Raw genomic sequence first — 112077 nt, forward strand, 5'->3', positions numbered from 1 at the left:
TCCACCCAGCCGGGCAGCTTGGTGAGGAAGGTGCGGATGATCGCGACGTGCTCGGGGCTGATCGCGCCGGTGGCTTGGGCGGCGGCGGTGGGGGCCAGCAGCGGTGGCATCGGTTCACCGGTTAGTGCGGTGCGCGGACCCAGCTCCTTGGCCTCGGACAGCCGGCGGCGGGCGTCGGTGCCCGAGATCCGCAGCCGCTCGGTGAGCACGGTCTTGAGTGATTTCGCGCCCAGCGCGACGGGGGAGGCTTCGTGTTGCAGGCGGGCGATGATCCGATGCCCCACGGTTGGCAGCTGCCAGCTCACCGTCTCCAGTTCGCCCAGTAGTTCCAGGAGTTCGGGGTGGGTGAACGCGTCGCAGTCCAGGTCGGCGAGTTCGGCGACGGCGGCCACCATCGAGGCGAGCGCCGCGGTGACCCGATCCGAACTCATACCCGAACCCTAGTACGACCCACCGACAAGGAATCGGTCTGCGTTACTGCTGAAACCGATGTGGCACAGGGGGATACGGGTTGTGGACTACTGCCGGGCCTGTGGATGAGTTCGGCGCGTCACCGCCAATTCTGGTAGTGGAATGACCTCAGCGATTGGCCGCCAGTACCGACAGCAGCTCGTAGCCGACGTGGGCGGCTGCGATGCCGGTGATCTCGGCGTGGTCGTAGGCCGGTGCCACCTCCACGATGTCGGCTCCCACCACGTTCAGTCCGGTGAGCCCGCGCAGTGTGTTGAGCAGCTCGCGCGACGTCATGCCGCCCGCCTCCGGGGTGCCGGTGCCTGGCGCGTGGCTCGGGTCGAGCACGTCGATGTCCACCGAGACGTACACCGGCCCACCGTCGAGGCGGGTCCGCATCCGTTCGACGATGCTTGCCACGCCGTCGGCCTCGTAGTCGTCGGACCGGATGATCTGGAACCCGAGCACGGCGTCGTCCTCGAGATCCTGCTTGCCGTACAGCGGGCCGCGGATGCCGATGTGCTGGGAGCGCTCCATGTCGATCAGCCCCTCTTCGCTGGCCCGGCGGAACGGCGTCCCGTGGGTGTACGGCGCGCCGAAGTAGGTGTCCCAGGTGTCGAGGTGGGCGTCGAAGTGCAGCACCGCGACCGGGCCGTGATCGCGGGCCACCGACCGCAGGATCGGCAGGGCGATGGTGTGGTCACCGCCGATGGTCAGGACCGTCGACCCGTCCTTGCGCAGGTCGGTGATCGAGGCGTCGATGGTCTCGATGGCGTCTTCGATGTCGAACGGGTTCACGGCGATGTCACCGCAGTCGGCCACCTGCTGCGTGGCGAACGGTGACACGTCCAGCGCAGGGTTGTAGGGCCGCAACAGTTTCGACGATGCCCGCACGTGGGCCGGGCCGAAGCGGGCGCCGGGACGATAGGAGACCCCGCTGTCGAAGGGGATGCCGACGATGGAGACGTCCGCGCTGCCCACCTGATCGATGCGGGGGAGCCGGGCGAAGGTCGCCGGTTCGGTGTAGCGCGGTGCCCGACTGGCGTCGGGCGGTCCGACGAACTCGCTCATCGGCCTTCCTCCTTGGCGACGGTGTTGGCGATGTCCAGCGTGCTGCCGGGATCGGAGATGCTCGGATCGGAGTCGATGAATTCCCGTTCGCGCGAGACGTCCAGCGATCTAGTGAGCGCGACGTACACCACGCCGGAGACCAGCAGTCCGACGACGAAGGCGATGTCGACCTCACCCATGGCCTCGGCGGCCGGTCCGACGAAGAACGGCAAATCCACGAACGGGATCTCGGCGACGACGCCGATGAGGAACGCCGTCAGGCCACGCCAGGACCACGCGCCGTAGATTCCGTTGGGGGTGAACAGGTCTGCGATGGCGTAGTGCCCGCGGCGGACGAAGAAGTAGTCGGTCAGGTTGACCGCGGTCCACGGCGCCAGCAGATACAGCATGATCAGCAGCGTGGTATTCAGCGCGGTGGTCGCGTTCGACAGCAGCAGGCTCATCACCAGCCACGCGACCGCGAGCACGACGATCGTCACCACCCGCAGGTTGCGCGTCGGGGTGACCGACTTCAGCGAGTCCAATCCCGTGACGACGGTGAGCATTCCGCTATAGGCGTTCAATCCCATCGTGGCGACCAGGACCAGGGTCGAGACCACGGCCAGCACACTGCCCAGGTACGAGAACGTGTCATTGCCGGTTTGGTTGATGCCCGCGAGCGCGTCGCTGGCCCCCAGATGGGTGGCCATCCAGGCCCCCAGTGGGATGAGCCACGCGGGCGAGGCGGAGGCACCGACGAACACCGAGGCGATGATGGCCGACGGCTTGGTGTCACGCGGGAGGTAGCGGCTGTAGTCGGAGACGTACGGCGCGTAGGTGATGTTGTAGGACGCGGCGACGCTGAACTGCACCAGGAAGGCGACGAAGGTGAAACCGCCTGGGGTCGAGGTGGTTCCGGTGACACCCCCGAACAGCACCCCGCAGGTCAGCACGATCCACAGCGGAAGTGAGATCCAGAACAGCACCCGAAAGGTCTTGTGCAGCAGGTCGTGACCGAAGATCGCGACGAGCGCCGCCACGACCGTGATGACGACGGCCACGGCAACCGGATTCCAGCCGAAGATCGACTGCAGGCCCGACTTGATGATGACGACGTCGACCACGTTGAAGCCGACGAAGGTGAACAGGGTGCCCACCAGCGGCAACAGCACGCCGCGGTAGCCGAACTGCGCCCTGGACTGGATCATCTGGGGCAGGCCGAGTACCGGCCCCTGGGTGGCGTGAAACGCCATGAAGAGGGTGCCGAAGGCGATGCCCGCGATGCCGGCGACGATGGTCCAGCCCAGCGACAGGCCGAGGCTGGGGCCGACGAAGCCGAGCGCGAGGGTGAACGGCTGGAAGTTGCCGACGAACCAGAACGGGCCCTGATGGGACACCCGACCGTGGCGTTCGTCGTCGGGGACGTAGTCGATGGACCTGGTCTCGATCATCGGCCCGGTGCGACCGTCGGCGGCCGCGGGTGTCGTGGCGGACATGGGGACTCCTGCCATTGGTGTGTTGCGCATCACCATGCACCGGGTCGCTCGCGTCTGCCATGGCCGATTTGTTCAATTCATCCATTACGCTTGGGCGAAATGTACATCCGGGCTGATGGGCGATGATCACCGTCGGCGACGTGCTCGCGGCGCCGTCGTTGGGTCTGCAGCTGATCGTCGGCGGCGATGGGCTCGATCGGCTGGTCCGCTCGGCCCACGTGTCGGAGCTGACCGCGCCGGGGGATTGGTTGCGCGGTGGCGAGCTGCTCATGACAGTGGGGCTGCTGCTGCCGATGCGGCCATCGAAGTGCCGTGCCTATCTGGCCGAGTGCGCAGCGGCCGGTGTTGCGGGGGTGGCCCTGGGCCTTGGGCACGGGTTGCCCTACCAGAGTTGTCCGGAGCCCCTGCGCGATGCGGCTGAGGAGGTCGGCGTCCCGCTGCTGGTGGTGCCCGACGAGACCCCGTTCATCGCCGTCACCAAGTGGGTCTTCGAGACCATCGCCGGGCAGGAGCGCCGCGATCTGCAAACGGCGATGGAGATCAATCGCCGGCTCACCGGGGTGGCCACCAGCGCGGCGCCGCTACAGGCACTGCTGGCGGCGTGGTCGGAATCCAGTGCCACCCCGTGCGTGGTCTGTGACGGCGGCGGACGGCTGATGGCTGCTACCGCGGGCGCCGATGCCGAGTTGGTCGAGCGCGCCTGCCGGATTCCGTTCCACCCCAGGGTCGCCGGTGGCGGCTGGAGCATGGTCGAAGACTTCGAAGTCCACACGGTCGGAGCCGAGGTGCCGCTGGCCTACGTCGTGCTTGGGGCGGACATGGACGTCACGTCGCGAAGTTCGTCGACGGTGCTGGTCTCGCTCATCGCTCTGGACATCGAGCGGCGCAACCTGTCCGACCAACCCGAACGGCGCCGGCGCGGCCAGGTGTTCGCCCAGCTGCTGCGGCCCGACGTCAAACCGGAACGGGCCAGGCACCTGGCCGCCAGCGTCGGGCTGACCGGCGAGCACTACCAGGTGGCCGTGGCCGCGACCAGCGATCCCGAGGCGCTCGCGTTCCGCATGCACCTGGGTCTCGACGGTGCGCTGGTCCGGGTGCACGGTGCGACGGTGGAGATCGCGCATTCGGATCCGACTGCGCTGACGAACATCCTGGCCGTCCACGCAACGGGTCTGCCGGTGGGCATCGGTGCCGCCACGTCGCCCGAGTCCCTTGCGGTATCGGCAATGCAGGCCCGTTCGCTGCTGCCCATCAGCGAACAGCTGGGGCGGATCGTCACCGCCAGCGAGGGTGAGACCGTCTCACTGCTGCTGTCGCTCGGTGCGCCCGAGGTCGTGCGGGGGTTCGCCGATGCCGTTCTCGCGCCGCTGGATCGACTGGATCCCCGCGACCGCCTCGAACTGTTGCGGACGCTGGATCAGTGGCTGCGGGCAAACGGGGCCTGGGATCCGGCGGCGCATCGACTCTCGTTGCACCGCAACACCGTCCGAAATCGGATCGAACGCATCGCTGCGCTGACCGGCCGACGGCTCGATGACGGCGACGACCGGATGGAGCTGTGGCTGGCGCTCAAGGCCAGGGCGGCGCTGCCGCAATGACCCCCTCCGCGGGCGTGCGTGTCTGCGCACGACGCGCCGCGTGAACGTGGGACTTGGCGCACGCTCACGGCGCGGGCGTCGCACGGACGAAGTCGCGCAGCCATGCGTACCACGCCGGCATGCCCGCTCCCGTCCTGGCGCTGACCGGTAGTACCAGGGCAGCGGGGTTGACCTGGTGCACGCGCTCGACGTAGGTCGCGACGTCGGCGTCGAGGTGGGGCTCCAGGTCGACCTTGTTGAGCAGCACCACGTCGCAGGCACGGAACATCACCGGGTACTTCAACGGCTTGTCCTCGCCCTCGGTGAGTGAATACACCATCACCTTGGCATGCTCGCCGACGTCGAATTCGGCCGGGCACACCAGGTTTCCGACGTTCTCGACGATGACCAGGTCCAGCGTGGCCAGGTCGAGTCCGGCCAGTGCGCGGTGGACCATCGGGGCGTCGAGATGGCATTCACCGCCGAAGCCGTTGCTGGTGTTCAGCAGCGAGATCTGCGCACCGCGACCGGTGAGTCTGGCGGCGTCCAGATCGGTGGCGATGTCACCTTCGATCACCCCGACCGCGACGTCACCGCGCAACTCGTCGAGGGTGGCGGCCAGGATGGTCGTCTTGCCGGAACCCGGCGAGCTCATCAGGTTGAGTGCACGCACCCCGTTGCCCTCGAATGCGCCCCGGTTGGCGGCGGCACGCAGGTCGTTCTCGGCGAAGATCGACTCGAGTACGTCGACGCGCTTGGCGCCGGTGGCATAGCCGTCGTGGTCCCCATGGGGATGATCGTGAGCGTGCACGGTGCCGTCGTCGTGGCGGTGAAATCTACCCATGCGCATGACCTTTCGCCGGTTGAGCCGTCGCGGGCTCGCAGACCTCGATGGAGGTCACCATGAACTCCTCGCCGCGGGTGATCTCGACGTCCACCGAGCCGCAGACCGGACACGCAACCGAGAACCGGGAGGCGATCGCACTGGCCGTCCCGCACGCGCGGCACGCCACTGCCGCCGCGACGAACTCCAGCTCGAGAGCGGCCTGCGGCAGGCCCGCGGCGTCGCGGACCAGCGTCCAGCAGAACGAGAGCGAATCGGGCACCACCTGACGTAGTGCGCCGACCTGTACGCGCACGACGTCGACGCGTCGACCCGCCGCATGGGTCGTCACGACTCCCGCGATGGCTTGGCACAGTGACAGCTCATGCACGGCGCGTCACCGGTTCTAATGCGTCGATGGGGGTGACCCTAGACCTCCGATTCCCCACTCCGAAGGGGATTGAGTCTCCTGGAATCGAGGACCAAAGTCCCTTCGGATCCTGGTGTCGCCGGCCTTCGCCAGAGCTAGCCTGAACGCACCAGCCGACGTCCACAGCCCATCGACTCGGCTGATGCGATGCTGCCCGGGAGGCCAATGAAGCGTGTTAGGCGCGCGCCCGTCACGACGGTGCGGTCACGGCTCGACATCACCGGCGTCGTCCAGGGTGTCGGGTTCCGGCCGGCCGTCGCGCGCATTGCCGACGCCCACGGGGTCGGAGGGTTCGTCTACAACGACTCCGGTTCGGTCCGTTGCGAGTTCGAGGGCGCGCCCGCTGCCGTCGAGGCAGCCGTCGCCGAGCTGCGCGACGCCCCGCCGCCGATGGCACGCATCGACGCCCTGCGGGTCACCGCCATCGCCCCCAGCGGAGCGGCGGGTTTCGCCATCGTGGCGAGCTCGTCGACCGGGTCCGCCCGCACACTGATCCCACCCGACGTCGCGACGTGTGCCGACTGCCTGCGCGAGATGACGGACCCCGCAGACCGCCGCCACCAGCACCCGTTCATCACCTGTACGAATTGCGGACCCCGCTACACGGTCATCACCGACCTGCCCTACGACCGGCCTGCCACGACGATGGCGGGCTTCGCCATGTGCGCGCGGTGCGCCGACGAGTACCGCGACCCTCGCGACCGTCGCTTCCACGCACAGACCATCGCCTGCCCCGACTGCGGGCCGCGGCTGACCTGGGTGGGGCCGGGGGACGGCCGGGACCCCATTGCCGCGGCGGCGGCGCTGATCGAGTCCGGGGGGATCGTCGCAGTGAAGGGGATCGGCGGCTACCACCTCGCCTGTCGTGCCGACGACGACGCCGTACTCGCCAGGCTGCGGCGCCGGAAGTCGCGTCCCGCCAAGCCGTTCGCGGTGATGGCGCGCGATCTGTCCGCGGCGCGATGCCTCGGCGAGGTGGACGCCGCCGCCGCCCGCCTGCTGACTTCGCCCGCGGCCCCGATCGTGCTGGTGCCCCGTAAGGATGGCGCGCTGTCCGGTTTGGTGGCGCCGGGTCTGCTCGACCTCGGGGTGATGCTGGCCTACGCGCCGATCCACCACCTGCTGTTCGGACGGTTGGGCGCCATCTCGGGGATGGTGATGACGTCGGCCAATGCCGGGGGTTCGCCGATCGCCTTCCGTGACGAGCACCTGAGCTGGATCGCGGGTCTCGCCGATGGCGCGCTCGTCCACGACCGGCCCATTCACGTTCCGTGCGAGGATTCCGTCCTCACCGTCGACGACCGGGGCGCCGTCGTGCCGTTGCGACGGTCCCGCGGGTACGCGCCGCTGCCGGTGTCGGTGCCCGGACTCACCGCCGGCGCCGCACCGGAGATCCTGGCGACCGGCGGCGACGTCAAGACCACCTTCTGCCTGATGGCCGACGACGGGCGCGCCCACCTGTCACCGCACCTCGGCGACATGTCCGATCCCCGCACCCAGCAGTCCTTCACCGAAGCCCTCGACCACCTGGTCCGCATGACCGGCCGTCGGCCCGCCCTCCTCGCCTGCGATCTGCATCCCGGTTACGCGACCACTCGCTGGGCGCAGCGCCGCGGCCAACCCTTTACGCAGGTTCAGCACCATCATGCGCACGCGGTCGCCCTGCTGGCCGAGCACGGGCGTCTCGACGACCCGATGCTCGCCGTGACCTACGACGGCACGGGCTACGGCACCGACGGAACCGTCTGGGGCGGTGAGTTCCTCGCGCTGACCGAGCCATCCCGCTTCACCCGCGTCGGGCACCTGAGGCCGTTCGCGCTGCCCGGCGGTGAGGGGGCGGTGCGCCAGCCGGCACGGATCGCCCTCGATCTGCTGGCCAGGGCCGGGATCGCCTGGTCGGACGACCTGGCTTCGGTCGCCGCCGTCGGGGCGGCGGGCCGTCACGTTCTGGCCCAGCAGATTCCGCGCGGGCTCGGTTGCGTCCCGACCACCAGCATGGGCAGGCTGTACGACGCCGTCTCCAGCCTGTTGGGCGTGTGCCAGGAAGTCACCTACGAGGGGCAGGCAGCCATCGAGCTCGAGCACCTGGCGCGCAGCGGCGGGGGAGACGCGACCGAGGTCGCCTTCGAGGTCCGCGACGGCGTGCTGGATCCGGTGCGCGTGATCAGCGGCCTGGTGGACGGGCTTCGCGCCGGCGTGCCGACGGCGGACCTCGCCGCGGCGTTCCACGACGCCGTCATCGCGGCGACCGTCGCCGTCGCCGCCGAGCGCGCCCGCGCGACGGGCATCCCCACGATCGGGCTCACCGGCGGCGTCTTCACCAACCGCCGGTTGCTCTCGGGTGTTCGAGAAGGACTGCAGCACCTCGGTTTCGAGGTTCTCATCCACCACGTCGTGCCGTGCAACGACGGCGGGCTGGCGCTGGGCCAGGCCGTCGTCGCGGCGACACGTCGACGATTCTTCGACGAAGGGAGTGGCTAGTGTGCCTCGGAATCCCCGGAAGGGTAACCCAGATCTGGGACGAGTCGGGTACCAGGATGGCGACCGTCGACTTCGGCGGTACCACCAAGAAGGTGTGCCTGGCCTACCTGCCCGACCTCGTGATCGGTGAATACACGATCGTCCACGCCGGTTTCGCCCTCAACCGGCTCGACGAGGAGTCGGCCAATCACACCTTGAAGATGTTCGCCGACCTCGGCATCCTCGAGGAAGAGCTGGCGGGCGTTCAGTCATCGCAACCGGATGAGCGCAGGGAGCCGGCATGAAGTACCTCGACGAGTTTCGCGATCCGGTCGCCGCGCGCGTGCTGGTCGATCAGATCAAGCACCGGGCCACGCGCCGGTGGACCATCATGGAAGTTTGTGGTGGTCAGACCCATTCGATCATTCGCAACGGCCTCGACCAGCTCCTGGACGAGGCCGTCGAATTCATCCACGGTCCGGGTTGTCCGGTGTGCGTCACACCCTTGGAGATGATCGACCGGGCACTGGAGATCGCCGCTCGCGACGGGGTGATCTTCTGCTCGTTCGGCGACATGCTGCGCGTGCCCGGCAGCACGCGTGACCTGTTCAGCGTCCGGGCCCGCGGCGGTGACGTCCGCATCGTCTACTCCCCGCTGGACGCGACCCAGATCGCTGCCGACAACCCCGACGAGCAGGTCGTGTTCTTCGGGGTGGGATTCGAGACCACCGCACCGGCCAACGCGATGTCGGTCGTGCATGCCCAGCGGTTGGGCCTGACGAACTTCTCGCTGCTGGTCTCCCACGTGCTTGTGCCCCCGGCGATGACCGCCATCCTGTCCTCGCCGACCAATCGCGTCCAGGGATTCCTGGGCGCTGGACACGTGTGCACGGTGATGGGCACCTCGGAGTACGGCCCGATCGTGGAGAAGTACGGGGTTCCCATCGTGGTGTCCGGGTTCGAGCCGCTGGACCTCCTCGAAGGCGTACGCCAGCTGGTCGACCTGCTGGAGGACGGCAGGGTCGAATTGCGAAATGCCTACCCGCGGGCGGTGAACGACGCAGGCAACCTCGTCGCCCAGCAGGTGTTGAACGACGTGTTCGTCGTGACCGACCGAGCGTGGCGCGGCATCGGCGTCATTCCCCGGTCGGGGTGGTCGCTGTCGCCCCGGTACGTCGAGTTCGACGCGGAGAAGCGGTTCGGCGTCGGTCACGTGCGGGTTCGGGAGTCCGCCGAGTGTCACAGCGGGGAGGTGTTACAGGGCCTCTTGAAGCCCAACGAGTGTCCGGCCTTCGGCACGTCGTGTACGCCGCGCACCCCGCTCGGGGCGACGATGGTGTCCAGCGAGGGCGCCTGTGCTGCCTACCATCAATTCCGCAGGCTCGACCCGAGCGGCCTGGCGGCGGTCCATGTCTGACGAGCCGGTGGCCGCCATCGACCCCGCGGACTGGGTGTGCCCGCTGCCGCTGCGGGAGACCAAGCGCATCGTGATGGGTCACGGTGGCGGCGGCATCCTGTCCGAGGAACTCATCGAGAACCTGTTCCTGCCGGCGTTCGCCTCCGGCCGCGATGCGGGTGGCCCGCCGCGGGATTCGGCCGTGCTGACCGTACCGGCCGGACGGATCGCGGTGTCGACGGACTCATACGTGGTGCAGCCCTTGTTCTTTCCCGGCGGCAACATCGGCGACCTCGCCGTCAACGGCACCATCAACGATCTCTCGATGAGCGGTGCGCAGCCGCTCGGGCTGACCGCCGGGTTCATCCTCGAGGAGGGCTTGGAGCTGGAGGTGCTCGGTCGCATCGCCCAGGCGATGGGCAAGGCGGCCGACCACGCCGGTGTCGGCATCGTCACCGGTGACACCAAGGTGGTCGGCCGGGGCGGGGCGGATCAGCTGTTCGTCAACACCGCCGGCGTCGGGGTGATCCCGCCGGGTGTCGACATCGGGCCCGAACGGGTCCGGCCGGGGGACGACGTGATCGTCTCCGGTTCCATCGGCGAGCACGGCGTCGCGATCATGAGCGTGCGCGAGGGCATCGACTTCGGCACGGTGGTCACCACCGACAGCGCGCCGCTGCACGGTTTGGTCGCCGCCATGCTCGCCGCCGACGACGCGGGCGGTCGGATCCACGCGTTGCGCGATCCGACCCGCGGTGGCCTGGTAGCCGCGGTCGTCGAGATCGCCAGGGCCGCAGGCGTCGGACTGGTGCTCGACGAGGCGACCATCCCCGTGCCCGAGGCGGTGGCCTCGGCGTGCGGTTTCCTCGGCCTGGACCCGTTGCAGGTGGCCAACGAGGGAAAGCTGGTGGCGTTCGTCGACCCGGCCGCCACCGAGGTGGTGCTCGCCGCGATGCGCGCCCACCCCGAGGGAGCGGCTGCGACCGTCATCGGACGGGTGGTGACCGAACACCCAGGCATGGCGGTGGGCCGCACTCCGTTCGGCACCACCCGGGTGATCGAACGCGAACTGGGCGAACAACTTCCACGCATCTGCTAGCGGCGCAACGTCTGCGACGGTGACTCACCCCAGCGCTTGCGATACTCGGCCCCGAAGCTGCCGAGGTGGTGGAAGCCCCAGCGTTCGGCTACCGCGGTCACGGTCACCCCGTCGGCCGGGGTGGCATCCATCAACTCCTCGTGGGCGCGTTCCAGGCGGCGTTCGCGCAGGTAGGTCATCGGCGACATGCCGAGCTGCTCGTGGAAGCCCTGCTGCACCGCGCGGACGCTCATGTGCACCGCCTCGGCGACCGAACCCATGGTCACGGTCTCGGCCAGGTGGTCGTCGAGGTAGTCGATCGCCGCCTGAACGACGGCGCCGCGCTTGCTGGTTCGACGCGGAGAGGTGAACTGCGCGTGGTAGTTCGACGGCTGCAGGTGCAGCAGGCTGCTCATCACCAGGTCCTCGACCGCCCCGATGCCCTGCCCGTGGCGCACCAGCGACCCGGTGTGGAAGACCTCGGTGTTGACCAGCTGGACCGCGGCGTGCCACCGCATGGCCGCCTCACTGGTGAGGTCGAACTCCGGCTCGAACGTCAGGGGATGCAGCAGTCGACGACCGAGCACCCTGGCCAGATAGGCGGCCATGGCCGGAAGTTCGATGCGGACCACCAGCTGCGGGGAGTCCAGTTCCAGGCGCATCGTCAGGGCCCGGCCCGGGCTGCCAACCAGCGATCGGGTGCTGTTGGCGTCGAACGTGTTGCCCCGGTGGCTGACCAGCGCGCCACCGCTCATCGGCATGTGGACCGCGTAGTAGTCACCGTGCAGTGGGATGTCGACTGCCGCCGGCACGTGCAGGTCGAAGTAGAGCATGCTGACGTTGCGCAACCGCACGCCGTGCATGGCGGCGGCGAAGGTAGCCCGGTGTTCGTCGGTCACGTGCAACGTCAACGGGGACAGCGCCTGCCCCAGCAGAGTCGCTGCGTCGTCGACGTCCTCGGTGTAGAAGATCTCGTTGTCGACCAGCGCGGGCGGGACGCCGCGCGATCTGACCCGGCGGCGCACCGGACCGTCGGTGTGGGTGACGTCGATGAAGCCGAGACGGCTCAGCCGTCCGCCGGTGGGGTGGGTGTCGATCATGACCGTGTCACTCAATTCCGCTGCGCACCAGCGCATTGAAGTGTGCGCAATCCTGACGATATCTGCGCGATGGCGATAGGCGCAGCCGGTTCGGCGAGTTAGCTTGTGATCGAGGCCGGATCTCATTTCTTGGAGGCTTGATGACGACGAACGGTCGGGTCGCGGAACTGTCGCCGTCGGATCGAATCCGGCAGAAGCTCGACGATCCTCGGGTAGCGGCATCGGTCGACGACTTGCTCGAACACGCTGACCTGCTGGCCGTTCTGGTCTCCGGGCTCGATGGACTGGTGCGGCGCGGTGACACCGTCAGCGACTCCTTCGCCTCGGCGATCGGAGAGTTCACCGGCGACGGCAGGGGCGTGGCGCTCAGTCAGTCGATACCCGGTCTGCAGGCCCTGCGCGCGGTCGACCTGGCCGGGCTGGCGACGAGCTTCGCCACCCTGTCGGAGACGGTGGTCGGCGCGACGCCTGCGCTGAACTCGCTGCTCGAATCCCGGTTGACCGACCCACTGGCCACCGAGGTGCTGGCGCAGCTTGGCGAGGCGCTGGTGGAGGCCAAGACCGTCACCGCGTCTAACTCGTCGGCTCCACGCGGCGTGTTCGGAATGCTCAAGGCAGCAAGGGATCCCGATGTGGCGCGCGGGCTCGGGTTCCTGATCCAGGTGGCCAGGTCGTTCGGGCGACAGCTCCGATGACCTTCGGCCCTTCAAATTCGATTCACGATCGACCAAGGTCCCGGTAGCGGGTCACGCGAGAGGAGTTCACATGGCTTCGGTGCTGTGGTTCCAGGGAGGTGCATGCAGTGGTAACACCATGTCGTTCCTCAACGCCGACGAACCCAACGTCGTCGACCTGATCGTCGACTTTGGACTCGACCTCATCTGGCACCCGTCGTTGGGTCTGGAACTGGGCAAGAACGCCCAGAAGGTCTTCAGGGACTGCGCGAGCGGCGAACGGCCCCTCGACATCTTCGTCTTCGAGGGTTCGGTCATGGAGGCCTACGACGGGCGGGCGGACATGTTCGCCGATCGGCCCATGAAGGACTGGGTCGAAGAGCTCTCCGCCGCTGCCCAGATCGTCGTCGCGATCGGCGACTGTGCCTGCTGGGGCGGCATCCCCGCGATGGAACCCAATCCGTCGGGATCGACCGGTTTGCAGTTCCACAAGCGCAGCAAGGGCGGCTTCCTCGGGCCCGACTTCAAGTCCAAGATGGGCCTGCCCGTGATCAACATTCCCGGCTGCCCCGCCCACCCGGACTGGATCACCCAGATCCTCGTCGCGCTCGCCACCGGACGGGCCGGTGACCTGACCCTCGACGACCTGCACCGGCCCGAGACCTTCTTCAAGACGTTCACCCAGACCGGTTGCACCCGAGTGCAATTCTTCGAGTACAAGCAGTCCACGATGTCCTTCGGCGAGGGCACGCGCACCGGGTGCCTGTTCTACGAATTCGGCTGTCGCGGACCGATGACGCACTCCCCGTGCAACCGCATCCTGTGGAACCGGCAGTCGTCGAAGACCCGCGCCGGCATGCCCTGCCTCGGGTGCACCGAGCCCGAGTTCCCGCACTTCGAGCTGGCGCCCGGCACCGTCTTCAAGACGCAGAAGATCAGCGGCATCATCCCGAAGGAGGTGCCAGAGGGCACCGACCACCTCACCTACATGGCCCACGCCGCGGCCGCCCGGATCGCCGCCCCGCAATGGTCCAAGGAAGACATGTTCGTGGTCTAGCCGTGCCGAAGCACCGTGCGACGAGACATCCAGCCCAGGTTCAGCGGAAGGACCAGCCCAACATGACAGCACTCGACCTCTACGTCAGCCCCCTCGGTCGCGTCGAGGGTGACCTCGACGTCCGGGTCACGATCGACGACGGCATCGTCACCTCCGCCTGGACCGAGGCCGCGATGTTCCGCGGTTTCGAGATCATCCTGCGCGGCAAGGATCCCCAGGCGGGGCTCGTCGTCTGCCCGCGCATCTGCGGCATCTGCGGCGGCAGCCACCTGTACAAGTCGGCCTACGCGCTGGACACCGCGTGGGCCACCCACATGCCGCCGAATGCGACCCTGGTGCGCAACATCGCGCAGGCCTGCGAGACGCTGCAGTCCATCCCGCGGTACTTCTACGCGCTGTTCGCGATCGACCTGACCAACAAGAACTACGCCAAGTCGCCGCTGTACGCCGAGGCGGTACGCCGGTTCGCACCCTACGTCGGCACCAGTTACCAACCGGGCGTGGTGCTTTCGGGCAAGCCCGTCGAGGTGTACGCGATCTTCGGTGGGCAATGGCCGCACTCGAGCTTCATGGTGCCCGGCGGGGTGATGTGTGCGCCGACGCTCTCGGACGTCACGCGGTCGATCGCCATCCTCGAACAGTGGAAGGACGCCTGGCTGGAGCGGCAGTGGCTTGGTTGCAGCGTCGAGCGCTGGCTGGAGATCAAGACCTGGGAGGACATGCTCGCCTGGGTCGACGAGAACGAGTCGCAGCACGACAGCGACTGCGGCTTCTTCATCCGCTACTGCCGCGACATCGGGCTCGACAAGTACGGGCAGGGGGTGGGCAACTATCTGGCCACCGGAACGTACTTCGACCCGACGCTGTACGAGAACCCCACCATCGAGGGCCGCAACGCCGCCCTGATCGGTCGCTCGGGCGTGTACGCCGGCGGCTCGTGGCACGAGTTCGATCAGGCCAACGTGCGCGAGGACGTCACGCATTCGTTCTACGAGGGCAGTAGGCCGTTGCATCCGTTCGAGGGGGAGACGATTCCGATCGATCCCGAGGCGGGCCGGGGGCAGGGCAAGTACAGCTGGGCGAAGTCCCCGCGCTACGACATCGGCGGCGGGCTTGGCAACATCCCGCTGGAGGCCGGTCCGCTGGCACGGCGGATGGCCGCGGGCGGCCCGAACGCGGCACCGCACCAGGACGACGATCCGCTCTTCCCGAACTTGCTGGCGTCGATCGGGCCCAGTGTCTTCGTCCGCCAGATGGCGCGCATGCACGAGGCGCCGAAGTACTACAAGTGGGCCCGGCAGTGGCTCGAGCAGCTCGACCTCAAGGAGAGCTTCTACAGCAAGCCGGTCGAGCACGCCGAGGGCAAGGGCTTTGGCTCCACCGAGGCCGCCCGGGGTTCGCTGTCGGACTGGATCGTGTTGGAGGACGGCAAGATCAAGAACTATCAGGTCGTCACGCCGACGGCATGGAACATCGGTCCGCGCGACGGGTCGCAGGTGCTGGGGCCCATCGAACAGGCCCTCGTCGGATCGCCGATCCTCGATCCCGAGGATCCGGTCGAGCTGGGACACGTCGCTCGCAGCTTCGACTCCTGTCTGGTCTGTACCGTGCACGCCTACGACGGCAAGACGGGCCGGGAGTTGTCGAAGTTCGTGATCAACGGAATGGTGTGATTCCGTCTTGAACCTGCCGTCTGCCAACACGTCCCCCGAGTCCGGCCAGGTCGACCTCGCACCGCCCGGATGCAAGGTGCTGGTGGTCGGGTGCGGCAACCTGCTGCGCGGTGACGACGGCGTGGGCCCGCTGCTGGTCCGGCACTTGTGGGAACTCGGCGTGCCGGACGGCGCGCAGATGGTCGACGGCGGCACGGCCGGCATGGACACCGCATTCAGGATGCGCGGTGCGGAGCGGGTCGTCATCGTCGACGCGGCGGCGACCGGTGCCGAACCCGGCACCGTCTATCGCGTGCCGGGGGAGGAATTCGCCGAACTCCCACCGCTGCAGGGGTTGCACACGCACTCGTTCCGCTGGGACCACGCGATCGCCTTCGCCCGGTGGGCCCTGGGTGAGGCGTGTCCAACTGACATCACGGTGTTCCTGATCGAGGCCGCCGGGGTCGAATACGGCGCCGACCTCTCCGAACCCGTGCAGAGGGGGATGAACACGGTGATCGAGGTCATCGAGCGCGACTTCCTGGCGCCGCTGCGGCCGCCGACGGTGCCCGAGGTCACCGTCGAGTTCACCGGTGACGGTTACCTCCGTCTCGACGCCGCCCTGGCCGCGGGCAGGTTTGCGTCCGGTGCGGTCGCGGCCGTGGTGCGCGGTGACGACTTCCTGCTGATCCCGCTGCGAGGCCCACGCAGCGGTGGACTCCTGCTCAAGCAACGCAATCCGGCCGGTGACCGCAGCGTGCTGATCCACGAGGTGCTCTACGGTCGCATTCCCGTCGGCCCGCGGCGGGCGGTCTGGGACGACGACTGCGGGGCGCTACGCATCGCCTTGGAGCCGGCACCGTGAACGACGCTGGGAAGAAGCGCCTCTCGCACCGCCGCGGGCCACCGTGAACGCCGACGACGACTCCGTCGGTGAGGCGCTCGCGGTCGAGACGATCATCGTCGAGGAGCGTGGGCAGTTCGTCGTCGAGATCGCCGTGGTGTTCGCCGACGGCATCGTGCGAAAGCGCATCGACACCCACCGCACCCGCCGCCGCGCGGAGATCGCGGCGAAGTTGATCAAACGGGCCGCCGAGCGCGACCTGAAGGGCCCGTTGAACGGGTGATGAGAGCGGAGGATCGTGACCGACACCGTGATCGACGAGATCGTGACCGCAGCAGGCGTGCAGTTGGCGGTGCGTCCGCAACCGTTGGGCGCCTTCGCGCTTCCCCTGGGCTTCATGCTGATTCCCGACGGAGACGACACCGAGGCGGCGCGCCTGGCATTGCTTGCGGGCCGTGTCCCCGAGGCGTGGCCGCCGCGGCTGACCGCCCACCGCCATGCGCTGGCCGGCGACCGCGCCGCGGCCCTCGCATCGCTCGATGGCCAGGATCCCGTCACCCGCTACAACCGCTTCGTGTTGAATTCCGATCTCGAGGACGCCGACGAACTCCGCTCGGTGCTCGGCGAATTCGCGCCATTGGTCGACGTGGTGTCATTCGCACTAGGGCTCGTCGACTCCCCGCCCGAGGGTGGCACCTGCGACCGCGAGATCGCCGCCGTCGTGCTCGGGGCGCAGGCCAGTCACGCCATGGCCGCCGATCCCGCCGCGGCGGTGGCCATGCTCGACGAGGCCGTCGAGGCCGCACGCGGGGTGTCCCCGGCGCTGGCGGGCGTGCTGGTGGGTGCGTCGGCGTCGATCCTCGTCCAGACCGGTGATCCCGGTGAGGCGCACGAGCGCCTCGAGCGGGCGCTGCGTCTGCTCGGTGACGCCGACGGGCTGTGCGTAGAACGTGCCGAACTGCACCTGACCGCCGGTGGACTGCTGCACGAACAGGCGCAGGAGAACCCCGGCCTGCTGGCCATGGCCGTCCCGCACTACCACTCTGCACTGCAGTTGATCCGCCGCGAGGACGCGCCGCAGCTGTGGGCCTCTGCCCACGCGGACCTGGCCACCGCCTACCTGACCATGCCGATGGTCGAGGCGTCCGGACAGCTGCGATTGGGTGTGGCGGCGCAGTCGCTGCGGTCGGCGCTGACCGTGTATACCCGCGAGGAGCACCCCGAGCAGTGGGCGAGTGTGCAACTGAACCTTGCCAATTCGCTGGTGTACACGCCGTCGAAGCACCAGGCCGACAACCTGGTCGAGGCCGTCGAACTCTACGAGGCGGTGCTCGAGGCACGCGACCGCGGCACCGACCCGCTGGGGCGGGCGCGCGTGCTCGCCAATCAGGGCAATGCCCTGGCCCACCTGGGGGCCTTTACCGAGGCCAGAGCCAAGCTCTACGAGGCCCGTTCGCTGTTCGAGGAACTGGGCGACGATGATTCGGTGCGTGCCGTGCGCGGCGTCCTCGACGAGGTAGCCCGCCAGATCACGTTGAACCGCAACGCTTCCCCGGCGGAGACGGCCCGATGACCGCGGTCGCGGAACGACGCTCGGACGGTTCGGCCTCCGAGGGCGAACCGCATGCCGAGAGCCTCGCCAGGCGTGTCGACGACGCGATGCGGGCGATGTCGACACTCGACCCCGCGGCTCGCGAGGTCGCCGAGGAGGTCAAGGCGTCCGTCGAGGCCATCCATCGCGCCGGCCTGGTGTCCATCGTGCGTCGGCTCAAGGGCGGTGAGGCCACCCGCGAGGCACTGTTCGAACTCGTCGACGACCCGGTGGTGCACCTGCTGCTGTCGTTGCATGGAATCGTGCGACCGGATCCGATGACGCTGGCCGGCCGCGTGCTGGACGGTGTTCGACCCCAACTGCGAAGCCACGGAGGCGACGTCGCGCTGGTGCGAATCGCCGACGGCGTGGCCTACGTCAAGCTCGAGGGGGCCTGCAACGGGTGCTCCATGGCGGCGGCGACGCTGCGCGAACTCGTCGAGGCCGCGCTGACCGATGGCGTACCCGGTCTCGAGCGCGTCGAGGTGCTGCCGAATGATCCGTCGCCGACGCTGATCCCGCTCGAGTCGATTCGGATCGGCCGCGATCCGGGCGCCCAGGGCTGGGTGCGGATCGGTCCCGCGGCCGACGTGCCGGACGGCCAGATCACGTCGGCGGGCCTGAATACGCCCTCCGGTGGGAACGTCGAGGTGATCCTCGTCCACCTGGACGGTCGAATCGGCGCCTACCGCAACGAATGTGCGCACCAGGCACTGCCGTTGGACAATGCGGTACTAGACGTCTCCAGCGGCACCCTGACCTGTCCGTGGCACGGGTTTTGCTACGACGCGACGTCGGGGGAGTGCCTTACCGCGCCAGGCGCACAGCTGGAACGGTTGCCCCTGCGGGTGGACGCGGGCGACGTGTGGGTGCGAGTGACGTCGTGAGCCGGTACACCGTCCGGATGAACGTCGGTGGTCGGCCGGCGCGGGTGGACGTCGCACCGGAGGTCGACCGCAGCGACGGCTGGGTGCCCGAGCGATGGCTGGGTGCGCCCGCTCCCGGTGGTCTGGCGCTGCCACCCGCCCAGCCGACGATGGCGTGGATGTATTCGCCGCGAGGGGTGTTCCTCGGCGAGAACCACGTCGTGGTGGCCGATTCCGGCAATCATCGGGTGCTCGTCTGGCACGGCATGCCCACCAGCGACGAGCAACCGGCGGACGTCGTCCTCGGCCAGCCCGATGGCACCACCGACGGCAGGGCCGCCAACGGTCGCGGGCCCGAGCGCGGGATGAACCTGCCGACCGGAGTGCTCGTCCACGACGGTCGCCTCGTCGTCGCCGACGCCTGGCACCATCGCGTCCTGGTGTGGGACGAAGTGCCGGTGCTCGACGACACGCCGCCGGATCACGTGCTGGGGCAGAACGACTTGTCCAGTGTGGCGCCGAACCGCGCGCAGGAGTGCTCGGCGGCCACCATGTACTGGCCGTTCGGCATCGCCGTCGTCGGCTCGCGATTCTGGGTCGCCGACACCGGCAACCGCCGGGTACTGGGATGGGACGGCGGCATCCCGGTCCCGTGGCGGCCCGCCGACGTCGTGGTCGGCCAGCCCGACGCCACGCACCGCGAGGAGAACCGCGGCGGCGCAGCGGGCCCGGCCAGTTTCCGGTGGCCGCACGCCATCGCCGGACACGACGACCTGCTGCTGATCGCCGATGCCGGTGACCATCGCGTACTGGGCTGGTCGCCGCACCCCGACGCCGATCGGCCCGCGGACCTCGTCATCGGCCAACCCGACTTCACCTCGGCCGCCGAGTGGCCCTACGGACCGCACATTGGCAACCGCTTCCGCTTCCCGTACGCGATTGCCCTGGACGCCGGCCGGCTGGCCGTCGCCGACACCGCGAACAACCGAATCCTGTTGTGGGACGGCATACCTGCCATCGATCGGCCCGCCGGCCCCGGCGTGATCGATCGGCCCGATCATGTCCTCGCGCAGCCGGACTTCGCCTCCAACGGTGAGAACCGCTGGACCTCGGTGCAGCGCGACACCCTGTGCTGGCCCTACGGCATCTCGCTGTTCGGCGACCGGCTGGCGGTTGCGGACTCGGGCAACAACCGCGTCGTGATCTGGCGCCGGACGCCGTCATGAGACCGCGGATCGTCCAGGCCGACGGGCAGATCGGCTTCCGTTGGGCCACCCCCAACGGAGCGCCGACCTCGCTGCCGGCACTGGTCGTCGCCGATGCCGAGCCCGAACGTCTGATCGCGACGCATCTCGAAGCCCTCGACGACGTCCTCATCGACGCGGCGCAGCGCTTCGGCCCGATCCTCGGCGGCTCTCGACGCCCGGGGCCCGATCAGCGCGAGGATCTGGTGGATCTGCACACCGCGCTGGACCGGTCGTGCCTGGAATACTCGACGGCCCTTGAGCTGGCCGGGCAGATCGCCGACGTGCGCGGCGGCAAGATCATCGGTACCGCGGTGCTGTTCTCGATCCTCGCTCGCGAGCCGCTGGGGTTGCTCGGGCCCGCGCCGCTGGACGGGGAGCTCGACGAACCGTTGCTCGGTGTGGTCGGCGGCTTCGGAGAGATGCAGCGCGTCGATCCCGCCAACCCGTGGAAGGGTGGCCGCTGGGTCGTCAGAACCGATGCGGGACAGCGTTATCCGTTGACCTTGTCGATGTTGCTGTTCGACAGTTCCGGGGTGAACAAGGAGGCGTCGCGGCGGGAGCACGTCGAGGAACTTCGCTCGGTCATCACCGCCGCGCGCGGCACCGAGGCGAACCCGTTGGCCGTCGCGTGCGCTCTGGACTGGCTGCTGTATGACTGGCTGATGGCGCACCGGGAGGATCCCGACAGCGCCGAGATCGTCTTCCCGAGAGGGCACGAGGCCGACGCCGGCGTCATCGTCGCGGCGGCCGGGGCGTCGGTGGCGGCCAGGGCGACGTTCGATCCGGGCCTGGTGGGTGTGTCCCGTCGCTAGCCTCGCCTGCGTGTGCGAGCACTAGGCTGCCAGCATGCGAGTGGGAGTACTTGGCGCCAAGGGCAAGGTGGGAGCGACGATCGTGGCCGCCGTCGAAGCGGCTGACGACCTGACCTTCACCGTCGGCGTGGACGCGGGTGATCCGCTGTCGTCGTTCACCGCCACCGAGACCGAGGTAGTCGTCGACTTCACCCACCCCGACGTGGTGATGGGCAATCTGGAATTCCTCGTCGGCGCCGGCATCCACGCCGTCGTCGGCACCACCGGGTTCACCGACGAGCGCATCGAGCAGGTGCGGTCCTGGGTCGCGGCCAAACCCGGGGCTGCCGTGCTCATCGCGCCGAACTTCGCCATCGGCGCGGTGCTGTCGATGGAGTTCGCCAAGCAGGCGGCTCGATTCTTCGAGTCCGTCGAAGTCATCGAGCTGCACCATCCGCACAAGGCCGACGCGCCTTCCGGCACTGCCGCGCGCACCGCCCGATTGATTGCGCAGGCGCGGCAGGGCATGCCGCCCAGCCCCGATGCCACCAGCACCGGCATCGAAGGCGCGCGCGGCGCCGACGTCGACGGCGTTCGCGTGCACTCCGTCCGACTGGCCGGACTGGTGGCCCACCAGGAGATCCTGTTCGGTACGCAGGGAGAGACGCTGACCATCCGGCACGACAGCCTCGATCGCACCTCGTTCGTGCCCGGCGTCCTGCTCGGGGTGCGCAACGTCGCCGGCCACCCCGGTCTGACGATCGGGATCGAACCCCTCATGGGTTTGTGAACGCCGCCAAGGACGAGGGGTCGCGAGCCCTGCGCATCCAGGTTCTCATCGCGTTCATGTGCCTGGCGATGGTGGTGTACTTCGTCCTACTTGGCCGGGCCGGGGTCCTGCTCGTGGCCTCCGGTCGACCCGCCGCGATCGGGCTCGGGATCGCCATCTTCATCCTTCCCGTGGTCGGACTGTGGGCGCTGATCGCCACGCTGCGTGCGGGTTTCGCACACCAGCGCCTGGCGAGGATCGCCCGTGAGCGCGGCATGGAGCTCGACGTATCCGCGCTGCCGCGCCGGCCGTCCGGCCGCATCGAACGCGACGCCGCCGACGAGCTCTTCGCCGGCGTGCGCGCCGAGGTGGAGGCCGATCCCGAGGATTGGCTGCGCTGGTACCGGCTGGCGCGGGCGTACGACTACGCCGGTGACCGGGGCCGCGCCAGGGAGACGATGAAGAAGGCCGTCGCGCTGCAGGAGCAGACGGACCGGTGAGCGCGACGCTGCTCATCGTCCACCACACGCCGTCTCCGCACTGCCAGGAGATGCTGGAGGCGGTGCTCGCCGGCGCCACCGATCCCGAGATCGAGGGCGTGCAGGTAGTTAGGCGACCAGCGCTCACCGTCTCATCGGTCGAGATGCTCGCAGCCGACGGCTACCTACTGGGCACGCCGGTGAACCTGGGCTACATGAGCGGGGCGCTCAAGCATGCCTTCGACGTCTGCTACTACCCGTGCCTGGACACCACGCGGGGGCGACCGTTCGGACTCTTCCTGCACGGCAACGAGGGTGTCGAAGGCGCCGAACGCGCCGTCACCTCGATCACGACCGGGCTGGGCTGGGTGCGGGCCGCCGAGCACGTCGTGGTGTCTGGCAAGCCGAGCAAGGCCGACCTGGAGGCGTGCTGGAACCTCGGGGCGACGGTCGCCGCGCAGCTGATGGCCTAGCGCGGCGGTTCACGGACGCCGTTCAGCAGGTGCTCAGCAATTCCTGAGTCCGGCGCGATAGACCTCGATGTGCGCGCACCGCGCACACCAGATGGGAGCCGCCGTGAACACCGAGACCGTGGATCGTCAGTTCGATGCGCTGCAGCAGCAGGCGCAGCAGACCGCCGGGTTGATCCAGACGCTGGCCGCCAAGATCGCCGCGGCGGCCGGCACCGATCCGAACGCGCGCGAGTGGGCACTGGACCTCAAGGAGATCGCGCTTGCGGTCCGCGACGAGCAGAGCAGGACCACCGAACTGCTGCAGGCCATTCACGGGCTGGTCGACGACCACGTCCAGCAGACCGCCCCGCCGGTGCAGTACGCGGCGCCCCAGCCCTCGCAGTATCAAGCCCCGTATCAACCCCAGTATCAAACCCCGTACCCGCAGGGCGGTGGCACCCTGCAGCGTTTCCTCGGCGGCCGCTTCGGCCAGGCGATCGTGACCGGCGCCGGCATCGGCATCGGCGACGACATCGTGAACGGCATCTTCGACCGGTTCTGATGTCCCCGGCCGAGGCCAGTTCTTCGATACGGTCTAGCGGCACGACCTGGATCGACGAAGGAGCCGCAGATGGCTGGTCTGGCCGACATCGCCCTTGCCGGGGCACCGATCGCCGGTGGCGCACTGCTCGGGATCGCTGCCGGCAACCTGCGCGCGCCCGACCTGCGCGGCACGATCAAGAAGGACATGGAGCTGCTGGAGAGTCTGCCCCCCGAGCAGACCGAGCGGCGCGCCGAGCTGCAACGCGTGATCGACCTGCGCATCGACGACATCATCGCCGGGGTGGACCGGAGCCGGTCGATGCGCGAGGTCGCGATGTCGTATCAGGGCAACTGGCGCGACATCGTCGTCTTCCTGTGCGGGATTCTGTTCACCATCGTCTGGTGGAACGTTCCGCACAGTCGCTCGAATTGGCTGCTGATGTTCATCGTCATGATCATCGTGTCGATACTGGCCGCGTTGTATGCGGCGCGCGGAATCGTCCGCGCGTTGCGGTCACTCGCCAGCCACGACCGTCAGTAGTGGTAGGTGTCCGACGGGGCGGGAACGTGGTCCGGCTCGTCGGCGAACTGCGATGAGTGGATGCCATACGCCTTGGCGAGGTCGAGGATCTTGGTGGCCCGGGCGATGCGGGGCAGGTCCGAGCCGTTGCGGATCTCGCCGCCGTCGCGCTGGAACTCGGTGAAGAATTCGTTTGCCCAACTGATCTCGTCCTGCGAGGGCGACAGCCCCTCGTTGACCGCCGGGCACTGATCCGGCGTCAGGCAGATCTTGCCGGTCATGCCGAACTCGACGGAGACCGCGCTGGCCTCGATGAGCTTGAGCGCGCTGGAACCAATCGTCGGCCCATCGATGGCGCTGGGCAGGTGCGCGGCCTTGGCCGCGATGGTGAAGCGCGACCGCGCGTAAGCCAGAGTGGCCGGGTTGTCGCCGAAGCCGGTGTCGCGGCGGAAGTCGCCGATGCCGAACGCCAACCGGAACGTGCCCTTCGTCGCGGCGATCTCGGTAATGCGCTCCAACCCCCGCGCGGTCTCGACCAGCGCCACGATCGGTACGTCGGGCAACTTCTTGGCGGTCTCGATGACGTGGTCCACGGACTCGACCATCGCGAGCATCACCCCGCCCACGTTGGTGTTGGCCAGCATGTCGAGATCGTCGGCCCACCACCGCGTGCCGAAGCCGTTGACGCGGACCCAGTCGGTGTTGCCCTCGCCGAGCCAGCGGCTGACGTGGTCGCGTGCGGCGTCCTTGTCCTTGGGGGCCACCGCGTCCTCGATGTCGAGGACGACGATGTCCGCGCGCGAGTGCACCGCGGGAGCGAACCGGTCGTACTGCGCGCCGTTGACCAACAGCCAGCTCCTTGCCAACACCGGGTCGATGCGCGTGCCGGCATCGGACGGGTCGTGGCTGGAGTCCGGGTTCTCACCGTTCATCTGGTCGTACACGGGATCAATCGTCGCCTACGGGTTCGGACGCGACGCAACGACCCCGGGCGACCGTCAGCCCAGCTCGTCGCCGAAGAAGCTCTCCATCGCCTTCCAGTGCCGTTCGGCGGCGTCGGGGTCGTAGGCGGCCGAGTGATCGGACACCGCGAAACCGTGGGCGGCCGGATAGAACTCGATGGTGTGCTCGACACCCGCCGCGGTCAGCGCCTCGTCCAGGGTCTCGGCGGCCTCGGGGGTGAACGACTTGTCGTTCTCGGCCCCGGCTACGTACACCGCGGCTCGGATCCGGTCGGCCAGCCGGTGCGGGCTGCCGGGGTCGTCGGAGGCCAGGCCGCCACCGTGGAACGACATCGCCGCGGCCACCCGCTCGGGTACCCGGCCGGCGACCAGCAGCGAGGCGCGGCCGCCCATGCAGTAGCCCGTGGTGCCGAACGTCGTGCCGCGAACCTCGGGTCGGGCCTGCAGATAGTCGAAGAACGCCCCGGCGTCGGCGGCGATCCGGTCCGGGGTGAGACTGCCCATCATCGACATCAGGCGAGTGCGTTCGTCGGGATCGCCGAACGCGGTGTCGATGTCGAACGGCGCCCAGTCGCCCTCGCGGTAGTAGACATCCGGCACCAGCACGGCGTACCCGAGGTCGGCCAGCCGCTGCGCCATCTGCTCCATGACCGGGCGCCGGCCGGCCGCATCCGGAAACAGCACGATGCCTGGCCACGGGCCGTCACCGTCGGGCACGGCGAGCGTGACGGGACACGTGCCGTCCGGGGTGGTGATGGTGTCGGTGATCGTCGGCATGGCTGAAGTATCTCCCGTCGCGTCGCTCGGCCCTTCCGTTCTACCCGTGGCTCCTGGACGTAAACTGACCGCGTGCCGATTCCCACGCCGTACGAGGATCTGCTGCGCCTGGTGCTCGAGACGGGCACCCCCAAGTCCGATCGCACCGGCACCGGCACCCGCAGCCTGTTCGGCCACCAGTTGCGCTACGACCTCTCGGTCGGCTTTCCGCTGATCACCACCAAGAAGGTGCATCTGAAGTCGGTGGTGTACGAGCTGCTGTGGTTCCTGCGCGGGGAGTCCAACGTGCGCTGGCTGCAGGAGCATGGCGTCACGATCTGGGACGAATGGGCCAGCGAGACAGGCGATCTCGGTCCCGTCTATGGCGTGCAGTGGCGGTCGTGGCCGACGCCGTCCGGCGAGCACGTCGATCAGATCGCGGCGTCGCTGGAGCTGCTGAAGTCCGATCCCGACTCCCGGCGCAACATCGTCTCGGCGTGGAACGTCGGGGACATTCCACGGATGGCGCTGCCGCCGTGCCATGCCTTCTTCCAGTTCTACGTCGCCGACGGCAAGCTGAGCTGTCAGCTGTATCAGCGCAGCGCGGACCTGTTCCTCGGGGTGCCGTTCAACATCGCCAGCTACGCCCTGCTCACGCACATGATGGCCGCCCAGGCGGGTCTTGGCGTCGGTGACTTCGTGTGGACCGGCGGCGACTGCCACATCTACGACAACCACGTCGAGCAGGTCGCCCTGCAGCTCGGCCGGGATCCGCGGCCTTATCCGAAACTAGTTCTTGGCCAACGGGATTCGATCTTCGACTACACCTACGAGGACATAGCCGTCGTCGACTACGACCCGCACCCGGGGATCAAGGCCCCCGTGGCGGTATGAGGACCGCTTGCAGGTCCGAGCCGTGGCCATGACGGTCGGTCTGATCTGGGCCCAGTCGACGTCGGGGGTGATCGGGCGTGACGACGGCATCCCGTGGCGCCTGCCCGAGGACCAGGCCCGGTTCAAGGAGCTCACCCTGGGCCACACCGTGGTGATGGGGCGTCTGACGTGGGAGTCGCTGCCGGCCAAGGTGCGGCCGCTGCCGGGACGCCGCAATGTCGTAGTCACCCGGCAAGATGACTTCGTGGCCGAGGGAGCGACGGTGGTGAGCAGCCTGGAGGCTGCGGTCACCGACGATGCGTGGGTGATCGGCGGTGCGCAGATCTACGGACTGGCGCTTGCACTGGCGTCCCGGTGCGAGGTGACCGAGGTGGACGTGGAACTGCCGCGTCGGTCCGGTGACGCACTCGCGCCGATGCTGGACGGGACGTGGCGCGGGACCGAGGGGCAGTGGCTGACGAGCGCGTCGGGGCTGCGCTACCGGTTCTGCAGCTACACGCGCTCGTGAAGCTGACCAGGGCCGCGGCGCGCCGCGTCGCGGTCGCCGCGCAGGGGTTCGCCGAGCGACCGCCCGCGGGTGCGGTGACCAGGGCGCATCTGCGTCGGCTGGTGTCGCGGATCCAGGTGCTGCAGCTGGATTCGGTCTCGGTGGCGGTGCGGGCGCACTACGCGCCGATCTTCAGTCGCCTCGGTCCCTACGACCGCACCATCCTGGAGCGGGCGGCGTGGAGCCACAGTGCGCGTTCACCACGACTGCTCGTCGAGTACTGGGCGCACGAGGCCGCGCTGATGTCGGTCGACGACTGGCCGCTGCTGCGCTGGCGTATGCGGGAGTATGCCGACGGCCGCTGGGGCAAGGAGATCGTGCGCAAGAATCGGCGGCTGGCCGAGGAGGTCGTCGCCGCGGTCGGCGAGCTGGGCCCGGCGACGGCCGGGCAGATCGAGGCGCACCTGCAGGCCGAACCCCGCGGCCGCAAGGGCCCGTGGTGGGATCGCAGCGACACCAAGTGGGTGGCCGAGGCGCTGTTCGCCTCCGGTGTGCTGACCACGGCGACGCGGGTGGGTTTCGCCAGGCACTACGACCTCAGCGAGCGGGTACTGCCGCCGGAGGTCTTCGCCCGCGACGTCGACGACGACACGGCCGTCCGCGAGCTGGTGCTGCGGGCGGCCACCGCGCTCGGGGTGGCGACTGAGACCGACATCCGCGACTACTTCCGCCTCGGTGCCAAGCAGGCCAAGCCAGTCATCGCCGACCTGGTGGCGCGGGGTGAGCTCGAGCCCGTCGAGGTCGACGGCTGGGATGCGCCCGCGTTCCTGCGGGCGGGCCAGGTCGTGCCGCGGGTCGACCGCGGCACGGCGCTGCTGTGTCCCTTCGATCCGCTGATCTTCTTCCGGCCCCGCGTCGAGCGGCTCTTCGACTTTCACTACCGCATCGAAATCTACGTTCCTGGCCCGCAGCGAAAGTACGGCTACTACGTCTGGCCGTTCCTGCTGGACGGGCAGCTCGTCGGCCGCGTCGACCTGAAGGCCGAGCGCACCCGGTCCGACGGATCCACGGCGTTGCACGTGCCGGGCGCGTTTCTCGAGCCGGGGCAGGACGCCCATCGGGTGGCCGAGGCGCTGGCCGGTGAATTGCACTCGATGGCAACGTGGTTGGGGCTGGCCGAGGTCACCGTGGGGGAGCGCGGCGACCTGGCCGACGCGCTGAGCAGGGCGCTGTGAGCGGCTAGAGTCGCTTGGACACCTCGCCGTGCAGATCCGGCCACGGAGGTCGGATCACCATGGCGATGCCGGCGAAGACGGTGGCGACCAGCCCGACGAGGATGCCGAACAGGGCGATGCGGGTGTCGTCGGTGGCCGCCTGCCAGCTCGGCTTGCCGTCCTTGACGACGAACACCCCGGCCGGCTTGGCGAGCGGTATCACCGTGGCACCGTCGGGGGTTTGGTACTGCGTGCCGAATGCGGCCAGCACGTCGGCGTCGCCCTGCAGCGAGTCGGCGAGCTGGCGGACTTCTCTGAGGTTCATTCGACCTGCTTACCCTGCACCGAGGGCGTGGTCCAGATGCGCGGACCACATTCGCCTAACTCAGCGGAATGTCGTTGTCGCCCTTGGTCTCCTGATACGCATCCGACAACGCCGCATAGCGCCTCCTGATGCGCGCGGTCTGCTCGCGCAGCTCCGAACGCACCGGCTCGGCTTCGGCCTCGACCAGATCGGCGATCGCATACGCCGTCCAGAACGCGTTCTGCCGGCGGTAGCCTCCGGGTTCGAGGCCGAACAACTCCCTGAGGATCCGCAGATCGTGTGGAATCGCGAAGCTGTCGCGGGAGTCCTCGTGGCTGAAGAAGTAGTGGTAGTTGTCGAACCCGGCCCAGGTGATGGCCGACATGCACAGCGTGCACGGCTCGTGGGTGGTCAGGAACACCAGCTCTGAGCTCGGCGGTCGCCGCGCCAGCTCGTAGAACTGGTTGAGCGTGCTGATCTCGCCGTGCAGCAGGGGATTTGCGGTCTCGCCATTGGTGCCCGCGACTACCAGCGACCCGTCGGACTTGCGCAGAATGGCCGCCCCGAAGACCTTGTTTCCGGCGGCCACCCCGCGCTCGGTCAGCGGCAGGATGTCGCGCTCGATGACCTCCAGCAGACGGGACACCGGTGCGGTCATGCCCGACCCTAACTTCCCTGCGAGACCGGCGCCTCCTCGGTGAGGTCGAGTTCGGGGACACCCTGGCCGCGCAAGACGTTGATGGCGAACACCACGGCGCCGATCACCAGCCACACCAGGCCGCCGATCTTGGCCAGCGTGTCGGCGTTGAACAGCACGTAGGCGATGATCACGAAGCCCAGCGCGGGAACCAACAGGTGCAGCAGGTAGTTCTTCGACTTCTGCTTCACCACGTAGTACCAGATGACCGACAGATGCAGCAGGCAGAACCCGAACAGCGCACCGAAGTTCACCAGCGAGGAGATCAGCCCGATCTGGCCGACGAAGAACAGCACCAGCACCAGGCTGATCGCGCTGACGAACAGCAGCGCCGCCATCGGCACCTGGCGCTTGCTGATCCTGGACAGGAAGCTCGGCAGTTGGCCGTCGCGGCTCATCGAGAAAAGCAGGCGGCTGGTCGCGGCCTGGGCGGCCATCGCGTTGGCGAAGCCGACCGCCATCACGTTGACCGCGAAGAACGCGTTCATCCAGCCGGTGTTGGACGCCGCCTGGACCAGGGTGAAGAACGCGTTGCCCATCTCGTCGTCGCTGAAGGCCGCCCGACCGCCGGCGAGCAAGCTGGCCAGCCAGGTCTGCACGACGAAAAGGAACGCCACCACGAACAGCGCGATGATCATCGCCCGGCCGGCGGGGTTCTTGCGGCCCGTCGACTCCTCGGCGAGCGTCGAGATGCCGTCGAAGCCAAGGAAGCTCAGCACGGCGATCGACAGCGCTCCGGCGAGCAGCGGTGCGGTGACCGTGCTCGAATCCCAGATGGGCAGAGTGCTCCAGCCGACGTTGGGCAGGCTCTGGCCGTTGATCGCGCGGACCGCGATGACGACGAAGATGACGACGAAGACGAGTTCGATCGCCAGGAAGATCCGGTTGGCCACCTTCAGTGAGCCGATGCCCAACAGGTTGATGATGGTGTTGACCACCACGAAGACGACGGCCCACAGCCAGCGGGGCGTGCCGGGGAACAACCCGATCATCGATTCGGCGGCGAAGACGTACAGCAGCGTGGGCACCAGCAGGTAGTCCAGCAGGATGGCCCAGCCGGCGAAGAAGCCCGCGGCGGGGTGGATGCCACGGCCGACGTAGGAGAACACCGAGCCCGCCAAGGGGAAGGACTTCGCCATCTGCGCGTAGGCCAGCGCCGTGAAGATCATCGCCACCAGGCCAATGACGTAGACCAGCGGCACCATCCCCGAGGCACTGTTGTAGACGGTGCCGAAGATCGCCCATGGCGCGATCGGGACCATGAAGACCAGCCCGTACACCAACAGGTCGAAGGTCGATACCGACCGCTTGAGTTGCTGTGTGTAGCCGAATGATTCGAGTGTGCGCTGGGGAGTGTCGGATTCAGACATCGGAACGTCCTGTCGGTGCGGCGGGGTCGTGGCGGGCCAGGAAGTCGGCGATGACGCCCCGGAACTCTTCGGGTTTCTCCAGATGGGTGCAGTGGCTGGTGTCGGGGAAGACGTGACTCTCGACGTTCGGGATGAGGTCGACGAAGGGCTGCCAGGTGGCGGGGGTGGCCTCGTCGAACTCGCCCGCGACCACCAGCGTCGGCGCGGTGATCTGCGGCAGCCGGTCGACGATCGACCAGTCGCCGAGCGTGCCGACGACGTGGAACTCGTTGGGCCCGTTCATCGTGTGATATACCGTCGGCTCGGCCTCCATCTGCTTCTCGCTGTCGACGAAGTCCAAGGGCATTGGCTCGACGCGGCAGACGTGGCGCCGGTAGAACTCCTGCGTCGCCGCGAGGTACTCCGGATCGGTCACGGTGCCCGCCGCCTCGTGTGCGTCCAGCGCCGCCCGGATGTCGGTCGGCAGCAGGGCGCGCAGTTCGTTGGCCGCTTGGACCCACAGCTGCATCGACGCGGGGGAGTTGCAGATGGCCAGGGAGACCAGGCCTTCGGGGCCGCGCACTGCGATCTCGGCCCCGAGCATGCCGCCCCAGGACTGGCCGAGCAGGTGGTAGCGATCGATGTTCAGGGCGGCGCGGACGGCGTGGAACTCGTCGACGAACAGGCCCGGCTGCCAGAAGTCGACCGGGGCGTCGGGCAGATGCGTGCTACGGCCGCAACCGATCTGGTCGTAATGCACGACGGTGCGCCCGGTCTCCTCGGCCAGCGCGGCGAGGTTGCGCACGTAGTCGTGTGCCATCCCGGGACCACCGTGCAAGACGAAGAGCGGCAGCGCGTCGGGCCGGGGCTGGTTGGGTGTCGTGATCTGAACCCACGTCTGGCCAGCCAAGAACGGCACGTTGCGGGTATTAATGGGCATGGCGCACAGCATGAACCCTTAAAGGTCTAGCTGCAAGACCATTGCCTGGATTTAACACGACCGTATTCGAGAGGAGCGACGCGCACCGATGGCCGACCCCTCCGCGTCGACGGCAGCTGCGCCGCAATCGGGCCTGCTCGCTCAGCAGTTGGAGATGCCGACGCGCGTCGACGAGATCACCGACCGGCTCGTCACCGCGATCGCGATCGGGGAGTACCTGCCCGGTGCGCGGCTGCCCGTCGAACGCGACCTTGCCGGCGCGCTAGGCGTCGGCCGCATGACCGTGCGTGCCGCGCTCGCCCGACTGGTGGAGCGCGGACTACTGGAGACGCGTCGCGGCCGTGGCGGCGGGTCCTACGTCGTCGACCAGTGGCCGGAGTCCTCCACCGAGGCCGTCGGGCGGACGCTGTCGATGCGCCTGCAGGAGCTGCGCGACCGCTGCGATGCCATCGCCCGCATGCACGGTGCGGTGTGCCGGGCGGCCGCCGATGCCAGAACCGATGCCGACGTCGCCGCGCTGCGGGCCGCGCTGCAGGCCTACCGCAACGCCGAGAGCGGGCTGGCCGCCCAGCAAGCCGACAGCCGGCTGCACCTGGCGATCATGGACGCGGCCCATAATGCAGTGCTCAAACAGGTGCTGGTCGAATTGGAGGCATCCATCAGCATCGGGGCGCCGGCACACCTGTGGGGTGAACCGACGACCATGCAAGAGATGGAGGCCAGGGCGCTGACGGAGCACGAGGAGTTGATCGACGCGATCGCCGACGGCCGCGCCGACGACGCCGATGCCGTGGCCCGGGCTCACCTCGGCATCGACCTCGAGCTGATCTCCTCCGCCATGCGTCGGGCGGGCGTGCTGACCGAGTGAGCCCTGCTGGCCATGAAGGGCAGGGGGGACCGGGTAATCTGAACCGCGTGAGCACCAGCGGTTTCGACTCCGACGCACGCTTGGGCACCGTGCTGACTGCCATGGTCACGCCGTTCGGCCCGGACGGCCTAGTGGACCTGGCCGCCGCCAAGAAGCTCGCCAAGCAGCTGGTGGACGCCGGATGCGACGGTCTGGTGGTCTCCGGGACCACCGGCGAATCGCCGACCACCACCGATGCCGAGAAGGTCGCCCTGCTGGCCGCCGTGCTCGAAGAGGTCGGCGATCGTGCCAGGGTCATCGCGGGGGCAGGCACCTACGACACGGCCCACAGCGTGCACCTCGCCAAGGCGTCCGAGGCCGAGGGTGCTCACGGACTCCTGGTCGTGACGCCGTACTACTCGCGGCCGCCGCAAGCCGGGCTCGTCGCGCACTTCACCGCCGTCGCCGACGCGACCGCGCTGCCGAACGTGCTCTACGACATCCCGCCGCGGTCGGTGGTGGCCATCGAATGGGACACGATCCGGACGCTGGCGAAGCACCCGAACATCGCCGCCATCAAGGACGCCAAGGGCGATCTGCACGGCGGCGCAATGATCATGGCCGAGACCGGGCTGGCCTACTACTCGGGTGACGATGCGCTCAACCTGCCGTGGCTGGCCATGGGCGCCACGGGGTTCATCAGCGTCTGGGGTCACTTCGCGGCCAGCCAGCTCCGCGACATGTGGTCGGCCTTCAGATCCGGTGACCTCGCGACGGCGCGCAAGATCCACGTCGCGCTCGGCAGACTCAACGACGCGCAGGCCCGGCTCGGCGGTGTGACGATGGTCAAGGCCGGGCTCCGGCTGGCCGGCCGCGACACCGGCGACCCCCGGCTGCCCCAGGTTCCGGTGACCCCCGAGCAGGCCGAGACCCTCGCCGCAGACATGCGTGCCGCCGGCGTGCTCCGATGAACGCGGCAGGCGGTCCGGCCCTCTCGGCGGGGTCCGGCCTCAACCCGCCGGGGCCGCTAGCGCCGGGAGGCCTTCGCGTCACCGCGCTTGGTGGAATCAGTGAGATCGGCCGCAACATGACGGTCCTCGAGCACCTGGGCCGGCTGCTGATCATCGACTGCGGGGTGCTGTTCCCCGGTCATGACGAGCCCGGCGTCGACCTCATCCTTCCGGATCTGCGGCACGTCGAGAACCGTCTCGAGGACATCGAGGCGCTGGTGGTCACCCACGCCCACGAGGACCACATCGGCGCCATCCCGCACCTGCTGAAGTTGCGTCCTGACATCCCGGTCGTCGGCAGCAAGTTCACGCTGGCCCTCATTGCGGCCAAGTGCCGCGAGCACCGCATCAAACCCGTCTTCATCGAGGTGGCCGAGAAGCAGAGCAGCCGCCACGGCGTGTTCGAGTGCGAATACTTCGCCGTCAACCACTCGATCCCCGACGCGCTCGCCATCGCCGTCTACACCGGTGCGGGCACGCTGCTGCACACCGGTGACATCAAGCTCGACCAGTTGCCGCTCGACGGCCGGCCCACCGATCTGCCGGGCATGTCGCGCCTCGGCGACGCCGGTGTCGACCTGTTCCTGTGTGACTCGACCAACGCCGAGGTTCCCGGTGTCGGTCCGTCCGAGAGTGAGATCGGGCCGAACCTGCACCGGTTGATCCGCGGCGCGGAGGGTCGCGTCATCGTCGCCTGCTTCGCCTCCAACGTCGCTCGCGTGCAGCAGATCGTCGACGCATCGGTGGCGCTCGGCCGCAAGGTCTCGTTCGTCGGGCGCTCCATGGTGCGCAACATGGGCATCGCCAAGGACCTCGGCTTCCTCACCGTCGACGACGACGACATCATCGACATCTCGGCGGCCGAGTTGCTGCCGGCGGACCGCGTGGTGCTGGTCACCACCGGAACGCAGGGTGAGCCCATGGCGGCCCTGTCGCGGATGTCGCGCGGTGAGCACCGCAGCATCACCCTGACCACCGGTGACCTGATCATCATGTCGTCCTCGCAGATCCCGGGCAACGAAGAGGCGATCTTCGGCGTGCTGGACTCGCTGGCCAAGATCGGTGTCCGCGTCGTCACGAACGGCCAAGTGCGCGTGCATGTCTCGGGACACGCCTACGCCGGTGAACTGCTGTTCCTCTACAACGGCGTGCGCCCGCGCAACGTGATGCCGGTGCACGGCACCTGGCGGCACATGCGCGCCAACGCGTCGCTGGCCGAGAAGTCCGGCGTACCCGCCGAGAACATCGTGCTGGCCGAGAATGGGGTCAGCGTCGACCTGGTGGCGGGCCGGGCGTCCATCGCCGGTGCCGTCCCGGTCGGCAAGATGTTCGTCGACGGGCTCGTCACCGGTGACGTGGGTGATGCCACGCTCGGCGAAAGACTGGTGCTGTCATCGGGTTTCATCGCCGTGACCGTCGTCGTGCACCGCGGCACCGCCAAGACGGCAGCGCCGCCGCACCTGCACTCCCGCGGTTTCTCCGAGGATCCCAAGGCGCTCGAGCCCGTGACCCGGCTGGTCGAGGAGGCGCTGCAGGCACTGGCCGCCGAGAAGGTCACCGACCCGAACCGCATCGCCCAGGCGGCGCGGCGGGCCATCGGCAAGTGGGTCGGGGAGAAGTACCGCCGCCAGCCGATGATCGTGCCGACCGTCCTCGAGGTCTGACTCAGCGTTTGTTGACGAAGCCGTCGTCGACCGGCAGAGCCACCCCGGTGATGTGCCGTCCGGTGTCGGCCACCAGCCAGGCCACGGTGTCGGCGATGACCTCCGGCTCGACGGTCTCCATGTTCACCGACCCGGCCATGTTCACGTCATCGTCGTTGACGCCGGTCATCTCGGCCAGCCACTGACGGGTGAAGTCGTTGTCGATCATCGGCGTGCGCACCCCGGCCGGATGGATCGAGTTGACCCTGATGTTCTGTGGGCCAAGGAGATTGGCGTAGGACCGCATCAGGCCGACCACGCCGTGCTTGGCCGCCGCGTACCCGAGGGAACCGGCGAACGGCGAGCCGAGACCCACCAACCCCATCACCGAGCTGATCAGCACGATCGCTCCGCCGTTGCCCGCCCCGACCATCGGCCGCATGGCGACGTCGACGGTGTGGTGAACGCCGGTGAGGTTGACGTCGATGACGTCACGCCAGGCGTTCTCGCCCGTCATCGGCGCGATGCCGGCGTTGGCGATCACGATGTCCAGCCGGCCGCCGAGTTCGTCGACGCCGGTCCGCAACGCGGTCTTCAGCGACGCGCGGTCCCGCACGTCGGCCTGCAGTGCCACGATGCGCGCACCGGTGTCCTCGACCAGCTTGACCGTGCCGGCCAGGTCGTCGGCGGTGGCCATCGGGTAGGGGACCGAGGCGATCTGGTCGCACAGGTCGACGGCGATGACGTCCGCGCCGTCGGACGCCAGCCGCACGGCGTGCGCGCGACCCTGGCCGCGCGCCGCGCCGGTGATGAAGGCGACCTTCCCGGTCAGTGCTCCCACGGTCAGGGCCGCAGCTGACCCTTGGCCGGGTCGCCTGCCACCACGGGCGTCAGCATCTTGATGTCCGGCGCGCCGTCGAGGTGCTCACCGATGGCGCCGAAGAGCTTGCCGATGGCGGGCGCGGTGCCGTGGGTCTTCAGCGCATCCTCGTCGGCCCACTGTTCGACGAAGACGAACGTCCCGTCGGCCTCGTGCAAGGTGTAGAGGTCGCATCCCGGCTCGGAGTGCACGGCCTCGATGGCCTCGGTGCAGGCGGCTCGCACCGCGTCGACGGATTCGGGCTTGGCCTTCATGGTGGCAACGACGGTCACGGGCATGGTGGGCGACTCCTGGGCTGGGGGATGCGATGGCCTCTGGGTGCGGCGCAGCTCACATTACCCAGCGCCGAACCGCCCTAGCGGGCCACCTCCGCGAGGCCGTCGAACAGCGGGTCACGCTGGGTGATCTCGGCGATGTCGTCGGTCCCGACCAGGAACAGGCGGGTGGTGCGGAGGTCGAGGAACAGGCCCGCCAGCGTCACCGTGCCGTCGAGCAGCCGGGGTGCGACGAGGGGGTGCTCCCGCATCGTCGCAACCTGCATGGCGACGTTGACCACGCCGAGCTGATCGACCTCGTCGAAACCGGCCTCGGCGGCGGCCGTGGCAACCGGGTGCCCGGCGCGCAGCGCGTCCAGACTGGTCTGCCCGTGCCGAAGCCAGCTGCCGACGGCTCCGGTCGTGCCGCCCGCCAACAGGTCCTGCATCGCCTCGCAGCCCGAATGTCCGCACACCGCAACGGTGTGCACGACCAGCCGCTCGAGGGCGTAACTCAGTGCCGAGTCGACCGAGGCGTCGGATCCGCCGACGGGAACCAGGTTGCCGACGTTGCGGACGTTCAGCAGCTCGCCGGGAGCGCTGTCGGTCAGCAGGTTCGGAAGGATCCTGGCGTCCGCGCAGGCGAGCATCATGGTGTGTGGTCGGTGTTCGCCGCCGACCGTGTCGAGCCGCTCCCGCAGCAATGGCGCGACGCCGCTGCTGAACCGGTCGATCCCGCCGGCCAGCTGCGGCGGCCAGATCAGCCGCAGTGCCGAGATCACCCGGCGCCCCTCCGGGTTGCGGGCCGGTGGCCGATCGTGCGCGAATTCCATTCGGGCGGTGCCGGTCTCGGTGACGGTGACGTCGTCACCGGCCGACTTCCGCTGGCGGATCCACTCTTGAATGGTGTCCATTGCCGCATGGTCGAGGTAGTCGACGTTGAGGTCTACGAAGGTGTCCGCGCCGGGCGGGATGGCCTCCAGCGCACCCGTCAATCGCGGCAAGGCCAGGAACGTGCACGATCCCGTGATGGCGACGTGCCAACGCGCCCGAGCGCCGTCGCCGAGCCGCTCGGTGAGGTCCTCGGTGACGATCGAGACCCGCACGATGCGCCACGCGGCGATCGCGATGGCCAGCGCCAGCCCGATCAGCACGCCCTCGAGCAGGTTGAGGAAGACCACCGACGCCAGCGTGACGCCGTAGATGAGCAACTCCCCGGTCCGGCGGGCGAGATCGATGTGGGCGAGCTTGACCAGCTGGACGCCGATGACGATGAGCAGGCCGGCCAGGGCAGCGGTCGGGATCATCTCGACAACGCCGACGAGGAACACCGAGAACAGCAGCAGCCAGACGCCGTGCAACGCGGCCGACGCGCGCGTCTTCGCTCCGGCGCTGACGTTGGTGGAACTGCGGACGATCACGCCGGTGACCGGCAGGCCGCCGAGCAGGCCGGACGACACGTTGGCGGTGCCCTGTCCGACGAGTTCACGATTGAAGTTGGTGCGGGCACCGTCGTGCATCTTGTCGACGGCGGTCGCCGAGAGCAAGCTCTCCACGCTGGCGATCAGAGCCACGGTCAGCACCGCGATGGCGATCGAACCCCACGTCCCCTGGGGCATGGCCGGCAGGCCGATCGCGTCGATCACGGATTCGTCGAGCTGGATCCGATCGGTGCGAACGCCCGGCAGGTAACTGGCGGCGGTGGCGATGACCACGCCGACCAGTGCACCCGGCACCGCGCGAATCGCGGCGGGGGCGAACCGCCACGTCAACATCACCGCGATCACCACGCCGCCGACCAGCACCTCCGACCACTGGGGAGCCGCGAGCTGGCTCGGCAGTGCGACCAGGTTGGCCCAGGCGTTGCTGCGCGGACCGCCACCGAGCAGCACGTGGATCTGTTGCAGCGCGATGGTGATGCCGATGCCCGCCAGCATGGCGTGCACGACGATGGGCGCAATCGCCAACGCCGCCCGGGCAATTCGGCTCAGTCCGAGCAGGATCTGCAGCACGCCTGCGGCGGCGGTGATCGCGCACGTCGCCTTCCACCCGAATTGGGACACCAGCTCGGCGACCACGACGGTCAGACCCGCCGCCGGGCCACTGACCTGGAGGGGCGAACCGCCGACGGCCGCGCACACGATGCCGCCGACGATCGCGGCGATCAAACCCGCGACCACCGGCGCGCCGGAGGCGATGGCGATGCCGATCGACAGCGGTAACGCGACCAGGAACACGACCAGGGACGCCGGAACGTCGTATCGAAAGACGCTCCGAAAGGTGTTGTGTAACAAGGGCTTAACATCGTGAAGTTCGGGCTTGGGGATCACCCGTTCGACAGTACCCATCACGACGGAATCCGTCGTCGGAGGAGCGGGTGACGGTCGCCACCTTCCGATAGGCGCAGGTCGCAGTTCACAGGAAGCTGCTACGGATTTCGTCGGCCGATAGTTAGCCGATTTGTTACCTGTGTGGCTAATGGTGATTATGAGGTGCTTGCGACTAGTCTTGGGGCCATGGCTAGTAAGACCGCCGCCCGTTCGGGGGCTCGTTCGAGCAGCTCAAAGCCCCGAACGCGCTCGACGCGCCCCGCCGCCCCGCGGCGCAAACCCGCGCCACGACGCACGACCTCGTCTCCGGTCGCCGCCGCGGGCTCCGCGATCGGCAAGGGGGCCCGCGCCGGCTGGCTGGTTCTCGCCAGGGGGGCCGGTTCGACCGCGCGATCGGTCGGGCGGGCGCGGGAGATCGACGCGGGACATCGACGCGACGGTGTCGCGCTGGGCTTACTGGCACTGGCCGTGGTCCTTGCGGCGAGCTCGTGGTTCGACGCCGCCCGCCCGGTCGGCGGTTGGATCGACGCCGGAGTGCGGGTCGTCATCGGCTCCGCGGTCATCCTGCTGCCGATCTTGCTGGCCGTGCTGGCAGTGGTGCTGATGCGCACCGAGCCGAACCCCGAGGCCCGCCCTCGGCTGGTCCTTGGCACCGCGATGATCGCACTGCCGGTGCTCGGGCTTTGGCACCTGTGGTCCGGAGCGCCGACCGACCCGGCCGATCGTCAACGGGTGGCCGGATTCGTCGGCTTCGTCATCGGTGGTCCTCTGTCCGACGGCCTGACGCCGTGGATCGCCACGCCGCTGTTGATCATGGGTGCGCTCTTCGGTCTGCTCCTGGTGACCGGCACGACGATCCGCGAAGTGCCCGCCGTGCTGCGCTCGATGCTGGCCGGCGCCCACCGCGGGGACGTCTACGACGACGAGTACGACGACGAGGACTACGGGTACGACGACGATCGCCTCGCCGCGGCCGACGACGACTTCTCCGACGGCTACTACGACGATCCCGCCAGCTATCGCGCCGAGGAGAAGCAGTGGCCCGGCGCGCCCCAGCCCGAACCCGCGAGCCGATTCGGCACGCCGATGGAGAACTACCCGCTCGACGAGCCCCCGGCCGACGAGACGCCCACCGCGCCCGAGCCCAAGGTCCGCGCGCGGCGCAAGAAGGAGCCCAAGCCGGAGCCGAAGGACACCGACACGCTGTCCCTCGACCGCGTCGTCGAGGGGCCGTACGTCCTGCCGTCCCTGGACCTGCTCGTCGCGGGCGACCCGCCCAAGCTACGTAGCGCCGCCAACGACAAGATGGTCGAGGTCATCCAATCGGTGTTGCAGCAGTTCAAGGTCGACGCCGCCGTCACGGGCTGCACCCGCGGCCCGACCGTCACCCGCTACGAGGTGGAACTCGGCCCCGGCGTCAAGGTCGAGAAGATCACCGCGCTGCAGAAGAACATCGCCTACGCGGTGGCCACCGAGAGCGTCCGCATGCTGGCGCCCATCCCGGGCAAGTCGGCCGTCGGCATCGAGGTGCCCAACACCGACCGCGAGATGGTGCGTCTGTCGGACGTGCTGACCGCGCCGTCCACCCGTCGCGATCACCATCCGCTGGTGATCGGCCTCGGCAAGGACATCGAGGGCGACTTCATCTCGGCCAACCTCGCCAAGATGCCGCACCTGCTGGTGGCCGGTTCGACCGGCTCCGGTAAGTCCAGCTTCGTCAACTCGATGCTGGTGTCGATCCTCGCGCGGGCCACCCCCGACGAGGTCAGGATGATCCTGATCGACCCGAAGATGGTGGAATTGACGCCGTACGAGGGCATTCCGCACCTCATCACCCCGATCGTCACCCAGCCCAAGAAGGCCGCCGCGGCCCTGGCCTGGCTGGTCGAGGAGATGGAGCAGCGATACCAGGACATGCAGGCCAACCGGGTGCGCCACATCGACGTGTTCAACGAGAAGGTGCGCTCCGGCGAGATCACCGCGCCACTGGGCAGCGAGCGGGTGTACAAGCCTTACCCCTACATCCTGGCCATCGTCGACGAGCTCGCCGACCTGATGATGACTGCGCCCCGCGACGTCGAGGACGCCATCGTGCGGATCACGCAGAAGGCGCGGGCCGCCGGCATCCACCTGGTGTTGGCCACGCAGCGGCCCTCGGTCGACGTCGTCACGGGTCTGATCAAGACCAACGTGCCGTCGCGGCTGGCGTTCGCCACCTCGTCGCTCACCGACAGCCGCGTCATCCTGGACCAGGCCGGCGCCGAGAAGCTGATCGGCATGGGCGACGGGCTGTTCCTGCCGATGGGCGCCAACAAGCCCATCCGCATGCAGGGTGCCTACATCTCCGACGAGGAGATCCAGTCCGTGGTGGAGGCCACCAAGGCCCAAGCCGAGCCGGAGTACTTCGAGGGCGTCACGGCCGCCAAGCCGGGCAGCGAGCGCTCCGACGTCGACCCCGACATCGGCGACGACATGGATGTCTTCCTGCAGGCCGTCGAGCTGGTGGTGTCCTCGCAGTTCGGGTCGACCTCGATGCTGCAGCGCAAGCTGCGCGTCGGGTTCGCCAAGGCGGGCCGCCTGATGGACCTGATGGAGACCCGCAACATCGTCGGGCCGTCCGAGGGCTCCAAGGCGCGCGAGGTACTGGTCAAGCCCGACGAGCTGGCGGGCACGCTGATGCTGATCCGCGGCGGCGCGGACGCGAACGGGGCCGACGCCGACGACGAGTAGCCGTCACCGCCAGGTCGACGGCGGTGCGATCTCCTAGAGCGTCAGCAGCATTCGGGTGTTGCCCAGGATGTTGGGCTTCACGTAGGACAGGTCGAGGAACTCCGCGACGCCGATGTCGTAGGACCGGCGCATCTCCTCGTAGACCTCGGCGGTCACCGGCGTGCCCTCGATCTCCTTGAAGCCGTGCCGCCCGAAGAACTCGGTCTCGAAGGTCAGCACGAAGATGCGTTGCAGCCGCAGCTCGCGGGCCACGTCGAGCAGACGCGCCACGACCGCGTGCCCCACGCCGCGGCCTCGCATCCGGGGATGTGCCGCGACCGTGCGCACCTCGCCCAGGTCGGCCCACAGCACGTGGAGCGCGCCGCAGCCGACCAATTCGCCGTCGAGTTCGGCCACCCAGAACTCCTGGACGGCCTCGTAGAGGGTGACGAGATTCTTCTCGAGGAGGATCTTGCCGGCGTACACGTCGACCAGAGACTTGATCTCCGGGACGTCGGAAGTGCGGGCGCGACGCACCACGAGATCGTCGGTATTGGGTGCTCCGGTCACAGCAGTGAGGGTATCGGTTCGCTCAACCGATATTCTGATGCCGTGCCAGGCCAGTCTGACGTCGATCCCTTGGTGCCGCGTGCTGGTGTGGCGAACGTAGCCAACGTCCTCACGGGGCTCCGCATCGTCCTGGTGCCCGTCTTCCTGGCCGCGCTCTTCGTCGCCGACGGTCATCAAACCTATTGGCGAGTCGTGGCTTTCATCGTCTTCGCCGCGGCGGTGATCACCGACCGCTTCGACGGCGCGGTAGCCCGCAGCTACGACATGGTCACCGAGTTCGGCAAGCTCGCCGATCCGATCGCCGACAAGGCGCTCATCGGTGCGGCGCTGATCGGGCTATCCATGCTCGGCGATCTGCCGTGGTGGGTGACGGTGGTGATCCTGGCCCGTGAGATCGGCGTCACCGGATTGCGCTTCGCAGTGCTCCGCGGCGGGGTGATCCCGGCCAGCCGTGGCGGCAAGCTCAAGACGCTGGTCCAAGCCGTCGCGATCGGGCTGTTCATCCTCCCGCTGCAGGGGCAATGGCTGACCGGGGCGTGGGTACTGATGTGGGCGGCGATCGTCCTGACCGTGGTCACCGGCGTGGACTACCTGGTGACGGCCTTCCGCGTCGCCCGGGCGTGACGCACCCGCGGCGCCGGTCGGGAACCAATCCGGCGGGTGCGGGCGTTCTGCTTGATAGTGAACGCGAATAGAACTGTGACCCCGTCTTTCGTTGTGAGGAGACCGCGATGACGACATTGCTTCGCGAAGTGATCGGCGACGTGCTGCGTCAAGCCCGGCTCTCGCAGGGACGGACGCTGCGTGAGGTGTCCGATGACGCCCGCGTGAGCCTGGGCTACCTCTCGGAGGTGGAGCGCGGCCGCAAGGAAGCCTCCAGCGAATTGCTGAGCGCCATTTGCAGTGCGCTCGAGGTGCCGCTGTCGCGGGTGCTCTCCGACGCCGGGGAGACCATGGAGCGCCACGAACAGGCTGCGCCACGCCCGGTCGGAGCGGCCAGCGCGGCCAACATCGACCTGGCCACCCGGGTGGTCATTCCGCAGCCCGCCTCGATGGCGGTGGCCTGAGCGGATCCGCACCCCTGCCCGGCGGAAACGTCGGCAAGGGGTGTGGCGATCTGCGTGCAACCGATAAGTTGGCGGGTAGCGAAAGCACAGCTTTCTACGGGAGCCCATCCACGGGGCGATACAGCGGCCCCAATTCGACACGAAGGCGGAAACGTTCCGATGGCCAATCCGTTCAGCAAGGCGTGGAAGTACCTCATGGCGCTGTTCAGCTCCAAGGTCGACGAGTACGCCGATCCGAAGGTCCAGATCCAGCAGGCCATCGAGGAAGCGCAGCGCCAGCACCAGGGGCTGACCCAGCAGGCCGCCTCGGTGATCGGCAATCAGCGACAGCTGGAGATGCGGCTCAACCGCCAGCTCGCCGACATCGAGAAGCTCCAGGTCAACGTGCGCCAGGCGCTGACGCTGGCCGACCAGGCCACCGCGGCGGGTGACGCGGCCAAGGCCACCGAGTACACCAACGCCGCCGAGGCGTTCGCCGCGCAGCTCGTCACCGCAGAGCAGAGTGTCGAGGACCTCAAGACACTGCACGACCAGGCGCTGCAGGCGGCCGGGCAGGCCAAGAAGGCCGTCGAGCAGAACGCCATGGTGCTGCAGCAGAAGATCGCCGAGCGCAGCAAGCTGCTCAGCCAGCTCGAGCAAGCCAAGATGCAGGAGCAGGTCAGCGCGTCCCTGCAGTCGATGAGCGAGATCGCCGCACCCGGCAGCACTCCCAGCCTCGACGAGGTCAGGGACAAGATCGAGCGGCGCTACGCCAACGCGATGGGCTCCGCCGAGCTGGCCCAGAACTCCGTCCAGGGCCGGATGATGGAGATCCAGCAGGCCAGCGTGCAGATGGCGGGCCACTCGCGGCTCGAGCAGATCCGGGCGTCGATGCGCGGCGACGCGCTGCCGTCAGGCGGCACGTCGGCCCCCGCGACGCCGGCGACCAACCCTCCGGCGGCAACGCCGGAAAACCCACTCTCGCAATAACTCACGAGGCAGGTCGGACATGGCAGCGGGTTCCCCGATGGGTCGCAACGAGACGTGGCGCACGCTGCTGCAGCGTGGCGTCGACACCGCAGCCGAGTTCACCGACGTGGTGGCGCAGCGTCTCGGTGCCGCCTCCGATCCGCGGGCCAAGCTGCTGCGCAAGCGCCGCTGGGCCCTGCGGGCAGGGCTGTTCTTCGCGTTCTCCACGGGCCTGTGGATCGCGGTCACCGGGGTGCTCGCCTCCTGGGACGTGATCCCTGCCTGGGTCTTGCCGATTCCCGGTGCCATCGCCGTCGCGGCGGCGTTCCTGTCGACCCTGGCATTCCTGCGCTGGCGCTGGCTGAAGCGGTCGCCGCTACCGCCGGAACGGCGCTCACGCCGTCTCCCGCCATGGGGCTCGGCCGCCCGGCAGCCCATCGCGGCGCTGACGTCCTCCGAGCGTGGGCTGTTCTCGCTGCTCGGGGTGATGGAGCGGGGCAGGATGCTGCCTGCCGACGAGTTGCGCGACGTCGTCGCCGCGGCGAACCAGACCGCGGCGACCATGACTGCGACGGCCAACGAGGTCGTGTCGCTGGAGCGTGCGGCCAATGCCGCGCCCCAGTCGCGCGTACACCTGGCGCCGACCATCCGAGCGTTCAGTACCCAGCTGGACGCCGGGGTGCGGCAGTACGACGAGATGGTGGCGGCCGCGGCGCAATTGGTGTCGGCGGCGAATTCGGGCTCGCTGTCGAGCTCGCCGATGTCGGCCCAGCGGTACCGGCACGAACTCGGCACCGCGACCGATCGCCTGGTCGGCTGGGCGCAGGCCTTCGACGAGCTCGGTCACCTGCGCGGCGCGTGACCTCAGACGTCGTGGCTCGACGGCGGCCCCGAACGCGGTCCGTACTTGGCGACATAGGCGTCGTGGACGTGTGAATTGCGTTGCCGCGCGCGGTAGTCGACGAGGTCGCCGCTCAGCCCGTGCTTGCGCAGCATGTGGCGGCGCCACACCTTGTTCAGGGCGTGTGAGAAGAACACGAACGGGATCAGGATCGGCAGTGTCGTCGACATGTGCAGGTACAGCGACATTGGGATGATCCAGAACGGTGTCAGGATCAGCACTGCAGGGACGAACACCCGCACCATCATGCGGAAGGTGGCGCCCGGGCCGGCCAGGTCGTCGGCCACCCACTGCAGCATCGAGGGCGGGAGGCGCTTGCCGTAGCAGTACCCGATGTACTGCAGCAGGTTCGGCTTGGTGCGGGCTTCGGTGGACTCCGCCATCAGAACGCCGGCCGCAGCGCCGGGATGGCCACGCCGGCGATGCCCCGCACCGTCGCCTTCACCATGTCCAGTGCATCGAAGTAGTCCCGCCACAACGTGATTCGACCGTCGTGCACCTCGAATACCCCGCACACCCAGAACTGCACGCGAAGCGGGCCGAAGACGAGCGCGTCGGTGCGTTCGTTCAGCACGACGGGTCCGTTCTCGGCGATCCGGTGAAACGCGACGTCGAAGCCGAGTCGTCCCTCCATGGCGCGGAACAGCTTCATCGCCCGGACCCGGCCCCGGATGGTCGGCAGGCCGACGTTCTCGTACACCAGATCGTCGGCCAGCAGCGAGTCGGCGGTGGCGAAGTCCTGGTCTCGCAGCGCGAAGAGGAAGGCCTCTACGGTGCGCGAGTTGGTGCCGTTCGCGACTGTCGACGTCTGGTCGGTCATGGCCACAGCTTAATCTTCCGCGGACCATGCCAGGGGTCCGTCGTGGCGGCTGTGACAGGGTGGGGCGATGCGCGTGGCCGTGGTGGCGGGTCCCGACCCGGGGCATGCCTTTCCTGCCATCGCGCTGTGCCTGAGGTTCCTGGCGGCCGGTGACCATCCGACGCTGCTCACCGGGGCCGAATGGCTGCCGACGGCGCGTACTGCCGGCATCGACGCGACGCTTCTAGACGGCCTCGATCCGGTGGACGGGGACGACGACGCCGACGCCGGCGCCAAGATGCACCGCCGGGCCGCGCGAATGGCCGTGCTCAACGCGCCACGACTGCGAGAGATGGACCTCGAGCTGGTGGTGTCCGACGTGATCACGGCTGCCGGCGGGATGGCCGCGGAGTTGCTCGGCCTCCCGTGGGTCGAGCTCGACCCGCACCCGCTATACCAGCCGTCGAAGGGGTTGCCGCCGCTGGGCAGCGGACTGGCTCCCGGGGTCGGCGTGCGCGGCAGGCTGCGGGACGCGGTGATGCGCGCGTTGACGGCGCGCTCGACGCGCCTGGGGCTGCGGCAGCGGTCGGCCGCCCGCGCCGAGATCGGGCTGCCGGCCCCCGATCCTGGCCCGCGCCGACGACTCATCGCGACGCTGCCCGCCCTGGAGGTGCCCCGGCCCGATTGGCCCGCGGAGGCGGTGGTCGTGGGTCCGCTGCACTTCGAGCCCACCTCCGCGGTGCTCGACGTGCCGCCGGGGAGGGGGCCGGTGGTGGTCGTCGCGCCGTCGACGGCGATGACGGGCACCCGTGGGCTCGCCGAGGTGGCACTGCAGTCGCTGGTGCCCGGGGACACCCTGCCGGAAGGGTCGCGGGTGGTGGTGTCCCGGCTCGGTGGGTCCGACCGTGCGCTTCCGCCGTGGGCGGTCGACGGGCTGGGCCGGCAGGACGAACTGCTGAGGCACGCCGACCTGGTGATCTGCGGCGGTGGCCACGGCATGGTCTCCAAGACCTTGCTCGCGGGCGTGCCGATGGTGGTCGTGCCGGGTGGGGGAGACCAGTGGGAGATCGCCAATCGCGTTGTGCGCCAAGGCAGTGGCAAGTTGGTCAGACCGCTCACCGCAGAAGCGCTGACGACGGCGGTGGCCGAGGTGCTGGCGTCGCCCACCCATCGGGAGGCGGCTCGGCGCGCGCGGGCGGGTGTCGAGGCGGTGGCCGATCCGGTACGGGTGTGCCACGACGGACTGAGCGGACGTCGGTAGGTTGGTCTCGTGCGGCTGACGGAATTCCGCGAACTCGTCGATGGGCAGTTCGGTGAGGTGCGAGGCGCCTCCCTGCTCGTCGACCACGTGCTGACCAGCCTTGGTGGGCGTACCCCGGCGCAGGCCATCGAGGCGGGAATCGATCCGCGCGAGGTGTGGCGGGCACTGTGCTCGGACTTCGACGTGCCCCGCGAGCAGTGGTGATTCGCTAGCCGTCGACGTCCTCGGCGTGTCCACTTGAATCGAACAGGTGTTCGTCTAATGTGGGCGGTGTTCGACGGGATCTGTCGGTGGCCTGTTCTAGCGTCGCAGCCAACCGATCGAACCGATCGAGAACTCACTAGGACGGAGACGACCACCATGGCACAAGCCCCAGATCGCGAAAAGGCCCTCGAGCTTGCCCTCGCCCAGATCGAGAAGAGCCACGGCAAGGGCTCGGTGATGCGACTCGGCGAGGAGGTGCGCCAACCGATCTCGGTCATCCCGACCGGATCGATCGCGCTGGACGTCGCGCTCGGCATCGGCGGGCTGCCCCGCGGCCGGGTCGTCGAGATCTATGGGCCGGAGTCCTCGGGTAAGACCACCGTTGCTCTGCACGCGGTGGCCAACGCGCAGGCGGCCGGCGGCATCGCCGCGTTCATCGACGCCGAGCACGCGCTGGATCCGGACTACGCCAAGAAGCTCGGCGTGGACACCGATTCGCTGCTGGTGTCCCAGCCCGACACCGGTGAGCAGGCCCTCGAGATCGCCGACATGCTGATCCGGTCCGGTGCACTGGACATCCTGGTCATCGACTCGGTGGCCGCCCTGGTGCCGCGCGCCGAGATCGAGGGCGAGATGGGGGACAGTCACGTCGGTCTGCAGGCCCGCCTGATGAGCCAGGCGCTGCGCAAGATCACCGGCGCCCTGAACAACTCGGGCACCACCGCGATCTTCATCAACCAGCTGCGCGAGAAGATCGGCGTGATGTTCGGTTCCCCCGAGACCACCACGGGCGGCAAGGCGCTGAAGTTCTACGCCTCGGTCCGCCTCGACGTGCGGCGCATCGAGACCCTCAAGGATGGCACCGACGCCGTCGGCAACCGGACCAGGGTCAAGGTCGTCAAGAACAAGGTGTCCCCGCCGTTCAAGCAGGCCGAGTTCGACATCCTCTATGGCAAGGGCATCTCCAAGGAGGGCTCGCTCATCGACATGGGCGTCGAGCACGGCTTCGTCCGCAAGTCCGGCTCCTGGTTCACCTACGAAGGCGAACAGCTGGGCCAGGGCAAGGAGAACGCCCGCAAGTTCCTGCTGGAGAACCCTGAGGTAGGCGCCGAGATCGAGAAGAAGATCAAGGAGAAGCTCGGCATCGGAGCCGTGTTGACCGACGACGTGACCAATGTCGAAGCCCTGCCCGCCCCAGTCGACTTCTGAGCCGCGCGAGGAGCAGGCGCGGGATCTGTGCCTGCGCCTGCTCACCGCGCGGGCCCGCACCCGGGCTCAACTGGCTGCCGCGCTGACCAAGCGGGGATACCCCGACGACGTCGCCGGGCGGGTGCTGGATCGGTTGGCGCAGGTCGGATTGGTCGACGATCGGGACTTCGCCGAGCAGTGGGTGCGGTCCCGGCACGCGGTTGCGGGCAAGGGACGACGTGCGCTTGCGGCTGAACTGCGAACCAAGGGCGTCGACGACGAACTCATCGCCGAGGCGCTGGCCGACGTCGACAACGACGCCGAACGCGTCCGCGCCGAGCAACTCGTCGCCGACAAGCTCCGGCGCGAGCGGCTCGGCGACGAGGCCGACGACGTCAAGGTGATCCGCCGGCTGGTCGGCATGCTGGCCCGCCGCGGCTATGGCCAGTCGATGGCCTTCGAGGTGGTCAAGATCGCCCTGGCCGGCGAGCGCGAACGCCGCCGGGTCTGACGACCCCACCGCGCGGTCAGTGTCTGATGGTGCCCGTCAGATCGTCCCGCCGGCGCCAGCGCCGAACGATCCCTGAGTGACCGGTGCGACATGCATCGGCTCCGGCCCGCGCTTCGACCGGCGCAGCCGGCCCTCGAGCCAGGTCGCGACGGCGCCGAGGCCGAAGTTGACGCAGATCATCAAGACGGCGATGACGATCAGGGCGGGCACGTAGTTGCCGTACGCCGACCCGACCTGCGTGCCTTGGCGCACCATCTCCAAGAACGTGATCTGGTAGCCGATCGCGGTGTCCTTGAGCACCACGACCATCTGTGACACCAGCACCGGAAGCATCGACGTGATGGCCTGCGGCAGCAGAACGGACCGCATGGTCTGGACCCAGCTCAACCCGAGAGCCTCGGCGGCCTCGGCCTGACCGCGGGGCAGGGCATTGACCCCCGCGCGCACGATCTCGGCGATAACCGCGCCGTTGTACAGCGTCAACCCCGTGATGACACCCGCCAGGGCGAGGTGCTTGGAGGGAAACACGTCATAGGTCGCATAGAGGAAGTACGCGAAGATCATCATGATCAGCACGGGTACGGCGCGGAAGAATTCCACGATCACCGAGCACGTCCACCGGATTCCACCGTGATGCGACAGGCGGCCGACGCCGAGCAGGAAGCCCAGCAGCAGGGCCAGCACGATCGACACCGCCGCCGCCGTCAAGGTGCCCTGCACGCCTGGCAGGACGTAGGTCTTCCAGAGGTTGGCCGTCAGGAAGGGCTCCCACTTGGCGGCCGTCAGTTGGCCCTTGGCCGCCAGCCGGGAGTAGATGGCCCAGGCGACGATCACCACCACGACGGCCGTGACTGCGCTGATCACCCGGTTGCGGATCCGGGCGCGCCGGCCCGGGATGTCGAACAGGATCGAGGCACCCATCAGCGTTGTCCGTTCTTCGCGCGAGCGCTCATCGGGTCCGTCCGTTCTTCGCGCGAGCGCTCATCGGGTCCGTCCGTTCTTCGCGCGAGCGCTCATCACCGCGCCACCGCCAATCGCTTGCCCAGCCAACCGAACAGCAATCCCAGCGGCAACGTCAGGATGACGAAGCCCAGCGCGAAGATGGCCCCGACGGTGGCCAGGGCGGCCGTGTTCTCGATCATCTCCTTCATCAGCAGTGCGGCCTCGGCGACCCCGATGGCCGAGGCGATGGTGGTGTTCTTCGTCAAGGCGATCAGCACCGAGCCCAGGGGGATGATCACCGCGCGAAAGGCTTGCGGCAGCAATACGATTCGCAGATTCTGACCGAACGTGAGGCCGAGGGATCTGGCTGCCTCGGCCTGTCCGAGCGGGACGGTGTTCACTCCGGCGCGGACCGTCTCGCACACGAACGAGGCGGTGTAGACGGTCAGCCCGAGCACCGCCAGGCGGAAGTTGCTGTCCTCGATCGACGTCCTCGACTGCGCATCGACCAGGGTGATGCCCAACGTCTGGGCCAGACCGAACGAGCAGAACAGGATGATCAGCGTCAACGGGGTATTGCGCACCACGTTGACGTACGTCGTGCCGAGCCAGTTGAGCATCGGCACCGGTGCCAGCCGCATCGCGGCCAGCACCGTGCCGAGGACCAGTGCCCCGACGGCCGAATAGACCGTCAACTGGATCGTGGTCCAGAACGCCTCGAAGATCTGGTCCCGATACTCGGAGAAGATCTCCACGTGGACTCCGCTGCGCTAGCGCTCTAGGACTTGTCGAGCGCCGGCGGCGCCGGCGTCGCGATGCCGGCCGGTCCGAGATTCTTCTCGAAGGCCGCCTTCCACGAACCGTCGGACTCCATCTTCGTGATGGCGTCGTTGATCTTGGTCTGCAGTTCGGTGTCGCCCTTCTTCAGGCCGATGCCGTAGTTCTCCTCGGAGAACGGCTGACCGACGATCTTGAAGGTGCCGGGACTCTGCGCGGCGTACCCGGCGAGGATGACCTCGTCGGTGGTGACGGCGTCGATCGCGCCGTTCTTCAGCGCCTCGATGCACGCCGAGTACGTGTCGTACTGCTGCAGCTGCACGCCCGGGTACTTGTCCTTGATGCGCTGCGCGGGCGTCGACCCCGACACCGAGCACAGCTTCTTGTTGTTCTGCAGCGAATCCGGGCCGGTGATGTCGGTGTTGTCGGCCTTCACCAGCAGGCTCTGCCCGGTGACCAGATACGGCCCGGCGAAGGACACCTTCTCCTTGCGGGCGTCGGTGATGGAGTAGGTCGCGGCGATGAACTTGACCTGACCGTTCTGGATCAGCGTCTCGCGCTGCGCGGACGGCGATTCCTTCCATTCGATCTTGTCGGGGGCGTACCCGAGCTCCTTGGCCACGTAGGTGGCGACGTCGACGTCGAATCCGCTCATCGAGCCGTCCGGGTTCTTCAAGCCGAGGCCGGGCTGATCGAACTTCGTGCCGATCACGATGGTGTCGCCACCGCCCGAGCTGCCGCCACCGCAGGCGGTCACGGACAGCGGAAGCGCCACGGCGAGTGCCAGGGCGGCCGCCATCCGGAAGCGCAGAGACGGCTTGCTTGAAGAGCGCACAGCAGTATTCCTTTCGCCGAAGCGTTAGTGGTTGAGGATCTTGCCGAGGAAGTCCTTCGCGCGGTCGGACTTGGGGTTGGAGAAGAACTCTTCGGGTGCCGCATCCTCGACGATCGCGCCGTCGGCCATGAAGATGATGCGATCCGACGCCCGCCGGGCGAAGCCCATCTCGTGCGTCACCACGACCATGGTCATGCCCTCCTCTGCCAGCGAGGTCATCACGGCCAGCACCTCGTTGATCATCTCGGGATCCAGTGCGCTGGTGGGCTCGTCGAACAACATCACCTTGGGGTTCATCGCCAGCGAGCGCGCGATCGCCACGCGTTGCTGCTGACCGCCGGAGAGCTGAGCGGGGTACTTGTCGGCCTGATTGGCGATGCCGACGCGCTCGAGCAGCGCCATCGCCGATTCGCGCGCCTTCTCCTTGGACTGCTTGCGCACCAGCATCGGCGCGAGGGTGACGTTCTGCAGAATCGTCTTGTGCGCGAACAGATTGAAGGACTGGAACACCATGCCGACGTCGGAGCGCAACTGGGCGAGCTTGCGGCCTTCCTCCGGTAGTGTCTCGCCGTCGATCGCGATGGTGCCGGAGTCGATCGGCTCGAGACGGTTGATGGTACGGCACAACGTCGACTTGCCCGATCCCGACGGTCCGAGGACCACCACCACCTGGCCGCGATCGATTTCGAGGTCGATGTGCTTGAGGACGTGCAGGCTGCCGAAGTGCTTGTCGACGCCCTTCATCGAGATCATCGGCACGGTCGCCGAAGTCGGACCCTTGGCCTCGGCCCCCGACTGGTCGGTCTCCATGCGCACAGACCTTACCCAGCCAACCTCCAGCTCGCCGGGGTCTGGTCGATCCGGGAAGTTTGGAAGCGGCGGGCTCGCCCGTACGATTGGGTACGTGACTTCGATGGCGACGCGTGAGGCGGAAGTGGTCGACCCCGTGTCCATCGGCCCCGCACGCACCCAGCGCACGTTCCAGGTGCGCACCTACGGCTGTCAGATGAACGTGCACGACTCCGAGCGCCTTGCCGGGCTGCTGGAGGAGGCGGGCTACCGCCGCGCCGCCGATGGCACCGACGCCGACGTGGTGGTGTTCAACACCTGCGCGGTCCGCGAGAACGCCGACAACAAGCTCTACGGCAACATCAGCCACCTGGTGCCTCGCAAAGAGGCCAACCCGGACATGCAGATCGCCGTCGGCGGCTGCCTGGCGCAGAAGGACCGCGACGCCGTCCTGACGCGGGCACCGTGGGTCGACGTGGTCTTCGGCACCCACAACATCGGCTCGCTGCCAACGCTGCTCGAACGCGCCAGGCACAACCGGGCGGCTCAGGTCGAGATCGCCGAATCGCTTCGAGAATTCCCGTCGACCCTGCCGGCGTCGCGTGAATCGTCTTATGCTGCATGGGTTTCCATCTCGGTCGGGTGCAACAACACCTGCACGTTCTGCATCGTGCCCTCGCTGCGCGGCAAGGAGACCGACCGCAGGCCCGGCGACGTGCTGGCCGAGGTCCAGTCGCTGGTCGACCAGGGCGTCCTCGAGGTCACGCTGCTCGGACAGAACGTGAACGCCTACGGCGTCTCCTGGGCCGACGAGCACTTGCAGGAGGACCCGACGAACTGGGACGCGGCGCTGCCTCGCGACCGCGGCGCCTTCGCCAAGCTGCTGCGCGCCTGCGGCGCCATCGACGGGCTGGAGCGGGTCCGGTTCACCTCGCCGCACCCGGCGGAGTTCACCGACGACGTCATCGAGGCGATGGCGAGTACTCCCAACGTGTGCCCGACGCTGCACATGCCGTTGCAGTCCGGTTCGGACCGCATCCTCAAGGAGATGCGCCGGTCCTACCGCGCCGACCGCTTCCTGGGCATCATCGACCGCGTCCGCGAGGCCATCCCGCACGCCGCCATCACCACCGACCTGATCGTCGGATTCCCTGGGGAGACCGAGGCCGACTTCGCCGCCACCCTCGACGTCGTCGAACGGGCCCGGTTCGCCAGTGCCTTCACGTTCCAGTACTCCAAGCGCCCGGGCACCCCGGCTGCCGAGCTGCCCGGCCAGGTATCCAAGGACGTCGTGCAGGAGCGATACATGCGTCTCATCGAATTGCAGGAGCGGATCTCGCTGGAGGAGAACGCCGCCCAGATCGGAACCGTCGTGGAACTGCTGGTGGCCACCGGTGAGGGACGCAAGGACTCCAGCACCGCACGGATGTCGGGCCGCGCCCGCGACGGGCGGCTGGTGCACTTCGCCCCCGGTGACCGGACGATCCGGCCCGGTGACGTCGTCACCACCACGGTGACCAGCGCCGCCCCCCACCACCTGATCGCCGACGCCGCCCTGATCGAGCATCGCCGCACTCTCGCCGGTGACGCCCACGAAGCGGGTCGCAGGGTCACGACGGGCACCGCCGTCGGACTCGGCTTGCCGGGCATCGGGATGCCCGCCCCGCGCCCCGTCGTGAACGGGTGCGGTCGATGAACCGCCGTGACCGCGGTGAGGCGGACTTCGACGACTTCAAGGGTGACCTGGAAGACGCCGAACGGCGCGTCGCCCGCGAGATCGACCCAGGCGCAAGGGCTTTGGTCGTGGCCATCCTGGTCTTCGTCATCCTGATCTCCTACGTGCTCCCGCACACCGGCGGCGCCCGCGGTCTCGACGTGCTCGTCGGCGACGACGTCGCCATTCGCGAGGCGATCGCCCTGCCCTCGCGGGTGTTCGTCTGGCTGGTGCTGGTCTTCAGCGTCGGGTTCTCGATCCTCGCGCTGCTCACCCGCCGATGGGGCGTGGCCTGGATCGCGCTCGCCGGCTCGGCGCTGGCCTGTCCGGTCGGCATGCTGGCGGTGTGGTCGCGGCAGACGGTCGCCGAACCCCACCCGGGGCCCGGCATCGGCCTGATCATCGGGTGGTTGGCCGTGATCGCGCTGGCGTTTCACTGGGCCAGGGTGGTGTGGTCGCGCACCGCGGTGCAGCTGGCCGCCGAGGAGGAACGCCGCAGGCTAGCCGCCCAACGGAGCGGCAAGGGACTGCTTGACCTCGGTGACGGCCCCGCGGACCCGCCGAAACCCGCCGCCGGGGCCTAGCGCTTCTTGCCGAGCGCCTGCACGGCCGCCTCGGCCCACTCGTGCCACTGGGCGGCGTTGGCCCTGGCCTTCTCGGCGTCCTTGGTGCGTCCTGCCGCCTCGGCCTTGACGGCCTGGGTCTCGTACTGTTCGGCGCGTAGGCGGAACTGGTCGGCCCTGGCCTGGGCCTCCGGGTCGGTCCCCGCGGTGGTCGCGGCGTCGCGGACCCGCTTCTCGGCGGCCTTCATGCGACGTTCGAATTCCGGCGCCCGCTCCCGCGGTACCTTGCCGACGGCATCCCACTTCGCGCCGACCGTGCGCAGCGCCGCCCGAGCGGCGTCGGCGTCAGACAGGTCGATGGCCTCGGCCTCGGCGAGCAGCGCCTCCTTGGCGGCGGCATTGGCCTCGAACTCGGCGTCGCGCTCGGCGTTCACGGCGTTGCGGGCCTTGAAGAACTTGTCCTGGGCGCCCTTGAAGCGCTTCCACAGGGCGTCGTCGACGTCCTTGGCGGCGCGACCCGCCGCCTTCCACTCCGTCAGCATGTCGCGGAACGTGGCGGCGGTGGCGCTCCAGTCGGTGGAGTCGGCGAGCTGTTCGGCGCGCTCGCACAGCGCCTCCTTGGCCTGCCGGGTGCCCACGCGTTCGCGGTCGAGCTCGGCGAAGTGCGAGCCCCTGCGCCGGTTGAAGGTCTCGCGCGCCGCCGAGTAACGCTTCCAGAGGGCGTCGTCGGTCTTGCGGTCCAGTCCGGTGACGGTGCGCCACTCGTCGAGGATCTCCCGCAGGCGGTCACCCGCGGCCTTCCACTGCGTCGCGTTGGCCGCGATGTCCTCGGCCTCGACCGCCAGCGCCTCCTTGCGCGCAGTCTGGCTGGCGCGATGCTCGTCGCGCTTCTGGCGTTCCTCGGCGGCATGGGAGTCGGCGTGCTCGACGATGACGGTCAGCCGTGCGGCCAGGGCGTCGACGTCCCCGAGGACCGAGGCCGTGGGCAGGGTGTCGGCCAGCGCGGCGGCCGCGGACTTGATCTTGCGGGCGTCACCGGCGCCCGACTCGAGCCGGCGCTCCATCAGCGCGACCTCGGTGGCCAGGTCGTCGTAACGGCGCCCGAAGTGCGCGTACGCCGCTTCGTGCTCGCCTGCCTGCCAGGAGCCGACGATGCGTTCACCCGCGGCGGTGATTAGCCAAACGGTGCCGTCGTCGTCGACCCGGCCGAAGCGGTGGGGATCGGTCGTCGGCGGCTTGACCACCGTCGGCGCGGCGCTGCCTGGGCGCGGAGCGGGGCGCGGGGGTCCTGGCCGGGGGGCGGGCCTGGGTGCGGGGCTGGGTGCTCCGCCCGACTCACTGCCTGACTCGCTGGTCGTCATGTCCTGCAACCTCGTGCCCTCTGCGCGGATGAACCACGCTCCTGCCGCGCAACGCGGCGCCCGATAGCGGTGCTTCTGCTGATTGTGCAGGGCTATTCAAGCAGGTCGGGTCGCGGCGTGCCCACGGCTTCGCACGAGCAGTCGCCGCGGGGCGTCGCGAAGGCGGCCCCAGGGGCGCTTCGGCGCGGTGCTGACTAGCGTGATGGCGTGCTGAGCGCCATCGCCGTGATCCCGTCGGCACCCGTGCTGGTGCCCGAACTCGCCACCGGAGCGGCCCCCGAGCTGGCCGACCTCTCGAGCGCGGTGGCCGCGGCCGTGGCGGGGTTGCCCGACCGCTGGTTCACCGTCGGCCTCGGTGCCGCGGACGGCGTCGTCGGTCCGGGTGCCGTCGGAAGCTTCGGCGGTTACGGGGTCGACGTCCGGGTGGGTCTGTCGCCGACCGCGGCGGGGGAGCCCAAGCCGTTGCCCCTCGGCGTCCTGATCGCCGCCTGGGCCAGGACGTTCCATGCGCCGCTGGCCAGCGCCGAGGCTTGGGTGTACGCCGCCGACCACGACCCCGACGCCGCGCTGGCCAGGGGTCGGGCGCTGCGCGCCGAGGCCGACGCCGCCCCCGAGTCCGTCGGTGTGCTCGTCGTCGCCGACGGTGCGAACACCCTCACTGCGGCGGCCCCTGGTGGCTTCGACCCCGACTCCATCGCGGTGCAGGCGGCGCTGGACGACGCACTCGCCGCGGGTGACACCGCGGCTCTGACCGATCTGCCGATCGGCATCGGCGCGCGCGTCGCGTTCCAGGTGCTGGCCGGGCTGCTGGGGCCGTCGGCGTCCCCAGGTCGCGAGCTGTACCGCGGTGCGCCCCATGGCGTCGGGTACTACGTGGGGACGTTTCCGTGACGATCCGTCCGGTCGCGATCATCGGGCCGACCGGCACCGGCAAGAGCGCGCTGGCGCTCGAGGTCGCCGAGGGGCTCGGCGGTGAGATCGTCAACGCCGACGCCATGCAGCTATACCGAGGCATGGACATCGGCACGGCGAAGCTGCCTCCCGGTGAGCGACGCGGCATCCCTCACCACCAGCTCGACGTCCTCGAGGTGACCGAGACTGCGACCGTGGGCCGCTACCAGGGTGCGGCGAGCACGGACGTCGAGGCGATCATGGCTCGCGGCGCGGTGCCGGTGATCGTCGGCGGCTCGATGCTCTACATTCAGTCCCTGCTCGACGAGTGGGGCTTCCCGGCGACCGATCCGAAGGTGCGGTCCCGCTGGGAGGCCAGGCTCGCCGAGGTGGGCGTGGTGGCGTTGCACGCCGAGTTGGCCCGCATCGACGCCGACGCAGCGGCCGCGATCCTGTCCAGCGACGGGCGGCGAATCGTGCGGGCGCTCGAGGTGGTCGAGCTGACGGGACGGCCGTTCGCCGCGAGCGCGCCGACCATCGGGGAGCCGCGCTGGGACACCCTGATCATCGGGCTGGATTGGGACACCGAGCTCCTCGACCAGCGATTGCGCCAGCGGACCGATGCCATGTTCGACGACGGCCTGGTCGACGAGGTGCGTACGCTGCAGGCCCGTGGCCTGCACGACGACACCACGGCCGCTCGTGCCATCGGGTACTCCCAGGTGTTGGCGGCCCTCGACGCGGGCGGGGGAGCCGAGGCGCTCGCCGAGGCCAGGGAGCGGACGTTCATCGGGACCAGGCGCTACGTCCGCCGGCAGCGGTCGTGGTTCCGCCGCGATCACCGCATCCACTGGCTCGACGGCGCCGGGACCGGGAACGTCGCCACCGTGCTGGGGCTGGTGCGGCACGTATCCTGAACAGGTGATGTTCGCCAAGGGGCACGGAACGGAGAACGACTTCGTCGTGCTGCCCGACGTCGACGCCCGCCTCGCGCTGACTCCCACCGCCGTCGCGACGCTGTGCGACCGACGTCGCGGCCTCGGAGCCGACGGCGTGCTGCGCGTCACCACCGCCGCCGCGGCGCTCGCGGTGGGGGTGTTCGACCGGATGCCCGACGGCGTGTCACCCGCGGACTGGTACATGGATTACCGCAACGCCGACGGCTCGATCGCCCAGATGTGCGGCAACGGGGTGCGCGTCTTCGCGCACTACCTGCGCACCAGCGGGCTGGAGTCCCGAGACGAGTTCGTCGTCGGCTCGCTGGCCGGCCCCCGACCGGTGGTGTTGCGAGACGTCGACGCCACCTTCGCCGACGTCACGGTCGACATGGGCAAGGCCAACCAGTGCGGCACCGGCTCGGCCGTGGTGGGCGGGCGCCGCTTCGGCGGGCTCGCCGTGGACGTCGGCAATCCGCATCTCGCCTGCGTCGACGCCTCGCTGACGGGCGCCGACCTCGCCGCACTCGACGTCGCGTCACCCGTGTGGTTCGACGCCGCGCAGTTCCCCGAGGGCGTGAACGTGGAGGTGTTGACCGCCCCGGTCGACGGCACCGTCACGATGCGGGTGCACGAGCGGGGCGTCGGTGAAACGCGTTCGTGCGGAACGGGAACCGTCGCCGCGGCGGTCGCCGCCCTGCGCCACCGCGGCGAGGACACCGGCACGCTGGCGGTCCGCGTCCCCGGGGGAGAGGTGACGGTCACGATCACCGACGCCACCAGTTACCTGCGCGGGCCCTCGGTCCTGCTGGCCCGCGGCGAACTCTCCGACGACTGGTGGCAGTCGCACGATGATTAATCAGGTGCGCGATCGCACCTCGAAAGGGCAACATCAGTAACTACATGACTCAGCCGCATCTGCCCAGCACGGGCGAACTCGCACTCGAAGACCGCTCGGCGCTGCGCCGGGTGGCCGGCCTATCGACCGAACTCACCGACGTCAGCGAGGTGGAATACCGGCAGCTGCGGCTCGAGCGCGTCGTGCTCGTCGGCGTATGGACCGAGGGCACCGCCGCCGACGCCGACGCCAGCATGGCGGAGCTCGCGGCGTTGGCCGAGACGGCGGGTTCGGAGGTCCTCGAGGGCATGGTGCAGCGGCGGGACAAGCCCGACGCCGGCACCTACATCGGCTCGGGCAAGGCCAAGGAGCTGCGCGACATCGTCGTCTCCACCGGCGCCGACACCGTCATCTTCGACGGCGAGCTGACCCCCGGTCAGCTCAATGCCCTCGAGAAGATCGTCAAGGTGAAGGTGATCGACCGCACCGCGCTCATCCTCGACATCTTCGCCCAGCACGCCACCAGTCGCGAGGGCAAGGCGCAGGTCGCCTTCGCGCAGATGGAGTACATGCTGCCCAGGCTGCGCGGCTGGGGTGAGTCGATGTCCCGGCAGGGTGGTGGCGCCGGTGGCAGCAGCGGCGGCGTGGGCACGCGCGGTCCCGGTGAGACCAAGATCGAGACCGATCGTCGCCGAATCCGTGAGCGAATGTCCAAGCTGCGCCGCGAGATCAAGGACATGAAGAAGGTCCGCGACACTCAGCGTGGCCGCCGGCTACAGGGCGACGTCGCGTCGATCGCGATCGTCGGCTACACCAACGCGGGCAAGTCCAGTCTGCTCAACGCGCTGACGGGCGCCGGGGTCCTGGTGGAGAACGCGTTGTTCGCCACACTCGAACCTACTACTCGCCGTGGACATTTCGAGGACGGCCGGCCGTTCGTGCTGACCGACACCGTCGGGTTCGTGCGGCACCTTCCCACGCAGCTCGTCGAGGCGTTCCGCTCGACACTGGAGGAGGTCGTCGACGCCGAACTGCTGGTGCACGTGATCGACGGTTCCGACGCGACCCCGCTGGCACAGGTCAACGCGGTGCGGCAGGTCGTCAACGAGGTCGTGCAGGAGTATGGCATCGAACCGCCACCAGAGTTGTTGGTGGTCAACAAGATCGATGCCGCAACCGGTCTCGGGCTGGCGCAGTTGCGGCGCGCGCTGCCCGACGCGGTGTTCGTCTCGGCGCGCACCGGCGACGGACTCGACCGGCTTCGCAGTCGGATGAACGAGATGGTGGAGCCCACCGACCTCACCATCGACGTCACCATCCCGTACGACCGCGGCGAACTGATCGCTCGCATTCACGCCGAGGGTCGTGTCGACGCCACCGAGCACACCGAAACCGGTACACGCGTCAAGGCGCGGGTGCCGGCGGCGGTCGCCGCGAACCTGCGCGACTTCGTCACGTTCTAGGCCGCCTCGGCGGGAATGCCGCAAGAGTGCGGTAGAGTCATGACCAATGTTGGCGTCGTCTTCCGTCGTCGGCACGTCGTGGAACGCTCGATCTTCCCGATGTCATGGCCCACAGCGACGTGGTCGGTGAACATCATCGAGATCAGTGCCTTGCACTAGCTCTTCTCGCGGCGATCGATATTGCCCACCGGCAATCTCGCCCATCGAGCCCCGTATTCGCCTGACTCTCAACGTCTTGCGCAGACGCGGCCGCACTCGTGCCGGAAAGGCATCTCACACAATGACCGTAGAACCAAACACCGTGGAACCGACGTTCGAATCCCTCGGCGTACCAGCGGCAATCGCCCGCGTGCTCGCCGAGCGTGGCATCAGCTCACCGTTCCCCATCCAGTCGGGCACGCTGCCCGACACGCTCGAGGGCCGCGACGTGCTGGGCCGCGGAAAGACCGGCAGCGGCAAGACGCTGGCCTTCACCATCCCGCTGGTGGCGGGACTGGCCGGCGGCAACCGCCGCGCGTCGCGTCCCACCGGGCTGGTCCTGGCGCCCACCCGCGAGCTCGCCACCCAGATCACCGCGGTCATCGAGCCGCTGGCCGCCGCGCTCGGCATGACCGTCACCACCATCTTCGGCGGCGTCTCCCAAAGCAGGCAGGTCTCGGCCCTTCGCGCTGGCGTCGACATCGTGGTCGCCTGCCCGGGCCGCCTCGAGGACCTGATGAAGCAGAAGCTCGTCTCCCTCGACGCCGTCCGGATCACCGTGCTCGACGAGGCCGACCACATGGCCGATCTGGGCTTCCTGCCCGGAGTCACGCGCATCCTGGCCGCCACGCCCGCAGGCGGTCAGCGCCTGCTGTTCTCGGCGACGCTGGACAACGGCGTCGACAAGCTGGTCCAGCGTTTCCTGCGCAACCCGGTCACGCACTCCGTCGACGAGATCGACGCCCCGCCCGTGGCGATGACCCACCACGTCTTCCACGTCTCCGGCGCCCAGGAGAAGACGCAGCTGGTGCACCGCCTTGCGTCGGGTACCGGCCGCCGAATCCTGTTCATGCGCACCAAGCATCAGGCCCGCAAGCTGGCCAAGCAGCTCACCGACGCCGGGGTTCCCTCGGTCGACCTGCACGGCAATCTGTCCCAGCCGGCGCGCGATCGCAACCTGGCCGCGTTCAGCTCGGGTGACGCCCGGGTGCTGGTGGCAACCGACATCGCTGCCCGCGGCGTCCACGTCGACGACGTCGAGCTGGTCGTGCACGTCGATCCGCCCGTCGAACACAAGGCGTACCTGCACCGTTCGGGCCGGACGGCACGCGCGGGCAGCGCCGGTGACGTGGTGACCGTCGTGTTGCCCGAACAGCGTCGCGACACTCAGCAGCTGCTGCGCAAGGCCGGCATCACCGCCCAGCCGCAACAGGTCGGTGCGGACTCGGCGAGCGTGCTCGAGCTCGTCGGCGAGATCGCTCCCCATCGCGAGCCCCCGCCCCGGGCCGCTCAGCCGCCCGCCCGCACCGGCGGGGGATCTCACCGCGGTGGCGGCAGTCGTGCGGGCGGCAGCTCGCACCGCGGCGGTAGCGGCAACGGATCGAACGGCCGGTCGGCCGGCGCAGGTGGCGGCGGCCGTCGTGGCGGGGCCAGGCGGCCGCGCTCGGGCCGGCCGCAGACCAGCTCCTAGTCTCAGAGGCCCGGCAGGCCACCACGCCGTTCGACGATCGTCGGCGGCTGGTGAGCCCGCACGGGCGGCAGCGTCCTCCGGTAGGCCTGCACCTCGACCAGCACGTGGGCGCCCGTGCACCCCTTGGCCAGCGCCGACGTGCCCACGTCCGCGGTGAGCACGTTGGGGTTGCCATGTACGCACATCGCGTCGGGATCGGCGGGATCCTCCGGGTCGTACCAGGCGCCGGTCGACAACTGCACCACGCCGTGGCGGAGCCGGTCGTCGACGACTACGCCCGCCAGGCAGGAACCCCGATCGTTGAAGACCCGCACGACGTCACCGTCGGTCAGGCCGCGCCGCTGGGCATCCCTGGGGTGCATCCGGATCGGTTCGCGGCCGCTCACCTTGGAATCCGTGCTGACCCGGCCACCGTCGAGCTGGCCATGCAACCGCGACGCGGGCTGGTTGGCCAGCAGGTGCAGCGGATAGTCGGTGGCCCGCGGGCTGCCGAGCCACTCGTCGGGCTCGAACCACCGGGGGTGGCCCGCGCAGTCGGCATAACCGAACCCGTCGATGTCGCGGGAGAAGATCTCGATGCGTCCGCTCGGGGTCCCCAGTCGGTGTGCGACCGGGTCGGCGCGGAAGTCGGCCAGCAGTGACAGTCCCTCCTCGGTCGGCAGCCGCAGCTGCCCGGCGGCCCAGAAGTCCTCGAAGCTGGGTACCTCGAAATCGACTTGGGCCGACCACTTCTCGTACATGTGCACCAGCCATTGCCGTGCGGTGCGACCCTCGGTGAAGGCTTGCCCGAAGCCGAGCCGTTCGGATAGCGCGGCGAAGGTGTCGTAATCGTCGCGGGAATCGGCATACGGTTCGGTCAACGCGGGCATGGCCACCAGCAGCGGGTCGTTGCGCGAACCGGAGTAGTCCTCGCGCTCGAACGCGGTGGTGGACGGCACGACGAAGTCGGCGTGCTTGGCCATGGCCGTCCAGTACGGATCGTGGACGACGACGGTGTCGACCCGGCCCAGCGCCCGCCGCAACCGCGGCAGGTTCTGATGGTGGTGGAACGGGTTGCCGCCCGCCCAGTACACGCACTTGATGTCGGGATAGGTCAGCGAGCGGCCGTCGTAGTCGAAGCGCTCGCCGGGGTGCAGCAGCATGTCGCTGACCGCGGCCACCGGAATGAAGGTGGTAACCGGGTTGACGCCCTGGGGGAACGTCGGAAGCGAGCAGCGCACCGGCGCCATGCCCAGCTCGTTCTGCGAACCGTAGCCGTGGCCGAAACCGCCTCCCGGCAAACCGATTTGACCGAGCATGGCCGCGAGCACCAGGCCCATCCACGGCGCCTGCTCGCCGTAGCGCACGCGCTGCAGCGACCAGCTGACCGTTACCAGGGTGCGGTGCGCGGCCATCCGGCGGGCCAGCGAGGCGATCGCGTCCGCGGGCAGGCCGCTGAGGGCGGCGGCCCATTCCGGGGACTTGGCCACGCCGTCGTCCAGGCCGAGCAGGTACCGCTCGAACTGCGGGTAGCCGGTGCAGTAGGTCTCGAGGAACGCGCGGTCGGCCAGCCCCTCGGTGGCCAGGACGTAGCCAAGCGCGGCCATGATCGCCACGTCGGTGCCCGGCACGGCGGCCAGCCACTCGCACTCGCCGTCGGTGTCGTCGCGCAGTGGGCTCACGCTGATCACCCGGCCGCCGCGCGCACGCAGGCTGGCTAGCGCCTCGCGCGTCGGATGTTCGGTGGTGCCACCGGGGTTGACGGCGGAGTTCTTCACCCCCACGCCCCCGAAGCACACCAGCAGTTCGGTGTTCTCGGCGATGACGTTCCACGCCGTCGACCGGCGAAAGAGATCGTCGTGGGTGCCCACGACGCGCGGCATGATGACGCCCGTGGCGCCGAGGCTGTAGGAGTGCCGCGAGAACGTATAGCCGCCGAGCAGCTTGAGGAACCGGTGCACCTGGCTTTGTGCGTGGTGGAACCGTCCCGCGCTGGCCCAACCGTAGGAGCCGCCGTAGATGGCCTCGTTGCCGTGCAGATCGACGACGCGGCGCAGTTCACCGGCCAGCAATTCGGTGAGCTCGTCCCACGACAGGGCGACGAACTCGTCGGCGCCGCGCCGAGTGGTGGGTCCTGGGCCGTCGTCGAGCCAGCCGCGGCGCACGACCGGGGTCTGCACGCGGGAGCGGTGCCGGATGGAACCGGCCAGATTGCCGAGCAGGGGTGACGGGTCGGTGTCCCCGGCGAACGGCCGGACCGACGCGATGTCACCGTCGCGGACCTCGGCGGTGAAGGCACCCCAGTGCGTGAGTGACGTCGGTGGCTTCGCCATTGGGCCAATCCTAGGTGGGGAGGGGGTTTCCCCGGGCGCCACGCCGCCGCCCCCGGCCAACCATCCGGTTGGGTGGTATATCGTCGGTGGCAATCCCGCTTAATCGACCTGGAGGTCATCCATGGGCGTCATCAAGTACGACCGCACACTCTTCGAACCCGAGCACGAGCTGTTCCGTGAGTCCTACCGCGGATTCCTGGAGCGCCACGTCGCGCCGTTCCACGAGCAGTGGGAGAAGGACAAGATCGTCGATCGCGGCGTTTGGCTGGAGGCGGGCAAGCAGGGCTTCCTCGGCATGGCGGTCCCGGAGGAATACGGCGGCGGTGGCAACGACGACTTCCGGTACAACGTCGTCATCACCGAGGAGACCAGCGCCGGGCGGTACAGCGGGCTGGGCTTCTCGCTGCAGAACGACGTCATCGCTCCCTATCTGCTGAGGCTGGCCACCGAGGAGCAGAAGCAGCGCTGGCTGCCGGGGTTCTGTTCCGGTGAGCTCATCACCGCCATCGCCATGACCGAACCCGGCACGGGCAGCGACCTGCAGAGCATCAAGTCCCGTGCGGTCAAGCAGGAGGACGGCAGCTGGGTGCTCAACGGCTCGAAGACGTTCATCACCAACGGCGTGCACGCCGATCTGGTCATCGTCGTCGCCTGCACCGATCCCGAGAAGGGCGCGCTGGGCTTCTCGCTGCTGGTCGTCGAACGTGGCATGGAGGGCTTCGAACGCGGCCGCCACCTCGACAAGATCGGTCTCGACGCCCAGGACACCGCGGAGCTGTCGTTCACCGACGTGCACGTGCCCGCCGAGAATCTGCTCGGCGACGAGGGCTCCGGTTTCGTCTACCTGATGCAGAACCTGCCGCAGGAACGCATCAGCATCGCCGTGATGGCAGCCGCCGGCATGGCGGCCGTGCTCGAGGACACCCTGCAGTACACCAAGGACCGCAAGGCCTTCGGCAAGCCGATCGGCAGCTTCCAGAACACCCGGTTCACGCTGGCCGAGCTCGCCACCGAGGCCACGGTGGTGCGGATGATGGTCGACGAGTTCGTTCGGCTGCATCTCGAGGAGAAGCTGACCGTCGAGCAGGCGGCGATGGCCAAGTGGTACGCCACCGAGGCGCAGGTGCGACTGAACGACCGCTGCCTGCAGATGCACGGCGGCTACGGCTACATGCGGGAATACCCGGTGGCCAGGGCCTTCCTCGACGCCCGGATCCAGACGATCTACGGCGGAACGACCGAGATCATGAAGGAGATCATCGGCCGGAGCCTGGGCGTCTGACAGGTCCGCGAGCACGATCTTTCCGCCATCCGTCGCGCGACACATTCCTCGGACGGGTTGGATATCCCTCAAGATGGACGTCTACTGACGCAGAGTTGACGAAACGCGGTACTCAAGGGAGTCCGGCGCAGCTCGCTGGGAGGACGCAATGACGGGGCTTCGAACCCGCCTGGGCACGACGATCGGCCGCGCGGGCGCCGGAGTCGTCGCGATGACGGTGGCCGCGCTCGTGGTGGCACCTCTCGCGGCGGCGACGCCCGAGAGTGACGCCGAGGCCGCCATCGCCCAGGCGTGGGATGCGGGCGGCGGCCCGACAGGACCGCTGGGCCCGAACGACGGCGGGGTGTACCCGGCGGGTGCGGGCTTCGGCCAGAACTTCGCGGGCGGCAAGATCTTCTTCACGCCCGAGACCGGCGCGCACGCCATGCGGGGCGCGATCCTCGACGAGTACGAGTCGCTGGGTGGGCCGGCCGACGGCGACCTCGGCTTTCCGACCATCGACGAGGGTGACGGCAAGGCGCCCGGCAGCCGCAACACGACCTTCAGTGCCGCCGACCGGCCGGTGATCTTCTGGACGCCGGACACCGGCGCCCACGTCGTGCGGGGAGCCATCAACGCGGCCTGGGACAAGCTCGGCGGTTCGGCCGCTGCGCTCGGCGTGCCCACCGCCGACGAGACGTTCAACGGTGACGACGTCAGCCAGACGTTCTCCGGTGGCCAGGTGACGTGGAACCGCAAGACCAAGGCGTTCACCACGACTCCACCGGAGCTCGCTGACCAGCTAGTGGGTCTCGACATCCCCGGCGACGCGACCACTGCGATCGCCGCCGCGCGTCGCGCCGCGGGCGGACCGCTCGGTCCCCTCGGGGCACCCGACGGCGGGCAGTACGCCATCGGCTCCGACGGCGCCGGCCAGAACTACGCCGGCGGAAAGATCTTCTACAGCCCCGCGACCGGAGCGAACGTCCTCACCGGTCAGGTGCTGGCCAAGTACGAGAGCGTCGGAGGCCCCCAGGGCGACCTGGGCTTCCCCACCAGCAACGAGAACGACGGCGGGCTCGCGCCGATGAGCAAGATCGCGAGCTTCGCCGCCGCCGATCAGCCGGTGATCTACTGGACGCCCGACTTCGGTGCCGTGATCGTGCGTGGGGCGATGAACGCCGCGTGGGCCAAGCTGGGCGGTGCGACCGGACAGCTGGGCGCTCCGACGGCTGACCAGACCCAGAACGGCGACGTCATCACCCAGAAGTTCAGCGGCGGCGCGATCTCCTGGAACTCCAAGACCAATCAGTTCACCACCGAGCCGCCGAGCCTGCAGTCGCAGTTGAGCGGGCTGGAGGTGCCCGGTCGCGATGCTCCTCAGGCCACGTCGTCGGCGGCGTCGTCCTCCGGGGACGGCTCGTCGTGGTTGCATCCGAACTGGTGGTGGCTGCTGGGCATCGTCCCGCTGCTGGTATTGGTCGGCGCGGTGGCGGCGGCCGTCGTAGCCAGGCGCCGGCGCGCCGATCGCTCGCCGGTCGACGACTTCGACGACGACTATCTCGACCATGGCGACGATCCCGACCACGACCTCGAATCCGGACCGATTTCCGCCGGGGTCTACGACGACGATGACCGCCCGGTCGGTCCGGAGCGGTCCGGCACTTGGGCGACGCCGGAAGGCGGGCACGACGACGCGTCCGCCGACGAGGATCACCACGGGAGACCCGACGGCTTCGTCGCCGATCTCTCCCACGATCAGGACGCCATCGACACCGCGCCGACGCCGGTCATCTCCGAGGCCGTGGACGACGCACCGGAACACCCCTGGTTCTCCGATCTGGACGAACCGGGTAGCGATGCCGAACCTCACCCCGGAGATCAGCACGATTCCCAGGACGAGCCCCGGGCCGACGTCGATTCCGAACCCGATGCCGAATCAGACGACGAAACCGCCCTGGAGACCTTCGCCGAGGTAGTGCTCGACCCTGGGGCCGGGCCGGGCCCCGAGCCCGAGACGACATCGCTCGCCGCACTCGAGCCGGATAGCGGACCGCCGAGTGGGCGGCATGCAGCGATTCGGCTGGAGGAGCCGCTGGTGTCCGAGCCCTCCCTGCGGCTGGCAACCGACGACCCGTTCAACGCTCCGCACGGCTATCCGATCAAGGCCGACACCAGGTCGGGCCTCTACTGGACGCCGGGTAGCGGCAGATACGACCGCGCCCGCGCCGAGATCTGGTTCGCCAGTGAGGAGTTCGCACTCACGAACGGCTTCACGAAGGGCTAGTGACGGCCCGCGCTCATCCGCGCTAGATCTTGCGGATGACCGTCACGACCTTGCCGAGGATCGCGGCCTCGTTGCCGGGAATCGGGTCGAAGGCGGGGTTGTGCGGCATCAGCCATACCTGGCCGCCGGTGCGCTTGAATGTCTTGACGGTGGCCTCGCCATCGATCATGGCGGCGACGATGTCACCGTTGTCGGCCACGTTCTGCTGACGGATGACCACCCAGTCGCCATCGCAGATCGCCGCGTCCACCATCGATTCGCCGACCACCTTCAGTAGGAAGAGCGAGCCCTCGCCGACGAGTTCCTTGGGCAGCGGGAAGACGTCCTCGACGGCCTCCTCGGCGAGGATGGGTCCGCCTGCCGCGATGCGTCCCAGAACCGGCACGAAGGTCGGCTCGGGAAGCGCATCGGAGCCGGCGACGTCCGTGGTGACGACGGGGGCCAGGGTCCTGGCCGGATCGTCGGCCGACCGCACGTCGACGGCGCGGGGGCGGTTGGGGTCGCGGCGCAGGTAGCCCTTGCGTTCCAGCGTTCGCAGCTGGTGGGCCACCGAGGAGGTCGAGGTCAGCCCCACGGCGTCGCCGATCTCGCGGATGCTCGGCGGATAGCCGCGGGTGGTCACCGAATTGCGGATGACGTCCAGGATGGTGCGTTGACGTTCGGTCAGGACCGTGTCGCTGCTGTCACTCATGGCGCCGAATGTAGTCGCCACCGACGACAGAATCAAACATGTGTTCGACGCGTGTCGCGGAGGCTGTGCGTCCGGCGGACTTGTCGGTGGGTCGAGCTACCGTTTGCAACAGTTCGATCACGTGTTCTAGTAATCGAACACCTGAGCGATTATCGTTCGAACACAAGAGCGAACCACCAACCACTGGAAAGGCCCCCGAGATGACGATCATCACCCGCGAAGACCCCACCGAACTCGTCGTTCGTCCCATGCGGCCGGTCCGGCGCACGACGGCCGGCGCGCGGCGCGGTCCCCAGCCGCATCGGCCCGCCGGCGCGCCGCTGACCTACCGCCGCACCGGGGTGCTGATGTCGCGCGCGTCAAACCGCCGCAAGCCCGTAACGCCGCTGGCCACCGTCGTGCTGGCGCTGATCGCAGCGGCGATCACGGTGTGGCTGGGCCTGGTGGCACAGTTCGGTTCCGCCGAGCGGCCCGCGCCGACGCCGGCCCGCCTGGCCGTCGTCCAGGTGCAGGCGGGGGAGTCGCTGGAGCAGCTGGCCCAGCGGATCGCGCCCGACTCCTCGGTGGGGTCGGTCGTCGAGCAGATCCGTGATCTGAACGAACTGCCCTCGCCCGCGGTCGATGCGGGGCAGACGCTCATCGCCCCGGTGGGGTGATCCGTGGCATGCGCCGTGAAACCTGCTGCCGCGCATCGGTACGCTCGTACGTGACCGGAGTGGGTTCGCGCGACGAAGGAGCGGAGATGCACTGTCCGTTCTGCCGTCATCCCGATTCGCGGGTCGTGGACTCCCGGGAAGCCGACGAGGGCCAGGCGATTCGGCGACGACGATCCTGCCCGGAGTGCGGTCGGAGGTTCACGACCGTCGAGACCGCGGTGCTCGCCGTCGTCAAGCGAAGCGGCGTCACCGAGCCATTTAGCCGCGAGAAGGTCATCAAGGGCGTCCGGCGTGCCTGTCAGGGCCGCCACGTCGACGATGACGCCTTGAATCTACTGGCGCAGCAGGTAGAGGACACCGTGCGCGCCGCCGGTTCGCCCGAAGTGCCGAGCAACGAAGTCGGCCTGGCCATCCTCGGCCCCCTGCGCGATCTGGACGAGGTTGCCTACCTGCGCTTCGCGTCGGTCTACCGATCCTTCTCGTCGGCGGACGACTTCGAGCGCGAGATCGAAGCGCTGCGCGCCCATCGCGGCGTGCCGTCGTCCTGACGACCTAGTCCAGACGCCGCACCCCGTCGTCCACGACCCGCCCGGCGACCTTGACCCATCCGTCGGCAGCCCAGGTGGTGCGGAGCTCGGAACCCTTGCCTTGGACGATCGCCAGATCGCGGCTGAGGTGTTCGGTGATGCACACCGCAGCGGACCCGGTCGCCTCGTCCTCGGCGATACCGAGGTCCTGGACGAACACCCGCGACCTGACGCTCCCCGCCGACTCGTCGATCCAGGCCCACAGGTAGCGGTCGGCGGCGTCGCCGTAGTCGTCGGGGTCGGCCCGCAGCACGTCCTCGACCGACGTCAGCTGCTCGAGCGAGAAATCCGGCGCCCATTCGGCGCGCGCGCTGATCACGGTGAACTCACCGTCGTCGAAGTCCTCGTAGGTCACCTGAACGACGCCGGCGGGAACCTGCAACGTCCTGATGGGAGTGCCGCGGTCCTTCAGCCACCACGCGGCGCCGACGGTGGGGTGTCCGGCGAACGGCAGCTCGATCGTCGGAGTGAAGATGTGCGCGGTGGCAGTACTGGCACCCGGCGCGGGAAGGTTCACGAAGATCGTTTCGCTGTAACCCAATTCGGTGGCAATGCGCTGCCGTTGCTCGGGTGGGGCCAAGCTGGCGTCGACGACGCCGAGAGGGTTTCCGTGGTCGCCGTGCGCGTCGGTGAACACGCGCAGCACTGATACGTCCAACGCCATGACTCGATGCTACGTCGCGGCAACCGGGACACACTCAGGTGGCGCTGCGTTCGTCGGCCTCCATGGCGTCGAGCACGGCGACCCGGGTGTCGATCGAGCCGGTCAGCCCGTTTCCGCTACTGCCGTCGCGCAACAGATTGCGCAGGAGCTCTTGGTCGTAGACGGCGGGATCGGTCGAACCGATGAACTTCTCCACGATCTCGACGAAGCGGTCCGGATCGTCGTGGAAGGGGAAATGGCCAGATCCCTCGAAGATCTCAAGCTGAGCACCGGGCATCGCCGCGTGCGCCATGTGCGCGTGGCTGACCGGGATGACCGAGTCCCGTGAGCCCCAGATCAACTGCACCGGTACGGATTCGGTCAAATAACATCGGTCGAGCATGGTGACGACCTGGCCGCGCCAGTCGACCACGGCGCGCAGCGTACGGGTGAACGCGGAGGAGGCGGTGGGCTCGGGCAGGTCGGCGAGAATCCGCAGCATGTCCGGGATGTCGCGGCCCACGCCCGTCGACCCGAACAGCGCGCCGCCGAGCCGCCCGACCAGATGCAACGCCGGCAGCACCATGGGCAGGCGCAGCAGGGTCAGGGCCTCGCTACCCAGCGGCATCGAGGCGATGCGAAGCGCGACGTTGACGTCCTTGGTGACGCCGCCGGCGCCGACGAGAATCAGACGCTCCACCAATTGCGGGAACTGGTAGGCGAATTGCATCGCCACGCCCCCGCCGAGTGAGTGGCCGACCACCGTGACCCGCTCGACGTCTAGCACGCTGAGCAGGTCCCGCATGCCGTTGGCGTAGGCGGCCACCGAGTAGTCGGCGCGGGGCTTGTCGGACTTGCCGTGGCCCAACAGGTCTGGCGCGATGACCGTGAACCGCTGGGCGAGCTTGCTCTGCACCGTGCTCCAGGTCGTCGAGTTGTCCCCGATGCCGTGGATCAGCAGAATCACCGGTCCGGAACCCGCGATCCGGTACGCCCGCCGGTATCCGTGGATCGTCCGGTAGTGAAGCGCGGGGGTCAGCTCGCGCACCGGGCGCAGATTCGGCTTTCGCTCCGTCGCCATCACCATCACCAACTTCGTCGTCGGGCCCGGGTCAGGGCGGCCAGGTCAAGACCCCGCGTCACCGTCCCCACCGGCAGAATCCTCTCCACGCTGCTCGGCGAGAAACCGCTCGAACTCGGCACCGAGTTCCTCACCACTGGGCAAGTCCTCGTCACGCGCCAGCAGGGATCGATTTTCCTGAGCAGCGACGAACGAATCGTACTGGCGCTCCAGCGCGGTCACCACTTGAGCGACGTCTTCGCTGGAGGACACCTGCTCGTCGATCTTGGCGTGCACCTCGATACCCGCCTCGGTCAGCGCCCCGAGCGGCAACCGCAGCGACGCAGTCTTGGCGACCTGCGCCAGCAGCGCCTCCGCGGCGGGCGGGTAGGCCGTCTGCGCCAGGTAGTGCGGAACGTGAACGGTGAAGCCCACCGCGTCGTGGCCGTGCTGGGTCATCCGGTACTCCAGCAGGTTGGACACGCTGGCCGGCACCTGTACCTCGCCAACCCAGGGCTGGTGCTCGGCGATCAGATCCTTGTCGGCCGCGTGGGCCGTCATGGTCACCGGCCGGGTGTGGGGTACGGCCATCGGAATGGTGCCGAGTCCAATCACCTGGCGGACGCCCAGCCGCTCGGCCAGCAGCCGGACCGCGGTGATGAACCGTTCCCAGCGCAGATCGGGTTCGAGGCCGGCAAGCAGGAGGAACGGCGTGCCGACGCTGTCGTGCAGGGCGTAGAGGTTCAGCTCGGGATCGTCGTAGTGGGTGAAGTGATCGGTCTTGAACGTCATCAGCGGCCGCCGGGACCGGTAGTCCAGCAGCTCGTCGATCGCGAAGGACGCCACCAGTTCGGTGTCGAGGGTGTCCTTCAGGTGGTTGGCTGCGATCTTGATGGCGTGGCCGGCGTCGGAGAATCCCTCCAGCGCATGGATCAGTACGGGACCGCGGCCGTCCTCCGACGACAGCTGGGGTGCAGGGAACTCCAGCTCATAGATCCCGGTCTGCTCGGGTTGGTAATGCTGCCCCTGGTCTTCTGGGTGATCAGCCATTCTGCCTCGCCTCCTCGTGACCTCCAGTGTCCCGCACTTCGAGGTTCCTGCCAGCACGACCCCTCACCAGGGACGAACAGAACACCTCCCGGGATGCATTCCGTCACCCGCTGCCGCACCCAGAATCGTGGGGCAAGATCGTGCTCGTGCATCGCGCCGTGGTCGTTCTGTTCGCCGCACTGGCGGCGATGACGACGGCATGCGGCGCCGCTGTGATCTCACCGGGCCGCCCGGCGGGGACCTCGCCATCAGTCGACAAGACGACCACCCCGGCCACGGTGACGGCCGACCCCGTGCGTCCCGATCCGCGGATCGGTGCCATCTTCCTCGGGGGCTATTCCATGCACACCTGCACCGCCTCGGTCGTGCACTCGACGAACGGGGACCTCATCATCACCGCGGCTCACTGCATGGCCGACGGGGTCGAGACCTACTTCGCCCCCGGCTTCGCCGAGACCGTCGACCCTCGGGACATGTGGCACATCGACGCGGTATACCTCGATCCCCGGTGGGTCGCCAACCAGGATCCGTTGGCCGACTTCGCGATTGCCAGAGTCAGCAGCGCCGGCGGCGGTGCCGTCGAGGCGTCGGTGGGCGGGGGCTTCGACGTCGGGTCGACGCCGCGCGTGGGCACCGACGTCGCCGTGACGGGTTACGCGCTGGGCGATGGGGGAGTGCCGGTGGGGTGCACCGCGCGGGTCTCGGGACTCGAGCGGGGCTACCCGACGGTGAAGTGTGCGGGACTGGTCGACGGCACCAGTGGCGGGCCGTGGCTCGCCGGGTCGACCGTCGTGGGACTCACCGGCGGGCTGGAGGGCGGCGGCTGCGAGGCGAACGTGTCCTATACCTCGCCGTTCGACGGCGCCATCACCCAGCTGCTGACGCGGGCCGAGGCCGGTGGCCCCGCGGACACGGCGCCACCGGCGTTCGAGGACGACTGCTGATCAGGCCTGGAACTGGCTCAGGGCCCGCAGCTTGTTCATCACGTCCAGCGCGGCGACCTTGTAGGCCTCGGAGAACGTCGGGTAGTTGAACACCGCGTCGACGAGGTATTCGATGGTGCCGCCGCAGCCCATCACGGCCTGGCCGATGTGCACCATCTCGGTGGCATTGGTGCCGAAGATGTGGACGCCCAGCAGCTTCAGGTCCCCGGTGGACACCAGAAGCTTGAGCATTCCATAGGAATCTCCTGCGATCTGGCCGCGCGCGAGCTCGCGGTAGCGCGACACCCCTACCTCGTAGGGAATCGAATCCTTCGTCAGGTCGACCTCGGTGGCGCCCACGTAGGACACCTCCGGGATCGAGTAGATGCCGATCGGCTGTAGCTCGGTCATGCCCTTGCAGGGCTCTCCGAACGCGTGATAGGCCGCCAGCCTGCCCTGATCCATCGACGTGGCCGCGAGCGCGGGGAAGCCGATGACGTCTCCGACGGCGTAGATGTGGTCGACCTTGGTGCGGTAGTCGTCGTCGACGAAGATCCGTCCCCGCGCGTCGGCCTCCAGGCCGGCGGCCTCGAGATCGAGGTGCTCGGTCTGCCCCTGGCGGCCCGCGGAGTACATCACGGTCTCGGCGGGGATCTTCTTGCCGCTGGCCAGCGTGGTGACGGTCCCCGACGATCCGACGTCGACTGCCGTCACCTCCTCGCCGAAGCGGAAGGTGACGGCGAGGTCGCGCAGGTGGAAGCGCAAGGCCTCCACGATCTCTGGATCGCAGAAGTCCAGCATCGAGTTCCGCTTCTCCACGACGGTCACCTTGGTGCCGAGCGCGGCGAACATGGAGGCGTACTCGATGCCGATCACCCCGGCGCCGACCACCACCATGGACGTCGGGATGGTCTTCAGGTCGAGGATGCCGTCGGAGTCCAGGACCCGGGAGTCGTCGAACTCGACGCCGGCGGGCCGCAGCGGCTTGGTGCCCGTGGCGATCACGATGTTGCGCCCGGAGACCGAGATGCTCTCTGCCCGGCTCGGATCCTCCACCTGCACGGTGTGCGGATCGGTGAAGCGGGCGTGCCCGACGTAGAGCTCGACCCTGTTGCGCATCAGCTGAGAACGCACGACGTCGATCTCCTTGCCGATGACGTGCTGAGTTCTGGCCAGCAGGTCGGCCGGGGTGATCTTCTCCTTGACGCGGTAGCTCGCCCCGTACAGCTCGCGCTGGCTCATGCCGGTGAGGTAGACGACCGCCTCGCGCAGGGTCTTGGAGGGAATGGTTCCGGTGTTGACGCAGACCCCTCCGAGCATGCGGCCCCGTTCGATGACGGCGACCGACTTGCCGAGTTTCGCCGCGGCGATGGCGGCCTTCTGTCCACCGGGGCCGGACCCGATGACGACGAGGTCGTACTCCTGCATGGAACCCATGACGAACAGGTGTACGCCGATTGGTGCCATGTTGCATGCCGAGAACGTCAACACCGCGTGAACATCGCACGCCATCCCCAGAGCGCATTTCGTCCACAGGACGCGCCGATGGAGCCGTCGCACCGGGCCGGGTGTGGGTGGGCACTGCGAGGTTCTAGGCCATGACGACCTTCGACGCATTCGACTTTCCCCTCGACAGCCCCGGCACGCTGATCGCCGCCCTGCCCGCCGTACTCGGCTTCGTGCCCGAGGATTCCCTGGTCCTGGTCACCATCGAGGACGGCGAGCTGGGCTGCGTGATGCGTGCCGACCTGCCCGTGGAGCTGCCCGCCATGGCCGACCACTTGGCCGACGTGGCGGCAGCGAGCGACCCCGACGCCGCCGTCGTGGTGATCGTCGATGCCGATGGCGCCGCGTGCCGGATGTGCGGGGACGAACTCCGGCTGGTGGTGGCCACCCTGGACGCACTGCTCGACGAGCGGTCGATCGCGCTGCGCGGCGCCTACGTCGTGGACCGAGTGGCGGCCGGCGGGCGGTGGCACGACGTTGCCGACGAGGCCGTCTCGGGAGTCGTCGAGGACCCCATGTCGTCACCGCTGGCCGCCGCAGCGGTGCTCGACGGACGCCGCCTCTACACGCGACGGACCGACCTGCTCGACGCGATCGCGCTGGCTGATCCGGCTGCCTCGGACGCCATGCGGCCGGCCCTGCTGCGCGCCGAGCACGACGGTGACCAGCGGCCCGACGCCGACGCCCGCCGGGACGTCGAGCATGCGCTGGCGATGGTGCGGTCGCTGGCCGAGGGACGGCTACCAGCCGAATCGGAGCTCGCGCGGCTGGCGTGCGGCTTCGCCGACCCCCGGGTGCGGGACACGATGTACGCGCTCGCCGTCGGGGCCGACGCCGGTGATGCCGAAGCATTGTGGGCCCTGCTAACGAGGACGTTGCCGGACCCGTGGCGGGTGGAGGCGTTGGTACTACTGGCCTTCTCGGCGTACTCGCGGGGCGACGGTCCGCTGGCGGGGATATGCCTGGAGGCCGCTCTCGACGCCGACGCCACCCACCGCATGGCCGGGATGCTCGATCAGGCGCTGCAGACCGGGATGCGACCCGAGCAGATCCGCGAGCTGGCGCAGACCGGCTACCGCTTGGCGAAGCGTCTGGGGATCGAGTTGCCACCCCGCCACGGCATCGTGCGCCGCCGGGCCGGTTAGACCTTCTCCACCCGGACGGCGTGCGCCATCTGATGGGGTAATTCGACCTGCTCGTGCCCCGGGATGACGATCATCACGCTGCCGTGTTCACTGACCTGGACGGTGACTCGGGCATCGGGCACGACGCCAGCGTCCTTCAGCCGGGCGATCAGCTCGACGTCGCCCTGGACGTGTTCAGTCAGCTGGCGCACCCGAACCGCCACGGGGAAGCCCGTCGGAAGCTCGGTCAGCCGCACCAGGCTCACGTCCTCGGCCGCCGACGCCGGGACGCCGAGCTCCGACAGACCGGGGATCGGGTTGCCGAAGGGGGATGTCGTGGGATTGTCGAGTACCTGGACCAGCCGACGCTCGACGTCCTCGCTCATGACGTGCTCCCAGCGGCACGCCTCGGCGTGGACTTCTTCCCACGGCAGCCCGATCACGTCCACGAGGAGCCGCTCGGCCAGCCGGTGCTTGCGCATCACCGACACGGCCAGCGCCCGGCCCTTGTCGGTCAGCTCGAGGTGACGGTCTCCTGCCACGTGCAGCAGCCCGTCGCGCTCCATCCGAGACACGGTCTGACTCACCGTCGGCCCGCTCTGCTCCAGCCGCTCGGCGATGCGCGCGCGCAGGGGAGTAACCCCCTCTTCCTCGAGGTCGTAGATCGTCCGCAGGTACATCTCGGTGGTATCGATCAGATCGTTCATTCGCCGCCCTCCATTGCTCGTCGAGTCTACCGGTCATGGCGCCTGAACTGGGCTCCAACCTCCGCGCAGCGCGTGGTGATCCGACCAGTCGCCTCGAACCGTCCGTCCCGCCGACGCACGATGCCCGCCGCGGGCGCGGCGGGCATCGTTCGGTGCGAGTCTGGCGGGCTCAGCTGGCGTAGGAACGGAGCCTCTCGGCACGCTCGCCATGGCGCAACTTGGCCATCACCTCGCGCTCGATCTGGCGTACCCGCTCGCGGGACAGGCCGAAGAGCTTGCCGATCTGGTCCAGGGTGCGGGGCTGGCCGTCGTCGAGGCCGAACCGCAGGCGGATCACCTGCTGTTCGCGCTCGTCGAGGGTAGCCAACACGTGCCTGATGTCGGTGTGCAGCAGCTCGGAGATGACCGCGTTCTCGGCGGACATCGCCTCCGCGTCCTCGATGAAGTCGCCGAGTGGGGCCTCTTCGTCGCTGCCGACCGGCATGTCCAGGCTCACCGGATCCCGGCTGTGCGAGAGCAGGTCGGCGATCTTCTCGGCGGGGATGCCGGATTCCTCGGCGAGTTCCTCGTCAGTGGCGTCGCGGCCCAGGTTCTGATGCATCTCGCGCTTGATCCTGGCGAGCTTGTTGACCTGCTCGACGAGGTGCACGGGGAGCCGGATGGTGCGGCTCTGGTCGGCCATGCCGCGGGTGATCGCCTGCCGGATCCACCACGTCGCGTAGGTGGAGAACTTGAATCCCTTGGCGTAGTCGAACTTCTCCATTGCCCGGATCAGCCCGAGGTTGCCCTCCTGGATCAGGTCGAGCAGCGGCATGCCGCGTCCCGTGTAACGCTTTGCGAGGGAGACGACGAGGCGAAGGTTGGCCTCCAGGAGGTGGCGGCGTGCGGATTCGCCATCACGCACGACGGCCTCGAGATCGCGTTTGCGGGCGTCCCCGAGACGCTTCTTGGTGTCGAGGAGATACTGGGCATAGAGCCCGGCCTCGATGCGCTTGGCGAGCTCGACTTCGTCTGCCGCGTTGAGCAAGGCGGTTTTGCCAATGCCGTTCAGATACACCCGTACCAGGTCCGCCGCTGGGCTCTGCGAGTCCAGATCGGTGTCGATACGGCTTGCGGTGGCGTTTGCCATTACGGCCTCCTGCTCTGCTGGAACTGTCATGAGCTACAACGCTTCGATCGCTTCATGAGTTCCCGCGGGCTGCCGGTTTCACACCTTCTGACCTGCACTTATTGGACGACGACCTGAGATTCTCCTGAGAAAGGACGAAGAACTCTCAACTCACGGAACGTCGCGCTGCCATTCCGTCGCATCGGGTTGCGGCGCCGGCTCGGGACGAGCCTGCAACGCCGGGCGCTCGGCGGTGGGGAACAGCGGAATGCGTCCCTTGTCCTCGTATCTACGGGGTTCTTCGGCCCGGCGAGGCGGTCGATCGTTGGCGATCAACACGGCGATCCACGGCAGCGGAATCGACGCGACCAAGATGCCGAGGGAGATCAAGCCGTTGTGCCAGATTCCGTAGGCAATGGCCGCGCCGAGAAGTGCAGGGACGCGCCAGGACATGATCTTGAGGTACTTGCGTACCCGCTCGCGGTGTTGCTCGTCGTAGGGCTGCGCCGCGCGCGTGATGAGGACTGGTCGACCATCGTCGTCGAAACCCAGCTCGGAGCCGTGTTTCATACCTCCACTGTTCCACATCTCGACCCCTGGGAAACGATCGGGAACTGTCCGGTTTCTTACCGATCGCTTCCCGGGCACAATGTGAGTCATGGACACCCAGACCATCGAGCGCACCGAGACCGACGAGCGGGTCGACGACGGCACCGACGACGACACGCCGAAGGTCTTCCACTACGTCAAGAAGGACAAGATCGTCCAGAGTGCGGTCGAGGGCACCCACGTCGTCGCGCTGTGCGGTGAGGTGTTCCCGGTGACCAAGTCGGCCAAGCCCGGCTCCCCGGTGTGCCCGGACTGCAAGCGAATCTACGAACGCCTCAAGAAATAGTCGGCGGTCTGTCCTCGACGGCGGCCTCGGCCGCCTCGCGCGCCTCGTCGCCGGGACTTCCGCCAGGGGATCGTCCGTTGGACTCCATGCTCGTTCCGGCGTTCAACCCATCGGCCTTCTCGCCCAGCCAGCCCCGTAGACGCTTGGCGTGGGTGTCGGGCGCCGGCCACTCCTCTTGAATCGCAGCGTTCAATTCGGCGCCCATCATGATGGCGAAACCGAGGAAGAACGCGAATAGCAGGAAGGCGATGGGCGTCGCGAGCGCGCCGTAGGTGTAGCCGGTGGCAGTGATCCACGTCAGGTATACCCGCAATCCCAGTGTGGCGACCAGGAATACGATCGCAGCCAGCACCGACCCGCACAGCAGCCGGTGCGAGGGAAGCGGATTGGGCAATGCCACCCGGTAGAGCACGTTCACCGCGATCACCAGCCCGATGAGCAGCACGGGGTAGTAGCCGTAACTGAGGAAGTACTGCCAGTTCGCGGGGATGTGCTCGGCGACCTTCGTCGGCCCGATGGCCAGCAGCGGCGCGGTCGCGATGACGAAGATCAACCCAACCACGTACAGGCCGAGGGCATAGAACCGCTGGCGCACGGGGTGGCGCAGCTCGGTCTGGTCGTGAGCCTCGACGACGGAATCCACGAACGCCGACACCGCCGACGAGCCGGCCCACAACGAGATGACGAAGCCCAGCGACACCACTTCACCGCGCGCACCCGCCACTATGTCGGACACCGTCGGCTGGATGATCTCGTTGACCACGTTGCTCGAGAACAGGTTGCCCGCGGTACTGACCAGGCGGTCCTCGATGGTCTGCAGCGTGCTCGGGCCGAACAGAGGCGCGACGTAGGCCAAGCTGCCCAGCATCCCCAGGAGCAGCGGGGGTAGGGACAGCGCACACCAGAACGCCGCCTGGGCCGCCTCCGAGAAGATGGAGTCGTCCCAACTCTTTGCGAGGGTCCTCTTGGCGATGCGCCACGCGTGGTGCCTAGTGGGTTTGACGGGGGGCTTCTGGTCGGTCATGACCAGACCAGCATTCACGACGCCGCGCACGGGTGCGCGGAGTGGTCGTTCAGCGGTCGTCAGGCGTCAGCTGAACTGGTCTCCAGCACGGCTGCGAGCTCGACGAGCTTGGCCTCGTGCTCGTTGGCGTGGTGCTGGCAAAACAGCAACACGGCGCCGGACGGCAGCTTCGCACGAACTCGGGCGGCAGCGCCGCACCGGTCGCAGCGATCAGCCCGAGTCAGCTCGGGGCTCATCAGAGTTGCGTTCATGGCGCCTCCTCCATATCTGCTTTCGTGCGTACGTCTACTGTCTCAGACGTTTTCGCTTCCGGCCTTGTTCCCCGGTCGTTCACCGGTGTGTCGTGTCTCACCTATCCCCAAATTGCGGGTCAGGCAAACTGGCGGGATGATCTCGCCGCCTCGTGAGTTGGTCCACCTGTGCACCCGCGCCGAGTGGGAGTGCGCCAAGACCCTCGGTGAGCGCCGACCGCCGTCGTTGGACGAACAAGGCTTCGTTCACCTTTCCGCCCCGCAGCAGGTTCACCTGCCCGCCAACCGACTCTTCGCCGGGCGCCGAGATCTGGTGCTGCTGCGCCTCGACCCGGCCGCGCTTGGCGCCCCGGTGCGGTGGGAGCCCGGCGTCCCGACCGATCCGGAGGCCATGACCTTCCCCCACCTGTACGGTCCACTACCGGCCGCGGCCGTGACCGACGTTACCGAGTACCAACCGGACGCCGATGGCACCTTCGCCGCCCTGCCTCACTCAGCGACGTAGGCGTCGACCTCGATCTCGACGAGCAGTTCGGGAGAGATGAGCGCCGACACCTCCACCATCGTCGACACCGGCCGCACCTCCCCGAACACCTCGGCGTGGACCGCACCGACCTCGCGCCACAGCCCGATGTCGGTGACGAACATCCGGGTGCGGACGACGTCGGAGAGGGCGGCACCGGCTTCTGCCAACGCGACCGCGATGCGTCGAAACGCTTCGCGGGCCTGCGTCGCGACGTCGTTCCCCGGGGCGGTGGTGCCCGCGACGGCGACGAGCGGGCCGATGCGGACCGCGCGCGAGTAGCCCACCTCTGCCTCGAAGGCCGAGCCAGACGACACGTTCTCACGAGTGGCGGCCATGGCTAGGCGGGCACCGCCTCGACGATGGACATCGGCCCGGCGGTGGGTATCACCCTGGTGAGCCGAAAACCTGCCTGCGTCAACAACTTCGCGTACTCGTCGGCGGTGCGCTCCATTCCGCCGGCGTGCACCAGCATCTCGAGGTCGAGCAGCATGCCGGGGTGTGGAGGGGCTCCCGACGGCAGCACCAACTCCATCAGGAGCAGCTTTCCGTCGGCGGTGATCGCGGTTCGGACGTTGCGCAGGATCTGCAGGGACTTCTCGTCGTCCCAGTCATGGATGACGGTCTTCATCAGGTAGGTGTCGGCGCCGTCGGGCACCGCCTCGAAGAAGGAACCGCCCTGCAGGGTGCAGCGCTGTGCGACGCCGGCCGCGTCGAGCAGTGGACCGGCGCCCGCGATCACCGACGGAAGGTCGAATAGGACGCCCCTGGCCCGCGGCGCTCTCTGCAGCACCGCCGCGAGTAGGGCACCGTGGCCACCGCCGACGTCGACGACGAGCTTGCGCGCGGTGAAGTCGTAGAGCGGGACCGCCATGTCGATGGCCACCGCGGACACCCCGGTCATGGCGCGGTTGAATCGCGCCGCGTACTCGGGATTGGTCTCGAGATACTCGAACAGTGTTGTGCCGCGCAGCTTTTCGACGGCGGTATGGCCCGTCCGCACCGAATGGAGCAGGCTGCCCCAGTGCGCCCAGTGCTCGGCACTGCCCATCATCTCGATCATCGGTGCCATCGACGACGAGTGATCCGCGCGCAGCGTTTGCCCGACCCGCGTCAGCCCGAACCTGCCGTCGCGGCCGAGTTTGAGCACCCCGTTGCTGGCCAACGCGCGCATCAGGCGGTGGGTCGCACCGGGGTCCGCATCGACGCGGCGGGCGACCTCGGCAGCCGTAAGGGGGCCGTACCTCAGTTCGTCGGCGATGCCGAGCTTGGCGGCGGCGTAGAGTGCCTGAGTCAGCCATGCGCCCTGGGCCATCTCGAACAGAGCCACGCTAGGCGGGACCGCCGAGCGGCGGGTGACGTCGAGACCCTTGCGGACCCGGCCGACGACGTCGATCAGCCAGGCGGGTGGCGCCTTCGGGGTACCGGACATGGGCCGACGATATCGCTACCCGGCACGGGCCCGCGGTGAGATCGCCGATCGGCGCCGCGGCGGAGCCGGGATTCGTGCTCGCCGCGCCTCCGTTCGGTTGTGGTGCCCTGAGTTCGCCAGCGAATCAACCGCTTTCGAGTGAACCTGCGCGCCGTCCGGCCATCGCGATTCGGAGACGTGTGCCGCGAGGGCACATCCGTGACCATCGACGATCCCGCCACCACCCCCGCGTCAATGGAACTGGTGCGCAGCATGACCCGAACGTCCGCGCTGGCACGACGCGAGACCGCCCCCACCATGACGGTGGGGGCGGTCTCGTCGGTGCCACGGGCCTGGCTAGTCCAGGTAGTCGCGCAAGACCTGAGAACGGCTGGGGTGGCGCAACTTGGACATCGTCTTGGACTCGATCTGACGGATGCGCTCGCGCGTCACGCCGTAGACCTGTCCGATCTCGTCGAGCGTGCGGGGCTGACCGTCGGTCAGACCGAACCGCAGCCGAACTACGCCTGCCTCACGCTCGGAGAGCGTCTCGAGCACCGATTGCAGCTGATCCTGCAGCAGCGTGAAGGACACGGCGTCGACGGCCACGACGGCCTCGGAATCCTCGATGAAGTCGCCGAGTTGTGAATCGCCCTCGTCGCCGATGGTTTGGTCGAGCGAGATGGGCTCACGCGCGTACTGCTGGATCTCCAGCACCTTCTCCGGCGTGATGTCCATTTCCTTGGCGAGCTCTTCGGGCGTCGGCTCGCGGCCCAGGTCCTGCAGCAGTTCGCGCTGGATGCGGCCGAGCTTGTTGATGACCTCGACCATGTGCACGGGGATGCGGATGGTGCGGGCCTGGTCGGCCATGGCGCGGGTGATGGCCTGGCGGATCCACCACGTCGCGTACGTGGAGAACTTGTAGCCCTTGGTGTAGTCGAACTTCTCGACCGCGCGGATCAGGCCGAGGTTGCCCTCCTGGATGAGGTCGAGGAATGCCATGCCGCGACCGGTGTAGCGCTTGGCCAGGGAGACGACCAGGCGGAGGTTCGCCTCGAGCAGGTGGTTCTTCGCTCGGTCACCGTCGCGACAGATCCACAGGTAGTCACGCCGCTGCGCAGTGGTGAGCTTCTCGCCCTTGTCGGCCATCTCCGCCATCAACTGGGTGGCGTACAGCCCGGCTTCGATGCGCTTGGCGAGTTCGACCTCCTCCTCGGCGTTGAGGAGCGCGACCTTGCCGATTTGCTTCAGATACGCGCGGACCGAGTCCGCCGAGGCAGTGAGCTCGGCGTCCTTGCGGGCCTGCCGCAGCGCCTCGGACTCCTCTTCGTCCCAGACGAAGTCACCGGAGGCCTTGTCCTTCTCGGACGGCTCGGCGATGTCGTCGTCGCCGTCCTTGGCCTTTCCATCGGCGGCGGGTGCGCCGTCCTCGACGGTGTCGTCGACCTCGACTTCGAGATCCTCGAGTTCGATGTCGGCGTCGACCTCGAGATCTTCGCCGGGCTCGGCCTCCAGATCGTCGCCGGTCTCGACGACGTCAGTGGCGGTGAGGCCGTCACCCTCGGCGGCGGGGCCCTTCTTGCCGCGAGCGCCAGGGGCTCCAGCGGCCTTCTTCGCAGCGCGCTTGGCGGGCGCGGTTCCGGTGGCGGCCTTCGCCGCAGCCTTCTTCGCCGGCGCCTTGGTGACCGTGCGCTTCACCGGCTCTTCGATTGCCGGGCTTACCTTCGTCGCTGCCACGTGCACCCCTTCGGTCTTGCGAACTCGGTAGCGTGGGCATGCGCCACCGAAAAAATGTCGGCTGTCTGCTGATGGCGTTCGTTATCTACTGGGATACCCGCCGCCATCGGTGTGCGGCCGCCGTTGACCATTGTAACGACCAGTGTGCGTAACTGCCGCCACGAGCGACGAATTGGGGACGTGGCGAGCCAAAATGGCGGCGTGTCGGCCTCGCCGGTTCACCGGACGCCGCGGACCGAAGTGCCGAAGCGGCCCGCTCGGCCCGCGTCCGCGGATGTCTCGATCAGACATTCGATTGCCCAAACGGAACGACCAGGTGAGGCATTGGCACCGGTGACGGCGATCGCGGTGCCGATGACGACGTAGGCGCTGCGTGCGGGAGTGAACGTGAATCGGCGCAATCTTCGCACGACCATTTGCTAGCTGCAATGATGAGATCGTGCCAGTGGCAACGGTCAGTCGCTCGGGGGAGCGTCAAGCGGTCGACGGCGTGCTCGCGTCCGCCGAACATGCTCCGTCTGCCCTGGTGATCTGCGGTGAACCCGGAATCGGCAAGACGACGCTGTGGCTCGCCGGGGTGGAGCGGGCGCGCGAGCTCGGCTTTCGCGTCCTGTCCACCCGTGCCGACGAGGCCGAGTCCGTGTTGTCCTACGCGGCGGTGGCCGACCTCCTCGAGGACGTGCCGCCCGAGGCAGTGGCCGGTCTGCCCGGCCTGCAACGCGTGGCCGTGGACCGGGTCCTGCTCAGGATGGGTTCGGACGGACCGCCCACCGATCACCGCGTGACGGGTTCGGCGCTCGCGTCACTGGTCTCGGCGCTGGCCACCGACCGGCCGGTCCTGCTGGCGATCGACGACGCTCAGTGGCTGGACGTCTCGAGCCAGGCGGTGCTGGCGTTCGCGGCCACGCGCCTGAGTGGCCGCGTCGGTCTGCTGCTGACCGCCCGATCGCGCGCCGCGGACCCGGACCCGCTGCCGTGGCTACGCCTGGGCGCGCCCGACGCGGTCGGCAGGGTCCACGTCGGTCCACTCAGCCTCGGTGCCCTGCATTCGCTCATCCTGGACCGCTTCGGCAAGGCGTTCCCGCGACCGACCATGGTGCGCATCGCCGAGGTATCCGGCGGCAACCCGTTCTACGCGCTGGAAATGGCGCGCGGCGTAGACCGCCAGTCGACCGTGGAGGATTCGACGCTGCCGAGCACCTTGACCGAGATCGTCCGCATGCGGACCGCCCACTTCGACGGCACGGTGGGTGACCTGCTGCTTGCCGCCTGTTCGGTCACCGACGCGACGATCGACCTCGTCGCCGAAGCCGTTGGGGTCTCGGTTGCGCGGGCCGTGGAGTTGCTCGAGGAGCCGCAGCGGGAGGGGGTCGTGCGGATCGACGGCAACCGCGTGCGGTTCGTGCATCCGCTGCTGTCCAGGGGGATCTACACCCACGCCGGCCCGGCGCGCCGTCGCCGCATGCACCGGGCGCTTGCCGCCGTCGAGTCGCAGCCCGAGCTCAAGGCCCGCCACATGGCGCTGGGAGCCGTGACCGCGGACCCCCAGACGCTGCACGCGCTCGACGAGGCCGCCGCCGCGGCGATCGGGCGCGGGGCCGCCGCGGCGGCGGCGGATCTGTACGAGCTGGCCATCAACCTCGGCGGGGACGTGCCGAGCCGTCGGCTCAGCGCCGCCGAACAGCATCTGCGGGCCGGTGCGACCCGGCGGGCTCGGGGGATGCTCGAACCGGCGCTCGACGGGTTCGAGGCGGGCGGGCCGCACGCCGCGGCGCTGATCCTGCTCGGCGCCGCCCGGATGTCCGAGCACGAGTACACGGGTGCGCTTCCGCTGTTCGGTGCGGCGGTCGACGACGCGCGCGGCGACCTCGGCCTGCAGCTTCGGGCCAGGCTCTGGTTGGCACGGGCACAATCCCTCGTCGGCAACCACGATGCCGCCAGGCGAGAGGCGCAGCGGGCCGCCGAGGATGCCGAGCGGTGCGCCGACCCGAAGCTGATCAGCCAAGCGATCGCCTTGCGCGTGATGCTGGACTGCGCGCACGGGCTCGCCAGGGACGAGGCGGCCCTCGCCAGGGCGCTCGACCTGGAGGTGCTCGACCCCGACGTGTCGGCGCCGTTCCGGGCCAGCGTCGTCGATGCCGTCACCAAGGCGTGGACCGGCCGCCTGGAGGAGGCGCTGGCCGGGCTGATCGCCGCCCGGCGTCGCTGCGTCGAGATGGGTTCGGACGCCGACATGGTCTACGTCGCGGGCCACCTGTCGATGGTCTACGTGTGGCTCGGGCGCTACTCCGTGGCGGTGGACGTCGCCCAGGACGCGTTGCGCCGGGGGCAGGACGTCGGCGGCTACCCGGCCGTCATCGGACGGACGCAACGCGCGCTGGCCTCGGCATACCTCGGACGCGAACGCACGGCCCGCGACGACGCTCGCGCCGCGATCGCCGGGGCGCTGGAATGCGGCGCGCCGCACCTCGCCGGATGGCCCACGATGGCCCTGGGCTTCCTGGAACTGTCCCTCGGCGACTACGAGAAGGCCCTCGAGACGTTGCAACCGATGATCGACCGCACGGTGACCGGCCAGAGCCGGGGGGTGCTGCAGGCGTCGTTCATCCCGGATGCCGTCGAGGCGTTGGTGGCCCTGGGTCGCGTCGACGACGCCCGGCCCCTGGCCGAAACGTTGGAACGCCATGCCGCCCAACTGGATTGGCCCTGGCTGTGGGCGGTCGGCGCGCGGTGCCGAAGCCTGGTTCAGGCGGCGGCCGGTGACCTGGCCGACGCCGAGGCGTCACTGCGGTTGGCGATGGTGTGGCACGCGCGGCTTCCCATGCCGTTCGAGCAGGCCCGCACCCAGCTCTTCCTCGGTCAGGTGCTACGCCGCCAACGCAGGAAGAACCTCGCGGCGGCTGCCCTGCGCGAGGCATTGGCCACGTTCGAAGAACTCGCAATGCCGTTGTGGGCCAACCGGGCTCGCAACGAACTCAAGCGCACCGACGCGCCCCGGGCCAACGACTCCGAGCTCACCCCGTCGGAGTCGAGGGTGGCCAGGCTCGCCGCCTCGGGCATGAGCAACAAGGACATCGCCGCGGCGCTGTTCATCAGCCCCAAGACCGTCGAGCACAATCTCAGCAGCGTGTACCGCAAGCTCAAGGTCCGCACCCGTGCCGGGCTGGCCGGCCATGCCGCTGCGCTCGGCACCGACTAGATCGGAGCCGGGCCTTGTCAGACATGGGCGGCTGCCGCCATCGCCGCGCCGACGATCCCCGCCTCGTTCTGCAGGGCCGCAGCGACTACGGGAGTCCGGTTCTCCAGCAACGGAATCCACTTGTCGGCCTTACGGCTGATTCCGCCGCCGGCGATGAACAGATCGGGCCAGATCGCATTCTCGATCACCACGAGCACCTTGGTGACCTCCTTGGTCCAGCGCTCGTAGCTCCATTCCTTGGCTTCCTTGACCGACGAGGCGGCGCGGTGCTCGGCCTCCTTGCCGCCGACTTCGAGGTGGCCGAACTCGGTGTTGGGTAGCAGCACGCCGTTGTGGATCACCGCCGAGCCGATGCCGGTGCCGAACGTCAGCAGCACGATCACGCCGGCGTGATCGCGCCCGGCGCCGAACCGCTCCTCGGCCATCCCCGCTGCATCGGCGTCGTTGAGGACCGTGACGGCTCGTCCCCCGAGCGCTGCGCCGATGACTTCACGAGCGTCGGTGCCGATCCACCCCTTGTCCACGTTGGCGGCGGTGCGGACGATTCCGTCGGTGACGACGCCGGGGTAGGTGACGCCGACCCCGCCCTCCCAGCCGAATTCGCCAACGACCGTGGCGATGGTCTCGGCGACGGCCTCGGGGGTGGACGGCTGGGGGGTGGGGAGCTTGAAACGCTCGCCGATGAGCTGGCCGGTGTCGAGGTCGACGATGCCGCCCTTCACCCCGCTCCCGCCGACGTCGACGCCGAATCCTCGGTGTGCTGAACCATCATTGCCCGGGACGGTGCCGTGCGTTTCGGTCATGAACGCTCCTCTGCGAGAGGCCGACGGGTGCGACGCCAACCACACCCTAGTGCCTTGCCAATCGCCATGTGTTGCGATGGTGCAGTGAGCGACGACAGTGATCCGGGCGCCCTTCGGGCCGTCGCCGAACTCTTGGCCACGGAGGCAGCCGGTTTCGTCCGGCGCCGTCGGACCGAGGTGTTCGGCGCCGGCACACCGAGCGATGAGATCTCGTCGGCGGTGCGCACCAAGAGCACTCCGACCGACCCCGTGACGATCGTGGACACCGAGACCGAGCGGCTGCTCCGCGCCCGGCTCGCCGAGTTGCGGCCCGGGGATCCGATCGTCGGCGAGGAGGAGGGCGGTTCTGCCGCCGGGCATCCCGGGGCGCCCACGTGGGTGCTGGACCCGATCGACGGCACGGTCAACTTCGTGTACGGAATCGAGGCCTACGCGGTGTCGGTGGGAGTCCAGGTCGACGGCCGGTCGGTCGCCGGTGCCGTGGCCAACGTGCCGACGGGGGAAGTGTTCTCGGCGGCGAGGGGAGCGGGCGCTCGCGTGCTGCGCGACGGGACGTCGTGGCCGTTGCGCTGCAACGCGATCGACGACGTGTCGATGGCGCTGGTCGGGACGGGCTTCGCCTACGTTCCTGAGCAGCGCAAACAGCAGGCCGAGGTGCTGGCGCGGCTGCTCCCGGGGGTCCGGGACGTGCGCCGCGTCGGTTCGTGCGCGCTGGATCTGTGCATGGTGGCGGCCGGCCGGCTGGATGCCTACTACGAGCGCGGCGTGAATGTCTGGGACTGGGCGGCGGGCGCTTTGGTCGCCGAGGAGGCGGGTGCGGTGCTGCTGCTTCCACCAGCCGGGGGCGCCGACGAGGGTTCGGAGCTGATCGTCGCCGCCGCTCCCGGCATCGCCGGGCAGTTCGACGAGGCGCTGAAGCAGGCCGGGGCCTACTGATTCGTCAGCAGGCGGCGGAGTGGATCTTCTTCAGTAGTGCCGGGTCGGCGGGCTGCGTGGCGTCGGGCTTGAGGCTCGCCAGCACCGCGTCGATGTCGTCGTTGTGGGTGACGTCGGTGAACTCGGTTCCGATCGCCAGGTCGACGGTGTCGTCGGGACGCTGGTCCTGGTACAGCTCGGTGCAGGGGGCGACGAGCCAGAGCGCTGCCGCGGCGGCGCGCCCCGACGGTCCGAAGCGGATCTGCCCCTGGCAGGCCAGCCGGGTGTTCTCGTAGACCGTGTCGTTGCCTGCGGTGGGGGGTGCGTACCCCAGGTCGCGCAGCGCGCCTGCCACTTCGCCGGCCTGTCCGCCCTGACCGCTGGCGTTGAGCACGCGGATCTTCGTGTCGGCGAGTTTGGCCGGCATCACGTCGGTCATGCTGGCGGCCGAGACCTTCTCGCCGAGCGCCGTCTGGGTGGCGTCGGCGGCTGGTGGCGGCGGATTGCAGACGGCGGCCTGTTTGACGTCGGTGGGCTGGTTGAACGCGATTACCCACACCACCGCGGTGACGACGGCGAGTGCGACCAGGACGACGATTCCCGGAAGGAAGTTCCTTCGCCGGAAGGGCCGGCCGTGCTTGTCGAACGCCGTGCCCGAGGTGATCTGCGCTACCACCCCTGCACTGTAAGGGCAGTCACCGTCACCGGCCCCTACCAGGGGATTTATAGTGTGATATAACTCACATCCAATCCTGCCTGGAACGGGGCACGAATCATTTGGTGGATGCGTTCTGCGCTGGTACAAAGCTCTGTCTCTACATGACGGAACGACGAAGAGGGGATGAGGATGGCTACCGACTACGACGCCCCACGGCGCACCGAGACCGATGACGTTTCCGAAGATTCACTCGAGGAACTGAAGGCACGGCGCAACGAGGCCCAATCGGCGGTCGTCGACGTCGACGAGTCCGAGACCGCCGAGTCCTTCGAGCTTCCCGGTGCGGATCTGTCCGGTGAGGAACTATCTGTTCGGGTGGTCCCGAAGCAGGCCGACGAGTTCACCTGCTCCAGCTGCTTCCTCGTGCACCACCGCAGCCGCCTGGCCAGTGAAAAGGGCGGCATGATGATCTGCACCGACTGCGCGGCCTGACGACGAGACGTGCCTCAGCTGCGCAACGCGGCGAGGACGCGGTCCGGTCGACGACAACTGACCAGCCAGTACGGCGTGGGATCGTCCGGATCATCGAGCACCAGCAGGATCATCGGGGCGACCCAGGCCCGATGCACGACGTAGGCCGCGGGATCGAGCTGGCGGCCAAGGGCGGCCGACTTGGCCGAGCGCGGCACTTCGGCAGACCGGGAGATCACGCTGACGGGCAGGTGGGCGCCGCCCACCCAGAGCTCGGTTTCGGCGTCGCCGCCGGCGGACGGTCCAACCACGCGGACCTCGACACGCCCGAGCCAGAGCAGCGCGGCGGCGGCCACGGGCAGCAGCAGGGCGAATGGCAACCAGTCGGGTAGCGACCGGACACCCAGGTTCACCTCGTACGCGATGATCGCGGCCAACCCGAACCCCGGCAGCCACCACCACCACGGCACCCACAGTCGCTCCCGATAGCGCAGGGTTTGGGTGGCTGCGCGCGTGTCTGACACGCGCCCAAGAGTAATCTCCGTGGTCGTGTCCACCTCTTTGGCGGTCGTCCGGCTGGACCGGGACCTGCCGTTGCCCGCCCGGGCCCACGACGGCGACGCCGGCGTCGACCTCTACAGCGCCGTCGACGTCGAACTCGCTCCTGGCCGGCGCGCCCTGGTTCCCACCGGTATCGCGGTGGCCATTCCCTACGGCATGGTCGGGTTGATCCATCCGCGGTCGGGATTGGCCACGCGCGTTGGACTTTCGATCGTGAACAGTCCTGGCACGGTCGACGCGGGCTACCGCGGCGAGATCAAGGTGACACTGATCAACCTCGACCCCGAACAACCGATCGTCGTGCGACGCGGCGACCGGATCGCCCAGCTCCTGGTGCAGAGGGTCGAACTACCCGAGCTGGTCGAGGTCACGTCGTTCGACGAGGCCGGGCTGGCTGACACCACCCGTGGCATTGGCGGCCACGGTTCCTCCGGCGGACACGAGAGTTTGTAATGGCATTCGGCAAGCGCAAGAGCGGTGACGAGATCACCGAACCCGAGCCGGCGACGACCGACGCCGACATCGCAGCGGGTGAGCTCGAGGGCTCGGACCCGAGCGAGGACGGCGCCGAGGACCTCGACGGTCCCTTCGACATCGAGGACTTCGACGACCCCGCGGTGGCCACCCTCGGCCGGCACGACCTGGGCGCGGTGCTGATCCCGGAGAACGAGGCCGCCGAGCTAGCCGTCGAGGTGAACCCGCAGGGGGTGCCGACGATGGCGTGGATGGTGACCGCCAACGGCCGGTACAACGTGACGGCCTACGCGGCCCCGAAGGCCGGTGGACTGTGGCGCGAGGTGGTCACCGAGGTGGCCGACTCGCTGCGCAAGGAGGCCGCCGAGGTCAGCATCCAGGACGGCCCGTGGGGTCGCGAGGTCGTCGGGCACATGACCAACGGGCCCGAGCCCGTCGTGATGCGCTTCATCGGCGTCGACGGGTACCGGTGGATGGTCCGCGGCGCCGCTGTCGGATCGCCCGCGAACGCCGAAGCCATTGCCCGTGACTTGCGAAATGCCCTGTCCGACACGGTGGTTCGACGGGGTGACACCCCGCAGCCGGTGCGCAACATGTTGCCGCTGCAGCTGTCGGAGGCGTTGATCGCCCGACTGCGGGCCAGGGCCGAGCAGATGATGGCCGAGCACGCGCAGCAGCACGGCCAACAACCGCCGCCGCCCCCCGCGCCCGAGCCGGTGGCGCGCCGCAGCGAGCAGGGCTCGGCGATGCAGCAGCTCCGCACCATCACGGGCGGGTAGCCGGCCCAGGGGTAGAGCCGAGAGCGCTCAGAGACCCAGCAGAGCCTGCACGCAGGCCGCGCCGAGCACGGCTGGGTCGGCGCCCAGCTCGTCGAGGGTGAACGTCTGCAGCGCTGCCCGCGGCGCGGCGGACACCCATTCGAACGCCACCTCGATCGGGTGTACCGGATCGTCGATGGCCGCCGCGATGCCCATCGGAACTGCCAGTGTCTCCAACTCCTCGGTGGTGGGCGCCACGTAGTCGGCTGCCGACTCCATCGCCTCGGGAAGGTCGGGCCACTGGCCCACCCACGACCTGGTGAGCTCGGCGGCGAGCCATGCCGGACTGGACTGACGCATCTGCCCGATCGCCGAGGCCAACCCGTCGCGCCTCAGCGCTTGGGCCGAATACCGGGCAGCCAGCGCCGCCGTCGCGTCGTCGGGGGCGCCGGTCCAGGCCGGCAGCGCCGCCAGTACCGCCAGTGCCTTGGTGGGGTGGGCCAGCGCCCAGCTGGTCGCCACGGCGGCACCGATGGACACCCCGCCGACCGCGATCGGCCCCGAACGGGCGGCGTCGTCCAGCGCGTGCCGGTAGCCGGCCACCAGCTGGGCGGGTTCTGGAGTGGGGGTCACCACCACCGCGCCGGCATCGTGCAGGGGACCGGCGAACGCGCGGTAGACGTAGTCGTCGTCGGACCCCGTCCCGGGGAGGAGCACTACGGTGACTCCGCGCAGATCGACGGTCATTCCTCGATCGTGCCGTGCGGGCCGAGTCCGTCGTGACCGGGGGGAGTGAAACGGACGCGGGAAGGGTAACCGGTGCACCTGTGTGCCACATGGCAAAACGGAACCAACAGGTCTACGGTGGCGTTGGTTGAGAGGTGGGTCAACGGTTGATTCACCGCTTGAGTAGGAGAGACCATGGCTACGGCCGAAGGTTATCTGCGTCGGTTGACGCGGCGGCTCACGGAAGATCCCGAGCAGCAGGATGTCGAGGAACTGAGTGACGAGGCCGCCAGCACCGGTGCGCAGAAGGCCATCGACTGCCGTCGCGGCCAAGAGGTGACGATGGTCGGCACGCTGCGATGCGTCGAGACCAACGCCAAGGGCTGCGCCGGCGGAGTACGCGCCGAACTGTTCGACGGCACCGACGCCGTGATGCTCGTCTGGCTGGGCCAGCGGCGCATCGCGGGCATCGAGTCCGGCCGCACGCTGCGCGTGCACGGCCGGCTGGGCAAGTTGGAGAACGGCACCAAGGCGATCTACAACCCCCACTACGAGATTCAGAAGTGACCCGCCGCGACACCGCGGACGAGAGCAGCAGTTCCAGTTCCACCGAGGACCTAGTCGGTCCCGACGCCGACGGCCAGGACGCCGAATCCGCCGAACCCCAGGTCAAGCTCAGCGCGCAGGCGATCCTCGAGCTGATGGGCGGCATCAGTGGGCTGATCTATTCGTCGTTGCCCGTGCTGGTGTTCGTTCCGGTTTCGTCGTTCTTCGGGCTGAAGTGGGCGATCGGCGCGGCGCTCGGGGTGGCGGCCCTGATCCTGGTGTGGCGGCTGGTGCGTCACGAGAGCGTGCAACCGGCGGTGTCGGGCTTCTTCGCCGTCGGCGTCAGCGCCCTGATCGCCTATCTGGTCGGCGCCTCCAAGGGCTACTTCCTCCTCGGGATCTGGTCCTCGCTCATCTATGCCGGTGTGTTCGCGCTGTCGGTGCTGATCAGACGTCCCATCGTCGGGTACGCCTGGGGCTGGATCAACGGACACGGCAGGGACTGGCGCGGCGTGCGTCGCGCCCGCTACGCCTTCGACGCGGCCACCTGCATCTGGGCGCTGGTCTTCGCGGCGCGCTTCCTGGTACAGAACCGCCTATACGACCAGGACCAGACCGGGTTGCTCGGGGTGACGCGCATCGCGATGGGGTGGCCGCTGACCGCCGTCGCGGCGCTTGCGACGTACTTCGCGATCCGGACCGCGCAGCGGGCCCTGCACGCGGCAGAGGAGGCGGCCGAGGCCGCCCCGGAGGCGCACGCCGACTGACCGCGTCGCCGCACACCGCAGCCGACCGCACCGTCGTCGCGGTGGCGGTGCTCGCGTCGTTCGTCGCGTTCCTCGACGGCTCGGTGGTCAACCTGGCGTTGCCCGCCATCGCGGCCGACTTCGGGGGCGGTCTTGCGCTTCAGCAGTGGGTGGTGGACGGATACCTGCTGGCGCTCAGCGCACTGATACTCGTCGCGGGCGCGGTATCCGACCAGTTCGGCCGACTCACCGTGCTGCGGATGGGACTGGCAGTGTTCGCGGTCGCGTCGCTGGGATGTGCGCTGGCACCCGCCGGGTGGGTCCTGGTCGGCGCCCGTTGTCTGCAGGGCGTCGGTGCCGCCTTCCTGGTGCCCAGTTCACTGGCGATGATCAACTCGCGGTTCACCGGGGCGCGGCAAGCCGCCGCGGTGGGCACCTGGACTGCGTGGACCGGGACGGCGTTCGTGGTGGGGCCGCCGCTTGGCGGACTGCTGGTCGATGCGCTCAGTTGGCGATGGGTGTTCGGCATCAACGTGATACCGCTGGCCGTCACGCTGTACCTGAGCACCCGGCTCGGTCCCGCAACCGGGACGGGCCGCAGGTCGAAGCCCATCGACGTCGTCGGGGCCGCGCTGTGCGCGGTGGGATTGTCCGCGTCGGTGTACGCGCTCATCGAGGTGCAGCGGCTGGGGGTGACCCATCCCGCGGTGCTCGCCGCCTTCGTCGTCGGCGCCGGCTGCCTCGTCGCGTTCCCGTGGTGGGAGACGCGGGTCACCAACCCGATCATGCCGCTGCAGCTGTTCGCGACGCGCAACTTCGCGGTCGGCAACCTCGCGACGGTGTTCCTCTACGCGGCCGTCTCGCTGGGCACCATGCTCGTCGCCCTGTTCCTGCAGGAGACCGTTGGCATGTCGGCCTCACAGGCAGGCCTGGCGACGTTGCCGCTACCGGTGCTGTCGTTCTTCCTGGCTCGCCCGTTCGGAACCCTGGCAGGCCGGCATGGGCCACGGGTCTACATGGCCGTGGGCCCCGCGCTCGCGGCGGTGGGCTTCCTGCTGCTGACCTCGGTGCGGGTGCCGTTCGACTTCTGGACGCAGATGCTGCCCGGCCTGGTCGTCTTCGGCATCGGCATGTCCGTCACGGTGTCGCCGTTGACGGCAGCGGTGCTCGCCGCGGTTGATCAGGCGCAGAGCGGCATCGGGTCGGCGGTGAACAACGCCGTGTCCCGCATCGCGGGCCTGGTGGCCGTGGCCGTCATGGGATCGATCGTCGGCGCTGCAGTCGACTTCACCGGATTCCGGCACGGCGTGGTCGCGGTCGCGGTGTCGTTCGCCCTGGCCGGGGTGGTGTCGGCGGTGGGGATCAGCAACCGGCAGTGTGACACCGGCCGTCTCTCGCCCCAGGGCTGCGCCGGGTATGCCGACAAGGCGACGCCGCCGCCGGCGTTCACGGTGCCGGATTAGCCGTCAGCTCGGTCGCAGCAGAAGTTCGCGGAGCTGTTCCTCGACCTCGTCGACGGCCACGAATAGCAACTCGTCGCCGCCCTCCAGCGGCTCGTCGTCCTCGGGCACGATCACCCGGGACCCCCGCAGAATCGTCACCAGCGCGGCGTCGCGGGGCAGCTCAAGGCGTTTGACCGCCTTGCCGCCCCACGGCGTGTCGTCGGGCAGCGTGATCTCGACCAGGTTGGCCTGGCCCTTGCGGAAGCTCATCAGCCGCACCAGGTCGCCCACCGACACCGCTTCCTCCACCAGCGAGGCCAGCATGCGAGGCGTGGAGACCGCCACGTCGACGCCCCACGCCTCGTCGAAGAGCCACTCGTTGCGGGGATCGTTGACGCGGGCCACCACGCGGGGGACGGCGAACTCCGTCTTGGCCAGCAGGCTCAGCACCACGTTGGCCTTGTCATCACCGGTCGCCGCGATGACGACGTCGAAGTCCTCGAGCCCGACCGCCTCCAGCAGGCTCAGCTCGCAGGCGTCACCGAGACGCCACTGTGCGGCCGGGATGGCGTTGGTGTCGACGTGATCGGGATTGCGCTCGAGCAGCGTGACCTCGTGGCTGTCGACGAGTTCTCTGGCGATGGACCGGCCGACGGCTCCGGCCCCGGCGATGGCGACCTTCACGGCTTCCTCACACCCTCTGCTCCTCGCGTCCGCACGACACCCTCTCGCATCACAGGTCCTCGGCGTCCTCACCCGGCGGCAGCGCCGCGATGGCCATGGCCTCGGCGACGTGTCCGGAGATGGCGGCCAGGTAGACCTGGTCGCTGGCTTGGATGACGGTCTTCTTGTCGGGCAACAGCCCGGTACCGAATCGCAGCATGAAGGCCACCCGGCCGCCCGTGACCGCCTCCAGCGCCGTCACCCGGTGCCCGACCCAGCCCTCGTGCAGCGGCAGCTCGGCCACGGCGACGTTCCCGGTGGGATCGCGCCACTTGGTGGTCTCGCTCTCGCGGGTGAGGACGTTGAGCAGGCGGTCGGTGGTCCACGGCACGGTGGCGACCGTCGGGATGCCAAGGCGTTCGTAGACCGCGGCGCGCTTGGCGTCGTAGATGCGGGCGACGACGCGCTCCACACCAAAGGTCTCGCGCGCGACGCGCGCGGAGATGATGTTGGAGTTGTCGCCGGAGGATACTGCGGCGAACGCGCCCGCACCTTCGATTCCTGCCCGCAGCAGCACTTCCCGGTCGAATCCCATCCCCAGGACCCGCTCACCGGGGAATTCGGGGGACAGCCTGTGGAAGGCGGTGCCGTCGCGGTCGATCACGGCCACCTCGTGGCCGATCCTCGCCAGGCCGTCAGCCAGCGACGCCCCAACTCGGCCGCATCCCATCACGACTACACGCACGCGTCGATCCTCCCAGTGTTTAGGCAGAAACGGATTGTGGCGAACCCGCGCACCCGGAACGCTACAGCTTTCGAACGGCCGGTTGCCGTTGGGCTTACTCTTGGCACTCGTGTCCAAGCTTTCGACCGCCGCCCGCCGGCTGGTCCTCGGAAGACCCTTCCGCAGCGACAACCTGACCCACACCCTGCTTCCGAAGCGAATCGCGCTGCCGGTGTTCGCCTCCGACGCCCTGTCGTCGGTGGCGTACGCGCCCGAGGAGATCTTCCTGGTGCTCTCGGTGGCGGGCCTGACGGCCTACTCGGTGGCTCCGTGGATCGGCCTGGCGGTGGCAGCCGTGATGCTCATCGTGATCGCGAGCTACCGGCAGAACGTGCACGCCTATCCGTCGGGCGGTGGCGACTACGAGGTGGTGACCACCAACCTCGGCCACACCGCCGGGTTGACCGTGGCCAGCGCGCTGCTCGTCGACTACGTGCTGACCGTCGCGGTGTCGATGGCCTCGGCGATGTCCAACATCGGGTCGGCGGTGCCATTCATCGCCCAACACAAGGTGCTGTTCGCGGTCGCGGCGATCCTGATCCTGGCGTCACTGAACCTGCGCGGCATCCGGGAGTCGGGCACCGCGTTCGCGATCCCCACCTACGCCTTCATGATCGGCATGTACGTCATGATCGGCTGGGGGCTCTTCCAGATCTTCGTCCTCGGCGATCACCTCAAGGCCGAGACGGCGGACTTCACCGTTGCCTCCGAACACGGGGACGTCCTCGGTTTCGCGATGGTGTTCCTCGTCGCGCGGGCGTTCTCCTCGGGATGCGCCGCGCTGACGGGCGTCGAGGCCATCAGCAACGGCGTGCCCGCGTTCAAGAAGCCCAAGTCGCGCAACGCCGCAACGACGCTGCTGCTGCTCGGTGGCATCGCGGTCTCCCTGTTCATGGGAATCATCGTGCTGGCCAAGGAGACCGGGGCCAAGGTGGTGGACAACCCCGATCAGCTGGGCGGCGCGCCGGCCGGGTATCACCCGAAGACGCTCATCACCCAGCTCGCCAATGCGGTGTTCGACGGTTTTCCGGTCGGGCTGTACGCGATCGCGGGTGTTACGGCGCTGATCCTGGTGCTCGCCGCCAATACGGCCTTCAACGGATTTCCCGTGCTCGGCTCGATCCTCGCCCAGGATCGCTACCTGCCCCGTCAGCTGCACACCCGAGGTGACCGGCTGGCGTTCTCCAACGGCATCCTCTTCCTGGCCTTCGCCGCGATCGCGTTCGTCGTCGCGTTCAACGCCGAGGTCACCGCATTGATCCAGCTCTACATCGTCGGCGTGTTCGTCAGCTTCACGCTCAGCCAGATCGGGATGGTGCGGCACTGGACCCGGTTGCTGCGCACCGAGACCGACGGCACCGAACGCCGCAGGATGCAGCGGTCCCGCATCATCAACGCCATCGGCCTGATCTGCACGGGCGCGGTGCTGGTGGTCGTGGTCATCACCAAGTTCCGCGCGGGCGCCTGGATCGCAATCCTGGCCATGGGGTTCCTCTTCATCCTCATGAAACTGATCCACAAGCACTATGCGACCGTCACACGGGAGCTGGAGCGGCGGGCCGCCGAGGAAGGCGACGTGGTGCTGCCCAGCCGCAACCACGCCATCGTGCTGGTCTCCAATCTGCACCTGCCCACCAAGCGGGCGCTGGCCTACGCGAGGGCCACCCGGCCCGACGTGCTCGAGGCGATCACGGTGAACGTGGACGACGAAGAAGCCCACGACCTGGTGCACAAGTGGGAGGACAGTGAGGTCACGGTGCCCCTGAAGGTCATCGCCTCGCCCTACCGCGAGATCACCCGCCCGGTACTGGGTTACGTCAAGCGGATCATCAAGGACTCCCCGCGCACCGTGGTCACCGTCTTCATCCCCGAGTACGTCGTCGGGCACTGGTGGGAGCAGGTGTTGCACAACCAGAGTGCGCTGCGACTCAAGGGCCGGCTGCTCTTCGAGCCGAACGTCATGGTGACATCGGTTCCCTGGCAACTGAATTCGTCGGAACGCCTCAAGAGCATCGAGGAACAGCCGGCCCCGGGGGACGCGCGGCGGGGATTCCTGGATTGACCGCCGTCGACACCGAGCTGGAACTGACCGTCGGCCCGCCGGCCAACGGTGGCAGTTGCATCGCCCGCCACGACGGGCGCGTGGTCTTCGTCCGTCATGCGCTGCCCGGTGAAGTGGTCCGTGCCCGGGTCACCGGTGAACGCGGAAGTCACTGGCACGCAGACGCAATCGAGATCGTGCAGGCCTCACCGGACCGCATCGACTCACTGTGTCCCATCGCCGGCGTCGACGGCGCGGGGTGCTGCGACCTGGCCTTCGCGACACCGGAGGCCGTCCGTCGCATCAAGGGCGACGTGGTGGGGAACCAGCTCGAGCGGCTCGGCGGGCACCGCTGGCAGGGACGGGCCGAGGAGCTCGGGTCGGCGGGTGCGACGGGCTGGCGCACCCGGGTGCGATTGGACGTCGCGGCCGACGGAGTTCAGGCGGGGCGGGCGGGCTTTCACCGCTACCACAGCGGCGATCTGGTCACCGAGCTCACCTGCGGCCAGGTGCCCGCGAGCATGCTCGCGGGATTGTCCGAGTCGACGTGGGCGCCGGGTGCGCAGTTGCACGTCGCGCTGGACGACGACGGCGTACGGCATGTGGTGCAGACCGGCCCGCGCTCCGACCGCAAGGCCACGACGCGGGTCGTCGACGGCGCCTACGAGGCGACCCAGCGGGTCGGCGAGCGGACCTGGCGCATCCCGGTCACCGCCTTCTGGCAGGCGCACCGCGACGCGGCGAGCGTCTACAGCCGACTGGTGCGCGAGTGGGCCCGCCTCGAGCCGGGAATGACGGCTTGGGACTTGTACGGCGGCGCAGGCGTATTCGCGGCGGTACTGGCGCAATCGGTGGGCGAGAGCGGGCACGTCGTCAGCGTGGACACCTCCCGCGGATCGTCGCGGGCGGCCAGGGCGGCACTCGCCGACCTGGACTGGGTCGAGGTGCTCACCGATTCGGTGCGTCGCGCACTGGCCGCGCAACGGCACCGGGCCGACGTGGCCGTGCTCGATCCTCCGCGCACCGGCGCGGGCCGCGAGGTGATCGATCAGCTGGCTGCCGCCGAGGTGCCCCGCATCGTGCACATCGGTTGCGAGGCAGCATCATTCGCACGCGACGTTGGGCTCTACCGCGGGCATGGCTATGCAGTGGAGGAAATTCGGGTGTTCGACTCCTTCCCGCTTACCCATCACGTGGAGTGCGTCGCGGTGCTGTCCCGCGCGTGAAACGCGTCTTGGTGACCGGCATGTCCGGCGCCGGCAAGTCCACGCTGCTCGCCGAACTCGCCGCCAGGGGATACCGAACCGTCGACACCGACTACGGCGACTACTTCGAGACGGTCGACGGGGAAGAGCTGTGGCGCGACGCCGAGATCGCCGAGACGCTGACCTACCTCGCGGAGGTCGAACCACTTCTGAGGGCATCGGCGACGCTCGAGGTCGTCACCACCGTCGGGGTCGGGGCCGTCGCAGATGCGGTGCTGGCCCACGTACGCCAGCGGTGACGGTGCCGATCCCTTCCCGCTAGGGTGGCACGTGGTGTGCCGGGAAGTCTGGTCGGCGGCGCTTCGATGCTGTCCACCCGAGGGGAAACGTGACCGATCCCGCCGATGCACTCCGCAGACGCCTATTCACCCGTGGTTCCTGGCCCGAGGCCAACCGGCTCGCCGAGACGCTTCGCCGGGAGACGGTCGGCGGAATCCTGCTCCTCGTCGCGGCCGGGCTGGCCCTGGTGTGGGCGAACTCACCGTGGGCGTCGGCGTACCGGGCGGTCTCGGAGTTCACCGTAGGGCCCGAACGGCTGCACCTGCACCTGAGCGTCGCCTCTTGGGCCGCCGATGGTCTGCTGGCGATCTTCTTCTTCGTCGTGGGGTTGGAGCTCAAACGCGAGTTCGTGGCGGGTGATCTGCGCGACCCCGCCCGTGCTGCGCTCCCGATCGCCGCCGCGGTGGGCGGGATGGTCGTTCCGGCCGGCATCTTCCTCGCGGTCAACCTGGTCACCGGGCACCCCGAGAACCTCGATGGCTGGGCGGTACCGATCGCCACCGACATCGCCTTCGCGCTCGCCGTGCTGGCCGTGCTGTCCACCCACCTTCCAACCGCACTGCGGACGTTCCTGCTGACCCTGGCGGTGGTGGACGACCTGTTGGCCATCACCGTGATCGCGGTGTTCTTCACCGATCACCTGGCGGTGGGTCCGCTAGCGCTCGCGCTGGTGCCAGGAGGGTTGTTCGCGGTGGCCGTGCAGCGGGGGATCCGGCACTGGTGGGTGCTCCTGCCGCTGGCGGTCGCGACGTGGGCGCTGGTGCATGCCAGCGGTATCCACGCCACGGTCGCCGGTGTGCTGCTCGGCTTCGCGGTCCCGGTGCTCGGCCGGCATGCGTCGGCCGAATCCTTCGAGCACCGGTTGCGGCCGCTGTCGGCGGGGTTCGCCGTGCCCGTCTTCGCGTTCTTCGCCGCGGGGGTGACCGTCGGCGGCTGGAGCGGGCTGGGGGACGCCCTCGGCCATCCCGCCACCATCGGCGTCATCGCGGGCCTCGTCCTCGGCAAGCCGGTGGGGGTGTGGTCGACGGCGTTCTTGCTGGCGCGATTCACCCACGCGAGCCTCGACGACGACCTCGCCTGGCGGGACGTGCTCGGTGTCGCGATGTTGGCCGGCATCGGGTTCACGGTGTCGCTGCTGATCGGCGAACTCGCGTTCGGTTACGGGACGGTGACGGGTGCCGACGTCAAGATCGGGGTGCTCACCGGGTCGGTCGTCGCGGGCGTGCTGGCCGCCGTGGTCCTGGTCAGCCGCAATGCCGCGTATCGACGCATCGCGGTGCTCGAGACCACCGATGCCGATGCCGACGGTGTGCCCGACGTCTACGAGGCTTGACGGGCCGGCCGGGCTACCCGTGCGTAAACTGGCCCAATGCTCTCTAAGATCCGCGGCCCCGCAGATCTGCAGCACCTTTCGCAGTCGCAGATGGACCAGCTCGCGGCGGAGATTCGCGACTTCCTGATCCACAAGGTTGCTGCAACCGGCGGACATCTCGGCCCCAACCTGGGCGTCGTCGAACTGACGCTAGCCCTGCACCGGGTCTTCGACTCGCCGCACGACCCGATCATCTTCGACACCGGCCACCAGGCCTACGTCCACAAGATGCTGACGGGACGCTGCGCCGACTTCGACGACCTCCGCAAGAAGGGCGGCCTGTCGGGCTACCCGTCGCGCAGCGAGAGCGAACACGACTGGGTCGAATCCAGCCACGCGAGCACCGCGCTGTCCTATGCCGACGGGCTTGCCAAGGCGTTCGAGCTGAGTGGACACCGCAACCGGCACGTGGTCGCCGTGGTCGGCGACGGGGCGCTGACCGGCGGCATGTGCTGGGAGGCGCTCAACAACATCGCGGTGTCGCGCCGCCCCGTCATCATCGTCGTCAACGACAACGGACGTAGCTACGCGCCCACCATCGGCGGGTTCGCCGATCACCTGGCCGGCCTGCGGCTGCAGCCGGGGTACGAGCGACTCCTGGAGGAGGGCCGCAAGGCCGTCCGCGGACTCCCGCTCATCGGCGAGTTCTGCTACCAGTGCATGCACGGTGTGAAGGTCGGCATCAAGGACGCCTTGTCGCCGCAGGTGATGTTCACCGACCTGGGGTTGAAGTACGTCGGTCCGATCGACGGCCATGACGAGCACGCCGTCGAGGCGGCGCTGCGCCACGCCCGCGGGTTCAACGCCCCGGTGATCGTGCACGTCGCCACTCGCAAGGGCATGGGCTACGGGCCTGCCGAGTCCGACGAGGCCGAGCAGATGCACTCGACGGGAATCATCGACCCGCTGACCGGCCTGGCGACGTCCGTCGCCGCGCCCGGCTGGACCTCGGTGTTCTCCGACGAGCTGATCAAGCGGGCGGCGACCCGCCGCGACGTCGTCGCGATCACCGCGGCCATGCCCGGCCCGACGGGTCTGAGCGCCTTTCGCACCCGCTATCCCGACCGCTTCTTCGACGTCGGCATTGCCGAACAGCACGCCGTCACCTCGGCGGCGGGGCTGGCGATGGGTGGCATGCACCCCGTGGTGGCGATCTACTCGACGTTCCTGAACCGGGCGTTCGACCAGGTCATGATGGACGTGGCCCTGCACCGCCTGCCCGTCACCCTGGTGCTGGACCGCGCCGGCGTGACCGGCCCCGATGGCGCCAGCCACAACGGGATGTGGGACATGTCGGTCCTCGGCATCGTGCCGGGCATGCGCGTCGCTGCTCCCCGCGACGCCACGCGACTGCGCGAGGAACTCGGCGAGGCCCTCGAGATCAAGGACGGACCGACCGCGATCCGCTTCCCGAAGGGCGACGTGGGCGAGGACATCCCGGCTCTCGAGCGCCACGACGGCATCGACGTGCTGGCGGTGCCCACCGATGGGCTGTCTCAGGACGTGCTGCTGGTCGCGATCGGGTCGTTCGCCTCGATGGCTCTCGCGGTGGCCGAACGGCTCCGCAATCAGGGCATCGGCGTGACCGTCGTCGATCCCCGCTGGGTGTTGCCCGTGCCCGCGGTGCTCGGTCCGCTGGCCCAGGCACACAAACTCGTCGTCACCGTCGAGGACAGCGGTGTGCACGGTGGTGTCGGATCGTCGGTGTCGGCAGCGTTGCGCCACGCCGAGATCGACGTGCCGTGCCGTGACGTCGGCGTGCCGCAGGAGTTCCTGGCCCATGCCTCGCGCAATGAGATCCTTGCCGAGATCGGCCTGACCGACCAGAACGTCGCCCGTCAGATCACCGGGTGGGTGGCGGCGCTGGGCAGCGCGGTGAACGAGGCGGCGGAGACCGACCGCATCGACCGGACGCGCTGACCGCGCGGGGCGATCAGTCCTGCGGGTCCTCGGGCGGCGCCACTGCCGTCGTCAGTGCGTCGGCGATCACCGGCACCGTCAGCTCGCGCTGCCACGGCCGGGCCCCTGCCTCGGAGAGGAACGCCTCGATGGCTGCGGCAGCGTCGGGCACCGGCTGCCAGTCCCATACCAGCCGTCGCACCAGCTCCGGGGTCAGGAGATTCTCGGTGGGCACCGAAACCCGTCGTGACAGTTCGTTGAGCCCCGCGCGAACCGCCTCGAGCCGTTCGGCTGCCTCGGGCTTACGGCGACTCCATCGCACCGCGGGTGGAGGTCCGGTCTGCTGCTCGGACGCCCTCGGAAGGTCGTCGGTCTTGCGGGCCCGCGCCAGTGCCTCCAGCCAGGCTCCTGCACTGCGGCGCTGACGGGAACCGCCGAACACCGGCAGCGAGACCAACTTCTCGACGGTCTCTGGGTCGCTGGTGGCGGCATTGATGATGGCGGCGTCGGGCAGGATGCGCCCCGGTGCGATGTCGCGCCGCTGCGCGATGAGGTCACGCGTGGTCCACAGCTCGCGGACTGCGGCGAGGGTTCTCGGGTTCTTCACCTTGTGGATCCCCGAGGTCTTGCGCCACCGATCGCGTCGCGTCGGCGCGGCCACGTAGGTCCGCAGGTGTTCGAATTCCTCTGCAGCCCAACGGGTCTTGCCTTGAGATTCCAGTTCGGCGGCAACCGCGTTCCGCAGCTCGAGCAGCACCTCGACGTCCAGCGCCGCGTAGTTCAGCCACTCTGCCGGCAGTGGGCGCTTGGACCAGTCCGCGGCGCCGTGGCCCTTCATCAGCTGCAGGCCGAGCAGTCGCTGCACCATCGCCGCGAGGTTCACCCGGTCGAAACCGGCCAGCCGCCCGCCCAATTCGGTGTCGTAGAGCCGCGGTGGCACCATGCCCAGCTCGGCCAGACACGGCAGGTCCTGATCGGCGGCGTGCAGTACCCACTCGTCGGTATCCAGCACGTCGGCCAGGGGCGCCATGACGATCATCGGATCCTCGCCGTGGCCCACGGGGTCGATCAGGACGGTGCCCGCGCCCGCGCGCCGGATCTGAATCAGGTAGGCGCGATTGGAGTAGCGAAAGCCCGACGCCCGCTCGGCGTCGATCGCGAACGGTCCGTGTCCGGTCACCAATTGCTCTGCCGCGGCCAGGATCTCGTCGGACGTCACCGCAACGTCGGGAACGCCGTCGGCGGGAGCCAGCAGCGGGGTGGGCTCGGGTCCGGTGGGCTCGACCGAGTCGTTGCCGGTTTCCGTGTCGTCTTCGCGCGCGGCCTCGTCGGGGCCGGCGTCACCAGTGGGCAAGCCGTCCGTCATGTCACGCGCGCGTACGTGCGCCCAGGTTGGTGACCCCGGTGGGCGGAAGGCCGGCCGCATGTTCGAGCACCTCGCAGAATGCCTGCACATGGGGTCCGAGTTCCAGGGTGGTCGCCGTCCAGGAGGCGCGGAGCTCGAGTTGGTGGGCGCGCGGCGGCCCGGAGATGTCGCCGTACCGGACCGACGTGGTCGCCGTGACCGTGCCGCCGAGCGCGGTGACGTGGTCCTGATGAGCGGCCAGCGCGTCGACCAGCCAGCTCCAGGCCACCTCGGGGAGAAGCGGATCGACAGCCTCGCTGGAATCGAGATCGGCCTGGATGTAGGCCACCAGGCGCATGGTCCCGTCCCAGGCCTCCGCGCCCTCGGGGTCGTGCAGCAGGATCAGTCGCCCGAAGGCGTCGTCGTCGGATCGCTCCGGCACGATCGCCGTCTCGGGGTGGCGGACCTCCGCGCCGAGGGCGTAGCTGTACGGCGCCAGGCGCTGGGGCGGCCGGATCGGGCCAAGCTCGATCTCGGGCCGGACGGTGGTGGCGTTCATCGCCTCCACCGCAGCCCGAAACTGAGCCGGCTCGACGGTGGTCATGGGGTTTGACGCTAGCTGATTCGGGCAAGGGGCCGCGAAGGCGCGCCGAAGGGTTGCCGCATGGCAGCATGGGGGCTGATGAATACCCGTCGTGAGCTGCCGGAGTCGCCCTATCTGACCGCGGCCGCAGGCCGTAAGCCGAGCCGTGTCCCCGTGTGGTTCATGCGGCAGGCTGGCCGGTCGCTGCCCGAGTACCGCGCGCTGCGGGCCAAGAACACCATGATGCAGGCCTGCTTCGACGCCGAGCTGATCACCGAGATCACCCTGCAGCCGGTCCGCCGGCACGGTGTGGACGCCGCCATCCTGTTCTCCGACATCGTGGTGCCGCTGCGGGCGTCGGGCATCGATCTGGACATCGTGCCGGACGTCGGCCCGGTGATTGCCCACCCGATCCGCACCGCCGCCGACGTGGCGGCGCTGCGACCCCTCGAGCGCGAGCGGGTCGCCCCCGTCGCCGACGCGGTGTCGCTGCTGGTCGCGGCGCTGGGCGACGTCCCGCTGATCGGGTTCGCGGGCGCCCCGTTCACGCTGGCCTCCTATCTGGTGGAGGGCGGCCCGAGCCGCAACCACGAGCGCACCAAGGCAATGATGCTGGGTGAGACCGAGCTGTGGCACGAGCTGATGACGGCGCTGACCGACGTCACGATCGGCTTCCTGCGCACCCAGCTGGACGCTGGGGTGGATGCGATCCAGCTATTCGACTCGTGGGCGGGCACGTTGTCGTTGGCCGACTACCGCTCCTACGTGTTGCCGCACAGCACCAGGGTGTTCGAGGCCCTCGCCGGTGAAGGGGTCCCGATGACGCACTTCGGCGTGGGTACCGCCGAACTCCTTGGCGCCATGTCCGAGGCCGTGTCCGCTGCCGATGCGCCCGTGGTCGGCGTGGACTGGCGCACGTCGCTGACCGATGCCGCGGGCCGGGTGCGACCGGGGGTCGCGCTGCAGGGCAACCTCGACCCGGTCGTGCTGCTGGCGGGGTGGCCGGTGGTCGAGCGGGCGGTGCGCAACGTCGTCGACGACGGTCGCCGGGCCGTGGACGCGGGAGCCACCGGGCACGTGTTCAACCTGGGGCACGGCGTGTTGCCGCCCACCGATCCGGGCATCGTCACCGAGGCGGTCGCCCTGGTGCATTCGTTGTGAGTGTCCCGTCGTCGGCGCCGTCGTATTGCGTCGTCGGAGGCGGCATCTCCGGCCTGACCGCTGCCTACCGGCTGCGCCTGGCGGCGGGACCCGGCGCGGCGATCACCCTGTTCGACCCGGCCGACCGGCTGGGTGGGGTGCTGAGGACCGAGCGGATCGGCGGCCAGGCGGTGGACGTCGGCGCCGAGGCGTTCGTCGCACGACGACCCGAGGTGCCTGCACTGCTCGCCGAGCTGGGTCTGTCGAACCGGCAGATCGGAACGACGGGCGTGCGGCCGCTGATCCTCGCCGGGGGCCGGTTGCACGCCATGCCGCAGGGCACTCTTGGGGGCATTCCCGCCGAGGCGTCGTCGGTCCAGGGCCTGGTCGACGGCGTGACGTTCGCTCGGATCGCCGCCGAGCAGTCCCGTCCGTTCTCCTGGCGCCCGGGTGCCGATCCGACCGTCGCCGAGCTCGTCGGTGACCGCTTCGGCGAGCAGGTGGTCACCCGATCGGTCGACCCACTGCTGGCGGGTGTGTACGCCGGTTCGGCGTCGACCATCGGATTGCGTTCCGCCGCACCGACATTGGCGACGGCACTGGACGGTGGCGCCCCGAGTCTCACCGACGCGGTCAGGGCGGCGCTGCCCCCGCCAACGGGTGGGTCGGTCTTCGGGGCGGTCGACGGGGGATATGCCGTCCTGCTGGAGGCCCTGGTCCGCGAGGCTCGCATCGACTGGGCCAGAGTCGCGGTGCAGAGCGTCGCGCGCGGGCCGGACGGCTGGAGCCTGACCGATGACGAAGGCAGGCGCTGGCACGCCGACGCGGTGGTACTGGCCGTTCCCGCTCCGCGGTTGCCGGCGCTGATCGAGGGCGTCGCCCCGAGGTCGGCGGCGGCGGCACGGCGAATCGAGGTCGCGTCCGCTGCGCTGGCGATCCTTGCACTTCCTGGCGGCACACCACTGCCCGAGAACTCCGGCGTGCTCGCCGCCGCGGGGGAGCGGTTGCACGCCAAGGCGATGACCTTCACCTCACGCAAGTGGGGCCGGCGCGGCAACGTCGAGCTGGTGCGCCTGTCCTTCGGCCGCTTCGGCGACGGCCTGGCGCGCAATGTCGGCGACGAGGATCTGCTCGCGTGGGCGGCGGCGGACTTGGCCGCGCTCTTCGGAATCGGCACCGAACCGGTCGATTGCCGCGTGCAGCGCTGGATCGACGCCATGCCGCAGTACGGCCCGGGCCACGCCGGGCTGGTCGCGGAGATCCGGGCCGGTCTCCCGCCGACCCTCGCCGTGGCCGGTGGTTACCTGGACGGCATCGGCGTGCCTGCGTGCGTGGCCTCGGGTGGCCGGGCGGCTGCGGCGCTGGCCGCGGCGACGGTCGCCCGCCAGACCAGCCGCTGACCGACCCGCCGGGAACCGCGGGCCGCGTGGCACGATGGTTCCCATGGCCAAGCTCGACTACGACGCCCTCAACTCCATGACGAGATACATGATGATCTCGGTATTCTCCGTGCAGCCGGAGGCCCTGGGAGAGGACAGAGCCGCCGTCGCCGACGACGTCGCGACGTTCCTCAAGCAGCAGGAGGAGAACGGCGTCGTCGTCCGCGGTCTGTACGACGTCGCCGGGTTCCGCGCCGACGCCGACTTCATGATCTGGACGCATGCCGAACGAGTCGAGGACCTGCAGGCCACCTATCGTGCCTTCCGGCGGACGTCGCTGGGCCTGGTCAGCGACCCCGTGTGGAGCGTGGTGGCGTTGCATCGTCCTGCCGAGTTCAACAAGAGTCACGTCCCGGCCTTCATCGCCGGCGAGGATCCCGGTGACTACGTGTGCGTGTATCCGTTCGTCCGATCGCTGGAGTGGTACCTGCTTCCCGACGACGAACGCCGCAAGATGCTCGTCGAGCACGGCATGGCGGGACGGGAGTATCCCGACGTGCGGGCCAACACCGTGCCGGCGTTCGCGCTCGGTGACTACGAGTGGATCCTGGCGTTCGAGGGACCGGATCTCGGCCGCATCGTCGAGCTGATGTGGAAGCTGCGCTACACCGACGCACGACGACACGTGCGCGAGGAGACGCCGTTCTTCACCGGTCCTCGGGTCGGCGCCGAGGAGCTCGTCGCCCGCCTTCCCTAAGGCGCAGGTCCTGCCATGAGTTTGCTGGCAGGAGCAGACCTGGTCCCTGGCCGGCGCTGGGACGCTCGATGAAGGCATTCCCCTTGAATTTCATACTCGTTCCCCGAAACCGGTCGTTTTTGCTAGCCTCGGCAGATGGCGAGGATGACGGGGGTGGCCTGGGCCGCTGGCGCCTTCCTCGTCGCACTCTGTACGTGGTTCATCGTCGGTGGCGGTAGCCAGTCGACGCTGCGCATAGCCGGTAACGTGGCCTGCCTCGGTTTCGCGGTGTTCGCCGCGGTGTGCGTGCTGCTGGCCGCCCACCGCGCCACGGGTCGGCAGCGACTGGCGTGGGGATTCATCGGCATCGGTCTGGTGGGTTGGGTGATCGGTTCGGCCATCTGGATGGCATGCGAGCTGGTGTTCGAGATCCCACCGTTCCCATCGGTCGCGGACGCTGGCTACGTGGTCTTCCCGATCGCGACGTGCGTCGGATTGGCACTGCTGACCGGCGGTCGGCACGGGCCATCCCGTAGTCGGCTGGCCCTCGACGGGCTGATCACCGCCACCGCCCTGCTCCAGATCGCCTGGGTGGTCGTGCTTCACGGGGTGTACGACGCGGGTGGCAGCGACCGCGTCGCACTCGGGCTGTCGCTGTTCTATCCGACGGGCGACGTCGTGGTCATCACGATGGCCGTGCTGGTGCTGACCCGGGTTCGCCAGGGCCGGCGCCGGGCACTGGTCCTGCTCACGGTCGGCGTCGTCCTGATGGCACTGTCCGACAGCGCCTTCGTCTATCTGAGCGCGCACGACGCCTACCACGGCGGCACCATGGCCGACGTCGGCTGGCTCACCGGACTCGTCGTCATCGGCACCGCCGGTCTGAGCGCGATGCACGAACCGGCCACCTCGATGCCGTCGGTCCAGGGAGCGACCAGATCGGCGCTGTGGCTTCCCTACGTTCCGGTCGCCTTCGCCGCCGTGGTGTGCGCGCCGAGCAATCTGCGCCAGCCCGGGACGGCAGCGCTGTTCGGGTCGACCGTGGTCCTCGTCGCTGCGGTGCTGTTGCGGCAGTTCTTCGTCGTCCAGGAGAATCGCCGGTTGCTCGCTGCCGTCGCCGACCGGGCGATGCGCGACCCGCTCACCGGCCTGGCCAACCGAACCCTGTTCAACGATCGCCTGGCCCACGCGATGGCATTGCACCAGCGCGATGGCCAGGGGTTGGCGGTACTGTCCCTGGACCTCGACGACTTCAAGCTCGTCAACGACAACCTCGGTCACCACGCCGGCGACACCCTGCTGGTGCTGGTCGGTCGACGCATCCAGGGTTGCGTACGTACCGGGGACACCGTGGTCCGGCTCGGCGGCGATGAATTCGCGGTGCTGATGGAGGGTAGGGCCGAGCAGTCGAAGATCGTGGCACACCTGGTGATGGCGGCCTTCGACGAGCCGTTCCCGGTCGACGGCCACGATCTGCTGCTACGGCCGAGCATCGGTCTCGCCCTGACCAACGACGAGACGGAGATCACCGGGGACGTGCTGCTCAAGCAGGCCGACGTGGCGATGTACTCCGCCAAGCGCTCGCGGACCGGCGGCGTCCGCACCTACGACGCGGAGATGCACCTCGCCGAACTGCCCGAACCGTCGCTGGCGACCACGGCACTCGGTGGAGCCGCAGGCAATGGCGCGGGAACGGTCCGGCTGCTCGGCCAGCTCCGCCGCGCGATCGACCACGGCGAGCTGAGCCTGGTGCACCAACCCAAGTTCAGGCTGCGCGACGGCGCGCTGGTGGGGGTCGAGTCCCTGGTGCGCTGGCCGCACCCGGAGCGCGGGATGCTCAAACCCGACCAGTTCCTGCCGCTGGTCCGCGAGCACGGGCTGATGAGGTCGGTGACCGACCTGGTCGTCAGCTTGGCGCTCGACGACGTCGCCCACTGGCATGCCGAGGGGCTGCGGGTGCCCATCGCAGTGAACGTGTTCGCGCCCTCGCTCTGCGAGCTCGCCCTGCCCGATCGCATCCTGCGGTCACTCCACGACCGCGGGTTGAACCCCGATCTGCTCACCATCGAGATCACCGAGGATCTCCTGCTCGGCAACCTCGACCGAACCCGCACCGTGCTGGAACGGTTGCGCGCGCACCGAATTCGAGTCGCCATCGATGACTTCGGCAGCGGCTACTCCACCCTCGGCTACCTGTGCGAGCTGCCGATCGACGAGGTCAAGCTGGATCGGCAGTTCATCGCCCCGGTGTTGGTCGACGCCCGGGCGGCTGCAGTGGTGCGGGCCGTGGTGGATCTGGCGCACGTGCTCCGCTTGACGACCGTCGCGGAGGGGGTGGAGAACAAGGCCACGGGGACGATCCTGCTCGACTACGGCTGCGACGTGGCGCAGGGCTTCCACTACAGCCCGCCGCTCACCGCCGCGGAATTGCGCGACCAGTACCTCAGCTCGTCGGCACCAGCTTCAGCGAGATCGAGTTGATGCAGAAGCGCTGATCCGTCGGCGTGGGATACCCCTCGCCCTCGAAGACGTGTCCGAGATGGCTGTGGCAATTGGCGCAGAGCACCTCGACCCGATGCATCCCGCCGGAGTCATCGGAGCGCAAGATCACCGCGTCCGAATCGGCCGGATCGAAGAAAGACGGCCAGCCGCAATGAGATTCGAACTTCTCGGTGCTGCGAAACAGTTCGGCGCCACACGCCCGGCACTGATAGACGCCCTCGGCCTTGGTGTCGGTGTACTCACCGGTGAAGGGGCGTTCGGTGCCGGCCTGGCGCAGCACGGCGAACTCCTGCGGAGTCAGCTTTGCGCGCCACTCGTCGTCGGTCAGTCGAACCTTGGCTTCCGAGCTGGGGGTCATGCCTCAACGCTAGCGCGGTCCCGTTCCTTCGTCATCCACGCCGGGTCGATGCCCTCGTCGAGGCGTCCCTCGGCCTTGGCGTCGAGGTACCGGAAGTACAGCACGCAGAACACGACGACCAGCATCAGCGACCAGCCGTAGGTGATCTTCATGTACTCCAGGAACCGGCCGGTGGTCAGCCAGTAGATCAGGAGCCAGCGGTCCATCGTCATGAAGCCGTAGATCGCCAGCCACGCCACCCAGTTGCGCAGCACCGAGTTCGGCAGCACGACGGTCATCAGGAACGGAAACAGCATCATCGAGTAGTAGCCCTGGCCAAGTGCGGTCACCAGGAACGTGGCGATCAGCAGGACCCCGGATGAGGTCAGCATCCAGAACAACGGGTCGCGCTGCCGGTAGAAGCGGTACAGCAGGTAGAGGCTGCCAACGGCCAGCAGTCCGAAGATGATGCGCAGCAGCAGGATCAGCCATAGTGGCAAGCCGTAGTAGATGCCGTTGCCCTGGATCGAACTGTTGAAGTAGTCCCGCACCCGGAAGATGTACGGCACGGTGTTGCGCACGAAGTCCATCGGGTGGCTAACCAGCGGCCAGGCCGCGGCGTTGAACAGCAGCGGAACGCCGAACGCAGGGATCAGCGCGCGCCATTGTCGGTTAAGCACCGGAAGCAGCAGCAGCGGAGCCAGCGATGGCTTGATCACCAGTGTGAGTCCGATGGCGACGCCGGCGAGCCACTGGTGGTTGACCTTCCCGTCCAGCAGCCACCGGAAGAAGAGCACCTCGCACAGCAGGATGCAGCCGTTGATGTTGGTGAACACCAGGGTGTTGGTGACGCTCTCGGTGCAGAACATGGCCAGCAGCAGCGCGGGGGCGGCCACCGAGGACAACGAGAACTTGAACAGCCGCAACAGGAAGTAGGCGGCCAGGATCACGGCGACGGCGTTGAAGGTGATGAACCAGTAGCGGGCCGCGTCGACCGGCAGGTAGCCGAACGGTGCGAGCAGCAGGGTGCCGCCGGGCGGATACAGGTAGTGCGGATCGACCTGATCGAAGTGCTCGTTGTAGATGTCGAGCCCGAGCTTGAAGTTCACGACCGCGCGGTACACCGGTCCGAAGTCGTCGGTGATGTAGCCGTTGGTGCCCAGCACGTACCCGCGATGGATGACCGACAGGATCGCGATGGGCCACAGCACCGATCGCAGGACGTTCGCCACGCTGGGGGCAGAGGTGCGGGGCCGGAAGGCTCTCACGAGGGTGTCAGGTACCGCCACCAGCGCACCGTACACCGCACCCCTGGGGTGGCCGGCTAGGCGGGGCAGTACGTGTCGGTCTCGGGAACCTTGCCGCTGCTCAGGTAGGACAGCACGGGCGGGATTGCGCACGTCGAGTAGATGCTGGCCCCATGGCCGACGCCCTGCCACATCACGCGCCGGTTCGCCGCTCCGGAGTTGATGATGGTCGCCGCCACGGCGGCCACGCCCTCGTTGCCGACGACCGGGTCGTTCTGCACACCGAGCAGCAACACGGGCACCTTGAGGTCCTGCGGGTCGCGCGGGGTCGAACCGCTGGGCCAGGCAAGGCAATTCACCAGGTCGAGGGCGCCGACGGTGCCGAATTCGGGATAGAGCTTGTTCCATTGGACGACGAGCTCGCGCACGCGGTCGGGCGTCGGGCGATTCAGCGAGTCGCTGCACGAGTTCACGAACTGGCCGTCGGTCTCGCGCCTGGTCTGGGCGTCGTTGATCAGCGCGTTCAGGCCGCCGACGTCGCCTCCGCGGGCGGCGGCGAGGGTGTTGGCCAGGGCGGTGGTCGAGGCGACGAAGTCACCGCGC

At 68.8% G+C, this 112077-nt stretch carries 113 protein-coding genes and 1 pseudogene (1 of these 114 only partly in view); 66 read left to right on the forward strand and 48 right to left on the reverse strand.

The window, feature by feature from the left end:
• From SBI80_RS13270 to SBI80_RS13280, 3 genes are all read right to left on the reverse strand, one after another.
• The coding region (locus tag SBI80_RS13270) for a DUF222 domain-containing protein (RefSeq protein ID WP_318975266.1) at positions 1–431 on the reverse strand (431 nt) is incomplete at its 3' end.
• 148 nt (positions 432–579) lie between these two features.
• Entirely contained in the window at positions 580–1521 is a 942-nt protein-coding gene (gene speB, locus SBI80_RS13275) for an agmatinase (protein WP_318975267.1), read from the reverse strand.
• Entirely contained in the window at positions 1518–2996 is a 1479-nt protein-coding gene (locus tag SBI80_RS13280; protein ID WP_318975268.1) for a purine-cytosine permease family protein, read from the reverse strand. Before SBI80_RS13280 ends, speB begins: the two co-directional genes overlap by 4 nt.
• A 122-nt stretch (positions 2997–3118) precedes the next feature.
• Here SBI80_RS13280 and SBI80_RS13285 point away from each other — a divergent pair, with 122 nt between their 5' ends.
• Positions 3119–4594 (forward strand): PucR family transcriptional regulator, encoded by a 1476-nt coding sequence (locus tag SBI80_RS13285; RefSeq protein WP_318975269.1) that lies wholly within the window; start codon positions 3119–3121, stop codon positions 4592–4594.
• Between the two features lie 64 nt (positions 4595–4658).
• On the opposite strand, the gene hypB is transcribed toward SBI80_RS13285, so the two are convergent.
• Both hypB and SBI80_RS13295 read right to left on the reverse strand, forming a co-directional pair.
• Positions 4659–5417 (reverse strand): hydrogenase nickel incorporation protein HypB, encoded by a 759-nt coding sequence (hypB, locus tag SBI80_RS13290; RefSeq protein ID WP_318975270.1) that lies wholly within the window; start codon positions 5415–5417, stop codon positions 4659–4661.
• Positions 5410–5787, reverse strand: a complete 378-nt coding sequence (locus SBI80_RS13295) for a hydrogenase maturation nickel metallochaperone HypA (RefSeq protein ID WP_318975271.1) — start codon at positions 5785–5787, stop codon at positions 5410–5412. The genes hypB and SBI80_RS13295 overlap by 8 nt, the downstream gene beginning before the upstream one ends.
• A gap of 204 nt (positions 5788–5991) precedes the next feature.
• Here SBI80_RS13295 and hypF point away from each other — a divergent pair, with 204 nt between their 5' ends.
• From hypF to hypE, 4 genes are read left to right on the forward strand one after another with little or no spacing between them, the layout of a single operon-like run.
• Positions 5992–8307, forward strand: coding sequence for a carbamoyltransferase HypF (gene hypF, locus SBI80_RS13300; RefSeq protein ID WP_318975272.1), 2316 nt, complete (start codon positions 5992–5994; stop codon positions 8305–8307).
• Complete coding sequence (locus SBI80_RS13305) at positions 8307–8591, forward strand: HypC/HybG/HupF family hydrogenase formation chaperone (RefSeq protein WP_318975273.1); 285 nt, start codon at positions 8307–8309, stop codon at positions 8589–8591. Before hypF ends, SBI80_RS13305 begins: the two co-directional genes overlap by 1 nt.
• The gene (gene hypD / locus SBI80_RS13310; RefSeq protein ID WP_318975274.1) at positions 8588–9703 is read left to right on the forward strand and encodes a hydrogenase formation protein HypD; all 1116 of its coding nucleotides are present in this window, start codon (positions 8588–8590) and stop codon (positions 9701–9703) included. Before SBI80_RS13305 ends, hypD begins: the two co-directional genes overlap by 4 nt.
• Positions 9696–10781: a hydrogenase expression/formation protein HypE gene (gene hypE / locus SBI80_RS13315; RefSeq protein WP_318975275.1), complete on the forward strand. Its 1086-nt coding sequence runs from the start codon at positions 9696–9698 to the stop codon at positions 10779–10781. Before hypD ends, hypE begins: the two co-directional genes overlap by 8 nt.
• On the opposite strand, the gene SBI80_RS13320 is transcribed toward hypE, so the two are convergent.
• On the reverse strand, positions 10778–11875 hold the full coding sequence (locus SBI80_RS13320; protein ID WP_318975276.1) for an AraC family transcriptional regulator: 1098 nt from the start codon (positions 11873–11875) through the stop codon (positions 10778–10780). The two genes, hypE and SBI80_RS13320, sit on opposite strands and share 4 nt — an antisense overlap.
• Positions 11876–12000: 125 nt before the next feature.
• Between SBI80_RS13320 and SBI80_RS13325 the strand changes: the two genes are divergently transcribed.
• From SBI80_RS13325 to SBI80_RS13390, 14 genes are all read left to right on the forward strand, one after another.
• The gene (locus SBI80_RS13325; RefSeq protein WP_318975277.1) at positions 12001–12555 is read left to right on the forward strand and encodes a helical membrane plugin domain-containing protein; all 555 of its coding nucleotides are present in this window, start codon (positions 12001–12003) and stop codon (positions 12553–12555) included.
• A 70-nt stretch (positions 12556–12625) separates the two neighbouring features.
• Positions 12626–13591 (forward strand): NADH-quinone oxidoreductase subunit B family protein, encoded by a 966-nt coding sequence (locus SBI80_RS13330; protein WP_318975278.1) that lies wholly within the window; start codon positions 12626–12628, stop codon positions 13589–13591.
• Positions 13592–13653: 62 nt separating this feature from the next.
• Entirely contained in the window at positions 13654–15264 is a 1611-nt protein-coding gene (locus tag SBI80_RS13335) for a nickel-dependent hydrogenase large subunit (RefSeq protein ID WP_318975279.1), read from the forward strand.
• 82 nt (positions 15265–15346) lie between these two features.
• Positions 15347–16108, forward strand: coding sequence for a hydrogenase maturation protease (locus tag SBI80_RS13340; RefSeq protein ID WP_413232730.1), 762 nt, complete (start codon positions 15347–15349; stop codon positions 16106–16108).
• A gap of 43 nt (positions 16109–16151) precedes the next feature.
• A complete protein-coding gene (locus SBI80_RS13345; protein WP_318975281.1) occupies positions 16152–16370 on the forward strand; it encodes a hypothetical protein in 219 nt (72 codons plus the stop codon).
• Positions 16371–16484: 114 nt separating this feature from the next.
• Positions 16485–17660 (forward strand): hypothetical protein, encoded by a 1176-nt coding sequence (locus SBI80_RS13350; protein WP_413232731.1) that lies wholly within the window; start codon positions 16485–16487, stop codon positions 17658–17660.
• A complete protein-coding gene (locus SBI80_RS13355; RefSeq protein WP_318975283.1) occupies positions 17657–18565 on the forward strand; it encodes a NifU family protein in 909 nt (302 codons plus the stop codon). Before SBI80_RS13350 ends, SBI80_RS13355 begins: the two co-directional genes overlap by 4 nt.
• Positions 18562–19770 (forward strand): NHL repeat-containing protein, encoded by a 1209-nt coding sequence (locus SBI80_RS13360; RefSeq protein ID WP_318975284.1) that lies wholly within the window; start codon positions 18562–18564, stop codon positions 19768–19770. Before SBI80_RS13355 ends, SBI80_RS13360 begins: the two co-directional genes overlap by 4 nt.
• Positions 19767–20603 (forward strand): hypothetical protein, encoded by an 837-nt coding sequence (locus tag SBI80_RS13365; protein ID WP_318975285.1) that lies wholly within the window; start codon positions 19767–19769, stop codon positions 20601–20603. Before SBI80_RS13360 ends, SBI80_RS13365 begins: the two co-directional genes overlap by 4 nt.
• 34 nt (positions 20604–20637) lie before the next feature.
• On the forward strand, positions 20638–21372 hold the full coding sequence (gene dapB, locus SBI80_RS13370) for a 4-hydroxy-tetrahydrodipicolinate reductase (RefSeq protein WP_318975286.1): 735 nt from the start codon (positions 20638–20640) through the stop codon (positions 21370–21372).
• Positions 21373–21428: 56 nt separating this feature from the next.
• Positions 21429–21851, forward strand: a complete 423-nt coding sequence (locus tag SBI80_RS13375; protein ID WP_318975741.1) for a hypothetical protein — start codon at positions 21429–21431, stop codon at positions 21849–21851.
• A gap of 50 nt (positions 21852–21901) precedes the next feature.
• The gene (locus tag SBI80_RS13380; protein WP_318975742.1) at positions 21902–22303 is read left to right on the forward strand and encodes a flavodoxin family protein; all 402 of its coding nucleotides are present in this window, start codon (positions 21902–21904) and stop codon (positions 22301–22303) included.
• A 103-nt stretch (positions 22304–22406) separates the two neighbouring features.
• Positions 22407–22844: a hypothetical protein gene (locus SBI80_RS13385; protein WP_318975287.1), complete on the forward strand. Its 438-nt coding sequence runs from the start codon at positions 22407–22409 to the stop codon at positions 22842–22844.
• A 69-nt stretch (positions 22845–22913) separates the two neighbouring features.
• Positions 22914–23366 (forward strand): hypothetical protein, encoded by a 453-nt coding sequence (locus SBI80_RS13390; RefSeq protein WP_318975288.1) that lies wholly within the window; start codon positions 22914–22916, stop codon positions 23364–23366.
• On the opposite strand, the gene SBI80_RS13395 is transcribed toward SBI80_RS13390, so the two are convergent.
• Both SBI80_RS13395 and SBI80_RS13400 read right to left on the reverse strand, forming a co-directional pair.
• Positions 23360–24277, reverse strand: a complete 918-nt coding sequence (locus tag SBI80_RS13395; protein ID WP_413232732.1) for an HpcH/HpaI aldolase/citrate lyase family protein — start codon at positions 24275–24277, stop codon at positions 23360–23362. The genes SBI80_RS13390 and SBI80_RS13395 overlap by 7 nt on opposite strands.
• Positions 24278–24343: 66 nt before the next feature.
• Entirely contained in the window at positions 24344–25084 is a 741-nt protein-coding gene (locus SBI80_RS13400) for a dienelactone hydrolase family protein (RefSeq protein WP_318975289.1), read from the reverse strand.
• Positions 25085–25156: 72 nt separating this feature from the next.
• On the opposite strand from SBI80_RS13400, the gene SBI80_RS13405 reads away from it, so the two are divergent.
• From SBI80_RS13405 to SBI80_RS13415, 3 genes are read left to right on the forward strand one after another with little or no spacing between them, the layout of a single operon-like run.
• Positions 25157–25957, forward strand: a complete 801-nt coding sequence (locus SBI80_RS13405; protein WP_318975290.1) for a thymidylate synthase — start codon at positions 25157–25159, stop codon at positions 25955–25957.
• A 28-nt stretch (positions 25958–25985) separates the two neighbouring features.
• Entirely contained in the window at positions 25986–26465 is a 480-nt protein-coding gene (locus tag SBI80_RS13410; protein WP_318975744.1) for a dihydrofolate reductase, read from the forward strand.
• Positions 26462–27679 (forward strand): winged helix-turn-helix domain-containing protein, encoded by a 1218-nt coding sequence (locus tag SBI80_RS13415; RefSeq protein ID WP_318975745.1) that lies wholly within the window; start codon positions 26462–26464, stop codon positions 27677–27679. The genes SBI80_RS13410 and SBI80_RS13415 overlap by 4 nt, the downstream gene beginning before the upstream one ends.
• Positions 27680–27683: 4 nt before the next feature.
• Here the strand turns inward: SBI80_RS13415 and SBI80_RS13420 are convergent, their stop codons facing one another.
• From SBI80_RS13420 to SBI80_RS13435, 4 genes are read right to left on the reverse strand one after another with little or no spacing between them, the layout of a single operon-like run.
• Complete coding sequence (locus tag SBI80_RS13420) at positions 27684–27983, reverse strand: hypothetical protein (protein WP_318975291.1); 300 nt, start codon at positions 27981–27983, stop codon at positions 27684–27686.
• 55 nt (positions 27984–28038) lie between these two features.
• Positions 28039–28620 (reverse strand): tRNA-specific adenosine deaminase, encoded by a 582-nt coding sequence (locus SBI80_RS13425; protein WP_318975292.1) that lies wholly within the window; start codon positions 28618–28620, stop codon positions 28039–28041.
• Between the two features lie 8 nt (positions 28621–28628).
• On the reverse strand, positions 28629–30029 hold the full coding sequence (locus SBI80_RS13430) for an APC family permease (protein WP_318975293.1): 1401 nt from the start codon (positions 30027–30029) through the stop codon (positions 28629–28631).
• Entirely contained in the window at positions 30022–30948 is a 927-nt protein-coding gene (locus SBI80_RS13435) for a proline iminopeptidase-family hydrolase (RefSeq protein ID WP_413232719.1), read from the reverse strand. The genes SBI80_RS13430 and SBI80_RS13435 overlap by 8 nt, the downstream gene beginning before the upstream one ends.
• An 88-nt stretch (positions 30949–31036) precedes the next feature.
• Here SBI80_RS13435 and SBI80_RS13440 point away from each other — a divergent pair, with 88 nt between their 5' ends.
• The 3 genes from SBI80_RS13440 to SBI80_RS13450 all read left to right on the forward strand — a co-directional run bounded on the left by SBI80_RS13440 (position 31037) and on the right by SBI80_RS13450 (position 34469).
• Complete coding sequence (locus tag SBI80_RS13440; protein WP_318975295.1) at positions 31037–31816, forward strand: FadR/GntR family transcriptional regulator; 780 nt, start codon at positions 31037–31039, stop codon at positions 31814–31816.
• A gap of 101 nt (positions 31817–31917) precedes the next feature.
• Positions 31918–32766 (forward strand): 4-hydroxy-tetrahydrodipicolinate synthase, encoded by an 849-nt coding sequence (dapA, locus tag SBI80_RS13445; protein ID WP_318975746.1) that lies wholly within the window; start codon positions 31918–31920, stop codon positions 32764–32766.
• Entirely contained in the window at positions 32763–34469 is a 1707-nt protein-coding gene (locus SBI80_RS13450; protein WP_318975296.1) for a ribonuclease J, read from the forward strand. The genes dapA and SBI80_RS13450 overlap by 4 nt, the downstream gene beginning before the upstream one ends.
• A 1-nt stretch (position 34470) precedes the next feature.
• Here SBI80_RS13450 and SBI80_RS13455 read toward each other — a convergent pair whose 3' ends face one another.
• The 3 genes from SBI80_RS13455 to SBI80_RS13465 all read right to left on the reverse strand — a co-directional run bounded on the left by SBI80_RS13455 (position 34471) and on the right by SBI80_RS13465 (position 37930).
• Positions 34471–35289, reverse strand: a complete 819-nt coding sequence (locus tag SBI80_RS13455) for a mycofactocin-coupled SDR family oxidoreductase (RefSeq protein WP_318975297.1) — start codon at positions 35287–35289, stop codon at positions 34471–34473.
• A 2-nt stretch (positions 35290–35291) separates the two neighbouring features.
• Positions 35292–35606, reverse strand: coding sequence for a putative quinol monooxygenase (locus tag SBI80_RS13460; protein ID WP_318975298.1), 315 nt, complete (start codon positions 35604–35606; stop codon positions 35292–35294).
• 77 nt (positions 35607–35683) lie between these two features.
• Positions 35684–37930 carry a SulP family inorganic anion transporter gene (locus SBI80_RS13465; RefSeq protein WP_318975747.1) on the reverse strand — a complete coding sequence of 749 codons (2247 nt, stop codon included), beginning with the start codon at positions 37928–37930 and terminating at the stop codon, positions 35684–35686.
• Between the two features lie 168 nt (positions 37931–38098).
• Between SBI80_RS13465 and SBI80_RS13470 the strand changes: the two genes are divergently transcribed.
• Positions 38099–40642, forward strand: a complete 2544-nt coding sequence (locus SBI80_RS13470; RefSeq protein ID WP_318975299.1) for an FtsK/SpoIIIE family DNA translocase — start codon at positions 38099–38101, stop codon at positions 40640–40642.
• Between the two features lie 33 nt (positions 40643–40675).
• Here SBI80_RS13470 and SBI80_RS13475 read toward each other — a convergent pair whose 3' ends face one another.
• A complete protein-coding gene (locus tag SBI80_RS13475; RefSeq protein ID WP_318975300.1) occupies positions 40676–41191 on the reverse strand; it encodes an amino-acid N-acetyltransferase in 516 nt (171 codons plus the stop codon).
• 42 nt (positions 41192–41233) lie between these two features.
• On the opposite strand from SBI80_RS13475, the gene pgsA reads away from it, so the two are divergent.
• From pgsA to pspM, 4 genes are all read left to right on the forward strand, one after another.
• Positions 41234–41815 (forward strand): CDP-diacylglycerol--glycerol-3-phosphate 3-phosphatidyltransferase, encoded by a 582-nt coding sequence (gene pgsA, locus SBI80_RS13480; RefSeq protein ID WP_318975301.1) that lies wholly within the window; start codon positions 41234–41236, stop codon positions 41813–41815.
• A gap of 107 nt (positions 41816–41922) precedes the next feature.
• The gene (clgR, locus tag SBI80_RS13485) at positions 41923–42258 is read left to right on the forward strand and encodes a transcriptional regulator ClgR (RefSeq protein WP_318975302.1); all 336 of its coding nucleotides are present in this window, start codon (positions 41923–41925) and stop codon (positions 42256–42258) included.
• Positions 42259–42417: 159 nt separating this feature from the next.
• Positions 42418–43227, forward strand: a complete 810-nt coding sequence (gene pspA / locus SBI80_RS13490; protein WP_318975303.1) for a phage shock protein PspA — start codon at positions 42418–42420, stop codon at positions 43225–43227.
• Between the two features lie 19 nt (positions 43228–43246).
• Positions 43247–44068 (forward strand): phage shock envelope stress response protein PspM, encoded by an 822-nt coding sequence (gene pspM, locus SBI80_RS13495; RefSeq protein WP_318975304.1) that lies wholly within the window; start codon positions 43247–43249, stop codon positions 44066–44068.
• 2 nt (positions 44069–44070) lie between these two features.
• On the opposite strand, the gene SBI80_RS13500 is transcribed toward pspM, so the two are convergent.
• Both SBI80_RS13500 and SBI80_RS13505 read right to left on the reverse strand, forming a co-directional pair.
• Complete coding sequence (locus tag SBI80_RS13500; protein ID WP_318975305.1) at positions 44071–44490, reverse strand: DUF5313 domain-containing protein; 420 nt, start codon at positions 44488–44490, stop codon at positions 44071–44073.
• Entirely contained in the window at positions 44490–44927 is a 438-nt protein-coding gene (locus SBI80_RS13505; RefSeq protein WP_318975306.1) for a limonene-1,2-epoxide hydrolase family protein, read from the reverse strand. Before SBI80_RS13505 ends, SBI80_RS13500 begins: the two co-directional genes overlap by 1 nt.
• 67 nt (positions 44928–44994) lie before the next feature.
• Here SBI80_RS13505 and SBI80_RS13510 point away from each other — a divergent pair, with 67 nt between their 5' ends.
• The 4 genes from SBI80_RS13510 to recX all read left to right on the forward strand — a co-directional run bounded on the left by SBI80_RS13510 (position 44995) and on the right by recX (position 48070).
• Complete coding sequence (locus SBI80_RS13510) at positions 44995–46167, forward strand: glycosyltransferase (protein WP_318975307.1); 1173 nt, start codon at positions 44995–44997, stop codon at positions 46165–46167.
• 9 nt (positions 46168–46176) lie between these two features.
• The gene (locus tag SBI80_RS13515) at positions 46177–46371 is read left to right on the forward strand and encodes a DUF3046 domain-containing protein (protein WP_318975308.1); all 195 of its coding nucleotides are present in this window, start codon (positions 46177–46179) and stop codon (positions 46369–46371) included.
• 156 nt (positions 46372–46527) lie between these two features.
• Positions 46528–47580: a recombinase RecA gene (gene recA, locus SBI80_RS13520; protein ID WP_318975309.1), complete on the forward strand. Its 1053-nt coding sequence runs from the start codon at positions 46528–46530 to the stop codon at positions 47578–47580.
• On the forward strand, positions 47546–48070 hold the full coding sequence (recX, locus tag SBI80_RS13525) for a recombination regulator RecX (protein ID WP_318975310.1): 525 nt from the start codon (positions 47546–47548) through the stop codon (positions 48068–48070). Before recA ends, recX begins: the two co-directional genes overlap by 35 nt.
• A gap of 36 nt (positions 48071–48106) precedes the next feature.
• Here recX and SBI80_RS13530 read toward each other — a convergent pair whose 3' ends face one another.
• The 4 genes from SBI80_RS13530 to SBI80_RS13545 form a co-directional block, all read right to left on the reverse strand.
• Positions 48107–48991 (reverse strand): amino acid ABC transporter permease, encoded by an 885-nt coding sequence (locus SBI80_RS13530; protein ID WP_318975311.1) that lies wholly within the window; start codon positions 48989–48991, stop codon positions 48107–48109.
• Between the two features lie 95 nt (positions 48992–49086).
• On the reverse strand, positions 49087–49767 hold the full coding sequence (locus SBI80_RS13535) for an amino acid ABC transporter permease (RefSeq protein ID WP_318975312.1): 681 nt from the start codon (positions 49765–49767) through the stop codon (positions 49087–49089).
• A gap of 23 nt (positions 49768–49790) precedes the next feature.
• On the reverse strand, positions 49791–50588 hold the full coding sequence (locus SBI80_RS13540) for a glutamate ABC transporter substrate-binding protein (protein WP_318975748.1): 798 nt from the start codon (positions 50586–50588) through the stop codon (positions 49791–49793).
• A 60-nt stretch (positions 50589–50648) separates the two neighbouring features.
• On the reverse strand, positions 50649–51377 hold the full coding sequence (locus tag SBI80_RS13545; protein WP_318975749.1) for an amino acid ABC transporter ATP-binding protein: 729 nt from the start codon (positions 51375–51377) through the stop codon (positions 50649–50651).
• Positions 51378–51537: 160 nt separating this feature from the next.
• Here SBI80_RS13545 and miaB point away from each other — a divergent pair, with 160 nt between their 5' ends.
• Positions 51538–53109 carry a tRNA (N6-isopentenyl adenosine(37)-C2)-methylthiotransferase MiaB gene (gene miaB, locus SBI80_RS13550; protein WP_318975750.1) on the forward strand — a complete coding sequence of 524 codons (1572 nt, stop codon included), beginning with the start codon at positions 51538–51540 and terminating at the stop codon, positions 53107–53109.
• Positions 53106–53711 carry an Rv2732c family membrane protein gene (locus SBI80_RS13555; protein ID WP_318975313.1) on the forward strand — a complete coding sequence of 202 codons (606 nt, stop codon included), beginning with the start codon at positions 53106–53108 and terminating at the stop codon, positions 53709–53711. The genes miaB and SBI80_RS13555 overlap by 4 nt, the downstream gene beginning before the upstream one ends.
• On the opposite strand, the gene SBI80_RS13560 is transcribed toward SBI80_RS13555, so the two are convergent.
• Positions 53708–55051 (reverse strand): DUF349 domain-containing protein, encoded by a 1344-nt coding sequence (locus tag SBI80_RS13560; protein ID WP_318975314.1) that lies wholly within the window; start codon positions 55049–55051, stop codon positions 53708–53710. The two genes, SBI80_RS13555 and SBI80_RS13560, sit on opposite strands and share 4 nt — an antisense overlap.
• A gap of 207 nt (positions 55052–55258) precedes the next feature.
• On the opposite strand from SBI80_RS13560, the gene SBI80_RS13565 reads away from it, so the two are divergent.
• The 5 genes from SBI80_RS13565 to SBI80_RS13585 all read left to right on the forward strand — a co-directional run bounded on the left by SBI80_RS13565 (position 55259) and on the right by SBI80_RS13585 (position 60847).
• A complete protein-coding gene (locus SBI80_RS13565) occupies positions 55259–55942 on the forward strand; it encodes a class III extradiol ring-cleavage dioxygenase family protein (protein ID WP_318975315.1) in 684 nt (227 codons plus the stop codon).
• 2 nt (positions 55943–55944) lie between these two features.
• A complete protein-coding gene (gene miaA / locus SBI80_RS13570) occupies positions 55945–56859 on the forward strand; it encodes a tRNA (adenosine(37)-N6)-dimethylallyltransferase MiaA (protein ID WP_318975751.1) in 915 nt (304 codons plus the stop codon).
• 4 nt (positions 56860–56863) lie between these two features.
• Complete coding sequence (dapF, locus tag SBI80_RS13575; protein WP_318975316.1) at positions 56864–57736, forward strand: diaminopimelate epimerase; 873 nt, start codon at positions 56864–56866, stop codon at positions 57734–57736.
• A gap of 44 nt (positions 57737–57780) precedes the next feature.
• Positions 57781–59178 carry a GTPase HflX gene (hflX, locus tag SBI80_RS13580; protein ID WP_318975317.1) on the forward strand — a complete coding sequence of 466 codons (1398 nt, stop codon included), beginning with the start codon at positions 57781–57783 and terminating at the stop codon, positions 59176–59178.
• Positions 59179–59458: 280 nt separating this feature from the next.
• Positions 59459–60847: a DEAD/DEAH box helicase gene (locus tag SBI80_RS13585; RefSeq protein WP_318975318.1), complete on the forward strand. Its 1389-nt coding sequence runs from the start codon at positions 59459–59461 to the stop codon at positions 60845–60847.
• A 2-nt stretch (positions 60848–60849) separates the two neighbouring features.
• Here SBI80_RS13585 and SBI80_RS13590 read toward each other — a convergent pair whose 3' ends face one another.
• Positions 60850–63159, reverse strand: coding sequence for a molybdopterin guanine dinucleotide-containing S/N-oxide reductase (locus tag SBI80_RS13590; protein ID WP_318975319.1), 2310 nt, complete (start codon positions 63157–63159; stop codon positions 60850–60852).
• Positions 63160–63280: 121 nt separating this feature from the next.
• On the opposite strand from SBI80_RS13590, the gene SBI80_RS13595 reads away from it, so the two are divergent.
• Together SBI80_RS13595 and SBI80_RS13600 are read left to right on the forward strand one after the other, a co-directional pair.
• A complete protein-coding gene (locus tag SBI80_RS13595; RefSeq protein WP_318975320.1) occupies positions 63281–64441 on the forward strand; it encodes an acyl-CoA dehydrogenase family protein in 1161 nt (386 codons plus the stop codon).
• 148 nt (positions 64442–64589) lie between these two features.
• Positions 64590–66707 carry a sunset domain-containing protein gene (locus SBI80_RS13600; RefSeq protein ID WP_318975321.1) on the forward strand — a complete coding sequence of 706 codons (2118 nt, stop codon included), beginning with the start codon at positions 64590–64592 and terminating at the stop codon, positions 66705–66707.
• A gap of 22 nt (positions 66708–66729) precedes the next feature.
• On the opposite strand, the gene lexA is transcribed toward SBI80_RS13600, so the two are convergent.
• Complete coding sequence (gene lexA / locus SBI80_RS13605) at positions 66730–67398, reverse strand: transcriptional repressor LexA (RefSeq protein ID WP_318975322.1); 669 nt, start codon at positions 67396–67398, stop codon at positions 66730–66732.
• Positions 67399–67598: 200 nt separating this feature from the next.
• Between lexA and SBI80_RS13610 the strand changes: the two genes are divergently transcribed.
• Positions 67599–68054, forward strand: coding sequence for a LysM peptidoglycan-binding domain-containing protein (locus SBI80_RS13610; protein ID WP_318975323.1), 456 nt, complete (start codon positions 67599–67601; stop codon positions 68052–68054).
• Between the two features lie 86 nt (positions 68055–68140).
• On the forward strand, positions 68141–68602 hold the full coding sequence (nrdR, locus tag SBI80_RS13615) for a transcriptional regulator NrdR (RefSeq protein WP_318975324.1): 462 nt from the start codon (positions 68141–68143) through the stop codon (positions 68600–68602).
• 4 nt (positions 68603–68606) lie between these two features.
• Here the strand turns inward: nrdR and SBI80_RS13620 are convergent, their stop codons facing one another.
• From SBI80_RS13620 to SBI80_RS13630, 3 genes are read right to left on the reverse strand one after another with little or no spacing between them, the layout of a single operon-like run.
• Entirely contained in the window at positions 68607–69305 is a 699-nt protein-coding gene (locus SBI80_RS13620; RefSeq protein WP_318975325.1) for a PhzF family protein, read from the reverse strand.
• A 34-nt stretch (positions 69306–69339) separates the two neighbouring features.
• Entirely contained in the window at positions 69340–70365 is a 1026-nt protein-coding gene (locus SBI80_RS13625; protein WP_318975326.1) for an alpha/beta fold hydrolase, read from the reverse strand.
• 45 nt (positions 70366–70410) lie between these two features.
• Positions 70411–71394 carry a proteasome assembly chaperone family protein gene (locus SBI80_RS13630; RefSeq protein ID WP_318975327.1) on the reverse strand — a complete coding sequence of 328 codons (984 nt, stop codon included), beginning with the start codon at positions 71392–71394 and terminating at the stop codon, positions 70411–70413.
• Positions 71395–71540: 146 nt separating this feature from the next.
• Between SBI80_RS13630 and SBI80_RS13635 the strand changes: the two genes are divergently transcribed.
• Positions 71541–72338: a trypsin-like serine peptidase gene (locus tag SBI80_RS13635; protein WP_318975328.1), complete on the forward strand. Its 798-nt coding sequence runs from the start codon at positions 71541–71543 to the stop codon at positions 72336–72338.
• Here the strand turns inward: SBI80_RS13635 and sthA are convergent, their stop codons facing one another.
• Entirely contained in the window at positions 72339–73754 is a 1416-nt protein-coding gene (gene sthA / locus SBI80_RS13640) for a Si-specific NAD(P)(+) transhydrogenase (RefSeq protein WP_318975752.1), read from the reverse strand.
• 161 nt (positions 73755–73915) lie between these two features.
• Here sthA and SBI80_RS13645 point away from each other — a divergent pair, with 161 nt between their 5' ends.
• Complete coding sequence (locus SBI80_RS13645; RefSeq protein ID WP_318975329.1) at positions 73916–74968, forward strand: DUF4192 domain-containing protein; 1053 nt, start codon at positions 73916–73918, stop codon at positions 74966–74968.
• On the opposite strand, the gene SBI80_RS13650 is transcribed toward SBI80_RS13645, so the two are convergent.
• The 3 genes from SBI80_RS13650 to SBI80_RS13660 all read right to left on the reverse strand — a co-directional run bounded on the left by SBI80_RS13650 (position 74965) and on the right by SBI80_RS13660 (position 77332).
• The gene (locus tag SBI80_RS13650; RefSeq protein ID WP_318975330.1) at positions 74965–75654 is read right to left on the reverse strand and encodes an iron-dependent transcriptional repressor DtxR; all 690 of its coding nucleotides are present in this window, start codon (positions 75652–75654) and stop codon (positions 74965–74967) included. The genes SBI80_RS13645 and SBI80_RS13650 overlap by 4 nt on opposite strands.
• Positions 75655–75823: 169 nt before the next feature.
• A complete protein-coding gene (locus tag SBI80_RS13655; RefSeq protein WP_318975331.1) occupies positions 75824–76813 on the reverse strand; it encodes a sigma-70 family RNA polymerase sigma factor in 990 nt (329 codons plus the stop codon).
• Between the two features lie 120 nt (positions 76814–76933).
• Entirely contained in the window at positions 76934–77332 is a 399-nt protein-coding gene (locus SBI80_RS13660; RefSeq protein WP_318975332.1) for a DUF3099 domain-containing protein, read from the reverse strand.
• Between the two features lie 88 nt (positions 77333–77420).
• Between SBI80_RS13660 and SBI80_RS13665 the strand changes: the two genes are divergently transcribed.
• Positions 77421–77657, forward strand: a complete 237-nt coding sequence (locus tag SBI80_RS13665; protein WP_318975333.1) for a DUF3039 domain-containing protein — start codon at positions 77421–77423, stop codon at positions 77655–77657.
• On the opposite strand, the gene SBI80_RS13670 is transcribed toward SBI80_RS13665, so the two are convergent.
• Both SBI80_RS13670 and SBI80_RS13675 read right to left on the reverse strand, forming a co-directional pair.
• Positions 77647–78681, reverse strand: a complete 1035-nt coding sequence (locus SBI80_RS13670) for a YihY/virulence factor BrkB family protein (RefSeq protein WP_318975334.1) — start codon at positions 78679–78681, stop codon at positions 77647–77649. The two genes, SBI80_RS13665 and SBI80_RS13670, sit on opposite strands and share 11 nt — an antisense overlap.
• A 59-nt stretch (positions 78682–78740) precedes the next feature.
• Positions 78741–78932: a DUF7455 domain-containing protein gene (locus tag SBI80_RS13675; protein WP_318975335.1), complete on the reverse strand. Its 192-nt coding sequence runs from the start codon at positions 78930–78932 to the stop codon at positions 78741–78743.
• 136 nt (positions 78933–79068) lie between these two features.
• Here SBI80_RS13675 and SBI80_RS13680 point away from each other — a divergent pair, with 136 nt between their 5' ends.
• Positions 79069–79437, forward strand: coding sequence for a DUF952 domain-containing protein (locus SBI80_RS13680; protein ID WP_318975336.1), 369 nt, complete (start codon positions 79069–79071; stop codon positions 79435–79437).
• On the opposite strand, the gene SBI80_RS13685 is transcribed toward SBI80_RS13680, so the two are convergent.
• The 3 genes from SBI80_RS13685 to SBI80_RS13695 form a co-directional block, all read right to left on the reverse strand.
• A complete protein-coding gene (locus SBI80_RS13685; protein ID WP_318975337.1) occupies positions 79422–79793 on the reverse strand; it encodes a Rid family hydrolase in 372 nt (123 codons plus the stop codon). The genes SBI80_RS13680 and SBI80_RS13685 overlap by 16 nt on opposite strands.
• 2 nt (positions 79794–79795) lie before the next feature.
• Entirely contained in the window at positions 79796–80887 is a 1092-nt protein-coding gene (locus SBI80_RS13690; RefSeq protein WP_318975338.1) for a methyltransferase, read from the reverse strand.
• Positions 80888–81223: 336 nt separating this feature from the next.
• Entirely contained in the window at positions 81224–82603 is a 1380-nt protein-coding gene (locus tag SBI80_RS13695) for an RNA polymerase sigma factor (protein ID WP_318975339.1), read from the reverse strand.
• A gap of 439 nt (positions 82604–83042) precedes the next feature.
• Here SBI80_RS13695 and SBI80_RS13700 point away from each other — a divergent pair, with 439 nt between their 5' ends.
• On the forward strand, positions 83043–85802 hold the full coding sequence (locus SBI80_RS13700) for a helix-turn-helix transcriptional regulator (RefSeq protein WP_318975340.1): 2760 nt from the start codon (positions 83043–83045) through the stop codon (positions 85800–85802).
• A 17-nt stretch (positions 85803–85819) separates the two neighbouring features.
• Here SBI80_RS13700 and ppgK read toward each other — a convergent pair whose 3' ends face one another.
• Positions 85820–86605, reverse strand: a complete 786-nt coding sequence (gene ppgK / locus SBI80_RS13705; RefSeq protein ID WP_318975341.1) for a polyphosphate--glucose phosphotransferase — start codon at positions 86603–86605, stop codon at positions 85820–85822.
• A 66-nt stretch (positions 86606–86671) separates the two neighbouring features.
• On the opposite strand from ppgK, the gene SBI80_RS13710 reads away from it, so the two are divergent.
• Positions 86672–87541: an inositol monophosphatase family protein gene (locus SBI80_RS13710; RefSeq protein WP_318975753.1), complete on the forward strand. Its 870-nt coding sequence runs from the start codon at positions 86672–86674 to the stop codon at positions 87539–87541.
• Between the two features lie 4 nt (positions 87542–87545).
• Here SBI80_RS13710 and cei read toward each other — a convergent pair whose 3' ends face one another.
• Complete coding sequence (cei, locus tag SBI80_RS13715) at positions 87546–88196, reverse strand: envelope integrity protein Cei (RefSeq protein WP_318975342.1); 651 nt, start codon at positions 88194–88196, stop codon at positions 87546–87548.
• A 171-nt stretch (positions 88197–88367) separates the two neighbouring features.
• Between cei and SBI80_RS13720 the strand changes: the two genes are divergently transcribed.
• Positions 88368–88670: a DUF4193 domain-containing protein gene (locus SBI80_RS13720; protein ID WP_318975343.1), complete on the forward strand. Its 303-nt coding sequence runs from the start codon at positions 88368–88370 to the stop codon at positions 88668–88670.
• A gap of 14 nt (positions 88671–88684) precedes the next feature.
• Here the strand turns inward: SBI80_RS13720 and SBI80_RS13725 are convergent, their stop codons facing one another.
• Positions 88685–89173, reverse strand: coding sequence for a DUF3093 domain-containing protein (locus tag SBI80_RS13725; RefSeq protein ID WP_318975344.1), 489 nt, complete (start codon positions 89171–89173; stop codon positions 88685–88687).
• 25 nt (positions 89174–89198) lie between these two features.
• Here SBI80_RS13725 and dut point away from each other — a divergent pair, with 25 nt between their 5' ends.
• Complete coding sequence (dut, locus tag SBI80_RS13730) at positions 89199–89663, forward strand: dUTP diphosphatase (RefSeq protein WP_318975345.1); 465 nt, start codon at positions 89199–89201, stop codon at positions 89661–89663.
• Positions 89663–90463, forward strand: coding sequence for a DUF3710 domain-containing protein (locus tag SBI80_RS13735; RefSeq protein WP_318975346.1), 801 nt, complete (start codon positions 89663–89665; stop codon positions 90461–90463). Before dut ends, SBI80_RS13735 begins: the two co-directional genes overlap by 1 nt.
• Positions 90464–90490: 27 nt before the next feature.
• Here the strand turns inward: SBI80_RS13735 and SBI80_RS13740 are convergent, their stop codons facing one another.
• Positions 90491–91189: an alpha/beta hydrolase gene (locus SBI80_RS13740; protein ID WP_318975347.1), complete on the reverse strand. Its 699-nt coding sequence runs from the start codon at positions 91187–91189 to the stop codon at positions 90491–90493.
• A gap of 174 nt (positions 91190–91363) precedes the next feature.
• On the opposite strand from SBI80_RS13740, the gene SBI80_RS13745 reads away from it, so the two are divergent.
• The 3 genes from SBI80_RS13745 to SBI80_RS13755 all read left to right on the forward strand — a co-directional run bounded on the left by SBI80_RS13745 (position 91364) and on the right by SBI80_RS13755 (position 93923).
• Positions 91364–91735: an OB-fold nucleic acid binding domain-containing protein gene (locus SBI80_RS13745; protein ID WP_318975348.1), complete on the forward strand. Its 372-nt coding sequence runs from the start codon at positions 91364–91366 to the stop codon at positions 91733–91735.
• A gap of 122 nt (positions 91736–91857) precedes the next feature.
• The gene (locus tag SBI80_RS13750; RefSeq protein WP_318975754.1) at positions 91858–92481 is read left to right on the forward strand and encodes a DUF3159 domain-containing protein; all 624 of its coding nucleotides are present in this window, start codon (positions 91858–91860) and stop codon (positions 92479–92481) included.
• A gap of 41 nt (positions 92482–92522) precedes the next feature.
• Positions 92523–93923: an MFS transporter gene (locus tag SBI80_RS13755; protein ID WP_318975349.1), complete on the forward strand. Its 1401-nt coding sequence runs from the start codon at positions 92523–92525 to the stop codon at positions 93921–93923.
• A 3-nt stretch (positions 93924–93926) separates the two neighbouring features.
• Here the strand turns inward: SBI80_RS13755 and SBI80_RS13760 are convergent, their stop codons facing one another.
• Positions 93927–94586 (reverse strand): potassium channel family protein, encoded by a 660-nt coding sequence (locus SBI80_RS13760; RefSeq protein WP_318975350.1) that lies wholly within the window; start codon positions 94584–94586, stop codon positions 93927–93929.
• Positions 94587–94635: 49 nt separating this feature from the next.
• Complete coding sequence (locus SBI80_RS13765; protein ID WP_318975351.1) at positions 94636–95310, reverse strand: potassium channel family protein; 675 nt, start codon at positions 95308–95310, stop codon at positions 94636–94638.
• Positions 95311–95419: 109 nt separating this feature from the next.
• Here SBI80_RS13765 and SBI80_RS13770 point away from each other — a divergent pair, with 109 nt between their 5' ends.
• From SBI80_RS13770 to dxs, 5 genes and pseudogenes are all read left to right on the forward strand, one after another.
• Positions 95420–97411 (forward strand): APC family permease, encoded by a 1992-nt coding sequence (locus SBI80_RS13770; RefSeq protein WP_318975352.1) that lies wholly within the window; start codon positions 95420–95422, stop codon positions 97409–97411.
• Positions 97408–98616 carry a class I SAM-dependent RNA methyltransferase gene (locus SBI80_RS13775; protein ID WP_318975353.1) on the forward strand — a complete coding sequence of 403 codons (1209 nt, stop codon included), beginning with the start codon at positions 97408–97410 and terminating at the stop codon, positions 98614–98616. Before SBI80_RS13770 ends, SBI80_RS13775 begins: the two co-directional genes overlap by 4 nt.
• A pseudogene (locus tag SBI80_RS28235) lies at positions 98613–98711 on the forward strand (AAA family ATPase); the annotation flags it as partial. The gene SBI80_RS13775 and the pseudogene SBI80_RS28235, both read left to right, overlap by 4 nt.
• Before the next feature lie 272 nt (positions 98712–98983).
• Positions 98984–100267 (forward strand): Na+/H+ antiporter NhaA, encoded by a 1284-nt coding sequence (gene nhaA, locus SBI80_RS13785; RefSeq protein WP_318975355.1) that lies wholly within the window; start codon positions 98984–98986, stop codon positions 100265–100267.
• Between the two features lie 36 nt (positions 100268–100303).
• A complete protein-coding gene (gene dxs / locus SBI80_RS13790) occupies positions 100304–102226 on the forward strand; it encodes a 1-deoxy-D-xylulose-5-phosphate synthase (RefSeq protein WP_318975356.1) in 1923 nt (640 codons plus the stop codon).
• Between the two features lie 13 nt (positions 102227–102239).
• Here the strand turns inward: dxs and SBI80_RS13795 are convergent, their stop codons facing one another.
• Positions 102240–103571: an HRDC domain-containing protein gene (locus SBI80_RS13795; RefSeq protein WP_413232720.1), complete on the reverse strand. Its 1332-nt coding sequence runs from the start codon at positions 103569–103571 to the stop codon at positions 102240–102242.
• Position 103572: 1 nt separating this feature from the next.
• On the reverse strand, positions 103573–104154 hold the full coding sequence (locus tag SBI80_RS13800; RefSeq protein WP_318975358.1) for a DUF3000 domain-containing protein: 582 nt from the start codon (positions 104152–104154) through the stop codon (positions 103573–103575).
• Between the two features lie 78 nt (positions 104155–104232).
• Here SBI80_RS13800 and hemE point away from each other — a divergent pair, with 78 nt between their 5' ends.
• The 4 genes from hemE to SBI80_RS13820 all read left to right on the forward strand — a co-directional run bounded on the left by hemE (position 104233) and on the right by SBI80_RS13820 (position 109869).
• Entirely contained in the window at positions 104233–105294 is a 1062-nt protein-coding gene (gene hemE, locus SBI80_RS13805; protein WP_318975755.1) for a uroporphyrinogen decarboxylase, read from the forward strand.
• On the forward strand, positions 105291–106673 hold the full coding sequence (locus SBI80_RS13810; protein WP_318975359.1) for a protoporphyrinogen oxidase: 1383 nt from the start codon (positions 105291–105293) through the stop codon (positions 106671–106673). Before hemE ends, SBI80_RS13810 begins: the two co-directional genes overlap by 4 nt.
• A gap of 43 nt (positions 106674–106716) precedes the next feature.
• Positions 106717–107409 (forward strand): hydrogen peroxide-dependent heme synthase, encoded by a 693-nt coding sequence (hemQ, locus tag SBI80_RS13815; protein ID WP_318975360.1) that lies wholly within the window; start codon positions 106717–106719, stop codon positions 107407–107409.
• Positions 107410–107544: 135 nt separating this feature from the next.
• Positions 107545–109869, forward strand: a complete 2325-nt coding sequence (locus tag SBI80_RS13820; RefSeq protein WP_318975361.1) for a putative bifunctional diguanylate cyclase/phosphodiesterase — start codon at positions 107545–107547, stop codon at positions 109867–109869.
• Here SBI80_RS13820 and msrB read toward each other — a convergent pair.
• The 3 genes in view from msrB to SBI80_RS13835 are tightly spaced (at most 20 nt apart) and all read right to left on the reverse strand, a layout consistent with a single transcriptional unit that may run on beyond the window.
• Positions 109832–110248 carry a peptide-methionine (R)-S-oxide reductase MsrB gene (gene msrB, locus SBI80_RS13825; RefSeq protein WP_318975362.1) on the reverse strand — a complete coding sequence of 139 codons (417 nt, stop codon included), beginning with the start codon at positions 110246–110248 and terminating at the stop codon, positions 109832–109834. The genes SBI80_RS13820 and msrB overlap by 38 nt on opposite strands.
• Positions 110245–111531 (reverse strand): arabinofuranan 3-O-arabinosyltransferase, encoded by a 1287-nt coding sequence (aftC, locus tag SBI80_RS13830; protein WP_318975363.1) that lies wholly within the window; start codon positions 111529–111531, stop codon positions 110245–110247. The genes msrB and aftC overlap by 4 nt, the downstream gene beginning before the upstream one ends.
• 20 nt (positions 111532–111551) lie before the next feature.
• A protein-coding gene (locus SBI80_RS13835; protein WP_318975364.1) for an alpha/beta hydrolase crosses the window boundary here: on the reverse strand, positions 111552–112077 show its 3' portion. The gene runs 1046 nt beyond the window's last position; the window shows 526 of its 1572 coding nt (coding positions 1047–1572); its start codon lies beyond the right edge, outside the window; it ends in the stop codon at positions 111552–111554.

Origin of the sequence: Mycolicibacterium sichuanense (assembly GCF_033741125.1) — a bacterium.
Classification (GTDB): Bacteria; Actinomycetota; Actinomycetes; order Mycobacteriales; family Mycobacteriaceae; genus Mycobacterium.

Coding starts and splice junctions, on each gene's coding strand:
- msrB (WP_318975362.1), bottom strand. CDS start 110,248: ATGACCCCCAGCTCGGAAGCCAAGGTTCGACTGACCGACGACGAGTGG.
- SBI80_RS13510 (WP_318975307.1), top strand. CDS start 44,995: ATGCGCGTGGCCGTGGTGGCGGGTCCCGACCCGGGGCATGCCTTTCCT.
- sthA (WP_318975752.1), bottom strand. CDS start 73,754: ATGGGTTCCATGCAGGAGTACGACCTCGTCGTCATCGGGTCCGGCCCC.
- SBI80_RS13650 (WP_318975330.1), bottom strand. CDS start 75,654: ATGAACGATCTGATCGATACCACCGAGATGTACCTGCGGACGATCTAC.
- SBI80_RS13285 (WP_318975269.1), top strand. CDS start 3,119: ATGATCACCGTCGGCGACGTGCTCGCGGCGCCGTCGTTGGGTCTGCAG.
- pspM (WP_318975304.1), top strand. CDS start 43,247: ATGGCAGCGGGTTCCCCGATGGGTCGCAACGAGACGTGGCGCACGCTG.
- SBI80_RS13660 (WP_318975332.1), bottom strand. CDS start 77,332: ATGAAACACGGCTCCGAGCTGGGTTTCGACGACGATGGTCGACCAGTC.
- SBI80_RS13280 (WP_318975268.1), bottom strand. CDS start 2,996: ATGTCCGCCACGACACCCGCGGCCGCCGACGGTCGCACCGGGCCGATG.
- SBI80_RS13410 (WP_318975744.1), top strand. CDS start 25,986: ATGACGGTCGGTCTGATCTGGGCCCAGTCGACGTCGGGGGTGATCGGG.
- dapA (WP_318975746.1), top strand. CDS start 31,918: ATGGTCACGCCGTTCGGCCCGGACGGCCTAGTGGACCTGGCCGCCGCC.
- SBI80_RS13400 (WP_318975289.1), bottom strand. CDS start 25,084: ATGCCGACGATCACCGACACCATCACCACCCCGGACGGCACGTGTCCC.
- SBI80_RS13600 (WP_318975321.1), top strand. CDS start 64,590: ATGACGGGGCTTCGAACCCGCCTGGGCACGACGATCGGCCGCGCGGGC.
- SBI80_RS13365 (WP_318975285.1), top strand. CDS start 19,767: ATGAGACCGCGGATCGTCCAGGCCGACGGGCAGATCGGCTTCCGTTGG.
- SBI80_RS13450 (WP_318975296.1), top strand. CDS start 32,763: ATGAACGCGGCAGGCGGTCCGGCCCTCTCGGCGGGGTCCGGCCTCAAC.
- speB (WP_318975267.1), bottom strand. CDS start 1,521: ATGAGCGAGTTCGTCGGACCGCCCGACGCCAGTCGGGCACCGCGCTAC.
- SBI80_RS13380 (WP_318975742.1), top strand. CDS start 21,902: ATGCTGGAGGCGGTGCTCGCCGGCGCCACCGATCCCGAGATCGAGGGC.
- pspA (WP_318975303.1), top strand. CDS start 42,418: ATGGCCAATCCGTTCAGCAAGGCGTGGAAGTACCTCATGGCGCTGTTC.
- miaB (WP_318975750.1), top strand. CDS start 51,538: ATGGCGACGCGTGAGGCGGAAGTGGTCGACCCCGTGTCCATCGGCCCC.
- SBI80_RS13555 (WP_318975313.1), top strand. CDS start 53,106: ATGAACCGCCGTGACCGCGGTGAGGCGGACTTCGACGACTTCAAGGGT.
- SBI80_RS13735 (WP_318975346.1), top strand. CDS start 89,663: ATGGCATTCGGCAAGCGCAAGAGCGGTGACGAGATCACCGAACCCGAG.
- SBI80_RS13685 (WP_318975337.1), bottom strand. CDS start 79,793: ATGGCCGCCACTCGTGAGAACGTGTCGTCTGGCTCGGCCTTCGAGGCA.
- hypF (WP_318975272.1), top strand. CDS start 5,992: ATGAAGCGTGTTAGGCGCGCGCCCGTCACGACGGTGCGGTCACGGCTC.
- SBI80_RS13595 (WP_318975320.1), top strand. CDS start 63,281: ATGGGCGTCATCAAGTACGACCGCACACTCTTCGAACCCGAGCACGAG.
- SBI80_RS13435 (WP_413232719.1), bottom strand. CDS start 30,948: ATGCCCATTAATACCCGCAACGTGCCGTTCTTGGCTGGCCAGACGTGG.
- SBI80_RS13430 (WP_318975293.1), bottom strand. CDS start 30,029: ATGTCTGAATCCGACACTCCCCAGCGCACACTCGAATCATTCGGCTAC.
- SBI80_RS13585 (WP_318975318.1), top strand. CDS start 59,459: ATGACCGTAGAACCAAACACCGTGGAACCGACGTTCGAATCCCTCGGC.
- recA (WP_318975309.1), top strand. CDS start 46,528: ATGGCACAAGCCCCAGATCGCGAAAAGGCCCTCGAGCTTGCCCTCGCC.
- SBI80_RS13325 (WP_318975277.1), top strand. CDS start 12,001: ATGACGACGAACGGTCGGGTCGCGGAACTGTCGCCGTCGGATCGAATC.
- lexA (WP_318975322.1), bottom strand. CDS start 67,398: ATGAGTGACAGCAGCGACACGGTCCTGACCGAACGTCAACGCACCATC.
- SBI80_RS13670 (WP_318975334.1), bottom strand. CDS start 78,681: ATGACCGACCAGAAGCCCCCCGTCAAACCCACTAGGCACCACGCGTGG.
- SBI80_RS13720 (WP_318975343.1), top strand. CDS start 88,368: ATGGCTACCGACTACGACGCCCCACGGCGCACCGAGACCGATGACGTT.
- SBI80_RS13740 (WP_318975347.1), bottom strand. CDS start 91,189: ATGACCGTCGATCTGCGCGGAGTCACCGTAGTGCTCCTCCCCGGGACG.
- SBI80_RS13440 (WP_318975295.1), top strand. CDS start 31,037: ATGGCCGACCCCTCCGCGTCGACGGCAGCTGCGCCGCAATCGGGCCTG.
- SBI80_RS13655 (WP_318975331.1), bottom strand. CDS start 76,813: ATGACAGTTCCAGCAGAGCAGGAGGCCGTAATGGCAAACGCCACCGCA.
- SBI80_RS13470 (WP_318975299.1), top strand. CDS start 38,099: ATGGCTAGTAAGACCGCCGCCCGTTCGGGGGCTCGTTCGAGCAGCTCA.
- SBI80_RS13375 (WP_318975741.1), top strand. CDS start 21,429: ATGTGCCTGGCGATGGTGGTGTACTTCGTCCTACTTGGCCGGGCCGGG.
- hemE (WP_318975755.1), top strand. CDS start 104,233: ATGAATACCCGTCGTGAGCTGCCGGAGTCGCCCTATCTGACCGCGGCC.
- hypE (WP_318975275.1), top strand. CDS start 9,696: ATGTCTGACGAGCCGGTGGCCGCCATCGACCCCGCGGACTGGGTGTGC.
- SBI80_RS13540 (WP_318975748.1), bottom strand. CDS start 50,588: ATGGCGGCCGCCCTGGCACTCGCCGTGGCGCTTCCGCTGTCCGTGACC.
- SBI80_RS13390 (WP_318975288.1), top strand. CDS start 22,914: ATGGCTGGTCTGGCCGACATCGCCCTTGCCGGGGCACCGATCGCCGGT.
- SBI80_RS13420 (WP_318975291.1), bottom strand. CDS start 27,983: ATGAACCTCAGAGAAGTCCGCCAGCTCGCCGACTCGCTGCAGGGCGAC.
- recX (WP_318975310.1), top strand. CDS start 47,546: ATGTCGAAGCCCTGCCCGCCCCAGTCGACTTCTGAGCCGCGCGAGGAG.
- SBI80_RS13530 (WP_318975311.1), bottom strand. CDS start 48,991: ATGGGTGCCTCGATCCTGTTCGACATCCCGGGCCGGCGCGCCCGGATC.
- SBI80_RS13710 (WP_318975753.1), top strand. CDS start 86,672: ATGTGTTGCGATGGTGCAGTGAGCGACGACAGTGATCCGGGCGCCCTT.
- hypB (WP_318975270.1), bottom strand. CDS start 5,417: ATGGGTAGATTTCACCGCCACGACGACGGCACCGTGCACGCTCACGAT.
- SBI80_RS13680 (WP_318975336.1), top strand. CDS start 79,069: ATGATCTCGCCGCCTCGTGAGTTGGTCCACCTGTGCACCCGCGCCGAG.
- SBI80_RS13500 (WP_318975305.1), bottom strand. CDS start 44,490: ATGGCGGAGTCCACCGAAGCCCGCACCAAGCCGAACCTGCTGCAGTAC.
- SBI80_RS13610 (WP_318975323.1), top strand. CDS start 67,599: ATGACGATCATCACCCGCGAAGACCCCACCGAACTCGTCGTTCGTCCC.
- SBI80_RS13625 (WP_318975326.1), bottom strand. CDS start 70,365: ATGGCGACGGAGCGAAAGCCGAATCTGCGCCCGGTGCGCGAGCTGACC.
- SBI80_RS13330 (WP_318975278.1), top strand. CDS start 12,626: ATGGCTTCGGTGCTGTGGTTCCAGGGAGGTGCATGCAGTGGTAACACC.
- hflX (WP_318975317.1), top strand. CDS start 57,781: ATGACTCAGCCGCATCTGCCCAGCACGGGCGAACTCGCACTCGAAGAC.
- SBI80_RS13395 (WP_413232732.1), bottom strand. CDS start 24,277: ATGAACGGTGAGAACCCGGACTCCAGCCACGACCCGTCCGATGCCGGC.
- clgR (WP_318975302.1), top strand. CDS start 41,923: ATGACGACATTGCTTCGCGAAGTGATCGGCGACGTGCTGCGTCAAGCC.
- SBI80_RS13820 (WP_318975361.1), top strand. CDS start 107,545: ATGGCGAGGATGACGGGGGTGGCCTGGGCCGCTGGCGCCTTCCTCGTC.
- nrdR (WP_318975324.1), top strand. CDS start 68,141: ATGCACTGTCCGTTCTGCCGTCATCCCGATTCGCGGGTCGTGGACTCC.
- hemQ (WP_318975360.1), top strand. CDS start 106,717: ATGGCCAAGCTCGACTACGACGCCCTCAACTCCATGACGAGATACATG.
- SBI80_RS13690 (WP_318975338.1), bottom strand. CDS start 80,887: ATGTCCGGTACCCCGAAGGCGCCACCCGCCTGGCTGATCGACGTCGTC.
- SBI80_RS13560 (WP_318975314.1), bottom strand. CDS start 55,051: ATGACGACCAGCGAGTCAGGCAGTGAGTCGGGCGGAGCACCCAGCCCC.
- SBI80_RS13745 (WP_318975348.1), top strand. CDS start 91,364: ATGGCTACGGCCGAAGGTTATCTGCGTCGGTTGACGCGGCGGCTCACG.
- SBI80_RS13425 (WP_318975292.1), bottom strand. CDS start 28,620: ATGACCGCACCGGTGTCCCGTCTGCTGGAGGTCATCGAGCGCGACATC.
- dapB (WP_318975286.1), top strand. CDS start 20,638: ATGCGAGTGGGAGTACTTGGCGCCAAGGGCAAGGTGGGAGCGACGATC.
- SBI80_RS13350 (WP_413232731.1), top strand. CDS start 16,485: ATGCTGATTCCCGACGGAGACGACACCGAGGCGGCGCGCCTGGCATTG.
- SBI80_RS13465 (WP_318975747.1), bottom strand. CDS start 37,930: ATGGGTACTGTCGAACGGGTGATCCCCAAGCCCGAACTTCACGATGTT.
- SBI80_RS13630 (WP_318975327.1), bottom strand. CDS start 71,394: ATGGCTGATCACCCAGAAGACCAGGGGCAGCATTACCAACCCGAGCAG.
- SBI80_RS13545 (WP_318975749.1), bottom strand. CDS start 51,377: ATGATCTCGATGAAGGGCGTCGACAAGCACTTCGGCAGCCTGCACGTC.
- SBI80_RS13675 (WP_318975335.1), bottom strand. CDS start 78,932: ATGAACGCAACTCTGATGAGCCCCGAGCTGACTCGGGCTGATCGCTGC.
- SBI80_RS13460 (WP_318975298.1), bottom strand. CDS start 35,606: ATGCCCGTGACCGTCGTTGCCACCATGAAGGCCAAGCCCGAATCCGTC.
- SBI80_RS13665 (WP_318975333.1), top strand. CDS start 77,421: ATGGACACCCAGACCATCGAGCGCACCGAGACCGACGAGCGGGTCGAC.
- hypD (WP_318975274.1), top strand. CDS start 8,588: ATGAAGTACCTCGACGAGTTTCGCGATCCGGTCGCCGCGCGCGTGCTG.
- SBI80_RS13335 (WP_318975279.1), top strand. CDS start 13,654: ATGACAGCACTCGACCTCTACGTCAGCCCCCTCGGTCGCGTCGAGGGT.
- ppgK (WP_318975341.1), bottom strand. CDS start 86,605: ATGACCGAAACGCACGGCACCGTCCCGGGCAATGATGGTTCAGCACAC.
- dxs (WP_318975356.1), top strand. CDS start 100,304: ATGCTCTCTAAGATCCGCGGCCCCGCAGATCTGCAGCACCTTTCGCAG.
- SBI80_RS13590 (WP_318975319.1), bottom strand. CDS start 63,159: ATGGCGAAGCCACCGACGTCACTCACGCACTGGGGTGCCTTCACCGCC.
- SBI80_RS13620 (WP_318975325.1), bottom strand. CDS start 69,305: ATGGCGTTGGACGTATCAGTGCTGCGCGTGTTCACCGACGCGCACGGC.
- SBI80_RS13795 (WP_413232720.1), bottom strand. CDS start 103,571: ATGACGGACGGCTTGCCCACTGGTGACGCCGGCCCCGACGAGGCCGCG.
- SBI80_RS13505 (WP_318975306.1), bottom strand. CDS start 44,927: ATGACCGACCAGACGTCGACAGTCGCGAACGGCACCAACTCGCGCACC.
- SBI80_RS13645 (WP_318975329.1), top strand. CDS start 73,916: ATGACGACCTTCGACGCATTCGACTTTCCCCTCGACAGCCCCGGCACG.
- SBI80_RS13800 (WP_318975358.1), bottom strand. CDS start 104,154: ATGACCACCGTCGAGCCGGCTCAGTTTCGGGCTGCGGTGGAGGCGATG.
- SBI80_RS13355 (WP_318975283.1), top strand. CDS start 17,657: ATGACCGCGGTCGCGGAACGACGCTCGGACGGTTCGGCCTCCGAGGGC.